Raw genomic sequence first — 111,195 nt, forward strand, 5'->3', positions numbered from 1 at the left:
GTCGAGCAGGTGCGAAAGCAGGTCTTAGTGATCCGGTGGTTCTGTATGGAAGGGCCATCGCTCAACGGATAAAAGGTACTCCGGGGATAACAGGCTGATACTGCCCAAGAGTCCATATCGACGGCAGTGTTTGGCACCTCGATGTCGGCTCATCACATCCTGGGGCTGAAGCAGGTCCCAAGGGTATGGCTGTTCGCCATTTAAAGTGGTACGCGAGCTGGGTTTAGAACGTCGTGAGACAGTTCGGTCCCTATCTGCCGTGGGCGTCGGAGATTTGACAGGATCTGTCCCTAGTACGAGAGGACCGGGATGGACGCACCTCTGGTGTTCCGGTTGTCACGCCAGTGGCATTGCCGGGTAGCTAAGTGCGGAAGGGATAACCGCTGAAAGCATCTAAGCGGGAAACCCACCTGGAGATGAGATCTCCCTGGAGCTTCGAGCTCCCTGAAGGGCCGTTGAAGACGACAACGTTGATAGGCTGGGTGTGGAAGCGCGGTAACGCGTGAAGCTAACCAGTACTAATTGCCCGTGCGGCTTGACCATATAACACCCAAATGGTTGTTGGTCTCTTCTGACACATCACCTAGTTGCATTCCGAATTTGGACAGTGAGCGCTGTCCAGCCAGTTTGCCTGGCGGCTATAGCGAGCAGGAACCACCCGATCCCATCCCGAACTCGGAAGTGAAACTGCTCTGCGCCGATGGTAGTTAGGGGCCTCCCCTCGTGAGAGTAGGTCACCGCCAGGCATTTACACCGAAAGCCCGATTCCTCTTGCGAGGTGTCGGGCTTTTTTTATGCCTGATTTTGTGCCCGTGTGACGCCGGACGATCGGCGGGAGGTGGCTGTGGCGAACAAGCGGACGGATGGTGGCCTGGTGGTCGTGGGCCTGGTGCTTATTGCCGTGGGGGCGTATGCGCTGCTGGGGCAGCAGGTCCATTTCTCGCCGATCGCCCCCCGTGAGGATGGCGGGTTTGGCGGGTGGTTCGCGACCGTGGTGGGCGTTGTGATGATCCTTGGCGGGCTGTATTTCCTGCGCGAATCGCGGAAGTAGCCATCGGCAGCCAGGGGGCGGCTCCCTAGAGCTCGCGCCAGCTGAACCCTTCTTCCTGGGTGGCGAGTTCCATCTCGGTCGGGGCCGCGCCGACGCCCTCTGCAAGCGCTTTCCGGGCGTGGTCGGGATGGTTGTTGTCGCTGGACAGGTGCATCCCGATCAGGGAGCGCAGCTTTCGGTTGTCGGCCCGCCGGAGCAGGTCACGCGCCGCGTGATTGGGGAGGTGGCCCCATCCTCCGCGAATGCGCTCCTTGAGACGCTCGGGGTACGGGCCGGCCTGGAGCATATCCGGCTCGTGGTTGCATTCGAGCAGGAGGCCGTCGGCCCGGGCGGCGATCTCGACCATGTGGGGCGTGACATGGCCGGCATCGGTCATTAGTGCCAGCTCGCGGTCGCCATCGGACAACGTGAACTGCGTGGGTTCCCGCGAGTCATGCGGGACGGTGAACGGAATCACCCGCAGGTCGCGGATCTCGATCGGCGAGTCGCTGGTGATTTCCAGGGTGCTGGGGAAGCGATTGTCACGGGCGGCACGAAGGGTGCCGTGGGAAGCGTATACGGGGATTCCGTGGCGTCGGGAGAACGCCCCGGCGGCACCGATATGGTCACCGTGCTCGTGCGTGATCAGGAGCGCGTCCAGCTTGTCCGGCTGCAGGCCGGCGCGCGCGAGTCGACGTTCGGCCTCCTGCGCGGAGAAGCCGCAGTCGATCATGATGCAGGTGTGGCGGGCCCGAACGACCAGTGCGTTCCCGCCGCTTCCGCTTCCAAGAGAACAGTATTGCAGCATGCCGACAGCGCCGGTGCTCGGTGATCAGCGGCGAAAGCCTTCCTCGATCTTTTCGAGGAGGAACCGGGTGTCGTCCTCGTCCAGCGGTTCGCCGTCGATGTCCCGTGCACGCAGGAGGGACTGGCCGTTGTCCGCGGAGAGTTCGATCCGGTAGCGCGTGTCTGCGCGGCGGTCACCGCGACCGAACAGGCGGCTGAAGAAGCCACCTTCGTCTTCGTCGGCGCTGTCCGGGCGATAGGTGACTTCGTGCACGCCGCTGCGTCGGTCGCGTTCGTCGACGAGGAGGCCGGAACGGTCGAGGCGCGTGCCGAGGTGCCGCCATACCTGGTCCGTTTCGCTGTCAAAGCGAAGAACCAGTTCGTCGCCGACATTCTCGATGCGAGCGCCCGGCACCCGCTGGACCTCGGATTCGTCGGCGCGCTGACCGCCTTCGCCGGGGTCGCCGGTGAGCAGGAACAGGCGCAGACGATTGAGCATTTCCGCCTCCAGTTCCGGATCGGAGGGGCGGGAAACCCAGAGGAAGCGTTCTTCGCCCACGGGCTGTTCTTCGGCCCCGCGATGGGTGATGTAGACTGCGGTGCGACCGTCGTCCTCGCGTTCGACGCGCAGGCGGTACCGGTCACGGGTGTTCGAATCGTAGAGACCGCCAATGGTCCGGGCGATGAAACCGCGGGTGCCGCTGAACGGGATACCGGCGCGGTCTTCGGCCCACTGGGTTTCCATGATGCCGACTTCCGGTTCGTTGCGTTCCAGCGGCAGGTTCTGGCTGTCCCAGAACGCGGCCAGGCGATTCCACAGGTCGTCCGGGTCGGTATCGACCGTCAGCCAGCGCGTATCGCCGTCACGCCAGATCTGTACATCGCTGTCTTCGGGCAGGACCTGGACCGCGCCGGCTCGCGGCGCCAGGGCGCCCGTTCCGCCGGGTGTAGCGGTCTGTCGGGTATCGGGCTGCTGCATCTCGCGGGCGCTGACGCGTTCTCCCGGCGCGTCGGGGACGCGGTAGCCGTCGCGGCTGTCGGGGGCACTGAGTTCGGGCGGAACCTCGAGGTCAGGGGCCTGACGGGATTCCTGATATACCGGGCCACGGTCATCGGTACCGGCGCAGCCGGCGGTACCCAGTGCGAGGGCGACGGCCAGCGGCAGCGCCGCGGGCAGGTAAGCGCGTACGGTCGTACGAGCGGAAAAGGACGAAAAACGGGTCATGAACGGTTCATACCTCGATGCCGGCCTGGCGCATGGCGTCCAGAACCGGGGCGTGAAACGGAGCTGAAAGCGGTGTCAGCGGGAGGCGGATGCCTTCTTCCATCATGCCCATCTGCTGCAGCGCCCATTTGACCGGGATCGGGTTGGCTTCCAGGAACAGGGCCGAGTGCAGTCCGTCCAGCTGGCGGTTGATCTCGCGGGCTCGTTCGGCATCGCCTTCGCGTACCGCTCGGCACATCTCCGACATCAGACGCGGCGCGACGTTCGCCGTGACCGAGATGACGCCGTGGCCGCCGGCCAGCATGAAGGCAAGTCCGTTGGCATCCTCGCCGCTGAACAGGTCCAGGCGGCTGCCGACGCGTTCGACCAGTTCGGCGGTGCGCTCGTTGCTTCCGGTGGCTTCCTTGATGCCCACGATGTTGGGCACCGCGGCAAGGCGTTCGACCGTTTCGGGCAGGATGTCGACCGCCGTCCGACCGGGCACGTTGTACAGGATCTGCGGGATGTCCACCGCCTCGGCGATGGCCTTGTGATGCAGATACAGGCCTTCCTGGGTGGGCTTGTTGTAGTAGGGGGCGACCAGCAGGCAGGCATCGGCACCGGCTTCCTTCGCGCACCGGGTCAGGGCGATGGCCTCGCGGGTGGAGTTGGCTCCGGTTCCGGCAATGACCGGGAGCCGGCCATCGATGGTGCGCACGACGTGCGCGATGGCCTCGCAGTGTTCGTCGAAATCGAGGGTGGCCGATTCGCCGGTGGTGCCCACGGCGACGATGGCGTCGGTACCCGACTCGACATGGAATTCCAGCAGCCGATCCAGCGCTGGCCAGTCCAGGCTGCCATCGGCGTGCATCGGGGTCGTGAGCGCGACCATGCTGCCTTGAAACATCGCCCCCTCCAGGACAAGTAATGGTGCAGTCTAACGGGGGACTGACAGGGCATTCAAGAAAGCGCCGCGTTGGCCTGTACCCGGGGAGGTGATATGTTCCGGCATCATGATCCACGCGATGCGCCATTGCCGTTCGCCATCCAGCTCGCCGGTTGCAGGAGGCCGGGCCCGTGGCTGAGGTCGTCGGGGCCGGTACGCACACCGAACTGGTGCTGAGCCTGCTGGGGCCGGACCGGCCGGGCCTGGTGACCCAGGTGACCCAGCACGTCGCCGAATCCGGTTGCAATCTGGAAGCCAGCCGCATGGTGGTGCTTTCCGGCTACGCCTGCATGGCGGTGACCGCCAGCGGAAACTGGAAGACCCTGGCGACCCTGGAAGGGCGGCTGGAACGTCTGGAACGCGAGAGCGGGCTGGTGGTGACCGCGCGTCGCGGGCCGCTGGAGGAGGCCGGAGAGGCCGCCATGGCCTATGCCGTGGACGTCATCGCCCTGGATGCCCCGGGGCTGCTGCACGGCCTGGCGAACTTCTTCGCCACGCGGGGCGTCAACCTGCGGGATGTACAAAGTCGCGTCTACACGGCGCAGCAGACAGGCGCCCGCATGTTCGCGGCGAACATCGTGATCGACATCCCGGCCGCGCAGCATCTGGCGACGCTGCGGGGCGAATTCATGGACTTCTGCGACGAACTCAATCTCGACGGGGTGCTGGAGCCGATCAAGGCCTGAATGCCGCCCCGTCCCCGACCGGAGACACGAAAATGACGGTTGCGATCGATCAGCCCGTACCTGCCGATATCCGCCTGCCGGCCACCGGCGACCGGGAGCTGGCGCTGGAGGATTTCCGCGGGCGCATGGTGGTCCTGTATTTCTACCCCAAGGACAACACGCCGGGGTGTACCAACGAGAGCCGTGACTTTGCCGAGCGTCTGGCCGATTTCGAGGCAGCGGGGGCGGTGATCCTCGGGTGCTCGCGCGACAGCGTGAAGAGCCACGAGAATTTCCGCAGCAAGCAGGAGCTGCCGTTCGACCTGCTCAGCGATGCGGACGAGCGCCTGTGCGAGGCCTTCGACGTCATTGGCATGAAGAACATGTACGGCAAGCAGGTGCGCGGCATCGAGCGCTCCACGTTCCTGATCGACGCGGACGGCGTGCTGCGCCGGGAATGGCGCAAGGTGAAAGTCCCCGGCCACGTGGACGAGGTGCTCGCCGCGGTGCGTGAACTCTCGGGCTGACATCGAGCGCGTTTCTGCCCCTGCCCCTGCGCCCCGGAGGCCCGATGATCGAAGACCGCGAACCCGACCGTCATCTGTTCGTGCTGGACACCAACGTCCTGATGCACGACCCCACCGCGCTGTTCCGTTTCAAGGAACACGACATCTTCCTGCCGATGGTGGTCCTGGAAGAGCTGGACCGGGGCAAGAAGGGGGTCTCCGAGGTGGCGCGCAACGTGCGTCAGGTGAGCCGGTTCATCGACGAGCTGATGACCGGGGCCACCCACGAAGCGATTGTCGCCGGGCTGTCGCTGACCGCGACGTCGCTGGAGGACTCGGATCTCGGCGGCCATGGCCGGCTGTTTTTCCAGACCCGCAGCCTGAATTCGCACTTGCCCGAGTCGCTGCCGGGCTCTTCGGCCGACAACGATATCCTCAGCACCGCACGGGCGCTGGAAGAGGAGCTCCCGGATGTCCGGGTGACCCTGGTGTCCAAGGACATCAACCTGCGCATCAAGGCTGCGGTGATCGGCCTGCATGCGGAGGATTATCACAACGACCAGGTGCTGGATGACGTTTCTCTGCTGTACTCGGGGATGCAGGAGCTGCCCGGGGACTTCTGGGACACCCACGGCGCGGCGATGGATTCCTGGCAGGAGGCCGGCCGGACCTATTACCGGGTGAAGGGGCCGCTGGTTGCGGAATGGCATCCCAACCAGTTCGTCTATCGAGAGGGCGAACAGCCCCTGAGTGCCATCGTGCTGGAGGTGGATCGGCCGGCCGAGAGCGCCGTGATCGAGCTGGTGGACGACTACATGAATCCCCGGCACACCGTCTGGGGCATCAATGCCCGCAACCGCGAGCAGAACCTGGCGCTCAATCTGCTGATGGATCCGGAGGTCGATTTCGTCTCGCTGGTGGGAGCGGCGGGGACGGGCAAGACCCTGCTGACCCTCGCGGCCGGCCTGGCGCAGACGCTCGAGGACGGGACCTACAAGGAAATCATCATGACCCGGGTGACGGTGCCGGTGGGCGAGGACATTGGCTTCCTGCCGGGTACCGAAGAGGAGAAGATGACTCCGTGGATGGGGGCCCTGATGGACAACCTCGAGGTCCTCGGCGGCAACACCGAAGGGGCCGGGGAATGGGGCCGGGCGGCCAGCGGGGACATCCTGACCAGCCGTATCAAGATTCGCTCGCTCAACTTCATGCGCGGGCGTACCTTCCTCAGCCGCTACATCATCCTGGACGAGGCGCAGAACCTCACCAGCAAGCAGATGAAGACGCTGATCACCCGTGCCGGGCCGGGGACCAAGATCGTCGCGCTGGGCAACATCGCGCAGATCGATACCCCGTACCTCACCGAGACCACCTCGGGGCTGACCTATGTGGTGGACCGCTTCCGTGAATGGACGCACAGCGGGCATATCACGCTCACCCGCGGCGAGCGCTCGCGGCTGGCGGATTACGCTTCCAACAACCTGTAGGTGGCGCAGGGGTTGCTGGAGCGAGCCGGGTGTCTGGCTAGCCGTCCTCGCTGTAGCGCACGCAGGCGCGGTCGGTCTCCCACAGGGTCAGGGCGCTGACGCGCAGCCCCGGGCGGTTCAGGCGTTCCGCCATCTCGCGGAAGAACCAGCGGGCGATGTTCTCCGCGGTGGGATTGACGGTGTCGAACGGCGGCACGTCGTTGAGGTAACGATGGTCCAGCTGCCCCGCGATCTCGCGTGCGGCGCTCTTGACCACCTTGAAATCCACCGCCATTCCTGTGTCGTCCAGGGTTTCGGCCTCGACCTCGGCTTCCACCTTCCAGTTGTGGCCGTGCATGTTCGCGCACTGCCCCGGGTAATCGCGCAGGGTGTGCGCGGAGGCGAAGTCGGTCAGGACGCGCAGGGTATAGCGGGCACTCATGTTCGGATTCCGGAAGCGGTCGGCCGGCGGGCCGGGAGATGGCTGTCAGCCTGCAAAGCCTAGCCGGCCGCCCGGTGCGGCGCAATTCTCCTGCCCGGCCGCGTGGCGAATCGCTGCCAGCACGCCGGCGGTATCGAGACCGCATTCGGCGAGGATGGTCTCGCGCGGCCCGTGTTCGGTGAAGCGGTCGGGGATGCCGAGGGTCTGGCAGGGGATGTCCAGCCCCTCGGCCGACAGCCACTCCAGGACCGCGCTGCCGGCGCCGCCGGCGCGGGCATGATCCTCCAGCGTTACCAGGCGGTCGTGTTCCGCCGCCAGGCGGGCCAGGCGGGCGGTATCCAGAGGCTTGACGAAGCGCATGTTGACGACCGTCGCATCCAGGGCTTCGCCGGCCTCCAGCGCCGTATCCAGCAGGGCGCCGAAGGACAGGATGGCGATGCGTTCCCCCGCACCGTCCGGGCCCGCCTCGCGACGGATCTCGGCCTCGCCCACCGGCAGCGGATCCAGACGGTCGCCCGGCTCCGTGCCCGGGCCGCTGCCGCGCGGATAGCGCACCGCGGCCGGGCCGTTCCAGGCAAAGCCGGTCGCCAGCATGCGGCGGCATTCGGCCTCGTCGGCCGGGGCCATCAGCAGCAGGTTGGGTACGCTGCGCAGCAGGGCGATGTCGAAGGTACCGGCATGGGTGGGGCCGTCGGCGCCGACGATGCCGGCCCGGTCGATGGCGAACAGCACCGGCAGATCCTGCAGGGCGACATCATGGATGACCTGGTCCATGGCCCGCTGCAGGAAGGTCGAGTAGATCGCGACCACCGGGTGCTGGCCCTCGCAGGCCATGCCGGCCGCCAGGGTCACTGCGTGCTGCTCGGCGATGCCGACGTCGAAGTAGCGCTGCGGGTACTGTTCGGAGAAGGCGACCAGGCCCGAGCCCTCGCGCATCGCCGGGGTGATGCCCAGCAGGCGCTCGTCGGCCGCCGCCTGGTCGCACAGCCACTGGCTGAAGACGTCGGTGTAGGTCGGTGCCTTCGGGCCGGAGGGGGCGAGACCGTTCTCCGGTTCGAACTTGGACACGCCGTGATAGCGGCAGGGGTCCTCTTCGGCCGGGGCATAGCCCTGGCCCTTGCGGGTGACCACGTGCAGCAGCTGCGGTCCGTGCCCGCCGCGCAGGTTCTTGAGGATGCCGGCCAGACCGCTGACATCGTGACCGTCGACCGGCCCGAAATAGCGAAAGCCCAGTTCTTCGAACAGCGTACCGGGCACCAGCATGCCCTTCATGTGCTCCTCGGCGCGCTGGGCGAACGCCTTCATCGGCGGCACGAACTCCAGCATGCGCTTGGAGCCCTCGCGCATCGAGCTGTACAGGCGCCCCGACAGCAGCCGGGTGAAGTACTGGTTCATCGCGCCCACGTTGGGCGAGATGGACATGTCGTTGTCGTTGAGGATGACCAGCAGGTTGCAGTCCAGCTCGCCGATGTGGTTGAGCGCCTCGAAGGCCATTCCGGCGGTCATCGCGCCGTCGCCGATCACCGCCACGTGGCGCCGGTCGAGGCCTGCGTGGCGGGCGGCCAGGGCCATGCCCGCGGCGGCGCTGATGGAGGTGCTGGAATGCCCGGCGCCGAAGGCGTCGTATTCGCTCTCCGCGCGCTTGGGGAAGCCCGCCAGTCCGCCGTGCTGGCGCAGGGTCGCCATGGCCTCGCGCCGCCCGGTCAGGATCTTGTGCGCATAGGCCTGGTGCCCCACGTCCCAGACGATCCGGTCGTCCGGGGTATCAAAGGCGTAGTGCAGGGCGATCGCCAGTTCCACCGTCCCGAGGTTGGCGGCCAGATGTCCGCCGGTGCGCGAGACACTGTCGATCAGGAAGGTGCGCAGCTCCCGGGCAATCTCCGGCAGTTCGGCGCCCGGCCGGGCGCGCAGATCGGATGGCCACTCGATGGCATCGAGGAGGGGGGTGGCTTGCATCGCGGAGGGCACCGGCTCAGTGGATGCGGTCGACAATGTAACGCGCGAGATGGCGAAGCAAATCGGCCTCTGCATCCAGGGGTTGCAGCGCCTCCAGGGCCTGGTCGACCAGCGCCACCGCGCGTTCGCGCGAGGCTTCCAGGCCCATCAGCGCGGGGAAGGTCGACTTGTCCAGGCGCGCATCCGCTCCGCAGGCCTTGCCCAGGGTCTCCGGATCACCCTCGACGTCCAGGATGTCGTCGCGGATCTGGAAGGCCAGGCCGATGCATTCGGCGTAGTCGGTCAGGCGCGCCAGCAGGGCGTCGTCGGCGCCGCCGGCCAGCCCGCCCAGGCGAACCGAGGCGCGGATCAGGGCGCCGGTCTTCAGCCGGTGCATGCCCTCTAGCCCCGGCAGATCCAGGCGCCCGCCGCAAGCTCCCAGGTCGATGGCCTGGCCCCCGGCCATGCCCTGCAGGCCGGCGGCACGGGCCAGTTCCTGCAGCATGACCGGGGCGCGCCCGGCCGGCAGTGCCGCCGCCCCGCTCGACAGCGTGACAAAGGCCTGCGCCTGCAGGGCATCGCCGGCGAGGATCGCGGTGGCTTCGTCGTAGGCCCGATGACAGGTCGGGCGCCCGCGCCGCAGGTCGTCGTCATCCATCGCCGGAAGGTCGTCGTGGATGAGCGAGTAGACGTGGATCATCTCCACCGCCGCGGCTGCGGCATCCAGCGCGTCCTGCGGGGCCCCCAGGGCCTCGCCGGTGGCATATACCAGCAGCGGGCGCAGGCGCTTGCCGCCGGAGAGGGTGGCATAGCGCATTGCCTCGATCAGCCGGGCGTCGGGCGCGCCGGCCGGATCGAGGGCTCGGTCCAGGACCCCCTCGATGCGTTCCTGATACGCGGGGATGGCCTGTTCGGGCGAGGTGGTGGCTGTCACGTCGGGCGTCCGCGGGTCCGGATCAGAAGGGCACCGGGTCATCGTCATCCGTCGCGGGCGGGGTCCCGCTGGCGGCTTCCGGGTTGCCGGAGGTTTCGGTGGTCAGGGCTTCCATGCGCCGCTGGGCCTCGTCGAGGGCCCGCTGGCAGCGATCGACCAGCTGCATGCCCTGCTGGAACTCCTCCAGCGACTGTTCCAGACCCAGCTCGCCCGACTCCATGCGGGCCACCAGGGTCTCCAGGGCCTCCAGGCTGGCTTCGAAGTCGGCCGGGGTTCCGGGTGCGGGATCGGGAGTCTCGTCGGACATGGCGATTGTCGGCTGCAAAAACGGCCAAAGTACCGGATCCGCGCGTGCGTGAAAAGCACGAGGGGGCAGGTTGACAGGGCCGGGGACAGGGCATACATTTGCCGTACGGTTTAGACAGAGTCTAAATCACTGTCTGCACTCGATGCGACACTCGCTCGCTGTGTCTGTGTAGAACCCATACGAAGAAGGAGAGACATCATGGATCTGAAAGGCAGCAAGACCGAAGAAGCCCTGAAGGAAGCGTTTGCCGGCGAATCGATGGCGAACCGTCGCTATCTGTACTTCGCTTCGAAGGCGGACGTGGAAGGCTACAATGACGTGGCTACCGTGTTCCGCTCCACCGCGGAAGGTGAAACCGGCCACGCCCATGGGCATCTCGAGTACCTCGAGGACTGTGGTGACCCGGCCACCGGCCTGGAATTCGGTGGTACCGAAGCCAACCTGAAGACCGCGGTCGCCGGCGAGACCCACGAGTACACCGACATGTACCCGGGCATGGCCAAGACCGCGCGCGACGAAGGCTTCGACGAAGTCGCCGACTGGTTCGAAACCCTGGCCAAGGCGGAGCGTTCCCACGCCAACCGCTTCCAGAAGGCGCTGGACCAGCTGGACGACTGATCGTCGCGGCTCGTGTCCCGCAGCGGGGCCGGCTCAGCCGGCCCCGTCTTGTCTGCAAGAACAGAACAATCAGAACATCCGGAGGGATGAATGTCTGCGCCGACCCATCAACGTGAAGGCAGTCTCGAAGCCCCGACCCGCCATCCACTGGACTGGAAGAACCCCGAGTTCTACAACGAGGAATCGTTGTTCAACGAACTCGAGCGCGTCTTCGATATCTGCCACGGCTGCCGGCGCTGCGTCAGTCTGTGTCATTCATTCCCCACGCTGTTCGATCTGGTCGACGAATCCGAGACCATGGAAGTCGACGGGGTCGACAAGAAAGATTTCTGGCAGGTGGTGGATCACTGCTACCTGTGCGACCTGTGCTACCTGACCAAGTGCCCCTACGTCCCGCCGCACGAGTGGAACGTGGATTTCCCGCACCTGATGCTGCGGGCCAAGGCATTCCGGTTCCAGAACGAGGGTGCGAAGACCTCGCACAAACTGCTCTCCAGTACCGACACGGTGGGCAAGCTGGCGGGCATTCCGGTGGTGGCCGGTGCGGTCAACGCGGCCAACAAGAACGGAACCGTGCGCAAGCTGCTGGACAAGACCGTCGGCGTGCACCCGGACGCCCCGGTGCCCGAGTATCACTCGAACAAGGGCCGTTCGCGCGTGTCGAAGGTGTCCGGCGGGGTGAGCAACCCGGAACCGGCCGGTGCCACTCAGGGCCGGGTCGCGCTGTATGCCACCTGCTACGGCAACTACAACGAGCCGCACCTGGTCGAGGACCTGGTCAAGGTCTTCGAGCACAACGGCATCGAGGTCACGCTGGTCGAGAAGGAGCAGTGCTGCGGCATGCCCAAGCTCGAGCTGGGTGACCTGGAGTCCGTGGAGGCCTCCAAGGACGCGAACATCCCGGCGATGAAGAAGATGATCGACCAGGGCTACGACATCGTCGCCCCGGTGCCATCCTGCGTGCTGATGTATAAGCAGGAACTGCCCCTGATGTTCCCCGACGAACAGGACGTGGCCACGGTACGCGATCGTATCTTCGACCCGTTCGAGTACCTGATGGAGCGCCACAAGGACGGCAAGCTGAACACCGACTTCCCGGAAAAGCTGGGCAAGATCGCCTATCACGCCGCCTGCCATCTGCGCGTGCAGAACATGGGCCTGAAGACCCGCGATCTGCTCAAGCTGGTGCCGGACACCGAGATCGAGACCGTCGAGCGCTGTTCCGGGCATGACGGTACCTATGGCGTGAAAAGCGAGTTCTACGAGACGGCCAGCAAGATCTGCCGTCCGGTCGTGAACCGCGTGACCAAGGCCGAGGCCGACCACTTCTCCAGTGACTGCCCGATGGCCGGCCACATGATCGAGAACGGCATGAAGGACGACGACAAGCAGCCCGAGCACCCGCTGACGCTGCTGCGTCAGGCCTACGGGCTGTAACACCCATCAGGAGGGAAGCGAATGGCCAGTGACAGCTACCACGAACCGGTCGAGGAGCTCAGCGACGAATCGCGCGAGATGCATCGCGCCATCGTTTCGCTGATGGAAGAGCTCGAGGCGGTCGACTGGTACCAGCAGCGCATGGACGCCTGCAAGGATCCCGAACTGAAGGCGATCCTCGCGCACAACCGCGACGAGGAGATCGAACATGCGGCGATGGTGCTGGAGTGGATCCGGCGCCGGAACCCGGTGTTCGATCGCGAACTCAAAGACAATCTCTGGTCCGACAAGGACTACACCGACAAAAGCCAGCATCACGACCACTGATGCCCCGTGCGGGTGATGTGGCTCCCGGTGCTCGAGGAGGTGAGAACATGGTAACGGAGGAAAACGTGGACAAGCTCAGCCGTGACGACCTGTATTCCCTGGAACAGTATTCCGAGGTACGGCCCAAATTCCGCCGCGACGTGATGGAGCACAAGCGCCACCGCGTGCTGCAGATCGGTCCTGCGGTCACCCTGCACTTCGAAGACCGCATGACCATGCAGTACCAGGTCCAGGAGATGCTGCGGGTCGAGAAGATCTTCGACCGCGAGGGCATCGAGGACGAACTGGGTGCCTACAACCCGCTGATCCCGGACGGCTCCAACTGGAAGGCGACCATGATGGTCGAATTCCCCGACGCGGACGAGCGCAAGGTGCAGCTGTCGAAGCTGATCGGCATCGAGCGCGTGACCTGGGTGCAGGTGGAAGGCCACGACAAGGTCTACCCCATCGCCAACGAAGACCTCGACCGCGAGACCGAGGACAAGACCTCGTCGGTGCACTTCCTGCGCTTCGAGCTGACGCCCGCAATGGTGTCGGCGGCCAAATCCGGCGCGGCCATCGCCGCCGGCGTGGACCACGAGAACTACAACCACCGCGTGGATGCCGTGCCCGAGGGCATGCGCGAATCCCTGGCGGCGGATCTCGACGCCGTGAACTGACGCGCGGACTCCCGCTCGCAGCAGTGAAAAAGGCGCCTCTGGGCGCCTTTTTCGTGTCCAGGCCCAGTCGATCCGGACCGCGGCGGGTTCAGGTTCCCGTCCGACGCTCGCGTGCCAAACCTCGCCAGAACTCCGAGCCGGAAGTGCCATCCATTCTGGGTTCACGACGTTATACAGATTCCGTATAGCATCTCCTCCCCACCCGAATTGCCAACCCTGTACCGACGATTTCTGCCCCGCGCTAATCCCGTGCTGAGCAATGTCCCCCGCCCAAGGCTTCGCCAGGCAACGCCCTGGCAGTGCAGTGATAAACCGTTCCGCCCGGACCGCTTACCGGTGGCCTACCTGTCGTTTAACCCGCTGAAAACAGGAACATTCCGGGGCCTCTCCGCCAAACCGCATCCCCTTCCGGCACGGCTTTCTGTTGCCATGAGCTCCCCTCCCTGTTTAGCCATGATTCCATCATGGCTAAACTGTCGGAGCAGAAGCGACCAGAGAAAGGGGCGGTGCCGCGAGGATCAGGTGATATACAGATTCTGTATATCACCAATATGACAGATTCTGTCTAATCTACTGTTAGGTATGGAGGGAGGGGCAGTGCCGAAGATCAAGTTTGAGGATAGAGCTGTAGCGTTCATCGACGTTCTCGGCTTTAAGAATGTTGTCGATGCGGCAGGTCAAGGGGGGAATAAGCATGCTGAACTCGAGACCCTAATTGATCTGCTGGAGAGCGCGGTTCCCAATCTGGATGGAACTGTAGATCATACGGTGCCCACGGACCTGATTCCGAAACATATCTACATATCGGACAGCATTATTTTGAGTGCCCCACTTACCTCAAGCCAAATGCCCAGTTATCGGGGATTGTCGATTCTGGTGATGCGCGTTATCCAGATTAGTCATCTCTTGCTGTCTAAAGGATACTTGCTCCGAGGAGGCATATCGGTCGGCTCAGTTTGGCACACTGATTCGAATATCGTCGGCCCTGCGTATCAAGAGGCATATCAGATAGAGACAAAAACCCTTGTCCCCCGAGTTGAACTGTCACCAAGTGCAAAAAACCATTGGATCAACACCGAGGGTCATTCGAACAAGATGTGCCTTGATTATATGGCTCGATTCATGGTCAATGTGTTGCATGACTATTACATACAGGATGATTCTCATGGTGCGGCGGAACGCGCCTTCGAAAAATACTCTCGCACAATAAATAGCAACCTGAGAGCGCCTAATCATCCAGAGCCCGTCAGGTACAAGTGGTGGTGGTTTAAAGAGTACTTGGAAAGTGAAATTGAGCGGAATGACTACATCATTCATACCTAACAAGGCGGTCAACGGGACGCCAACTGCGCTGCGCTCCGTTGGCGCCCATTACCGCTGGCGTTGGGCGGTGGGATGTGATTGCCCCGATGGTCGGCGTGGACTTTGGTCGGTGAGAGACAGGAGTAGAGAATGACACTTGAAGAAATAAAGGACGCGCTAGCAGAAGGCGGCTATGAGGTTAAGTCGGAGAATAGGGCCGGCAACGACGTCGGCTGGCAACTGCGTCTTACGAATGGCGGCATCGTCAATGTATTCGATAATGGAAATTTTAACGTACAAGGGAAGTGCCAGCCCGAAATCAAGGAAGCGTTGGGGGTCGCATCCGAAAGCTCATCCGCACCATCTGCGCAAGGACAGCTAAAATCGAAAAACGGATATACGAAGGTATTCGTAGTCTACGGACATGACGAGACCGCGAAGAACCACTTGGAAGCAATGCTTCGCCGGTGGGGTCTTGAGCCACTTATACTCGATCAACTGCCCTCGGAAGGGCAAACTTTGATAGAGAAGCTCGAGACTTATACGGCAGAAGTCAACTTCGCTGTGGTGCTTGCCACGCCCGACGACGAGGGACACCGCGCTGGCCACGATGATGAGAAGGCGTTACGAGCGCGCCAAAACGTAGTACTGGAAATGGGAATGCTGCTGTCCGTTCTCGGAAGAAGCCGTGTGGCGATTGTGCTCAATCAGCAGTCAAATATGGAGAGGCCATCGGACATTCAGGGATTGATTTACATACCGTATAAGGACGATTTGCAGAAAGAGGCGGCGCCGACTTTGGCCAAAGAAATGACCGCGCAGGGATACCACATTGACGTGGCGAAACTGTAAACCACCCAACAAGGCCATCCAGCCGACGCTCGTTCCTCGAGCGGCTGATGGCTAGCGTTAGCTACATGTAAGGTCTCGCCTGATTGCATACCGCGAGAGAAGGTACCCGATGGGGGTGAGGGCTGGCGAGTGCGCAGTAGGCCGGGGGGCGCTCGGCTACAACGCGTCGAGGACCTCGCCCAGGCGCGAGACCGCAACCACATCCATGCCCTTGATCGGCTTGCGCGGGGCGTTGGCGGCGGGGGCGATGGCGCGGGTGTAGCCGTGCTTGGCGGCCTCGCGCAGGCGTTCCTCGCCGTTGGGGACCGGGCGGATCTCGCCGGCCAGGCCCACCTCGCCGAAGGCCAGCAGTTCCTGCGGCAGGGGGCGGTCGCGCAGGCTGGACAGGGCGGCGGCCAGCATCGGCAGGTCGGCGGCCGTTTCGGTCACGCGGACGCCGCCGACCACGTTGATGAATACGTCCTGGTCGAACAGGGCCACGCCGCCATGGCGGTGCAGCACGGCCAGCAGCATGGTCAGGCGGTTCTGCTCCAGGCCCACGGTGATGCGCCGTGGCTGCGAGGCGTGGCTCTCGGCGACCAGGGCCTGGACCTCCACCAGCAGCGGGCGCGTACCTTCGCGGGTGACCATCACCACGCTGCCGGGCACCGGGTTCTCGTGGCGTGACAGGAAGATCGCCGAGGGGTTGGAGACCGGTTTGAGGCCGGTCTCCAGCATCGCGAACACGCCCAGCTCGTTGACCGCGCCGAAGCGGTTCTTGACCGCCCGCAGCATGCGGTAGCGCCCGTCCGGGTCGCCCTCGAAGTACAGCACGGTGTCGACCATGTGTTCGAGGATGCGCGGGCCGGCCAGCTGCCCGTCCTTGGTCACGTGGCCGACCAGGATCACGGTAATGCCGCGCTGCTTGGCGAGCCGTACCAGCGCCGCGGCGGCATCGCGCACCTGGCTGACCGATCCCGGGGCCGACTGCGAAGCGGCGGTGAACAGGGTCTGGATGGAGTCGATCACCAGCACCCCGGGGCGTTCGCTTTCGCAGGTGGCGATGATGTTTTCCACCTGCGTCTCGGTCAGCAGGCGCAGGCCGTCCACCTCCAGCCCCAGGCGCTGCCCGCGCATGCTCACCTGCTGGGCGGATTCTTCGCCGGTCACGTACAGGGTCTGCTCTGCCGGCAGGGCGGCCAGGGTCTGCAGCAGCAGGGTGGACTTGCCAATCCCGGGATCGCCGCCGATCAGGATCACCGAGCCGGTGACCAGGCCGCCGCCCAGCGCCCGGTCGAGTTCGGAGATCCCGGTGGAGGTGCGCGGCAGTTCGCCGGTCTCGACCTCGCCCAGCCGGGTGATGCGTGCGCTTTCGCCGGCATAGCCGCCGCCGCGCGGCCCGGCGGAGGCGACCGGTGCGGCCTCCTCGAGGGTGTTCCAGGCACCGCATTCCCCGCACTGGCCGGCCCATTTGGGCGAGGTCGCGCCGCAGGCGCGGCAGATGTACTGGGTCTTGCTGCGGGCCATGTCAGTCTTCCGGGGTGGTCGGGCTGTGGTGTTCGGGCGGGATGCGCACGGTGCGGATGGTGTTGTTCTTGATCTGCACGATGTCCATCACCACGCCGTTGATGCGCACGCTGACCGGGGCTTCGGGGATGCTTTCCAGGTGCTCCACGATCAGCCCGCTGAGGGTGCGCGGGCCGTCCAGCGGCAGGTCCAGCGCCAGAGCGCGGTTGATCTCGCGCAGGTGGATGCCGCCGTCGACCATGGCCGCGCCGTCGTCCTGGAACAGCACGTCGTCGCTCATGGTCGGCGAATCGGTGGTGAACTCGCCGACGATGTCTTCCAGCAGGTCCTCCAGGGTGATCAGCCCCTGGATGTCACCGTATTCATCCACCACCAGGCCAATCCGGCGGCGCTGCTGCTGGAAGTTGATCAGCTGGCGGTTCAGCGGCGTGCCCTCGGGGATGAAACAGGGCGGCGTGACGACCTGGCGCAGCTCGTCGGGGCCGAACTCGTCGCGCTCGATCAGCGGCAGGACATCGCGCAGGTGCAGAAAGCCCAGCACCCGGTCCAGCTCGCCCTCGACCACCGGCAACCGGGTGAAGCTGCCGTGCAGCAGCTGGTCCAGCACCTCGTTCCATGGTTCGGTCAGGTCCAGCACCACGATCTCGTTGCGCGGGATCATGATGTCCTCGACCGTGGCCCGTTCCAGGTCAAGCAGGTTGAGCAGCATGCGGCGATGGTTCGCCGGAATCAGCGAGCCGGCCTCGGAGACCACGCTGCGCAGCTCGTCCGCGCTGAGGGCCGAGCGCTGGCGGGCATCCACCGGCACCCCGAACAGCCGCAGGAAGTTGTTGGCCAGCAGGTTGACCAGCCACACCACCGGCCACAGCACCCGCATCAGTACGCGGTAGATGCGCGCCGCCGGGTAGGCCACCCGCTCGCTGTGCAGGGCCGCCAGGGTCTTGGGGGCGGTCTCGGCGAAGATCAGCAGGGTCAGGGTCAGCACGCCGGTGGCGATGGCCACCCCGGTGTCGCCGAACAGCCGCCAGCCGATGATGGTTGCGATCTGGGCGATCAGGATGTTGACGAAGTTGTTGCCCAGCAGGATCAGGCCGATCAGGCGGTCGGGCTGATCCAGCAGGCGCGCGGCGATGGCCGCCCCGCGATGCCCGGTCTGGGCGCGATGGCGCATGCGGTAGCGGTTCAGCGCCATCAGCGCCGTCTCCGACCCGGAGAAAAAGGCCGACAGCAGGAACAGCACGAGCAGCGCGCCGAACAGGACGGACAGCGGGATCTCTTGCAACGGGGGGACCTGCGGTCAGGTGTGGGCAGGCTCCATTTCAGGCAAGCCCCGCGAGGCTGTCAAGCGCCGGCGCAGGGCTCACACTCGCCCGAGGATGACCTCCAGCACCAGCTTGGTGCCGAAGTAGGCCAGCACCAGCGCGACGAAGCCGCCGGTGGTCCAGGCCAGCGCGCGCGATCCGCGCCAGCCCAGGCGCCAGCGCCCCAGCAGGAGCACGGAGAAGATGACCCAGGCCAGGATCGACAGCACCGACTTGTGCACCAGGTCCTGAGCGAACAGGTCGTCGACGAAGATCATGCCCGAGAGCAGGCTCAGCCCGAGGAACAGCCAGCCGATGAAGATCATGCGGAACAGCCACAGTTCCATGGAGAACAGCGGCGGCAGGTAGCGCACGATCCCGCGCGTGTGGTGGTCGTGCAGGGCGCGGTGCTGGGCGGTCATCACCGCGGCCTGGGCGGTGGACAGGGCGAGGAAGGCCCAGCCCAGCGCGGAAAACAGCACGTGCACCGCGATCCCGGCCGAGGTCGCGTAGCGGGCGTCGCCGTCGCACAGCAGCGCGGTCAGCGCGGCCAGCAGGGTCAGTGGCAGGACCACCATCCCGAGACTGGCCAGCGGGTGGCGCAGGGCGGTGACCCACAGCAGGGCCGCCACCAGCCACATCGACGCCGACAGCGCATTGCCCAGGCACAGGTTCCAGCCGGTGCCGGTCGCGATCGCCGGGACCAGGGCAACCAGATGTGCGATCAGCGCCAGCAGCCACACTGCCAGCGGTCCGCGTGGCTGCCCGGCGGCCAGCGGTCGGTCGCGTATCCCCAGGGCCAGGTAGCCCAGCGCGATCAGGTACAGAAAAACGGCGATGGTTCCGGCGATCGTGGTCATGCGCGGATTATCCCTTGTCACGCCCGCGAATGCACTTCGTCATCGCGCGCTGCAGGAGACCCCCGGTCACGGGTATAATGCTCGATTCGATGCGGGCCGCGCCCCGCCGATTTCATCCGCAGGAGACACGTCCCATGTTCGACGGCCTTTCCAGTCGCCTCCAGGACACGATGAAGCGCCTGAAGGGTCAGGCGCGCCTGACCGAGGACAACATCCAGGAGGCCCTGCGCGAAGTGCGCATGGCCCTGCTCGAGGCCGACGTCGCGCTGCCGGTGGTGCGCGAGTTCGTGAAGGACGTCAAGGAAAAGGCGCTGGGCAAGGAGGTCATCGGCAGCCTGACGCCGGGGCAGGCCCTGATCAAGGTCGTGCACGACGAGCTGGTCGCGACCATGGGTGGCGAGAACGCCTCGCTGAATCTGGCCGCGCAGCCGCCGGCGGTGGTGCTGGTGGCCGGCCTGCAGGGCGCGGGCAAGACCACCAGTATCGGCAAGCTGGCGAAGCTCCTGCGCGAGCGCGACAAGAAACGCGTGGCGGTGGTCAGCTGCGACGTCTACCGCCCCGCCGCAATCCAGCAGCTGGAGACCCTGGCCGGGCAGGTCGAGGTCACCTTCTATCCCAGCGATACCTCGCAGAAGCCCGACGACATCGCCACCGGTGCGGTGCAGCGGGCGCGGCGCGAAGGGATCGACGTGCTGCTGGTGGACACCGCCGGGCGCCTGCACGTCGACGAGGACCTGATGGCCGAGGTGCAGAGCCTGCATGCGGCCGTCGAACCGGTGGAGACCCTGTTCGTGGTCGACTCCATGACCGGGCAGGACGCCGCCAACACCGCGCGCGCGTTTGGTGACGCCCTGCCGCTGACCGGTGTGGTGCTGACCAAGGCCGATGGCGATGCCCGCGGGGGTGCCGCCCTGTCGGTGCGCCAGATCACCGGGGTGCCGATCAAGTTCATCGGCACCGGCGAACGCCCCGACGGGCTCGAGCCCTTCCATCCGGAACGTATCGCGTCCCGTATCCTCGGCAAGGGCGACGTGGTCTCCCTGGTGGAAGAAGCCTCGCGGCAGGTCGACGAGGAAAAGGCCGAGAAGCTCACGCGCAAGCTGAAGAAGGGGCGCGGCTTCGACCTGAACGACCTGCGCGAACAGCTGGCCCAGATGGAGAAGATGGGCGGCATGGGCAGCATGCTGGAAAAGCTGCCCGGCGGCGGCAAGATGCAGGAGGCGATCAAGAATCAGGCCGGCGACAAGGAGATCCGGCGCATGCAGGCCGTGATCTCCTCGATGACCGACGAGGAACGCCGCCACCCGGACATCATCAAGGGGTCGCGCAAGCGCCGCATCGCCGCGGGCTCCGGCTGCCAGATCCAGGACGTCAACCGCCTGCTCAAGCAGCACACCCAGATGAGCAAGGCGATGAAGAAATTTTCCAAGGGCGGCGCATCGAAAATGATGCGGGCCCTTGGAGGACAAATGGGCGGCATGGGCGGCCCTGGAGGCCCCGGAGGGGGCCTGCCGAAACGCTGACGACGGGGCTTCGGCCTTGTCTTGGCGCTGCAATTCGTTATAATCGCGCGTTTTCTCGCGAAACCGAACTTCACGGGGTTCAAGACTTCATGCTTACAATTCGTCTGTCACGCCGCGGCGCCAAGAAGCGCCCCTTCTACTCGATCGTGGTGACCGACTCCCGCGCCCGCCGCGACAGCGGCTACATCGAGCGCGTCGGTTTTCACAATCCGGTTGCCCGCGGTCAGGAAATCCCGCTGAAGATCGACCTCGAGCGGGTCGATTACTGGCTGAGCCACGGTGCCGGCATGTCCGAGCGCGTGGAGCACCTGGTCAAGGGGTACCGCAAGCAGCAGGCTGCGGCGGCCTGACCTCCGGGAGACGCAGGTGAGCGAGGCGGGTGAGCGCATCCGCGTCGGACGCGTCTCCGGGGTCTACGGCGTCAGGGGCTGGGTCCGGATCTTTTCCGAGACCGAGCCGCGTGACGCCATCACCGGTTTCCCCCGCCTGTGGATGAAGCAGGCCGAGGGATGGCGGCTGGTGGAGATTGAAAGCGGCCGCGCGCACGGCCCCGGCGTGGTCATCAAGTTCGCCGGGGTGGCCGATCGCGATGCCGCCTACGGACTGATGGGGGCCGAGCTGGCGATCGAACGCGAGTGGCTGCCCCCGGCGGAAGAAGGCGAGTACTACTGGGCCGACCTGCAGGGCCTGTCCGTTGAACATGTCGACGGCACGCCGCTGGGGACGGTCACCGGTTTCATGGAGACCGGCGCCAATGACGTGATGGTCGTGAGCGGTGAACGCGAGCGGCTGATCCCCTGGGTGCAGGGTCCGTACATCCTCGAGGTCGATCTCGAGGGCGGACGGATCCGGGTGGACTGGGATCCGGAATACTGACGCGGCGATGCGCTTCGACGTCATCACCCTGTTCCCGGAGCTGGTCGCATCCGTGACGCAATGGGGCATCCCGCGCCGGGCCGTGGAGGCCGGGCAGATGGACCTGCGGACCTGGAATCCCAGGGACTGGGCCAGCGGGGTGCACCAGGCGGTGGACGACCGGCCCTATGGCGGCGGCCCCGGCATGGTCATGCAGGTGCCGCCGCTGAAGGGGGCGCTGGACGCCGCCCGGGCCGATGGCCGCGAGGCGCTGCACGTGGTCGCGCTGACCCCGCAGGGACGGCCGCTGGATCAGCAGCGGGTCCGGGCCCTCGCGGCAAGACCGCGGGTGGCGCTGGTCTGCGGCCGCTACGAAGGGATCGACGAACGCTTTATCGAAGCCGAAGTCGATGAAGAAATCTCCCTGGGAGACTACGTGCTCTCCGGCGGGGAACTGGGCGCCATGGCGATCATCGATGCCTGCGCCCGCCTCCGGCCCGGGGTGCTGGGGCATGCGGACTCCGCCGAGCAGGATTCCTTCAGCGAGGGCCTGCTGGACTGTCCGCACTACACCCGGCCGGAGGAACTGAACGGACACCGCGTCCCCGGCGTCCTCCTTGGAGGCGACCACGGCGCGATCCGCCGCTGGCGCCGCCGTGAGGCGCTGGGGCGTACATGGAGCCGCAGGCCGGATCTGCTGGCCCGGCTCGAACTGGGGGGCACGGATCAGGCCCTGCTGGACGAATACCGCGAGCGTCACCCACTGGGTGGCGTCCGCTCCGAGAGCGATGATTGAGGTCGAGCAATGAATAACGTCATTCAGCAACTGGAAGCCGAGCAGATGAAATCCGATGTCCCGGATTTCGGCCCGGGCGATACCGTGGTGGTGCAGGTCAAGGTGCGCGAAGGAGAGCGCGAGCGCCTGCAGGCCTTCGAGGGCGTAGTGATCGGCAAGCGCAACCGCGGCCTGAACTCCGCGTTCACCCTGCGCAAGACCTCCTACGGCAACGGAGTGGAGCGCACCTTCCAGACCCACAGCCCGCAGATCGCCGAGATCCAGGTCAAGCGTCGCGGCAAGGTCCGTCGCGCCAAGCTGTACTACCTGCGCGATCGTACCGGCAAGGCCGCGCGCATCAAGGAAGACGTGCGCGCCCGGGCCAAAGGCCGCGGCTGACTTCCGGGCCGCGGTTGGTCCCGCGGACCCCCGCGCGAGCGCATGCAAGGCCGGCGCTGCATCCTCCCGGGTGCATCGCTGGCCTTTGTGTATGCCTGCGATCCCGAAAACTCCCTCCTCCTGCTCGGCTGGGAAGGCCATGAGACGCGGGTTTCCGTCCCGCTGCGCCTGCCCTTCGCTCCCGAGGTCTACGCCCGGGACCCGCGTGCCTGGGTTCCGCCCGATTGCCTGCCGCCCGGCAGCCCGCATCAGCAACGGGTCTGGCACGCGCTGACTCGCATCCCCGCCGGCGAAACCCGCACCTACGGCCAGATCGCCCGCGCCATTGGCTCCTCGCCGCAGGCCGTGGGCCAGGCCTGTCGTGCCAATCCCTGGCCCCTGTTCATCCCCTGTCATCGTGTCCTGCCGGCCGGCGCCGCCCCCGATCGCGGATCCGCGGGGGGATACGCCGGCCAGGTTGAGGGCACTCTGGCCGCCGCCAAACAGGCCCTCCTGCGCCACGAAGCCAACCGGCAAACCGAAATCAACGGGAACTTTTTGCAAAAAGGGGAATAGATCCGTTCCCCGGGGCGTCTGCCTATCGGTGCCGGACTGCAAGAACCCTTGAAAAACAGACTTTTAGGAAACGCTAATATAGCGTTTGTTTGTTGACACGGTGTTCACGCATTCCGCACTCTGCAGCGTAGGTTCGGGCGACGGAGACCCGGGCCCATCGAATAAAACCGTGTGATGGAGGTTTCCATGTTCAAGAAAGCATTGCTCGCCTTGCCCGTAGCAATGGCGGTCGGGGGCGCTGCCCAGGCCGGCGAATGGCAGGACCCGACCGATGTCCTGCAGAAGCTGCTCGACGCCAATCCCGATTCGGCGTATCTGCATCAGAGTGAGCAGAACATCATGATGATGCCGGACAACCCCGCCCTGTGGGTGGCGGAAGACGGCGAGCAGCTGTTCTACGAGGAACGCGGGCCGAACAACGCATCGCTGGAAGGCTGCGACTTCGGCAAGGGCGAGGGCGTGCTGGAAGGCGCCTACGTGGAGCTGCCGCGCTACTTCGAGGACGTCGGCAAGGTCATGGATTTCGAGCAGCGCCTGGTGCACTGCATGAAGGAAATCCAGGGCTACGACGCCGATGACGCGGCCGTCGCGCAGCGCCACGGCAGCGGTTCGGACATCATGCAGCTGACCACCTATATCGCCATGCAGTCTTCCGGCATGGAGTGGCAGCCGCAGAACGATCATCCCGAGGAACAGGCGATGATCGCGGCCGGCGAGAAGCTGTTCTTCCGTCGCGGCGGAGCCCAGGACTTCAACTGCGCCTCCTGTCACGGTCAGTCCGGCAAGCGCATTCGTGCGTCGGTCCTGCCCGAGATGCGTAACTCCCAGGAATGGACCAAGGCGGTCTCCTGGCCGGCCCAGCGTGCCGGGCACGACAACGTCCGCAGTCAGAACCACCGCATCCGTGGTTGCGTGTGGCAGATGCGCCACGCCGGCATCAAGCCGGACTCGATGGCCAACACCGCGCTCATCGCTTTCTGGAATGACGCGGCGCGTGGCGAACCGGCGATCCTGCCCGACCTGAAGCGGTAACCCCGGACGCAATAGGAGACAGCAAGCATGTTCAAGAAAAATACTGTTGCGGCCGGTGTGGCCGCCTTTGCAACCGTCGCGCTGGCAACGGGCTGCGCCGTGGCCGAGGGCAACAAGTCGGACGACGTCGACATCACTGCGATGAGTGCGGACGAGCTGGCCGAATACATGATCTTCGAGTCGGACAGCTTCCGCTTCGATCAGGTCCCGCAGGAAGGCGGTACCATGGAAGAGCGCATGACCCAGGACGAGATCCAGGCGGCCTGCTCGATCGAGGGTGACCCGGACGGCGAGACCGCCGGCCGTGTGGTGGCTCTGGCCCGCGAGCAGTACGAGGCCCCGGAAGGCGACATCGAGCTGGGCGACTGGCAACGCGGTGAAGAGCTGGCGTTCTCCGGCTACGGCTACCGGATCGGTCACCGCAACGATGACCATTCGACCCGCGAAGCCGGCGGCAACTGCGTCAACTGCCACGTGTTCGATCCGGAAGGTCCCACGCAGGGCACCATCGGGCCGAGCCTGGTGAACTACGGCGCAACCCGCGGCGACAGCCAGGCCATCCGGGAATACGTCCATCAGGTCATCCACAACCCGCACCAGTACTTCCCGTGTGCGGAAATGCCCCGGTTCCAGGGCCTGCTGAGCGAGGAGCAGATCAGCCATATCATGGCCTATCTGCTGGATCCGGAGTCCCCGGTCAACAACTGATCCGGGGCAGCCGCAAGGCTGCATGACGATCCGTTCGGCGGATCGTGACCCGGGCCGCCGCGTTCCTCGCGGCGGCCCCCTCCCGGGGCATTCGCCACGGGACCAGACATTATTCACCATCGCACCCGCGATCCGGGCTCAACCGGGCGCCGCCGTGCACCCTGCCGGTGCCGCCGGTGTGGCTGCGGTCGCGAGTTCGGCGGCGAAACGGAATCGGGGAGACATCAGGGATGCCAGGCCACAGGGTACGTTGGGGGTTGCCGCTTGCCGTGTCGGCGGCGTTGTTCACCACGGGGTGTCAGTTCTTCGGCGACGCCGACGAGGGCGAGATCGACATCGCCTCGATGGAGACGGACGAACTGGTCGAATACATCGTGTTCGAATCGGACAGTTATCGACTGAACCAGCCCGTTCAGGAAGGCGGCTCGGCCCGCGGGCGCATGGAGCAGGATGACCTGCAGCGTGCATGTTCCGTGGTCGGAGGGGAGCTTCCGGACGATCAGGTGCAGGAGGTGATTGCGCTCGCCCGGGAAGGCTACGAGGCACCCCCCGGGGGCCCGCGTCTGGGTGACTGGGAGCGGGGCGCGGAGCTCGCCCGTTCCGGCTACGGGTTCCGCGTGGGGCATCGCAACGATGACCACTCGACGCGCACTCCCGGCGGTAACTGCTACGCCTGTCACCAGATGGACCCGAACGAGCCGGTTTATGGCACGATCGGGCCGAGCCTGGCCGGGTACGGGGACGGCCGGGGTACCGACGAGGCGTCCCTGCGGTATGCGCATGAGGTGATCTCGAATCCGCACCAGTATTTCCCCTGTACGGAGATGCCCCGGTTCGGTTCCAACGAACTGCTGAGCGAGCGGGAGATCAGCCACATCATGGCCTATCTGCTGGACCCGGAGTCCCCGGTAAACCAGTAAACTGCCCCCGCAGCGGGCGCCGCGCTCCGTGACCCGGAGCCGGCCGCAAGGAAGTCCAGCCACCGTGGTCCGCCGCGGTGGTTTTTTTATGGCCGGGGCGAAAGGGAGCGAGCCATGCTCAGCTATCAGCACGACTACCACGCCGGCAATTTCGCCGATATCCACAAGCATCTGGTGCTGCGCGCGGTGCTGGCGGCATTGCAGCGGCGGAACAAGCCGTTCGTGGCGCTCGATCTGCATGCCGGGGCCGGGGTTTATGACCTGGGCGGCGAGCGGGCGCGCAAGACCGGCGAGGCGGCGCTCGGCATCGAGCGCCTGCGCGCCTGTGCTTGCGAAACCGCGCTGCCGGAGGCGGTGACCGGGTTTCTGGAGACCGTGCAGCAGGTGGCCGGGACCGACGGGTATCCGGGATCACCGGCGTTGATCCGCGCGTCCCTGCGCGAGAATGACCGGCTGGTGGCCTGCGAGATGCACCCCGAGGCCCACGAACGCCTGCAGCGCGCGTTCGCCGGGGATGCGCGCTGCCATGTGCACCGGCGCGATGCGCGCGAGGCCGCCCGCGGGCTGTTCCCGCCGCAGCCGCGGCGCGGGTTCGCCTTGCTGGACCCTTCGTATGAACGCCCGGCGGAATACCGCGAGGTGGCGGAGATCGCGGAGACCATCCTGGAGCGCTGGAACACCGGGATGGTGGTGATCTGGTATCCGGTGCTGGCGGGGCGTCCCGATCACCCCCTGATGGAACGGCTGTGCACCCGGAGCATCCCCTGGGTGCGCAGCGAACTGCGCCTGCGTGATGATCCCGGCGCGGAGCGCGGGGCGCATCCCGGGCTCGCAGGCTCCGGCATGCTGGTGCTCCGGCCGCCGTGGCAGCTGGAAGAAGAACTGGCCGCAACTCTGCCTGCGGTGCTCGGCTGCCTCGATCCGGAGGGCGAGGGGGCGCTTTATCGTGCCGAGGGGCTTGAAGAAGGTCGCGGCGACCCCAGACTCCGGCGTGTCACCAATGTCTGAACCCATCCGAACCCATCACGGAGTCGTAATCCCATGACCGAAACCCGGACCGAGCAAGCCGCCGCCGGCGCGGAAACCCGCCAGTTCGAGACCGAGGTCAGCCAGCTGCTGCAGCTGATGATCCACTCGCTGTATTCCAACCGCGAGATCTTCCTGCGCGAGCTGATTTCCAACGGCGCGGATGCCTGCGACAAGCTGCGCTTCGAGGCGACCGCGAACCCCGATGCGATCCCGCAGCCGGCCGAGCTGCACATCGACGTGGACGTGGACAAGGATGCCCGCACCGTGACCGTGCGCGACAACGGCATCGGCATGTCGCGCGACGAGGTGATCCAGCAGATCGGGACCATCGCCCATTCGGGTACCCGGGCCTTCCTCGAGAAGCTGACCGGCGACCAGCAGAAGGATGCCCAGCTGATCGGGCAGTTCGGGGTCGGGTTCTATTCCTCGTTCATCGTGGCCGACCACGTGCGCGTGGAGACCCGGCGCGCCGGTACCGGGATCGAGGCCGGCACGCGCTGGGAGTCGAAGGGCGATGGCGAATACACCCTCGCCGAATGCGAGCGCGCGGAACCGGGCACCGAGATCACCCTGACCCTGAAGGAAGACGCCGACGAGTTCCTCGAGCCGATGCGCCTGCGCCACGTGATCGGGCGCTACTCGGACCACGTGGCCTTCCCGATCCGCATGCGCAAGCAGGACGACGAAGGCAATCCCACGGACGAGTGGGAGACCGTCAACCGTGCCAGTGCACTGTGGACGCGGCCGAAGAGCGAGATCTCCGACGAGGAATACCGCGAGTTCTACAAGCACATCGCGCACGATTTCGAGGACCCGGTGGCCTGGACCCACAACCACGTGGAAGGCCGCCAGGAGTACACCACGCTGTTCTACATCCCCGGCCGGGCGCCGTTCGACCTGTGGGATCGCGACGCACGCCACGGGGTGAAGCTGTACGTGAAGCGCGTGTTCATCATGGACGACGCGGAGAAGCTGCTGCCGAACTACCTGCGCTTCGTGCGCGGGGTGGTGGACTCGGCCGATCTGCCGCTGAACGTCTCGCGCGAGATCCTGCAGGACAACCGCCTGGTGGATTCCATCCGGTCCGGCTCGGTGAAGAAGATCCTCGGCCTGCTGGAGAACATCGCGAAGAACGAGCCGGAGAAATACGCCGGGATCTGGGACAACTTCGGCCGCGTGCTCAAGGAAGGCCCCGGCGAGGACTTCGCCAACCAGCAGCAGATCGCGGGTCTGCTGCGCTTTGCCAGCACGTACAACGACGATGACACGCAGAACGTCTCCTTCGCGGACTACAAGGCCCGCATGAAGGAGGGGCAGGACGCGATCTACGTGATCAGCGCCGACAACGCCGCCGCCGCGCGCAACAGCCCGCATCTGGAGGTGTTCCGCAAGCACGGCATCGAGGTGCTGCTGCTGTCCGACCGGGTGGACGAGTGGCTGCTGTCCAACCTGCGCGAGTTCGACGGTACGCCGATCAAGAACGTCGCCAAGGGCGATCTCGATCTGGACAACATCATCGGCGAGCAGGATTCCGATGATACGGACGACGCCGAGAACCGGAAGGACGACGAACTGGGCGACCTGCCCGAGCGCATCCAGAGCGCGCTGGGTGACCGGGTCGACTCCGTGCGCCCGTCGAAGCGGCTGGTGGACTCGCCGGCCTGCATCGTACTCGGCGAGCACGAGATGGCGCTGTATCTGCAGGAGCTGCTGAAGCAGGCCGGACAGGAGACCTTCTCCTCGAAGCCGGTACTGGAGGTCAATGCGCAGCATCCGCTGGTCGAACGGCTGAAGACGGCGGAAGGCGACGACTTCAACGATCTCGCCTCGCTGCTGTTCGAACAGTCCCTGCTGGCCGAGGGCGGGCAGCTGGAGGATCCGTCCGGGTTCGTGCAGCGCCTGAACCGGTTCCTGCTGCAGGCGGCCTGAGCGGTCGCCCGCCGCGGACTCTGTACGCAACGCATGCGCCGGGCTCCTGCCCGGCGTTCTTGTTTGCGCGCCGGGATTCCGGCACCGTGACCGGGGCCTGTGACGCGAAGGGGGCGGGCACGTTACCCTGTCGGGCCATATCTCAAGAGAGCAAAGCCCAATGCAAGTCGCGCAGAACTCCGTGGTGTCCATCCACTACAAGCTCACCAACGACGCCGGTGAGACCATCGACAGCTCCGAAGGCCGCGAGCCGCTGGCCTACATGCACGGCAACGGCCAGATCGTGCCGGGCCTCGAGCGCCAGCTGGAAGGCAAGGCCGCCGGTGACAAGGTCCAGGCCACGGTGCCGCCGGAAGAAGGCTACGGCGAGAAGCTGGACGCCATGGTCCAGGAAGTCCCGATGGAGGCCTTCCAGGGCGTCGACTCGATCGAGCCGGGCATGCAGTTCCAGGCCCAGACCGAAAACGGTCCGCTGACCGTGACGGTCACCAAGGTCGAGGGCGATACCGCCACGGTGGATGGCAACCATCCGCTGGCCGGCCAGACCCTCAATTTCGATGTCGAGGTGGTGGACGTGCGCGAGGCCTCCGCGGAAGAACTGGAACACGGTCACGCCCACGGGCCGGGCGGTCACGAGCACTGATCCTGCCTGCCGGGCCGGCCCCCGCCCGGTCCGGGACCCCCGGCGGTCGCAGCCCCGCGGTCGCCGGGTCTTTCTTCCCTCGCCTGTTCTCCCGAAAACGTCCCTATAGCGCCAGCCGTGGCCAGTGCGCCGGCATGCGCCGGGGTGCGTGGGTCACGATGACCGTCTGCCGCGCCTCCAGCCAGGGCCCGATGCGCTCCAGGATCGCCGCCTCGGTGGCTTCGTCCAGTCCTGCAAAGGGTTCGTCCAGCAGGGCAACCGGCCGGTCCTGCAGCAGCAGCCAGGCCAGCGCCACCCGGCGTGCCTGCCCGCCGGAGAGGTTGCCGGCATCTTCGCCCAGCGGATACTCCAGGCTGTAGCCCATGCGCTGCAGAAGCGGCGCGATGCGCACCTGATCCAGCACGGCCCACAGGCGGTCGGCGGGCAGATCGGGTCGGCCGAGGCGCAGGTTGGCGGCCAGGCTGTCGTCCAGCAGGCGCACGCGCTGGGGCAGGTAGCCGATCACCCGGTGGCGGGTGTCGGGATCCAGCGTGGTCAGGTCCTGCTCGCCCCACCGGAGTTCGCCGCCGGTGGGCGCCAGTTCCCCGGCCAGGGTCTCCAGCAGGGCGGTCTTGCCGCGCCCGCTGATGCCGTGGACCACCAGCGGATAACCGGGCTCCGGCCGGATATCCAGCGGGCCGGCCAGCGGGCGGTCGGCGCGGAAGCCGACGCTCAGGCCGCGCGCTTCCAGCGGGCCGGGGGGCAGTTCGACGGGTTCTGCCCCGGCGGGCTCCGGACCCTCGGCTTCGGCCTCGGTCTCGCGCAGGCGCCGCGCCGCTTCCAGGCTCTCGCCGAGGCGCCACCAGGCGCCGGGCAGGCTGCCCAGCGCCTCGTTGAGGCCCAGGGTCATCAGGGTGAGCAGCACGGCGACCGGCCCGGAGATCAGCCCTTCGGCGTAGGCATGCAGCGCGTAGCCCAGCATGGCGAGGGTGGTCAGCATCACCACCAGCTGCACGCCCTGTTCGCCCAGCACCCCCGCGCGTTCCTGGGTCAGGCGCCGCGCGGCTCCCTCACGGGCTCGCCGGGCCAGGGCCGCTCGGCGTTCCTCCAGGCGGCCAAACGCAGTCAGTTCCGGCAGCCCGCCGAAGTAGTCCAGCAGCGCCACGCGCTCATTCGATTCTTCCTGCACCAGCCGGCGGCCATGACGCCGACCGGCCGCCGCCGCAAGCCCGGCGGTGATCAGGGTGATCGCGGCGGCCACCAGCAGAATGACTGCGGCGAGCGGCGGGGCCAGCCACAGCGCGATCGCCACGGCGCTGACCAGTGCCAGCAGGGCCCCGACCATCGGTCCCACCACCCGCAGCGGGATGGCGTCCAGGGTGTCGATGTCGCTGGTCAGGCGGGCCTGCAGGTCGCCGCTGCGCAGACTTGCCAGACGCCGCGCCGGCCAGCGCGCCAGCTGGCGGAAGGTGGTCGCGCGCAGGTCGGAGAGGATGCGCAGGACCGCTTCGTGTCCGGTCACGCGCTCGAAATACCGGGCGATCGTGCGCAGCACCGCCGCCGCACGTATCCCGCCGGACGGTGAATAGATGTCCAGGGTGGCCAGCATGCCGGCCCCGGCCAGAGCGGTGGCGGTGATGAACCAGCCCGACAGCGCGAGCAGCACGATGCCGCTGACCCAGGTCACCGCCAGCAGCAGCCAGGCCAGCAGGCTCCAGCCGAGGCGCGAGGTGAACAGGCGTTGCAGGTATTCACGGTCCGTCATGCGAGGCTCTCCACGCGGCCATCGGCCAGCCGGACCACCCGGCTGGCACGTTCCCGGACGGCCTCGCGGTGGGCCGCGATGACCAGGGTGATGTCGTGCTCGGCGGCCAGGGCGAACAGGGTGTCCAGCAGGGCGGCCTCGGTCGCCTCGTCGAGCGCGCTGGTGGGTTCGTCCAGCAGCCACAGCGGATGCCCGGCGAGGATCCCGCGGGCCATCGCGATGCGCTGGGCCTGCCCCCCGGAGATCCCGGTGTTGCCTTCGCCGATGGCGGTATCCAGCCCGTCCGGCAGCTGCGGGTCATCGACCGGCAGCCCGGCGCGGGCGAGGGCGTCCTTCATCGCCGCTTCGCTTACCGGTTCGGCGCTGGCCAATTGCAGATTGTCCCGCAGGCTGCCGTGGAACAGGTGGGCGTCCTGGCCGATCCACACGAACCGCTGCAGGTCGTCGGCCACGCGGATCTCGCCGCCGGCCGGCCGCAGGAAGCCGGCCAGCAGCGCCAGCAGGGTGGACTTGCCGGAGCCGCTGGGGCCGGTTACCGCCAGGTGTTCCCCGCGGCCGATCTGCAGGTCGATGTCGTGCAGGGCCGGTTGGGCGGTATCCGGATACTGCACCTGCACTCCGGCCAGGTGTACCGCCGTCCGCGGGCTGTCCGGCGCCCCGGGCGGGGCGGTGGCGGGGCCACCGGCCGGCTGCAACAGGGGCGCCAGGGACTCGGCCGCGGCCAGCGCGGCGGCCCGGTCGTGATAGCTCTGCGCGAACTGGCGCAGGGGCAGGAAGTATTCGGGCGCCAGCACCAGGATGAACAGCCCGGTGAACAGGGTCAGGCTGCCGGCCGGACCGTAGTCGATCGCCCCGAACAGGCCGAAACCGATATAGATGGCCAGCAGGCCGATGGCGACCGCGCTGAAGAATTCCATGATCGCCGACGACAGGAACGCGACCCGCAGCACGCGCATGGTCAGGCGGCGGTGTTCGTCGCTGGCGGCCACCACCGCTTCGCGGGCCGCCTGCGTGGCGCGCGCGCGGCGCAGAAAGTCGAGGCTGCGCAGGCGGTCGAGGAAGTGCCCGGCGAGGCGGTTCTCCTCGTCCTGCTGGCGGCGGTGGATCTGTTCGGCGCCCATGCCGACCAGGGCCATGAAGGCGGGAATCAGCGGTGCCGAGAGCAGCAGCAGTCCGGCGGCGAGCCAGTCCAGCCAGGCCACCGTCAGCAGCAGCACCAGCGGGGTCAGGATCACCATGCGGGTGCCGGGCAGGTAGCGCGCGTAGTGGCCGGTCAGGTCTTCCACTCGCCGCAGGTAGTGATCGACCCAGGCCCCTGACGGCGCGCGGTGCGCCAGATGCACGGGGCCGTCGCGCCGGGCCGCGTCCAGTAGTTCCTCGCGCAGTTCACGCTTGACCGCATCCGCCAGACGATGGCCGGCGCCATCGCGCAGGGCCTGCAGGGCATAGCGCAGCACCGCCGCCACCGCCGCGCCCGCCAGCACCATGCCCAGTGGCAGGCGTTCCGGTGCGAACAGCGCCATGTGGACCGCCCAGGCGATCAGGCCGGCCAGGGCCACGGTGGCCAGGGTGGCGCCCACCCCGGCGGCGGTGGCGCCCAGCAGCCAGTGGCGGTGCGGACGCATGCGCGCCTGCAGCCAGGGGCCGGGGCGCGGAAGGCCGGAGTCGGGGGCGTCGGCGGGCATCGAAATCCTTCCGTGACGGGGCGGGGTCCGCGGGTCCGGGGCGGCCCCGGGACGGAAATTCGAAACTAATCTATAAGAAGATGCTGATCAATGGACCCGGCAACGGGTGGGGCCGACACACCTGAAAAGAATAGTGTTGAAAAGCATTCTCATTAGCGGTAATGTCGCCTCATCCACCCATTGCCAGGGGCCGGAGCCGTCAAAGATGATTGTATGTGTCTGCAATGCCGTGCGCGAACGCCAGATTCGGGAGCTGGTGGCGCAAAGCGATACCCGCGTCCGTATGCGCGATCTGCGCGAACAGCTGGGTGTGTGCGGTGATTGCGGCAAGTGCGCACGGCGGGCCCGGGGGATCCTGCGCGACTGCGCGGATCGCGCGGGCCAGCCGGTGGCCGGACACGCTCCGGCCGGGGGCTTCGCGGGCATTCCGGTGACGGCCGGGACCACGGCAGCGGGGGCTTGCGCGGCCACCTAGGATCGGTCCGGTGCGCCGCGCGCGCCCCTTCAGGCAACGAATTCGGGATCCAGCAATGAATGCATTGATCGAGTCCCTGGCGGGCGAGCGCTTCGCCGGGTTTCTGGACGCGGGCGGGCCCGTGGTGGCCATCCTTCTGGTGGCGTCGGTGGTGGCACTGGCGTTCGTACTGGTAAAGCTCTGGCAGCTCTGGCAGCTGCGGGTGACCGACGTGCGTCCGGCCGAGCAGGCCCTGGAGCTGTTCCACGGCGGGGATCCGGAAGCCGCCATTCGGCATGCCGAAGCCACGCCCAACCCGGCAGCGCGCGCAGTGGCCCGTGGTATTCGCGGACTGCGCTCCGGCGTGCCCGAAGCCACCGTACGGGAAGAGGTCGTGCGGTATGGCAACGCGACCATCCAGTCCCTGCGCCAGGGTCTGCGGCCGCTGGAGGTGATCGGTGCGCTGGCGCCGCTGCTGGGCCTGCTGGGGACGGTCATGGGCATGATCAAGGCCTTTCAGGCGCTGGAAGAAGCCGGCAGCCAGGTGGATCCGGCGATCCTGTCCGGCGGCATCTGGGAAGCCCTGCTGACCACCGCCGTGGGCCTGGCCGTGGCGATCCCCGTGGTGGCCGCGCTGAACTGGCTGGAGACCCGCGTGGAGCGGGTGGCGCATCGCATGGATGACGCGGTCACGCGGCTGTTCACCGGCCAGCTGATGACCCCGGCCCCGCGCGAGAAGGCCGCGGATGCGGAGCCCGCCAGCCAATGACCGGTGACCCGGCGGAACAGCTGACGCTGGACACCGGTCGCCCGCGCCGGCGTAACCTGATCAGCCTGACGCCGCTGATCGACGTCGTTTTCATTCTGCTGGTGTTCTTCATGCTCGCCTCCAGTTTCCTCGACTGGCGCGCCGTGGAGCTGGAGGCCCCGGCCGAGGCCGGGGGAGCCGGCTCCATGGAAGGCGCAATGCTGGTGGAGGTGCGGCCCGATGACCTGCGTCTGGGCGGCATTGCGGTACCCGCCGCTGAACTGCGCGAACGCGTGTCCGCGCGGCTGGCGGAGGACGCCGACACCCGCGTGCTGGTGATGCCGGTGGCCGGGGTGAACATGCAGCGCACCGTCGAGATCCTCGAGGCGCTGGCCGATGCCGGGGTCCGCGACCTGTCCGTGATCCGGGAGGGCGGCTCATGATCGGGCAGCGTCGCCATTTCCACGTCGCGCACCGGCCGCGCAACGACGACGAGAGCATACTGCCGCTGATCAACATCGTGTTCCTGCTGCTGATCTTCTTCATGGTGGCGGGGCAGCTGAGCGCGGTGGATCCGTTCGAGGTCGAGCCGGTGGAGTCCGCGGTGGATGGCCGGCCCGGCCCCGACGAATTCATGGTGATCGTGGGCACCGAGGGGCGTCTGGCGGTCAACCAGGACGAGATCGATCTCGAGGGCATGGCGCGTCTGGTGGGTGAGCACCTGCAGCGGCACGGCGATGCGGCGCGGGTGCGGGTGAAGGCCGATGGCCGCGCCGAGGCCGTCGACGTGGTCGGCATTCTCGAACGCCTGCGCGAGGCGGGCGTGGAGCGTATCGATTTGCTGACCGTGCCGGAGACCTGAAGCATGCAGCCCGGCATTCGACACTGGGTGGTCGCGCTGATCCTGGCCGTGGTGCTGCACGGACTGGTCGCGATGGCCCTGTTGCTGCGCGAGCCATCCACCGGGGCCGAGGACGCCGGGGTCGGCGGCCTGGAGATCTCCATGGCGGCCGGGGGCTCCGCACCCCCGGCCGCCGCGGCGGAGCCGCCCGCGGAGACGGCCGAGGCCGAACCGGTCGAGCCCGAAATGCCCGAGCCCGCCCCGGCCGAGCCGGTCCGGCCGGAGGAGGCCGAGGTTCGGGAACCGGAACGTCAGCCCGTCCGCGAAGCGGAGGAGGTCGAGCCCGAACCCGAGCCCGAGCCCGAGCCCGAACCGGAACCGGAACCGGAACCGGAACCGGAACCCGAACCCGAACCCGAACCCGAACCCGAACCCGAGCCGGAACCCGAGCCGGAACCCGAGCCGGAACCCGAGCCGGAACCCGAGCCGGAACCCGAGCCGGAACCCGAGCCGGAGCCCGAGCCGGAGCCCGAGCCGGAGCCCGAGCCCGAACCGGAGCCCGCTGGCACGGCCGAGACGGTCGCCGAAACCGATGCTGTGGCCGATGAGCCGGGCGAAACGGACCCGACGGCCGACGAGTCCGGCCCCGCCGGGGACGCGGAGGGGGCCGCCGAGACGGATGCCACGGGCGGTGGCGACCCCGGGGCGGAGAGGGACTACCTTGCCGAACTGCAGGCCTGGGTCGAGCAGCACAAGCGCTATCCCAGAGCGGCCCAGCGTCGCCGGCAGGAAGGTACCGTGGAGGTCCGGCTACAGCTCGCCCGTGATGGTTCGGTGATCGACTACGAGATCCAGGAGAGTTCCGGCTCCGGGATCCTGGATCGCGCGGTGGAAGACATGGTGCAGCGGGCCGACCCGTTTCCGGCGCCGGACAGGATCGGTCTGGACGGCTACGAGATCGTGGTGCCGGTGAATTTTTCGGTGCGCTGACGAACGACGGATCGACGCGTTGTGGAGGCAGGCGAGATGACACGAAACTGGCAGATTCACGGCGGACTTGCGGCAGGCGTGCTGGGGCTGGTCCTGGCGCTGCCGGCACTGGCGGAGGACGGCGGCGGGATCGGCGTCCAGCTGAACAAGCTGGAGCCCGACGGCGACGACTGTCGCGCCCATCTGGTACTGGAGAACGGCCTGGATCAGGCGCTGGAGTCGCTGCAGCTGGATCTGGTGGTGTTCGGCGATGACGGCATCATCCAGAGCCGGACGCTGCTCGAGATGGCACCGCTGCGGGCGGGGAGCACCTCGGTGCGGGCCTTCCGCATGACGGATACGTCCTGTGATCGCGTCGGGCGCATCCTCGTCAACGACGTCGCCGCCTGCGAGGGCCCCGACGGCGCGGTCGCGGACTGTGCCGACCGCATCCGGCCTGAAAGCCTGGCGGAGCCGCCGCTGATTCGCTGAAGCACCGTTCCGGGAACAGGCGCCGCCAGCCCCTGCCGTTTCTGGTTTTATATGGAGCTATTGAAAACAGTTCTCATTCGCTATAGCATTCCCATACCTTGAGGCCATCTTGCATCGCGGAGCCCCCGCGCAGGATCCTGACAGGGGGGGGCGCAGGCCGCTTCATGGCGCGGCTGCCGGACGCGCGGTGCTCGCCGCAATCAGCAACACAACGAGAACGAGAAGGAGAGTCACGATGCAGGGTGATAAGGAAGTAATCCGTTACCTCAACCAGGCGCTCAAGGGCGAACTGACGGCCATCAACCAGTATTTCCTCCATTCCCGCATGTTCCGGGACTGGGGCCTGGAGAAGCTGGCCGCGGCCGAATACGAAGAATCGATCGACGAGATGAAGCATGCGGACGAGCTGATCAACCGCATCCTGTTCCTCGACGGTCTGCCCAACCTGCAGGATCTGGGCACGCTGAGAATCGGGGAGACCACGCGCGAGATCCTCGAGGCGGACCTGGCGCTGGAGCACGAGGGGGAAGCGGTCTACCGCGACGCGATCGCCCACTGTGAACAGGTCCGGGACTACGGGAGCCGCGATCTGCTCCAGAAGATCCTGGACAGCGAGGAAAGCCATATCGACTGGCTGGAGACCCAATTGCAGTTGATCGACCGGATCGGCCTGCAGAACTACGAACAGAGCCAGGCGGGCTCCGCCGAGTAAGGCTCCGGGGCATTGAATACGGCCGTCCCGCAAGGGGCGGGGCGGCCGGGGAGGCAGAATGAGTTCCAGCGAAAACCGCCACCAGCCGGGATCCGTTCCGGAGCACACCGAGCAGCCCCGTGCCGGGGCCGGGGCCGGGGCCGGGCCGGAAGGCCGGCCCGCCGGCGTTCCACGGGAAATCGCCTCGAGCGAGCTGCTGTGTGATGCCGATCGACTGTATATCCGCCATGAAGGCCAGTGCTACACCCTCCGGGTGACGTCCAGCAGGAAGCTGATCCTGACCAAATAAAAGCATTCCACGCCGTGGCGGCCGCCACGGCACCCGCCAGCCAGGGGACCCGCTCCCTCAGCCAGCCATTTTTCGTTACTTGAACCGCGACATGTCACCGGTCGAGGCGGTGCGCTGTCGTGCAAACCGAAGGGAGAAAGAAATGGCTCGCAGAGAACGAATGAGAGGCGTTCATTCCTTTAGTTACGGCTGTGAGGCCGGCGTTGATCGGGAGCGCGGAATGGGGCCGGCAAGCTGGCGCCATCGCGCGGTAGCACTGGCGGTCCTGGGCGTCGCCGGGATGCCGATAGCCAACGCTCAGGATGCCGATACCGATCGTCTGGCACCGGTGGAGATCATCGGCGATTCGGCCCAGGCGCGGGAGCTGCCGGGTTCGGGGGCCGTCGTGGAACCCGAACAGCTGGAGCTCGACGGGACGACCGACATCCACCAGGCGCTGAAAACCGTCCCGGGCATGTACGTTCGCGAGGAAGAGGGCTTCGGCCTGCGGCCGAACATCGGGGTGCGTGCCGCACCTCCGGGGCGCAGCAGCAAGGTGACGATCATGGAAGACGGTGTGCTGATGGCTCCGGCGCCGTATTCCAATCCGGCGGCCTATTATTTCCCCACCACCAAGCGTCTCCATTCCATCGAGGTTCTCAAGGGGGCGCCGCTTCTGCGGCACGGGCCGCAGACCACCGGTGGCGTGATCAACCTGCGTTCCACGCCGATTCCGGCCGAACGCGCCGGCAGCATCGAGACCGTGGCCGGGGAACACGGCGGTCTCGACGTGCACGCGACCTGGGGAGATCGTATCGGTGACTGGAGTTACATGATCGAAACGGTCCAGCGTCGCAGCGATGGTTTCAAGGACATCGACCGCAGCAGCCGTGACACGGGCTTCCGCATCGAGGACTACGTGGCCAAGTTGCGCTGGGACGGGGCGCGCCAGAGCGTTGAACTGAAGGCCCAGCATTCCGAGGAGACGTCCAACGAGACCTATCTGGGCCTGACTGACGATGATTTTTCGCGTGATCCCGATCGCCGTTACGGGCTGTCCGAGATCGACCAGATGAACAACGATCATCAGGGTGTCAGCCTCATTCACGAGTTCGACTGGACCCCGGAAGTGCGGCAGACATCGACCGTCTATCGTAACGAGTTCGCGCGCAACTGGTTCAAGCTCGATGGCAACCTGGTGGCGGACGCCAATGAAGGCGATGCGGACGCGCTTGGTACCTTGCGGGGCACCCGGGACACTACGGGTCTCGAGTACAAGAACAACAATCGGGAGTACGTCTCGCAGGGCGTGCAGACCGAGTTCGATCTGGCGCTCGGCGACCACTGGATCCGGACCGGCGTGCGGTACCACGAAGACGAGATGGATCGTTTCCAGCCCGTGGAGATCTACGATCAGGTCAACGGTTCGCTGGTGCGTCAGGGCCGGGTCGAGCCCTCCGGGGGCAACAATCGTTTCGAGGATGGCGAGGCCTGGAGTCTGTGGGTTACCGACGAGTGGCAGGTGAACGACCGGCTGCGTCTGAATCTGGCCATGCGGTACGAAGACGTGAAGACCTCGCGGGTTCAGTACGCGGACGCCAGCCGCAATACCGTGGACTATCGGCGGTCGAACTCTTACAGCGAATGGCTGCCCGGGGCTTCCATGACCTTTGACGTGGACGATCGCTGGCAGCTGCTGGCCGGTGTGCACCGCGGCTTTTCGCCGGCCGGAGGTGGAGCCGAGTCCGGTACAGCCCCCGAGACCAGTATCAACTGGGAGCTGGGCGGGCGCTATCGCTCCGGCAATCTGTTCGCCGAGGCGATCGGGTTCCACAGTGACTTTACCGACCAGAAGGAAGACTGCTCCGTGGGTTCGCCCTGCTCGGACGGTTCCACCTCGGGTACGTTCACTACCGGCGAGGCGGAGATCTCCGGGGTCGAGGTGCAGGCCGGGACGGAGTTCGCGGCAGGTTCCTTCCAGGTGCCGGTGTCGGCAGCCTACACCTATACCCGGGCGCGCATCAGCAGCGACAACCCGGCCTCGGGCCTGGAAAAGGGCGATCGTCTGCAGGATATCCCGCGCCATCAGCTGAATCTGCGGGCAGGCCTGGAGCATCCGAGCGGTTGGGATAACCACGCGGTGCTGAACTATACCGGTGCTTCCTGCAGCTCCGTCGGCTGTAACAACAGTGATTCGGATTTTGATGAGACCGAGTCCCTGATGACCGTCGATCTGGTGAGTCGCTATGCGCTGACCGGGGATACCGACGTGTTCCTGCGGGCCCGCAATGTCTTCGACGAGCAGCGTATCGTGGCACGTACGCCCTACGGGGCCCGTCCGAACCAGCCCCGGACGATTTCCGTCGGACTGACGCACCGGTTCTGAGCCGCGGGCGACCTCGCTCGCCGGTTGATCCCGGCAGCAATAAAAAGGCCCGACCGGAGAAGGTTTCCGGTCGGGCCCCGGTGGCCGGGAAATGTGGTCGCATCGTCCCGGCGGAGCATTCGGGCGGGACGATCAGAACTGGGGTTCGTCGTCGCCCTCCATGTCGCCACCCATGCCGTCGTCCATGCCATCGCCTTCGGGTTCCATTCCCTGGCCTCCCATGTCACCTTCCGGCGGGGCGCCTTCCTGCATGCCGCCACCCATTCCGTCCTCGGCCGGCGGCGCGCCTTCTTCCATCTGCTGTTCTTCGAACTCGTCCATGCCCATGTCGTCACCGCCGCAGCCGGCGATCAGCAGGGCAAAGGGCGCGATGGCGGTGGCTGCCAGCAGTTTCGTGGAACGTTTCATCAAGGTCCTCCTCATTGGGACAAGGGTAAGAATCAGGGACAGGGTCCCTGTCGCCCCTGCGTCTCCTGCCCCCCGGGGGTGAGTTCCCGAGTCGCGCCGGGCGGACCCGCGCTCAAGCGGGATGCGGGTGAAAAAATAAGAATGGCGTCACGCTCTGTGGTTCGCGTGCCCGGCCGCCGTGGGGGACATCGACGCTGCGTTGTCCGGTCGGTACATTGCCGGCCGACATGTCCCGAATCGAGTTCGCACCATGAATGCATCAAATGATCCGCGCGGGCTGCTCGAGCAGGCGCGCGCGGCCTGGACGGACGGAGACACCGCGCGGGCGGTGGACCGCTGGCAACAGGCCGCCACCGCGGGTGATCCGCTCGCGGCCTACAACCTGGGGGTGCTGCTGGATGAAGGCACGCACATGCCGCGCGACCCGGCGCGTGCCGCGATCTGGTATCTGCAGGCGGCCGAGGCGGGCTGGCCGGATGCCGCGTTCAATCTGGCGGTGCTGTTCGAACAGGGCGACGGCGTGGAGGCCAGCCCGAACGAGGCGGCGCGCTGGTTCCATGCCGCCGCCGAGGGCGGCAATCCGCAGGCGATGTTCAACCTGGGCCTGAAGTTCGACGAGGGGCGCGGGTTGCCGCAGGACTCCGAGCAGGCGGCGCAGTGGTATCTGCTGGCGGCCGAGGCCGGCGAGGGCCGCGGGGCCGCCAACCTGGCGCGGCTGTTCGCGATGGGCGAGGGCGTGGAGCGCTCGGATGTCTCCGCCTTCAAGTGGTATGCGATCGCGGCGGAGATGGGGGTGGCCAGTGCGGCGCGCTATCGCGAGCGGGTGGCACGCGAACTCAACGCGGACGAGCGGCTGCATGCGGGGGAGCGGGCGCAGGAGTGGCTGGCGGAGTTCCCGCGGCGGGGAGACGCCTGAGTCCGCAGGGCGGCACCGCCGCGGTCAGACAACGATGTTCAGCTCGCGGCGGGGTTCCTCGGCCGGGCCGGCAAAGCTGAAGGCCAGTTCCACACGCCGGCGCAGGGCCTCGACCCCGGAGTCCTCCAGTGCGCCGCCGTCGGCGATGCGCTCCTCGCCCGGACGGGCGTCGTCGGCGGTGCCGGACTGAAACGCCTCGATCTCGGCCGCCAGGCGCGCCTGGCCGGCCATTTCGCGCTCGTTGCGGGGCAGAACCAGGTCGGCACGCGGGTCGCCCTCGTCCCCGTTGCGGTTGCGCTGCTGCTCGGCGCGGTCCTCGATGGGACGGCGCGCGGCCCCGGCTTCGGGGTCGTTCAGCGGGCGATCGAACTCCGATGGCGCGGACAGCTGGCCGAGACCCAGGCGGTCCGAACCGCTCGGCCGGGTGGCCGGGACGGTCGGCGGTGCCGGATTGGTCAGCGGTGCTTCCATGGTGTCCCTCGCTTCCGCGTCAGGCGCGGACGTCGAGCAGGCTCCCGATCATGCGGTCTTCGGCTTGCAGGGTCTTCACGTTCGCTTCCACGTGACGCTGGCTCGCGCTCATCTCGACCATCGCCGTGTTGCTCTGGCGGCTGCCGGCGTTCTCGGTGGCCACGGTGTGGGCCTGCTGACGCATCTGCGTCATGCCCTTCTGGATGCCCTGCAGGCCGCTGCTGCCGTCGATCATTTTCCGGTCCGGATTCGCACTTGTTTCAAATTATAGACCAGACCCCGGGAGATATGCTAAGGGCGCTCAGGAAGGCGCGGGGGTAGCCGCGAGATGTTCGGCCAGGCGGGCCGCGACCTGTTCGCGGGCCGTGGCCTGTCGTTCCAGCCATCGGGTCAGCCGCGCCTGGCGCTGTCCGGCATCCGGCAGGGTCGAAAGGGTCTCGAGAATCGCGGCGGACACGGCATCGGGATCTTCTCCGCGGCGGATCAGGCCGGTGGTCTCCGCGGCACGCCGCAGGCGGACCTCGTCTTCCGGGGCGTCGCCGCTGGCGGCCGGCCCGGTCACCACGGCACTGCCGCAGGCCAGGGGGCGTGCCAGATCCGGCGGGGTCCGCGTGGCCGCCAGGGTGCCGCCGGGCAGGGTGATGTCGGCGCAGGCGTAGGCGGCCTGCAGGGTCTGCGGATCCTCGATGTAGTAGACCCGGTTCTTGCGCGGGACGTACGAGGTCATGAACCGGTTGTGGCGCACGATCGGCAGCGAGTACTTGATTGCATCGCGGTAGACCGGCTCGTGGCGTTCGGGGTCCGCCGGTGCGAGCAGGAGCAGGGCGGCGCTCTTCTGCAGGACCGCGAACAGTACTGCGAAGGCGAACGCCTCCTCGTCCGGGCCGGTGTTCGGGGCCAGCAGAATCGGGTGGCCGCGCTCGCGGTATTCGGCGAAGCGTTCGCAGAACGCCCGCTCGGGATCCGGGTCTTCCGGTGCGGGGGGCAGGGATACGGCCCCGGCGAGCGGGTCGCCGGTGGTCTCGGCGCCCAGTGCCGGGTCCACGGCGCCATCCCGGGCGGCCAGCACGGTGGCGAAGGGGACGCCTTCCGGGGCGGGGCCCTCGGCGTTGACCCAGGCCACGCGGGCCCCGGCGGCCACGGTGGCCCGCAGCGCCTCGCCGGGGAGATCGACCGGGCCCAGCAGCACCACGGCCCGGGGGCGCAGGCGGGCCAGGCGCGCCGGGGCGAGTTCGGGGGGCAGGGCCACCGCCGGCAGGGTTTCGGGTGCTCCGGGCACGGCGGCCTCCCTGTCGCGGGGGGCATCGCTGACGCCCAGCAGCAGCGGGCCCAGGGTCTCGCCGAGACCGGCGAGCCAGTCGGGCGCCCGCGCGAGTTCGCGGTGCGAGGCGATGATCAGGGTGCGTCCGGTGTATGCGGACGGGACCGAGCGGGCCGTGATCCAGGCAGACAAACGTGAGATCATGCGTGATCGGACGCGGGGCGCCGGGTGGTTTGCGAGCCGCCCAGTATAGCGACCCCGCGAGGATTCGCGCAGGGGTGGCTCGGGAGCAGAAGTCGGCATGAATCTACGCTGGACCATCGGGGCGGTCGCCCTCGCGGGCATTCTGGCCCTGGCGATGTTCGTCTACATGCAGCCCGGCGGGCAGCAGACCCGGCAGTTCGACAGTCTGCCCTGGCAGGTGGAGGTGCTGGACCGGCAGCACACGCGGGTGCTGGGGATTACCCTGGGCGAGACCACCATGGCGGATCTCATGGGGCGGTTGCCGGTGCCCGAGATCCGGATGTTCGAGGATCCCGACGGGACGCGCTCGGTGGAGGCGTATTACGTGAATGCCCGCATCGAGCCGTTCGAGACCAACCTGATCCTGCGCCCCGATCTGGACGAGGCCGACCTGGACCGTATCGAGGCGGGGACGACCTCCGAACGGCCGATGCCGTCGGGTGCCCGGCGCTACGGCCTGGACGACGACACCCTTGCATCGCTGGGTAACGTGCCGGTGGTGGAGATGAGCTATATTCCCCGGGCACGCTGGGACGCGGATCTGCTGCGCCGGCATTTCGGCGAGCCGGCCGAGCGCATGCAGATCGACAGCGACCACGCCTACTGGCTGTATCCCGATCAGGGTGTGGCCGTGCTGCTGCCCGACCGCGGACGGCCGACCATGCACTACACCACGCAGGAGCGCTGGAGCCGGGTCGAGCAGCGCCTGCAGGAAGAGGGGCGCCGGCGGCTGGGCGAAGAGGACCACCGGGCGGAGACGCCGTGAGCGACGAACGGCCCTTTTACCAGCGCCCGCTGGAGGAACTCGACGCGGCCGAATGGGAGGCCCTTTGCGACGGCTGCGGGCGCTGCTGCCTGCACAAGTTCGAGGACGAGGATACCGGCGAACTGGCCCACACCTGGCTGGCCTGTGACCTGCTCGACTGCGAGACCGGCCATTGCTCCGACTATGCCCGGCGTCGCGAGTCCGTGCCGGACTGTCTGCAGCTGACCCTGGAGAAGGTGGCGCAATACGACTGGCTGCCGCCCACCTGCGCCTATCGCCTGCGCTTTGCCGGGCAGCCCCTGCCGAGCTGGCACCCGCTGCTGACCGGCGATCCGGACAGCGTGCGCCGCGCCGGGGTGTCGGTGGCCGGGCGGGTCCTGCGCGAATGCGATGCCCCGGATCTGCCGATCATCGATTACGTGGTGGACTGGCCGGGCGAGGTTCCGCTGGCTGCCCGCCTGTTGCAGCCGGCGTCGGAGCCGGAGGGTGACTCAACCGCAAAATAGAGCGGAGGTGGGGATCGGATCATGTCTTCCCCGTTCATCGACCTGTTCGTCTACGGCACGCTGAAGCGCGGTTATGCCAACTTTGCCGCGCATTGCGGCCATGCCCTGGAGGTGGTTCCGGCGAGCGTGCCCGGCTGGCTGTATCACCTGCCCCATGGGTACCCCGGGGCGGTCATTCCGCAGGAACGTATCCTGGCCGAGGGGTCGGACGACCCGGAGGCCGATGCGGCCCTGCAGTGGCGGCATGATCCTCCGGCCAGCCCGGCGCCGGTCTCCGGTTACGACCGCATTCAGGGCGAGATCATGCGTCTGCCCGAGCCACGCCGCAGTCTGCCGCCGGTGGATCGTCTGGAGGACTTCCGGGCGGACGGGCGGGGCATGTATCGCCGCGCCCTGGTACTCGCCGATCCCGACCCCTCTTCCGGTTCCGGGCCTGCGTCGGGGCCGCGTCCGGTGTGGATGTACTGGATGCCCGAAATCCCCGCCGGCCGGTATCTGCGGCGCGGGGTCTGGCCCGAGGGGTGATCAGCCGTCGCGCAGTGCGGCCGCCAGTTGCCGGGGCGCGGTGCCGGTCTGGCCATCCAGGTAGGTGGCCAGGCGCTGCGAGAAATCCGCCGGTACCGAGTCGCGTACCGCGTCCATCGCCTCCAGCCACTGCCAGCGCGCCGCCAGGCGCGGGAAGGATTCGGGGTCCCAGGGGCTGTCTTCGTGGGTGAGCAGGGCGTAGCGCATCAGCAGCGGCGCCAGGGTCGCGTCCACCAGCGAGAACTCCGCCCCGGCCAGCGTGCGGTCGCCGGCCATCTGGCGTTCCAGTCGCTCCAGACCTCGTGCCGCCTCGTGTGCGGCCCGTTCGAAGGCGTCCTCGTCGGCCGCGGTCATCCAGCGGTACTGCGCGAAGGTCTGTTCCGACAGGTACTCGATCCAGGCGCGGGCCCGGGCGCGTTCCAGCGGTTCCGGAGGCAGGCGTTCGGGCGGGGTAACGGCGTCGATGTATTCGTTGATGACCGCCGATTCGAACAGGACCGTGTCCCCGTTCACGATCAGGATCGGGACCTTGCCCAGCGGCGAGCGTTCCCGGAACCAGTCGGGCGGGTCGGCGAGGTCGATGCGGGTGAGTTCGTACGGCGCTGCCTTGTAATTCAGCGTGATGAGGCTACGCTGGACGAAAGGACAAATATCGAAGCTGACCAGGTGCAGATGCGGAAAGTCCATGGCATGGCCCGGTGGCCCGCGGGCCACCGGTTCCCCCTCCGGAAATATCGGTGCATGAAGGCGGCATTCTGGTCGCTCCGGTCCGCGGATAAAAGCCCGGGCCGACTACCGGTCGCCGGTGCGCGCGGGGCGCCCGCAGTGCTCGCGCGGGGGTGCTCATGAGCCGGACGGGTCCAGCGGCGGCGCCTGCGTCCAGCCTGCGTCTGGACAAGTGGCTGTGGGCGGCGCGTTTCTTCAAGACCCGCGCCCTGGCGACGGAGGCGGTGTCCGGCGGCAAGGTCCATGTCAACGGCGAGCGCTGCAAGCCCGCGCGCAAGCTGCATCCGGGGGATCGCGTGCGGGTGCACAAGGGGAGCTGGTCCATGGAGGTCGACGTGGTGGCGCTGGATGATCGGCGGCGCCCGGCGACCGAGGCGGAGCAGCTCTATACCGAAACCCCGGAGAGCCGCGAGTCGCGCGAGCAGGAGGCATCCCGCCGGCGGCTGGAACGCGAGGCACGGGCCCCGGCGCCCTCGGGGCGTCCGGACAAACGCGAGCGCCGCAAGATCCGGCGTTTCGTGCGGCAGGATCAGGGAGGAACCGATGAGTGACCGACGCCCGCGTACGCCGGCCCTGGCGGTGGACCTGGTGATCCGGCATGCCGCCGAGCCCGGCCGGATCCTGGTCATCGAGCGTCACAACCCGCCGCACGGGTGGGCGCTTCCCGGGGGCTTTGTCGACGTGGGCGAGAGCGCGGAACATGCCGCCGTGCGGGAGGCCCGCGAGGAAACCGGTCTGCAGGTCGAACTGCAGGCCCTGCTGGGGGTGTATTCGGCGCCCGATCGCGACCCCCGCGGGCACACCGTGAGTGTGGTGTATCTGGCTCAGGGGAACGGTCAGGCGCGGGCCGCCGACGATGCGCGCGACTGTGCCTGGCTGGACCCGGACGACCCCGGTCTGCCACTGGCCTTCGATCACCGCCGTATCGTGGACGACTACCTGCGCTATCGCCTTACCGGCGAAGTGGCTCCCCTGAGAACAAGGACGGATTAGCTGTTAAGATACGCCACCGAAGCCATTTTGACGGCCCTGCGTGACCCGCCCTGATACCGAAATCCCGGCCCCGGCCGAAACTGACCCCCGCGACGACGCCCCGCGCGCCGGCGACGCATCGGTCGTGCCTCGCGTCTACAGCCGCGAGGAGCACGGCATCTCGCGTGCGGCCATCGACAACAACGCGCTCAAGGTGCTCTACCGCCTGCGTGACGCGGGCTACCGCGCCTGTCTGGTCGGCGGCGGGGTGCGCGACCTCCTGCTGGGGCGTGAACCCAAGGACTTCGACGTGGCCACCGACGCCACCCCCGAAGAGGTCCGCGGGGAGTTCCGCAACTGCCGACTGATCGGTCGGCGGTTCCGGCTGGCTCACGTGCTGTTCGGCCGCGAGGTGATCGAGGTCGCGACCTTCCGTGCTCCGCACGATGCCGGTGGGGACGATGACGACGACGACGGCGACGTGGCCCTGAGCGACGACGGCCGCATCCTGCGCGACAATCGCTACGGCACCATCGAGCAGGACGCCCTGCGGCGCGATTTCAGCATCAACGCGCTGTACTACGACATCAACGACTTCTCGGTGCTGGACTACACCGGCGGCGTCGAGGACCTGCGCGAGGGCGTTCTGCGCCTGATCGGCGACGATCCCGAGACGCGCCTGCGCGAGGATCCGGTGCGCATGCTGCGGGCGGTGCGTTTCTCCGCCAAGCTGGGGCTTCGCATCGACCCGGCGGTGGACGAGGCGATGCACCGGCTGGCGCCGCTGATGCAGGAAGTCGCGCCGGCACGCCTGTTCGACGAGGTGATCAAGCTGTTCCACAGCGGCGAGGCCGTCACCTGCCTCGACGAGCTCGAACGCTTCGGTCTGTTCGAGGCGATGTTCCCGTCCACCGCCGAGGCCTTCGACGACCCCGACGATCCCGAGGCCGGTCTCAGCCAGCGGGCCTTCCTGGTCGAGGCGCTGCGCAACACCGACAAGCGGCTGGCCGAGGACCAGGGCGTGCACCCGGCGTTTTTGTATGCCGCGCTGATGTGGGCGCCGCTGCAGTGGGAGGCCAGTGCGCGCATCGAGGAAGGCGAGAACCCGGCGCCGGCCTGGGACCAGGCGATGTCGCAGATCCTCGACGAGCAGGGCGAGACCATCACCATCCCGCGCCGCTTTGCGCTGGTGATTCGCGAGATCTGGGACATGCAGAGCCGGCTGGAGACCCACTCCGGGGCGCGGGCCCTGAAGCTGCTGACGCATCCGCGTTTCCGTGCCGGTTACGACTTCTACTGCCTGCGGGCGCAGGTGGGGGATGCCAGCGAGGCGACCTGCCGCTGGTGGACCGAACTGCAGGAAAAGGACGAGGCCGGACGCAAGGCAATGACCGGGGCCTCGGGCGGGGATGGCAAGCGCAAGCGCCGCAAGCGCAAGCCGCGGGGTCGTGCCGGCGGCTCGGGCGGGAAGAAGGCGGGGGAAGACTCGGCATGACCCGGATCCAGCCCGGCGGGCGCACTGCGGCCGTGTCGGCCTACATCGGCATCGGCGCCAACCTGGGGGATCCGGTGGCACAGGTTCGCGGCTCTTTCGCCCGCCTTGCCCGCGAGGTGCCCGGGACGCATCTGGCGGGGCGCTCGCGGCTGTACCGCAATCCGCCGATGGGACCGCCGGATCAGCCGGACTACGTCAATGCCGTGGCCCGGCTGCACACCCGACTGACGCCGCGCGAACTGCTGCATGCGCTGCAGGCCATCGAACAGCGCTGCGGGCGCGTGCGCGACGGCCAGCGCTGGGGGCCGCGGCTGCTGGACCTCGACCTGCTGCTGTACGGCGACCGGGTGCTGAACGAGCCGGGGCTGGCGGTGCCGCATCCGGGGGTGGCCGAGCGCAATTTCGTGGTCCTGCCGCTGCAGGAGCTGGCACCGGGGCTGGAGATCCCCGGGCGCGGCCCGCTGGCGGCGCTGGCCCGTGCCTTTGACCCCGCCGCCCTGATCCCGGTGGAGGAGTCGGGCGACAGCGCCGCGGAGGCCGCCGCGGGGGAGCCACCACCGGGCCGCCGTGCGGGGGCGGGCGCATGAGCCTGGGCCATTTCGACTTCATCGCGGTCGAGGGGCCGATCGGCGTCGGCAAGTCCTCGCTGGCGCAGCGGCTGGCGGAACACCTGCGCGCGGAGCTCCTGCAGGAGGCCCCCGACGAGAACCCGTTCCTGGAACGTTTCTATCAGGATCCGGCCAAGCATGCCCTGGCCACCCAGCTGTATTTCCTCGTGCAGCGCGTGCGCCAGCTGACCCCGGTGGCGCAGAAGGGGCTGTTCCAGCAGGCGCATGTGGCCGACTACCTGATGGACAAGGACCCGCTGTTCGCCGAACTCAATCTGGCCCCGGACGAGCTGGAGATCTACCACGAGATGTTCCGCCGGCTGCGCCAGGGGCTGCCGCAGCCGGATCTGGTGATCTATCTGCAGGCGCCGGTGGACGTGCTGCAGGAACGCATCCGCCAGCGCGGACGGGCCTATGAACGCCGGATCGAAACCGCCTATCTGGAACGGCTGAACGCCGCCTACGCGGATTTCTTCTATCATTTCGAGGGACCGGCGCTGGTGATCGTCAACGCGACCGAGATTGACTGGGTGAACAACCCGGCCGATTTTGACCAGCTGCTGCAGTTTCTCGAACCGATCCAGGGCGGGCGGCACTACTTCAACCCGCTGCCGATCACGCTGTAGGGGACACGCATGGGCGCGATCACCGTCAACACCCTGGCCGAGCGTCGGCGGGCCGGCGAGCGCTTTGCCTGTCTGACCGCCTACGACGCCGCGTTCGCGCGCCTGCTGGACGAGCAGGGCGTGGAGGTGATCCTGGTCGGGGATTCGCTGGGCATGGTGGTACAGGGACATGCGACCACCCTGCCGGTCACCTTGGAGGACATGGTCTATCACACCGCCGCGGTCGCCCGCGGTACCCAGCAGGCGCTGATCATGGCGGATCTCCCGTTTCTGGGGGACGCCGATCCGGCCACCGCGCTGGCCCAGTCCGGCGCCCTGATGCGGGCCGGGGCGCAGATGATCAAGATCGAGTGCGGCACGTCGCAGATCCCGGTGGTCGAACGGCTGGTGGATTCCGGCATCCCGGTGTGTGCCCACCTGGGGCTGACCCCGCAGGCGGTGCACCGCATGGGCGGGTACCGCGTGCAGGGCCGCGACGCCGCCACGGCGGCCGAGCTGGAATCGCTGGCCGGGCGGCTGGAACAGGCCGGGGCCCAGGCCCTGCTGCTGGAGGGCGTGACCGAGGCACTGGCCACCGCGGTCGCGCGGGCGGCCGACGTGCCGGTGATCGGGATCGGGGCCAGCCCGGCCTGCGACGGCCAGGTGCTGGTGATTGCCGACGTGATCGGCCTGACCCCGAATCCGCCGCGCTTCGCCCGCGATTTCCTCGCCGAGGGCGGCTCGCTGGCCGGAGCGGTGCGGGCCTATGTCGGAGCGGTGCGCGAGGGGCGCTTCCCGGAATCCGGCGTGCATACCTTTGTATAGAGAACCCCGGTTCAGACGAGGCTCGGGACGGCCATGAGAATCCTTCGAGATCGACCCCAGATCCAGGCGATGCGCCGCGAATGGTCGCGCCGTGGCGGGCAGGAGACCATTGCCCTGGTGCCCACCATGGGGCACCTCCACGAAGGGCACATGGCACTGGTGCGCGAGGCGCGGGCGCGGGCGTCGCGCGTGGTGGTGTCGATCTTCGTCAATCCGCTGCAGTTCGACCGCGAGGAAGACCTCGCGAACTACCCGCGCAGCCTGGAAGAAGACTCCCGCCGGCTGGCGGATGCCGGCGTCGACGCCCTGTTCTGCCCGGACGAATCGGTGATGTACCCGGACGACGGGCTGCCGCCGGTGAAGGTGGTGGTGCCGGTGCTCTCGGAGATCCTCGAGGGGGCGTTCCGTCCGGGGCATTTCGACGGTGTGGCGACCGTGGTGGCCAAGCTGTTCAATCTGGTGCGGCCGGATATCGCCCTGTTCGGCGAGAAGGACTATCAGCAGTTCCGCCTGATCGAGCGCATGGTCGGCTCGCTGGACATGCCGGTGCGGGTGGATGCGGTGCCGACCGTGCGCGAGTCCGACGGGCTGGCCTGTTCCTCGCGCAACAGTCTGCTCTCGGCCGAGTCGCGCGCGCGGGCGCCGGCGCTCAAGCGCGTGCTCGACGAGGTCGCCATCGTCTGCCGGCGCGACCGCAGCGGCGCGGCCGACCGCGTCACCGAGATCGAGGCCGAGGCCTGTGATCGTCTGCGCGAGGCCGGGCTGGACGCCGAATACGTGGCCATCCGCCGGGCGGTCGACCTCGCCGAGCCGGTAGCCGGCGAGGCCCTGTGCGATCAGGACCTCGTGATCCTCGGGGCGGCCTGGCTGGACAGCGTCCGCCTGATCGACAATCGCCGGCCCTGAGCCGGGCGCGGGAGATTGCCGCTCCCGCGAGCATCGCGCATAATCTTCGGCCCCGTAAAAACACCGTTCGCCGACGGAAAGACGCTTATGCTGGTCACCATGCTCAAGGGCAAGCTGCACAAGGCCCGGGTCACGCACTGTGAACTCGAGTACGAGGGGTCCTGCGCGATCGATACGCGTCTGCTGGAGGCGTCCGGGATCCTGCCGTTCGAGCAGATCCAGATCTACAACGTGGACAATGGCGAACGCTTTACCACCTACGCGATCGAGGCGGAAGCCGGCTCCGGGGTGGTCTCGGTCAATGGCGCCGCCGCGCACAAGGCCTCGGTGGGCGACCGCGTGATCATCTGCGCCTACGGCCAGCTGGATGCCGCCGAGGCGCGCGAGTTCACCCCCGATCTGGTGTATCTCGACGCCGACAACGCCATCGCCCGCACCGGGCACGATATCCCCGTCCAGGCCGCCTGAGTACGGCATTATTGGCCCGGGGCCCTGCATGAGCCCCGGGCCCCGGCCAGTGCGTGTCCCGCTCCGGTCTCAGCCGGTGTTGCGCATACCCGCGGCGATCGCGTTGATCGAGCGCAGCAGCGGCGAGATCCAGGGGTTCTCCCGGGCGTCCCCGTTCCCTTCGTTCTCGGCCTCGAAACCCCGTGACTGGCGCAGCAGGTGGATCTGGATGCTGTTGAGCGGATCCAGATAGGGGTTGCGCCGCTGCAGCGAGCGCGCCAGCAGAGGCGTTTCTTCCATCAGCCCGTCCAGCTGAGCCACCCGCAGCACCTCGTTGACGGTGCGGCTGTGTTCCTCGCGTACCCGCGAATAGATGCGCTCGGACAGGTCGGTGTCGTGCGACAGCCGGGCGTACTCGGCGGCGGTGCGCATGTCGGCCTTGGTCAGGGCCATCTGGCAGTTGGACAGCAGCGAACGGAAGAACGGCCACTCCTGATACATGCGCTGCAGCTGTTCCAGGCGTGCCGGATCGTCGCCGCGCCAGCGTTGCAGCGCGGTGCCGATGCCGTACCAGGCCGGCAGGGTGTGGCGCGACTGGGCCCAGCCGAAGACCCACGGGATCGCGCGGATCGAACTCTTGGAACGGTCGGTCTTGCGCCGGTGCGAGGGTCGCGAGCCGATGTTGAGATAGCCGATCTCCTGCACCGGGGTGATCTCGTAGAAGTAGTCGAGCGTGCCCGGGGTGTGGTCGATCAGATCGCGGTAGGCATCCTCGCCCAGGCGCGCCAGTTCCTCCATGGTCTCGCGGTAGTCGTCGCGGTCGCAGCGCGGCGGGCGGATCAGGCTGCGCGAGGCGAGCATAAGCCCGGTCGCGCCCATGCCCAGCTCGTACACCGCGGTCTCCACGTTGGAGTACTTGTACGACAGTACCTCGCCCTGTTCGGTGAACTTGATGCCGCCCTGCACGGTGGCCGGGGGCTGGGCAAGGATGGATTCGTGGGTCGGGCCGCCGCCACGCCCGACGGTGCCGCCGCGACCATGGAACAGCTGGCAGCGCACGCCGTAGCGGTCGGTGATGCCGACGATCTTCTTCTGCGCCTCGTACAAGTTCCAGCTGGAGGCCAGGATGCCGCCGTCCTTGCAGGAGTCCGAGTAGCCCAGCATCACGTCCTGGACGTTTCCGGAGGCGGCCAGCAGGCGCGCGTAGACCGGATTCGACAGCAGGCCCTCCAGGACGTCCTCGACGTGCAGGAGGTCCTCGATGGTCTCGAACAGCGGCGAGATGCGCAGGTGGCAGTACGCTCCGGTTTCCGGATCTTCGCCGGCCAGTCCGGCCAGGCGCCCCAGCAGCAGGACTTCCAGCACGTGCGAGGCCGCGTGGGTCATGGAGATGACGTAGGTGCCGATGCCGCGGGGGCCGACCTCGCCGCGCATGCGGCGGATCACGTCGAACACCTCCAGGGTCTCGCGCGTGCCCTCGCTCAGGTTGTCCGGACGCCGCAGATCGCCCTTCCGCGCGATCATCTCGGCCAGGCACTGCTGGCGGGCCGTCTCGTCCATGGACGCGTAATCCAGCTCGGGATCCATGGCGCGCAGGATCTCGGCCACCGCCTCGGTGTGCACCGTGGATTCCTGACGCACGTCCAGATGGTGCAGGTGGAAGCCGAAGGTCTCGACCAGGCGGATCAGGTCGGTGAGCGCGCCGCTGGCGATGTTGCGGTCGCCGTGGCTGATCAGGGAGTCACGGATCAGCTTCAGGTCGTGCAGGAACGACTCCGGGGTGGCGTAGGCGCTGTTGGTGGGCAGCACCGCGGCCTCGCCCCGGATCCGCCGGCTGACCGTACCCAGGGTCTCGCGCAGGCGGTAGCGCATGATGTAGAGCTTGCGCCGGTAGGGCTCGGTCTCGAAGCGGTCGGAGGCCCCCTGGAACACCGCGTTGGAGATGGTCGCGTCCGATTTCAGGCTGGCGAGGAATTCCGCCGATGGCTCGCACATGTAGGAGGAGTGCGTGAGGACGTTGCGCAGTTCGTTGACCCGCTTGATGTACTCGCGCAGCACCTGTTCCATCGCCAGACGCGAGGCCAGTGCCGTGACCTCCGGGGTGACGTTGGGGTTGCCGTCGCGGTCGCCGCCGATCCAGGAGCCGAAATGCAGGAACGCGGGGATCCGCACCGGCAGGGAGCCGTCCGGATTGACCCCGTAGATGCGGCGGATCGCCTTCTCGAGGAAACGGTAGCTCTGCGGTACCGCCTCGAACAGGCTCTCCTCGAAATAGAACAGCCCGTACTTGATCTCGTCCTGGACCTCCGGCTTCCTCACCCGCACCTCGTTGGTGCGCCACAGGATCTGGATCTGGCTTTCCAGCTCCTCGGTGATCAGGCGACGTTCCTCGTCGCCCAGTCCCGGCTGGTTGAGGCGGTCGGCGGTCTCGAACACCCGGCGCTGATTCTCCATGGTGGTCCGCCGCCGGGCCTCGGTGGGATGCGCGGTGAACACCGGCTGGTAGTGCAGCTGCCCCAGCAGTTCCTCCAGTTCCTGCGCGGTGACGCCGTCGTCGTGCAGTTCGCGCAGGGCCTGGTCGAAGGAGCCCAGCCACAGAGGCTCGCCACTGGAGACCTGGGCGCGGCGCCAGCGGTAGAACAGGTCTTCCTCGGCGATGTTGACCAGCGAGAAGTAGATGCTGAAGGCGCGGATCACGCGCTCGGTCAGGGTCGTGTCGAACTGCGTGATGTCATCCATCAGCCGCTGGCGCAGCTCCGGGTCTTCCTCCTTGCGCAGGCTGACAAATCCACGGCGCAGGGTCTCCACCGCGTCGAAGACGGTCTTGCCCTCGAGTTTCCAGATGACGTTGCCCAGCAATTCTCCGAACAGACGCACGCGCGCGCGCAGTTCCTTGTCCTGGGGCAGGAAACGGTCGTTGTGATCGGCTTGGTTCATGAGGCGGCCCGCGCAGCAGGGGGCCGGCCGCAGCCGGCCCCGCCGTGGTGGTTGCTTGCCTGCCGGCCCGTGCCGGTCGGCGGCGAAAGCCGGCGATTATAGCGCAGATGCGCCCGCGCGCGCCCGGGGGCGGTGTGCGCGATAGAGTTCGAGATAGGCCCCGGCCGCGACCTGCCAGTCGAAGTTCTGCTGCATCCCGGTGCGCATCAGCTGTTCCCAGCGGCCGTCGGCGCGGGCGTGGTAAAGCGCCAGGGCCCGCTCCAGGGCGTCGCCGAGCGCCGGGATGCTGTCCGGGGTGAAGGTGAAACCGGTGGCGCGGTCGTCCTCCAGGGCTTCGGGGGTGGCGTCGACCACGGTATCGGCCAGGCCACCGGTGGCATGTACCACCGGCGGGGTGCCATAACGCAGGCTGTAGAGCTGATTGAGCCCGCAGGGCTCGAAGCGCGACGGCATCGCGAACAGGTCGGCACCGGCCTCGATCTGATGGGCCAGCGGTTCGTCGTAGCCGATGTGGACACCCACCCGCCCCGGGTGGGCCCGCGACAGGGCGCCCGCGGCGTGCTCCAGATCGGTCTGCCCGGAGCCGACCAGCGCCAGCTGAATGCGCCCGGCCTCGGCCAGCGGGGCGGCCACCGCCAGCAGCAGGTCCATGCCCTTCTGCTCGACCATGCGCCCGACGTGACCCAGCAGCGGGATGTCCGGGTCTTCGGCCAGTCCCAGGCGACGCTGCAGGGCGGCCTTGCAGGTGGCCTTGCCGGAGAGGTCGTCGGGCCCGTAGGCGGCGGCGATGTGCGGGTCGTGGGCGGGGTCCCAGGCGCGGTAGTCGACGCCGTTGAGGATGCCGTGGAACACGTTGGCCCGCGCGCGCAGCACGCCGTCCAGGCCCATGCCGTGTTCCGGTTGTTGGATCTCGCGGGCATAGGTGGGCGAGACGGTGGTGATGGCGTCGCTGAACATCAGCCCGGCCTTCATGAAGGACAGCTGCTGGTGGAACTCGACGCCGTCCGGGTGCCAGAGCTCGGCGGGCAGCCCCAGCGCGGTCGCGGTTTCGGCAGGGAACAGGCCCTGGTAGGCCAGGTTGTGGATGGTGAACACCGACGCCGGTGCATCCCGCGTGCCGCAGGCCTCGCGCAGGTAGATCGGCAGCAGGCCGCATTGCCAGTCATTGCCGTGGACGATCTCCGGGGTCCAGTTCAGCCCGGCGTCATCCGCGGCCACTCGGGCCACCGCACGGGCGAAGCCGGCGAAGCGCTGCGCGTTGTCCGGCCAGTCCTGGTCGTTGGAGGCGGTGTACGGGTTGCCGGCGCGCTGGAAATATTCCGGCCAGTCGACCAGGTAGACCGGCATGCGCGTGCCCGGTAGATGGCCCTCGATCAGCTGCCACGGAGCGTCTTCCGGTCCCGGGTGGGTGACCGGCCGGCGCAGGCGCTGCACCGCCTCGGGGTAGGCCGGCAGGATCAGGCGCGCGTCCTGTCGCCGGCGCCGCAGGGCGACAGGCAGGCTGGCGCTGACATCGGCGAGACCGCCGGTCTTGACCAGACCGTAGACCTCGCTGGTGGCAAAGAGGATGCGCATGACGGCTTCTCCGTGACGGGGCGTCCAGTGTAACGCAGTCGCAGGCGGTTCACGGCCGCGCAGGCTGACGGGCGCCGGGTCGCGGATTATGCTGGACCCGTATCCACGACGCGAGTTAAGTGCATGAACCGTTCCGATCGAATCGCCGCGCGCGAAGCCCTGCAGAAGGAAGCCCGGCGCCTGGAGCCGGAGCATTTGCGCGAGCTGCTGGCGCGCGAGCCGGAACGGGTGGAGCGCGATGTCCGCGAGGTGGCCGGCCTGCGCCTGGACTGGACGCGCCAGCGGCTCGATGCCGATGCCTGGGAGGCGCTGTTCGCGGCGGCGCGGGCCGCCGATATCCCTTCGGCGCTGGGGCGGCTGTTCGGCGGCGAGCGGGTGAACGTGACCGAGGGGCGGGCCGCGTTGCACACCGCGTTGCGCCTGCCCCGCGAGGCTCGCTGCGAGCTGGACGGCGAAGACGTGGTGCCGGCAGTGCATGCGGTCCTGGACCGGGTGGAGGCCTTCGTGCGGGAGGTGCAGGACGGGACCCACCGGGGGTTCACCGGGCGGGCGATCGACACGGTGGTAAACATCGGGATCGGCGGCTCCGATCTGGGGCCGCGGATGGTTTGCCGGGCGCTGGCGGATCATGCCCCCACGACCGCCGGGGGGAGTCCGCCGGAGATGCACTTCGTTTCCAACATCGACGGCGAGGCCCTGTGGCAGGTGCTGCGTCAGGTGGATCCGGAGACGACTCTGTTCGTGGTGGCCTCCAAGACCTTCACCACCCAGGAAACCCTGACCAATGCCCGGGCCGCGCGGGACTGGCTGGTGCGCCATGCCGGTGGTGACGAGTCCGCGGTCGCGGCCCATTTCGTGGCGGTGTCCACCGCGCGCGAGCGGGTTGCCGAATTCGGGATCGCCCCCGAGCGCATGTTCGGTTTCTGGGACTGGGTCGGCGGTCGCTATTCGGTGTGGTCGGCGATTGGCCTGCCGGTGGCGCTGATGCTGGGCATGGACGGTTTCCGCCGGTTCCTGGCCGGGGCCCATGCGATGGACGAACACGTGCGCACCGCGACGCTGGAGGACAACGCGGCGGTGCGCATGGCGCTGGTGGACCTGTGGAATCAGGATACCCAGGGTGCGGAGTCGCGCGCGGTGCTGCCCTACGACGAGCGGCTGTACTTCATGCCGCCGTATCTGCAGCAGGCGGAGATGGAAAGCCTGGGCAAGCGGGTGCGGCTGGACGGCACGCCGGTGGAGGGGGATACCGGGGCGCTGGTCTGGGGCGCGGTGGGCACCGACGGGCAGCATGCGTTCTATCAGCTGCTGCATCAGGGTACGCGGCGGGTGCCGGCGGAATTCATCGGCGTTGCGCGCGCCGAACACGACCTGCCGCAACAGCACCCGATGCTGCTGGCCAATCTGGTGGCCCAGGCCGAGGCGCTCGCCCTGGGGCGCAGCGAGGACGAGGCCCGGGCGGAGATGGCCGCCGCCGGTCGCGATGCGGCCGAGATCGAGGCGCTGGCGCCGCATCGCAGTTTCCCCGGGGACCGTCCGAGCACGCTGATCCTGCTGGAAGACCTGGATCCGGAGCGCCTGGGGGCGCTGATCGCCCTGTTCGAGCACAAGATCTACGTGCTTGCGAGCCTGTGGGAGATCAACGCCTTCGATCAGTGGGGCGTGGAGCTGGGCAAGCAGCTGGCCGGCCGGGTGCTGGCGGATCTGGACCCGGCCGGCGAGCCGGGTCCGCACGACCCGGCAACCATGGCCAGCATCGACTGGCTGCGCCGGCACATTTGCTGAAGCGCCCGCGGAGGGACCCGGCGGCGCGCGTTCAGGCCTGAATCGCGTCTTCGTCGTCCGGCAGCACCGGGACGTCGGTGGGCAGCGTGATGGTGCGGGTCTCGCCGTCCAGCCAGAAGCGCAATTCGGCTTCTTCGTCGTCCGGGGTGGTTCCCACGGCCTCGAGGAAGTCGATCGGGGTTTCCGGGCTGCGTCCGTTGACCTCCAGGATCAGCGCGCCCTGCTCCAGGCCGGCCTCGGCGGCGGCTCCCTCGGCGCGGCTGACGAGGACGCCGGGCTCGTCCGGCAGGCCCAGGGCCTCGCGCAGATCCGCACGGGCCTCGATCACGGTGATGCCCAGCGCGGTGACGATCTCGTCGTCACCGGGGGGCTGGAAATCGAAGGGGACGTCGGCCTCGAGGATTTCCGGTGCCACCGCGATGGGCGCGCCGGTGCGCACTGCCAGCGCGAGGGCGTCGCTGGGCCGGGCATCGATCCGCCGCGGTGCCCCCTCGCCGGGGACACGCAGCTCCAGCGTGCCAAGATAGGTGCCGTCTTCCAGCCCGTCCACGATGACCCGTTCCAGCTCCGCGTCGAGTTCGCGCAGCAGGTCGACCATCAGGTCGTGGGTCATGGGCCGCGGTACGTCGACATCCTGCATGGCCAGGAGGATGGCGCGGGCCTGGTCGGTGCCGATGACGATGGGCACGACCTCGGCGGATTCGGGGTCGCGCAGCAGGGCAATGGGCAGGCCGCTGTGCGAGTCCACCCCCACGGTGGCCAGCTCCACCGGCAGGAGGGTGTCCGGGTCGCTGGCCGGCTCGCGTGCGTCGGCGTGGGAGGTGGCGGCCACGGCGCCGAGGAGCAGCCCCAGGGCGGTGGCCCATGCAAAGATCCGGGAGCGGGCGGGACGATGCGGGTAGCGGGACATGGGGGCTCTCCGTAAAAGGGACCTGAATACGGATCATGGCAGTCCCGCACCTGCGGGGTCCATCGCGGACCCGCTGAACGTGCGGTCTTGCACCTGGTCGCTTCGGGCGTCGCTTATGCTGGGCCGGAATCCGCACACTGCAGATCCGGAGAATCCCATGGAAGTGCCTCAGCGCCCGTATGCACCGGCGGCCGAACAGAACCGCGAGCCGATCCTGGAGGTTCTGGAACGGTGGTTCGTCCGTCCGGGTGCCCTGCTGGAGCTGGGGGCGGGGACCGGGCAGCATGCGGCTTTCATGGCGCCGCGCCTGGGACATCTGCAGTGGCTGCCCACGGATGTCGTCGAACACCTGCCGGGGATCGAGGCGTGGCGGCGCGAGGCGGCGGCGCCCAACCTGCAGCCGCCGCGCGCCCTCGACGTCGCCGCTGATCCCTGGCCGGACGGTCCGTTTCGTTACGTCTACAGCGCGAACACCGTCCACATCCTGCACTGGCCGGGGGTGGAGGCGCTGTTCGCCGGGGTCGCCGGGGTCCTGGAACCGGACGGGCTGTTTGCGCTGTACGGGCCGTTCGCGCACGACGGGGAGCACACGGCCGAATCCAACGCGCGCTTCGACCGTTCTTTGCGCCAGCAGGACCCGGGGATGGGGGTGCGCGATCGCGCCGACCTGGACGCGCTGGCGAGCGCCTGCGGCCTGACCCGGGAGGCGGTGGTGGACATGCCGGCGAACAACCAGATCCTGATCTGGCGGCGGGATACGGTCTGAGCCGTACGGTTTGTGGACCGGGTCACTGTCCGGCGGGAACTTCGGGCGAGGTGGAGACACCAATGATTTACCATGAAACAGCCATGGAAATGGATCCAGGGCCACTCATAGGATAAGGCGATCGGTGTGATTGATATAATAGAATTCACATCATAAGAATTCGCCGATATAGTGATGCACATGATCGATAACGATCATCTGCCATCAACCCAATGAACGGAAACAAGCAAAGGAGATAGCGATATGACGCTTCGTCTGGGCGATACCGCACCGAACTTCCAGGTCGACACCACCACCGGCAAGATCGACTTCCACGAGTGGATCGGCGATTCCTGGTGCTTCTTCTTCAGCCACCCGGCCGACTTCACCCCGGTGTGCACCACCGAGATGGGTCGCACCGCGCAGCTCGCGAAGCAGTTCGCGGACCGCAACGTGAAGCCGCTGGGTCTGTCCACCGATACGGTGGAAGAGCACAACAAGTGGATCGAGGACGTGAATGACACGCAGAACACGACCCTCGAATTCCCGATCGTCGCCGACGCCGACAAGAAGATCTCGGAACTCTACGAGATGATCCACCCCGGCGAGAGTGACACCGCGGCGGTGCGTTCGGTCTACATCATCGATCCGAACAAGAAGATCCGTCTGATGATGACCTACCCGATGTCGCTGGGCCGCAACTTCGACGAGATCCTGCGCGCCATCGACGGCCTGCAGACCGCCGACAAGCACGGCATCGCGACGCCGGCCGACTGGACCCCGGGTGACCAGGTGATCATCCCGCCGACGGTCAGCAACGAAGAAGCGCAGAAGAAGTTCCCGCAGGGCTTCGACGAGATCCGCTCGTACCTGCGCTACACCAAGGTCTGAACCTCCGGGTTCCGACCACCGGTCCCGGGGTTCTGCCTCCCCGGGCCGGGTCTCTCCGGGCCCCTCCGGTTCTGCCGGGCGGGGCCTTTTTCGTGTGTGCGGCGGGCGTATGCTTCAGGGCAGCAGCGGGGCGAAGCCGGCCCGGTAGTCGGGATAGCGGAAGCGGTAGCCGGAGTCCTGCAGGCGCCGGCTGTCGCAGCGCCGGCCGCGGGCCCCGTCGCGGGCATCCACGCGGTGGACCGCCGCATCTGCCGGCAGGGTACCCAGGCGCGCGGCGAGCCAGTGCAGCACTTCGCTTTTCAGGGCCGGTTCGGTATCCACGCCGAGATAGACCGGATCGGGATCGGCCAGCGTGAACAGGTGGTGCAGGATGCCGACCGCATCATCGCGGTGGATGCGGTTGGTCCACGTCGGCGGTTCGTCATCGCCCAGCTGGCCGGCGCGCGCCAGATCCAGCATGCGTTCGCGCCCCGGTCCGTAGATCCCGCCCAGGCGCAGGCGGATGCCACGGTACGGCGAGGCCTCCAGCAGGCGTTCGGCCTCCAGCAGGCGGCGTCCGGAGAAGCGTTGTGGCAGGGCGGGGGTGTCTTCGTCGACCCGGCTGCCGTCATCGACGCCGTAGACGCCGGTGGACGACACGAAGATCACGCGTGCCGGCTGCAGGCCCTGGCGCTCCAGGGCGCCCAGCGCGTGCTGCAGGGCGTCGACATAGGCGCGCCGGTAGCCGGTGTCGTCCATCTGGTCGGGGGTGGTGATGAAATACACCGCCCGTGCCGTTCGCGGCAGCTCCGGCAGGCCGTCGGGATCGGAAAGGTCGCCTCGCAGCGGGTGGATCCATTCGGGCAGGTGTTCCGGGTGGCGGCGCAGGCCCCAGACCCGGTGCCCGGCGTCGTGCAGCCGACGGCCCAGCCCGGTGCCCAGGTCTCCGCAGCCGAGGATCAGGATATCGTCCATGCGGTTCACTCCGGTGTGGCTGGGGGTTACGCTACTCCCTGCACTGGCGTGGGGGGATTTCCCGCGTCCTGATCATTTTTTCTCGGGGGATCGAGATGGGGAGCCGCAAGCCGAAACCGGACAGCGTGAACTGCCCCTGCGGGTCCGGTCAGCCGCGTGAGCGGTGCTGCGGGCCGCGCATCGACGGCAGCGCCCCGGCGGAGACCGCCGAGGCGCTGATGCGTTCGCGGTACACCGCCTACACCGAGCACAACGAGGCCTACATCCTGGCGACCTGGGATCCGCAGACCCGCCCGGCCTCGCTGGAGCTGGACCCGGACCGGCGCTGGCTCGGGCTGAGTGTGCGCGGCAGCGAAGCCGGCGGCCCCGACGACACCGCCGGGAGGGTCGAATTCGTCGCCCGCGCGCGGCTGCACGGCCAGGGCATGCGGCTGCACGAACGCAGCCGGTTCCGGCGCATCGACGGTCACTGGTACTACATCGACGGCGATACGCCGGACGCCTCGTGAACCCCGTCGTCGATGCCGCCGCGGGTGCGCGTACCGGGGGCGATACCGAAGTCGATCCGGGACTGCTGGCGGCGGTGGAACAGGGCGTGCGCGCGCAGGCCGCGGGGCAGACCGAGCACGCGCTGATCGCCCGCCTGCGTGACGCCGGCGTGGTGCCTTTCGCCGGAGCCGACCTGCGCGAACCGCTGGGGCTGTTCCGTACTCATTTCCTGCTGTTTCACTGCCTCTATCGCCTGCGCGACCGGCTGGCGGCCGAGGGCGAATGGCTGCGCATCCATTGCCTGGATATCGGTATTCAGGCGCGGGCCATGGCCGGCGCGGGGGCTGCGGCAACCGCCGGCACGGTCTCCGCGGCCCCGGTGCGCGAGGACCCTTTGCGGGCCTATTACCTCGACCTGAGCACTCTGGATCACATGGATGCGGCCGCGGTGCAGGCCCTGCTGGACGGCTTCTGGCGGCGGATGGACGGCGGCGACCGCCGGGCGGCGGCGCTGGCGGTGCTGGAGCTGGCGGATCCGGTGGACGACGCGGAGATCCAGTCCCGCTACCGCCGCCTGGCCCAGCGCCACCACCCCGACCGGGGCGGCGACACGGCCACCCTGCAACGCCTCAACGAGGCGCGCTGGATCCTGCTGGGGGGCTGATGCGGGAGCGTCAGTCGTCGGCGTCGTCCATGGTGGTCACGAAGGCCTGCTCCACGGTGTAGGTGCCGGTCCCCTTGTAGCTGGTCTGCACCCAGCCGTGCTCCTCCAGCCACTGGCTCATCTCGCGGTTCATCGCCGGGTTGCCGCACAGCATTACGCGGTCCTGTTCCGGGTCCGCCGGCGGCAGATCCAGCGCCCGGAACAGCTCGCCGGAGCGGAACAGTTCGGCGCCGCGCTGGTTGTTGTCGAATGGCTGCTGCGCCACCGGACAGGCGAAGTCGTGATCCTCGCGGGTTACGGTGGGCATGTAACGGAAGCGATCGCTGATCTTTGCCTCCAGCTCCTCGCGATAGGCCAGTTCCTCCACGGTCCGGACACTGTGCACGAGGATGACCCGTTCGAAATGTTCGAACACCTCGTCGCCGCGGACCAGGGAGACGAACGGCGCGATGCCGGTGCCCGTGGCGAGCATGTACAGATGCCGCCCGGGCTGCACGTAATCCACCGTCAGCGAACCGGTGACCTTGTCGTTGATCCAGATCGAATCGCCGGGCTCGACATGGGCGAGGCGGCTGGTCAGGTCGCCGTCGGGCACGTGGATGCTGAGAAACTCGAGCTCCTCGCTGGACGGGTCGGACACGATCGAATAGGCGCGCGGAATCAGCTTGCCCTCGGGGCGCAGGCCGAGGGTGACGAACTGGCCGTTGCGGAATTCGAAGCCTTCCGGCCGCGTGGTGGTGAAGCTGAAGGTCTTGTCCGACCAGCGATGCAGGGACGTGATCTGCTGTTCCGAATAGGGCATGACGAGCGCTTATCTCCTAGTGTTGTACTCAACAATTTAACAGCCGCGGGGCCGGCCTGCCGAAAGCGCCGGTAAGGGCGGGGGCTTCCCGCGCGCCGCAGGTGGACCCGAGAACGCGCACGGAAACGGGAATTTGTGGCCGCGGACTTGAACCCGGGTATGCGTGGCCCCATGGTTCAGGTCAGTTGCCAATTTCGAAGCGAGGATCAATCCAATGCGAATGGATCGCCTGACGACCAAATTCCAGAGCGCGATCTCCGACGCCCAGTCGCTGGCGGTGGGCCGGGATCATCAGTTCATCGAACCCGCCCACCTGCTGCTGGCCATGCTGGATCAGGAGGGCGGCACCACCCGCCACGTGCTCGACCGTGCCGGGGTCAACGTGCGCCAGTTGCGGTCCGCGCTGGGCGAGGCGCTGGACCGCATGCCGAAGGTGGAGGGTGCCGCCGGCGACGTGCACGTGTCCAGCGACCTGGGGCGCATGCTCAACGTGTGTGACAAGCTCGCCCAGGAGCGCAAGGATCAGTACATCCCGAGCGAGCTGTTCCTGCTGGCCGCGATCGACGAGAAGGCCGGCGTGGGCGAGATGCTGCGCAATGCCGGGGCCAACAAGGACAGCCTCGAGGACGCGGTGGAGCAGATCCGCGGCGGGGCTCAGGTGGACGACCCCAACGCGGAGGAGAATCGGCAGGCGCTGGAGAAATACACCACCGACCTGACCGAACGCGCGGAGCAGGGCAAGCTGGATCCGGTCATCGGGCGTGACGAGGAAATCCGCCGCTCGGTGCAGGTGCTGCAGCGCCGCACCAAGAACAACCCGGTGCTGATCGGCGAGCCCGGGGTCGGCAAGACCGCGATCGTCGAGGGCCTGGCCCAGCGTATCGTCAACGGCGAGGTGCCCGAAGGGCTCAAGGACAAGCGCGTGCTGGCGCTGGACATGGGCTCGCTGCTGGCCGGGGCCAAGTACCGTGGCGATTTCGAGGAACGCCTGAAGTCGGTGCTCAACGAGATCTCGCAGGAAGAGGGTCGCGTGATCCTGTTCATCGACGAGATCCACACCCTGGTGGGTTCCGGCAAGGCCGAGGGCGCGATGGATGCCGGCAACATGCTCAAGCCGGCGCTGGCGCGTGGTGAACTGCACTGCATCGGCGCGACCACGCTCAACGAATACCGCGAGAACATCGAGAAGGACGCCGCGCTGGAGCGCCGCTTCCAGAAGGTGCTGGTGGACGAGCCGTCGCAGGAGGACACCATCGCCATCCTGCGCGGGCTGAAGGAGCGCTACGAGGTGCACCACGGGATCGAGATCACCGACCCGGCGATCGTCGCCGCGGCGCAGCTGTCGCAGCGCTACATCACCGACCGTCAGTTGCCCGACAAGGCGATCGATCTGATCGACGAGGCCAGCTCCCGCATCCGCATGGAGATTGACTCCAAGCCCGAGTCCATGGACCGCCTGGAACGCCGCCTGATCCAGCTGAAGATCGAGCGCGAGGCGCTGAAGAAGGAATCCGACGAGGCCTCGAAGAAGCGCCTGGGCACGCTGGAGGAAGAGGTCGGGCGCCTGGAGCGCGAGTACTCCGACCTCGAAGAGGTGTGGAAGTCCGAGAAGGCCTCGGTCTCCGGCGCCGCGCAGCTCAAGGAAGAACTGGAGCGTGCGCGCCAGGAGCTGGAGACCGCGCGCCGCGCCGGTGACCTGTCGCGCATGTCCGAGCTGCAGTACGGGAAGATCCCGGACCTGGAAAAGTCCCTGGCCATGGCCCACGAGATGGAGAGCCAGGAGACCCAGCTGCTGCGCAACAAGGTGACCGACGAGGAGGTCGCCGAGGTCGTCTCGCGCTGGACCGGGATCCCGGTGGCGAAGATGCTGGAGGGCGAGAAGGACAAGCTGCTGCGCATGGAAGAGGCCATCGGCGAGCGCGTGGTCGGCCAGAACGAGGCGGTGACCGCGGTGGCCAACGCCATCCGCCGTTCACGCGCCGGGCTGGCGGATCCCAACCGTCCGAACGGCTCGTTCCTGTTCCTCGGCCCCACCGGCGTCGGCAAGACCGAGCTGACCAAGTCGCTGGCCGGCTTCCTGTTCGACACCGAGGAGGCCATGGTGCGCATCGACATGTCGGAGTTCATGGAGAAGCACTCCGTGGCGCGGCTGATCGGGGCGCCCCCGGGCTATGTCGGTTACGAGGAGGGTGGCTATCTGACCGAGGCCGTGCGCCGCAAGCCGTACTCCGTGATCCTGCTGGACGAGGTCGAGAAGGCGCATCCGGACGTGTTCAACGTGCTGCTGCAGGTGCTGGATGACGGCCGCCTGACCGACGGTCACGGGCGTACCGTGGACTTCCGCAACACGGTGATCGTGATGACCTCCAACCTGGGCTCGCAGCAGATCCAGGAGATGGCCGGCGAGGACAACTACGATCGCATGAAGGGCGCGGTGATGGAGATCGTCGGGCAGCACTTCCGGCCCGAGTTCATCAACCGCGTGGACGACGTGGTGGTCTTCCACCCGCTGGAGCGCGAGCAGATCCGCGCGATCACCGACATCCAGCTGCGCTATCTGCGCGAACGCCTGGAGGAGCGCGAACTGGGGCTGGAGGTCTCCGACGCGGCGCTGGATCACCTCGGCGAGGCGGGCTTCGACCCGGTGTACGGGGCGCGGCCGCTGAAGCGGGCGATCCAGACCCAGCTGGAGAACCCGCTGGCGCAGCAGCTGCTGTCCGGCGAGTTCGTCTCCGGCGACACCATCCGCGTGGACATGGAGGGCAACCAGCTCCGCTTCACCAGGGACGCAGCCGTCGCCTGATCCGTCCGATGCATTTCCCCACCTCCAGGGCCCGCCCTGCGCGGGCTTTTTCTGGGAGGGGGCGGGGAAACGATAATTATTGTTTGCTGACCGGGGGCTGCTGCGTCCGCAACGGGTTGCACGTTCAGCAGTGGTGCCGAGTCAGGTATAAGGCGTGCTGGAGTGCCCTACCCCATGATGCAGTAATCCTCTTGCCTCGGAATTGCATCACTCTGCCAGCCCGGTCAGGGCGTGGCGCAGTTCCTGTTCTTCCATAAAATCGGTGTCGATCACGATGATGGCATGGTCGTCGATCACCGAGAAAACGAAGGTGCCATGATCGGCCGTGCGGAAGTAGTAGTGGAGATGGCCCGAGACCTCCCAAACGTCCGTTTCCGCGTCGGCGACGAATATCCGCCGGAAGGCGTCGATGGCCGAGTTTGCACAGCTATCTTCGGCCTGTGAATCCAGGGTCGACCGGAAGAAATCGGGATAACTACATGCCCCGGTTTCCAGGTTGCCCCCCCGGGAGAGGCTGATATAGTCCTTTCCGGACTTTTCGCTGTACTTGATGATCAGAACATTGTCCTTGCCCCCCGCTGACCCTATGGCAACAGGGTTCGGAGGAAGCAGGTATTGCTGTCCGGAGTATGACAGTGTCAGCTGGTCACCTGATGTCGCATTGGGGCTGGCCAGCATGAGGGTGAACGAAAGCGCAAGTGCGACCGAAGCAAGTCGTTTGCTCATGATCACAACCCCATCAGCGCCATATTGATTCTCGACTTGTACGCAACGGCGACCTGACTGCGGCAGGTCTCGTACTGGGACGTATCGCCAGAGGCAATTCGCTTGCCAATCTTCGCCAGCTGCTTGGCCGCATAACGGGGCCCCGCCTTGGTAGCGCCAGGGCGCGGAACCATGTCCATTGCCGCTGTGCAGGACTGAGCTTCCTGAAGCGCTTCCAAGGCAACCTTCGCGACATTCCGGGTTACAGCATGGGGCGCTGCGGTGTCTTCACCCCAGAAATAGTTGATCACCGTGGAGATCCGTTCCCGGTCGTCGTGGTTCATCGCCAATCTCCTTTTGGCTGTTGCTATGTTGTCAACCCTACGTTCGGTCCGAATCGGTTTCAAGCTTGCCTCACTCGCCCTGCAGGCCACCCTTTCCGTCAGAAGTGGTCACCGCAGGTCGCGGGCTTTCTGGTGAGCTGTGCCTCCCCCATGGAAGCGCTGAACCAGGCCGCCCCCGGGGGGTGCTCCTCCGGGACGCTTTGGCGTACCCCCGCTGCGCCTGCACAACGGCCGATGCCCGAGCAGAGGCAATCGGGCCCGGGCATCGGCTCGTTTGTGGTCAGTGCCACCTGCGCGGTGCTGATGTTCCTGCTGCTGGTCGTGGCCGGCATGCTGGAACTGTCGACCCCGGGACCTCAGATGTGGCCCATGGCCTCCATGGCGCGGGCGACCTTGACGAAGCCGGCGATGTTGGCGCCGACCGAGTAATTGCCCGGTGAGCCGTATTCTTCGGCCGTCTCGAAGCAGGTCTGGTGGATGTTCGCCATGATCTCCTGCAGGCGTGCTTCGGTGTGTTCGAAGGTCCAGGAGTCGCGGCTGGCGTTCTGCTGCATTTCCAGCGCGCTGGTGGCCACGCCGCCGGCGTTGGCGGCCTTGCCGGGACCGAACGCGATGCCCGCCTCGCGGAAGGTCTGAATGCCCTCCGGGGTCACCGGCATGTTGGCGCCTTCGGCGACCGCCATGCAGCCGTTTTCGACCAGTGCCTTCGCATCCTTGCCGGTCAGTTCGTTCTGCGTGGCGCAGGGCAGGGCGACCTCGCAGGGGATCTCCCAGATGCAGCCGTTTTCACGGTATTTCGCGCTCGGCTTGCGTTCGGCGTAGTCCGAGACCGGGCCGCGTTCACGCTCCTTGATCTGGCGCAGCAGGTCCAGATCCAGGCCGTCCTCGTCGAGGATCACGCCACGCGAGTCCGAACAGGCGATGACCTTCGCACCCAGCTGCTGCGCCTTCTGCGTGGCGAAGACCGCCACGTTGCCGGCACCCGAGATCACCACCCGCTTGCCTTCGAGGGAATCGTTGCGGGCCTTCAGCATCTCCTGGGTGAAGAACACCGCGCCGTAGCCGGTGGCCTCGGTGCGCGCACGGCTGCCGCCCCAGTCCAGACCCTTGCCGGTGAACACGCCCGATTCGAAGCGGTTGGTCAGGCGCTTGTACTGCCCGAACATGTAGCCGACCTCGCGCTGGCCGACGCCGATGTCGCCGGCGGGGACGTCGGTGTATTCGCCGAGGTAGCGATACATCTCGGTGATCAGGCTCTGGCAGAAGCGCATGATCTCGCCGTCGGAGCGGCCCTTGGGATCGAAGTCGCTGCCGCCCTTGCCGCCGCCGATCGGCAGCCCGGTAAGCGCATTCTTGAAGACCTGGGAGAAGCCGAGAAACTTGACGATCCCCAGATACACCGATGGATGGAAGCGGATGCCGCCCTTGTACGGCCCCAGCGCGCTGTTGAACTGCACGCGGAAGGCACGGTTGATCTGGAGTTCGCCGCGATCGTCCTGCCAGGGCACGCGGAAGATGATCTGGCGTTCCGGTTCGCAGACGCGCTGGATGATCTTCAGGTCGGCGAATTCCGGGTACTTGACCAGAACCGGGCCCAGGGTCTGCAGCACCCCGTGCACGGACTGGTGAAACTCCGTCTCGCCCGGGTTGCGGTGCAGGACTTCCTGATAGATCGGCTCGAGTTTCTCGTCGAGACTTCCGTTCATGAGTGTCTTCCTGTGTGAATCATGGGCGCGCATTAAGGCATAAGCTGCTACCCGGGACAATCCTGGCTGCTCTTTTGTGGTGCAGAATGCACATGGATGGTGCGGGCTGGACGGGCGGCGCGTGGCGCGGGAACATGCCCGGAATGGAAGCGTCGGGGCCCGCCGGAGGCCGGGCCGGAGGATGAAACCATGGATGAGCGGGCAGGGGTGCGTGACGTGTTCCGCCGGCTGATGTGGCGGCTTGCGTGGATGCCGGTGCTGCTGGCCGTGGCGGTGGCCGGGACCGGCTGCACCCTGCTGGAGGCGCGTGGTCAGTTTGCCGCGATGCAGGGCGCCTGCGTACTGGAGGGCCGCATCGCCGGGGCCGGAGAGCTTGGCAAGGATTCGGACGACGGGGCCTACGTGGTGCTGGCGGTGCGCGAGCGCGGTGAGGGGTTGCCGCCGGAGGTGGTGGATCACGTGCTCACCGGGTCCGGCGGGCAGTGGTTCTTTGCCCTCGAACCGGGCGTGTGGTCGGTGCTGGGCTACTGGCAGGATGGCCGCGATGCGGATGCCGTGCCGGGGGCCGCTCATGCCTGGGAACGCGGTGCAACGCTCGATTGCGGCGCGGGCGAGCGCTACCTGGACCAGCGCATTCGGGTCGACGACCCCGCGAGGCGAATCGACGGGGCGTTCGACGAGGGCGGCCTGACGTTCCCGGGCGCGGCGGCGGAACGGGCGGCACACGAGGATGATTCGCTGCCCAGCCTCGGGCGGGTTACGGCCTTCGGTCTTGTCACCACGCTGGCGGACCCGCGATTCGATCCGGCGATTGCCGCCGCCAGTCAGTGGCGACCGCTGGATTTCGTCCGCGATGGCTACGCCGGGGTGTATTTCCTCGATGGTCCCTACGACCCCGCGCGCGAGCCGGTGCTGTTCATCCACGGCATGAACGGTTCGCCCGTCTCTTTCGAGGCGCTGGTGGAGGATCTGGATACTCGCCGTTTCCAGCCCTGGGCATATTACTACCCGTCGGGTGTCCCGCTGGAAGCGGCCGCGGTGCACCTGGCCCAGGTGATGGAAGAGCTGGAGCTGCGCCACGACCTGGAGCGGTATCAGGTGGTGGCGCACAGCATGGGCGGCCTGGTGGCGCGCGGTTTCCTGCTGGAGCGCGAGCGCCGTGGCGCGCCTGCCCGGGTGCCGCGCCTGGTGACCCTGGCCACGCCCTGGGGTGGCCACCGGATGGCCGCGACCGGGGTCGCGCATGCGCCGGTCGTGGTGCCGGTCTGGCGGGACATGGCGCCGGGCAGCGAATTTCTGGAAGGCCTGTTCGCCGGATCGACCGGGATCCCGGCCGAGACCCATCTGCTGTTTGCGCATCGCCGGGACAGCGGGCGCAGCCGCGAGCTCACCGACGGTGTGGTGAGCCTCGAGAGCATGTTGCGGCCGGAGGCCCAGGCGGCGGCCGCGAGTCTCTACGGGGTGGATGCCACGCATGCGGGCATCCTCGAGCATCCACGAACCCTTGAGCGGGTGCGGACACTGCTCGAGGGGCCCTGACGCGGGGCGCCGGAGGGCGTACTCTGGAGCGGTACCGGCAGACCGGGAACGGCGGGGAAGATCCATGCAGTTGTTCGAGTGCGAGGCCTGTGGCCTTGCGGTTCATTTCGACAATACCCGCTGCACCCGCTGCGGCCACCGCCTGGGTTTTCTGCCCGACCGCATGCGGGTGGCGGCCCTGGCTCCGGTCGGGACGGGCACCGACCGGCAGGGCCGCGAGGTCGCGGGGGGATGGTGGCAGGTGGCCGGGGAGCCGGACGGCCCGCGCTATCGGCAGTGCCGGCATTATGCGGTGGACGGCATCTGTAACTGGATGGTGCCGGAGTCGGATCCGGATCCGTTCTGCCGCGCGTGCCGTCTGAACCGGACCATCCCCGACCTGAGGGTTCCCGGGAACCGGACGCTGTGGGCGCGTCTGGAGGCGGAGAAGCGGCGTCTGGTCTATGGCCTGCTGCGGCTCGGCCTGCCGGTGACGCCCAGGCGCGATGACCCCGCGGGCCTGGCATTCGATTTCCTGGCGTCCACCGCGCCGGCGTTTCAGGAGGGGGGTGGCGTGGTGACCGGGCATGCCGCCGGTCTCATCACCCTGGATATCGCCGAGGCCGATCCGGCGGTGCGCGAGCGCATGCGCGAGGCGATGGCCGAGCCCTATCGCACCATCCTCGGACATTTCCGCCACGAGAGCGGCCACCATTACTGGGAGCGCCTGGTGCGCGGCGGCCCGGCGCACGAGGATTTCCGCCGGGTGTTCGGCGACGAGCGTGCCGATTATGATGCCGCGCTGCGCCGGCATTATCGCGAGGGGCCGCCGGCCGACTGGCAGGAGCGCTTCGTCAGTGCCTATGCCAGTGCCCATCCGTGGGAGGACTGGGCGGAGACCTGGGCGCACTATCTGCACATCGTGGACACCCTGGACACCGCGCGGGCCTATGGCCTCGAGGTTGGCGCCGAGGGGCTGGCCGGCTCGGCGATGAGCCACGCGCCGGATTACGATCCCTATCATGCCCCGGACATCGATACCCTGATGGATCACTGGCTGCCGCTGACCAATGCCCTCAACAGCCTTAACCGCAGCATGGGGCACGGCCACATCTACCCGTTCACGCTGACCCCGGCCGCGATTGCGAAGCTGCGGTGGGTCCATGCGATCATTCGGGCCGCCCGCGACCGTGCGGGGCCGGGATGCGGGACCAGCCCGGCCGGCGAGTCGTTCACGCCCCGGCGGTCGTCCGCCTGACCCGCCCGCATCGGATCCGGAAACCAGGGGAACCATGTACAACGTTGCCACCCGCGGTCCGTTCAAGGGCCTGAACCCCCGTGTCGCCTTCGTCTCCATCGTTGCCGTGCTGATCATCGTGGCGCTGGCGATCTACCGCACCGATCAGGTGGATGCCGCGGTCAGCGGCGCACGCGATTTCCTCAGCCCCCTGCTGGAGTGGTATTACGTCGCCGCCATGGCCTTCTTCCTGGTCCTGGTGATCTGGCTGGGCATCGGCCGTTACAAGGACGTGCGCCTGGGACGGGACGACGAGGTCCCCGAGTTCACCACCCTGTCCTGGCTGGCAATGCTGTTCGCCGCGGGCATGGGGGTGGGCCTGCTGTTCTGGGCGGTGGCCGAGCCGCTGAGTCACTACGGCGGCAATCCGTTCGTGGCCGGCGACGGCGACCCGGCGGCGGCGGACATGTCCATGGTGCTGACCTATTTCCACTGGGGGCTCAACGCCTGGGCGGTGTTCGCGCTGCTGGCGCTGATGCTGGCGTATTTCGGTTTTCGCCGGGGCCAGCCGCTGGCCCTGCGTTCGGCCCTGCATCCGATGCTGGGCAAGTACGTGCACGGCTGGCCGGGCGACATCGTCGACCTGCTGGCCATTCTCGCGACGGTGTTCGGCATCGCCACCACCCTGGGCCTGGGCATCCAGCAGCTGGGGTCGGGGCTGGACCACCTGACCGGGATGGGCACCTCGGCGACCACCGAGGTGGTGATTACCGCGGTACTCACGGTGATTGCGGTGCTGTCGGTGGTGACCGGGCTGCAGTCCGGCGTGCAGCGGATCTCGCAGGCCAACATGTGGCTCAGCGCAGGGCTGCTCGCGCTGCTGTTGATCTGGGGGCCGACCCAGTACCTGCTGGCGCTGGTGGTGCAGTCCACCGGCTCCTATCTGCAGAACCTGATGGGGCTGTCGCTGTACACCCATGCCCACCATACCGACGGCTGGCATGCCGACTGGACGGTCTTCTACTGGGGCTGGTGGCTGGCCTGGGCGCCGTTCGTCGGGCTGTTCATCGCGCGCATCTCGCGCGGGCGCACCCTGCGCGAGTTCGTGATGGGCGTGCTGCTGGTGCCCACCCTGATCACCTTCGTGTGGCTGGGCCTGCTGGGCGGGACCGCACTGTACGCCGAGTCCGAGGGGATGGCCGGCATCGCCGCCGCGGTCAGCGAGGACATGACCCGCGCGACCTTCCTGACCATGGAGACCCTGGAGCCGGGGATGGTCGCGATCGGCGGCAGCCTGCTGGTCACGGTGCTGATCGCGACCTATCTGCTGACCTCCGCGAACGCCGGCATCGTGGTGATCAACACCCTGCTGGCGCACGGCTCCACCGAACATCGCACGGTGCACCTGGCGACCTGGGGTGGCGCCATGGGCCTGCTGACCGCGGTGCTGCTGCTGGCCGGCGGACTCGAGGTGCTGCAGAGCGCGGTCATCCTCGCGGCCCTTCCGTTCTCGCTGGTGATGCTGGTGATGATCGTCGGCCTGATCCGCGGGCTGGAGGAGGAGCGCTGGGCGCCGCGGCCGGGCGAGCACAACATCGTGCCCTCCGAGCCCTGGCAGGTGCCGCCCGACCGGGCCTACGAGGATTTCGACGTGGAGGACGACGCCCCGCTGGCGGAGGACTCGCCCGAACGCGATGACGAGGGCTGGCGGTCGCGCCAGGGCTGACCAAAGGCCCGCCGCTGCAAGGGCGGACTTTCCGTGCGCCCGGGCATGGCTTAGGGTGCCCGCCGCGAATCTTACGAAAACTTCAGAGCGCGAACGGAGACCGCTACATGAGCGACGAAACCCTGCAGCTGTCCGGTGAACTGATCCAGAAGGTCCAGGGCGTGCTGGCCGAGGCCGACCCGCGTGCCCAGCAGCCGCTGGTGGCCGTGCAGTATCTGAGTGCGATCACCGGCTTTCTGCTGGCGCAGATGCCCGAGTCGGTGGATGAACGCAAGGATTACCTCAAGCAGCTCGCCGCCTTCACCGAATCGGTGTTCGACGACGTGGAAGGCCAGAAGCAGCAGCAGCCCGCTGCGCCGCAGGAAGCCAGCGGCGTATGGCGCCCCGGCGACGACTGAGCCGGCGGTTGGCGACGGGGGCGCCGGGGCGGCCGGTCAGTCCTCGTCGTCCTGACGGCGCTGCCGCATCTGCCGCAGCATCGCCTCCTGTTCGTTGAAGCTGGGCATGCGGCGTTTCCCCCCGGCATCGCGATCGCGGTCGTTGGCACCGGCGGGGCCCGGCTGGCCCGGGCGTTCGCCTTCCTTGACCTCCTGATATTCCTGCAGCTCGCGCTGGGCGTCCTCGTCGGAGGTGTAGCGTCCGCGATAGTCCTGCGGCGGGCGGTTGCCCTTGCGCAGGAAGGCCCGCATCCGCAGTTCCTTGTTGTAGCGCGTCACGCGACGGTCGATCCACACCAGGTCAAAGGCCGCCAGCGCGGCGACCGGTGCCGCCGGGAGCAGCCACCAGAGTCCGGGTGCGAATACGGCGAGGGCGGCGGTGGCCGCGCTGCCGGCGATGAACGCCACCGCACCGACGGGTTCGTGGAGATAGAAACGGTGCCCGCCGACGGGGAACAGCAGCCACGCGGCATAGGCCGCCGGCCGCGAACGCATGGTACTGGCCAGCCGGGCGTTGACCGCCTGCAGCCCGCCACCTTCCAGATCGAGTTTCTTCCAAGCCTTGCTCATGGGGCGGAGTCTAGCCACCCGAGACGGCGGTGGCGATTGCGTGGGTCCGGCGCGGGGCCTTTGCGGGCCGCCCCGTCCGCATCTGCCGTGCCGGACAGGTGCTGGTAGCATGGCGTTTTTGCGCGCGAAGGGGTGAACGGGGCCGATGGCCGATCGACGCTTGCAGGTGTTTCTGACGGTGGCGCGGCAGCTGTCCTTTACCCGGGCGGCGGAGAGCCTGCACATGACCCAGCCGGCGGTGACCTTTCAGGTCCGCCAGCTGGAGGAGCAGCTGGACGCGCGGCTGTTCGATCGCAACCACAACCGGGTGGCCCTGACCGAAGCCGGGGAACTGGTGCGGCGTTACGCCGAGCGGATCTTCGATACCTACGGCGAGATGGAAGCCGCCCTGCGCGAGCTGAAGGGGGCCGCCGGGGCGCTGGTGATCGGCGCCAGCACCACGGTGGCCGAATACATGCTGCCGTCGCTGCTGGGGGCGTTCCGCCGTGCGCATCCGGAGATCGGCATCCGCCTGCGGGTGGGCAACACCGGCATGGTGGTGGGCATGGTCGAGGAAGGCAGCGTGGACCTGGGTATCGTCGAGGCGCCGGTGACCCATCGCAGTCTGGAGGTGCAGGCCTGTTTCAGTGACCGTCTGCAGCTGGTGGTACCGCCCGACCATCCGCTCGCCGGACGCGACAGTGTCGGGGTGGAGGCCTTCGTCGACGCCCCATTCATATGCCGTGAGGAGGGTTCCGGGACCCGCGAGGTCATCATGGAGTACCTTGGGCAGGCCGGGTACGACCGCAACGCCCTGCGCGGCTGCATGGAACTGGGCAGCCCCGAGGCCATCAAGGGGGCCGTGGCCGCCGGCATGGGGGTCTCGGTGCTGTCCGAGGCCGTGGTGGCCAAGGAACTGGCCCTGGGCGAACTGGCGGCGATCCCGCTCGACCCCGCGCTGGAACGGCCGATCTCGCTGGTCCACGCGCGACAGAAATTCCGGGTGCCGACGCTGGAGGTGCTCAAGCAGTTCCTGCAGGACTACTGCCGGCCCGGCCCCGACATGCCCAAATAAGGACAAAGTGCGATGAAGAACTACTGCGTAGTACAGCACACCTATTCCGAGTTCCTGGCCCTGATCGAGGCCCAGCTCGAAAAACGCGACATCGGATTCTCCTACTACCGTCCCTTCGTCGGGCAGGACCTGCCCGGGTCGGCGGCCCAGTTCGACGGCCTGTGGCTGCTGGGCGGTGCCTGGCCTACGGCGGATCGCGAGAACAACCCGCAGGTCCCGGACGAACTGTCCCTGATCGACATCTTCCGCCGCTCCCAGCGCCCGGTGGTCGGGCTGGGCATGGGCGGTTTGCTGGTGGCCGAGCAGGCCGGCGGTACGGCCCGCGAGGAGCCGCCCTACGTGGCGCGCTTCACTACCGCCCGCAAGACCGCGGCCGGCGAAGGTGACCCGGTGGCCGAGGCGATGGACGGCGAGCGCGTGCTGCAGCTGCACCACGGCTCGGTGGAGCTGCCCGAGGGGCTGGAGCCGATCATGGTGGATGACGATGGCGAGTGGCTGATGGTGCGGCCCGACGAGCTGACCTATGGCATGCTGTTCCGTCCGGAAGCCAAGCCGGGGATGCTGGAAGACATACTGATGGAGGCCGACCACAACCCGCCGCCGAACATGGGCGAACTGCTCGGTGAGGCGCGCATGGAATGGAACCAGATGCAGCAGGTCACCGACAAACTGCTCGTCGCCCTGGTCAAGCAGCTGTCGCTGATGCAGGAGCGGCGCAAGATGCCCGTGTTCAGCCTGCAGATCGAGGGTGATGGATGATCCCGCCGAAGGGCTCGACGGGCGCCGGCCTGCCCGGGGACCTCGGGCAGGTCCTGGCCGGCGGCCAGGCCGGGCGGCGGCGTGATGCGACCACCGAGGCAATCGCCGAGGTGGCCGCGCGCCTGTCCGAGGAGGATAGGGCGAGCCTGCTGAAGTTCGCGCGTTTTCTCGAAGCCCAGGGTGACGGTGCCGGTGATGGTGCCGGGGCGGGCGACGAGGGCGGTGACCCTGCGGCTGCCCCCGAACCCGTCGGCGTGCCGGAACCCGAGCCCATCCCGCGGCCGGAGGGCGAGTCGGTGATCAAGGCGATGCGCCGGCTGACCGCCACCTACTACATGCTGGATCGCGGCAAGCTGCTCAACGAGGCCTCGTCCTTGATGGCCCAGCACGTAATGCAGGGTCGCGAGGCCGACGAGGTCATCGACGAACTGGAAGAGGTATTCTGGTCGCACTATCAGGCCAGGGTGCAGGCCGAGGACCCGCATCGCGGCGGCAACGACAAGGACAGCCCGACGTCATGATCGACATGCTCCGCCAGTGGTACCGGCGGCACTTCACGGATCCGCAGGTGGTGATCCTGGCCATGCTGTTGCTGGTCGGGCTGCTGATCATCGTGTTCGCCGGGCGCATCCTGGCGCCGCTGCTGGCCAGCGTGATCATTGCCTACCTGCTGGAGGGAGCGGTATCCAAGCTGCAGCGTCTGCATGTGCCGCGCATCATCGCGGTGGTGCTGGTGCTGCTGGGCGCGTTGCTGGCGACCGTGGCCGCGCTGTTCAGCGTGGTGCCGCTGATGTCGCAGCAGGTGACCCAGCTGGTGCGCGAACTGCCGGGCATGATCTCCGAGGGGCAGAAACTGCTGCTGCAGCTGCCGGAGCGCTACCCCCAGCTGATCACCGACGAGCAGGTGTTCGAGCTGATGGGCGCGATCCGCGCCGAGGCCACCCAGCTGGGACAGCAGGTGGTGACGTTCTCGCTGGCCTCCGCGCGCCATCTGGTGGATGTGGTGATCTACCTGATCGTGGTCCCGCTGATGGTGTTCTTCATGCTCAAGGACCGCGACCAGATCCTCGGCTGGATCCGGGGGTTCATGCCGCGCGACACGCATCTGGCCAGCGAGGTCTGGGGCGAGGTGAACGTGAAGATCGCCAGCTACGTGCGCGGCAAGTTCATCGAGATCCTGATCGTCTGGGCGGTCAGCTTCGCCACCTTCCACTGGTTCGAGCTGGAATACGCGGTGCTGCTGTCGTTCATGGTCGGGATCTCCGTGATCATCCCCTATATCGGTGCCGCGGTGGTGACCATCCCGGTGGCCGCGGTGGCGTACTTCCAGTTCGGTTTCAGCTCCGAGTTCGCCTGGGTGCTGGTGGCCTACGGCGTGATCCAGTTCCTCGACGGCAACGTGCTGGTGCCGCTGCTGTTCTCCGAGGTGGTCAACCTGCATCCGGTGGCGATCATCGCCTCGGTGTTCATCTTTGGCGGTATCTGGGGCCTGTGGGGCGTGTTCTTCGCCATCCCGCTGGCGACTCTGGTGCACGCGGTGATCAAGTCCTGGCCCCGCAACCTGCCGTCCGGGCCACCACCGGACGAGAAATCCCGGCCGCAGGCCAGTGATACTCCGGGCGATGCGCCGCCCGCGCGCGACCCCGCCTGAGGCGGGGTCGCGTTCCCTGTTTTTTTACCCCGACCAAAGATCCCGCATGACCGGAACCGAACTGCTGATGAACGTCACGCCCCAGGAGAGCCGGGTGGCCCTGGTCGAGAACGGCGTGCTGACCGAGCTGCACATCGAGCGGGCGCGGCAGCGGGGCATCGTCGGCAACATCTACAAGGGCCGCGTGGTGCGCGTGCTGCCGGGCATGGACGCGGCGTTCGTCGAGATCGGGCGTGACCGCACCGCCTTCCTGCATGCCTCGGACGTGATCCCGCGCAACGCCGGCGAGGGCGAGGGCCGCGGCAACGAGGGGATCCGCGACCTGCTGCACGAGGGCCAGGAGCTGCTGGTGCAGGTGACCAAGGACCCCATGGGATCCAAGGGCGCGCGCCTGACCACCTACATCACGGTGCCGGCACGCCACCTGGTGCTAATGCCCAACCAGAACAACGTGGGGGTCAGTACGCGCATCGAGGACGATGCGGTGCGCGCCCGCCTGCGCGAACAGGTGGAGGCCCTGCGTGACGAGCTGGCCCCGCAGCACGGCTTCATCGTGCGCACCGCGGCGGAGCTGGCCGATTCCGAGGCGCTGCGCATCGACACCGCGTTCCTGAAGAAGATCTGGGACAGCCTGCAGGAGGCGGCCACCACCGCCCCGGCCGGGACCGAGGTGTATGCCGACCTGCCGCTGGTGCAGCGCATCCTGCGCGACATGGTCGGGGTGGATCTGGAACGCGTCCGCATCGACTCGCGCGAGACCTACCAGAAGATCGCGGATTTCTCCCGGCGCTACCTGCCGGAGCTGAGCGAGCGTATCGAGCACTACCCGGGCGAGCGGCCGATCTTCGACCTTTTCAACATCGACGAGGAGATCCAGCGCGCGCTGGAGCGCAAGGTCGAGCTCAAATCCGGCGGCTACCTGATCTTCGACCAGACCGAGGCGATGACCACGGTGGACATCAACACCGGCGGGTTCGTCGGCCACCGCAAGCTCGAGGAGACCATCTTCAAGACCAACCTCGAGGCGGCCCAGGCCATCGGTCGCCAGCTGCGCCTGCGCAATCTCGGCGGGATCATCATCATCGATTTCATCGACATGCAGGACGACGAGCACAAGCGCCAGGTGATCCGCGCACTGGAGAAGGCGCTGGAGCGCGACCACGTGAAGACCCAGATCTGCGACGTGTCGCCGCTCGGTCTGGTGGAAATGACCCGCAAGCGTACCCGCGACAGCCTCGAGCATCAGTTGTGTGAGCCCTGTCCCACCTGTGGCGGCCGGGGCTATCTCAAGACGGCCGAAACCGTGTGTTATGAACTGTTTCGCGAGATCCTCCGGGAAGTACGCCAGTACGATGCCCGCGAACTGCGGGTGCTGGCCTCGCAGAGCGTGATCGACCTGCTGCTGGACGAGGAGTCGGCGAGCCTGGCGGAGCTGCAGAGCTTCGTTGGCATCCCTATCCGTTTCCAGGTCGAAACCCTCTATACCCAGGAGCAGTTCGACGTGGTGTTTGTCTGAGGGAGGTCGTCCAGCGTGAATGCAGCGGAGCGAACCGGGTACGCCCGGAACAGGCTGCGCACGATCGCTCGGGTGCTGGTGCCTGCGCTGCTGGTCGTGATCCTGCTGCTGATGCTCGTGCTGCTGGGCCTGCGGCTGTGCCTGCCGCACTGGGACGGGTTGCACGAACGCCTGGAAACGGCCGCTTCCGAAACCTCCGGCATGCAGGTGCGGGCCGAGTCGGTGGAGCTGGGCTGGCGCGGCTGGACCCCCGAGCTGGTGGTGCGCGGGGTGCAGATGGTCGACGGCGATGCCGAGCCCCTGGAGGTCGAACGGGTCGGGGCCACCCTGGATCCGGTGGCGTCGTTGCGCGCGTGGGCGCCCCGCCTGCGGCTGCAGGTCATCGGCATGGAGGCCCGTCTGGTCCGCCAGGCGGACGGGCGGGTCACCTTCCACGGTCACACCATGGGCACCGGCGAGGGCGCGGTACTGGAACATGCGCTGGAGGCCTGGCCGGAGTTCGATGGCGAGGCGATCTCGCTGGTGTGGGAGGACCGCGTTGCCGGTATCACGTCGGCCGCCCGGCTGGAACGTCTGAGTTTTCGCAGCGCCGCGGATGGCGACGGCCTGCTGCGGCTGGCGGGCGCCCTGGACCCGGAGGCCGCCGGAAGCTTCGAACTGGGCGTGCGGATCCCGGCGTCCGCCGCTCGCGATGCCCGGTTCTTCCTCGAGGGCCAGAGCCTGGAGATCGCTCACTGGGCACCCTGGCTGGCGTATCTCGGCCTGCCGGCGATCGACGGCACCAGCGGGGCGCGGATCTGGGGTGACCTGGAAGACGGTCGCCTCACCCGCCTGCGCGGGTTCCATACCACCCGGCTGAACGGCGACGAGGACGCGCGCGAGCGCGAACTCGGACACCGCTTCGACTGGCACGTGGACGATGCCTGGCACCGCTCCGCCTGGACCGGCACGCGGCCCGGCTCCGGTGACCTGCGCATGCGCTATCGCCTGGAGACGGGGGCGCACGGCGCCGTGGTGGACCGGCTGGAGCTGGCCGCGCGCGGGCTGGATGCCGAGGTCTATGCCCCGTTCAAGCCTTTGCTGGATCATGCGGCGCCCGCCCTGGCGGACCCTGTGGCGCGCCTGCGTCCGCGCGGCCGCCTGGCGGACGGCACGCTGGTGGCGCGGCGCGACGACGACCGTCTGCGGATCCGCGAAGCGGAGCTCGATCTGCGCTCGTTCAGTCTGCGCACCGATGGCGACTGGCCGGGGGTGCGCGGCCTGGATCTGCGTGCATGGTGGGACGCGGAGACCGACGAGGCCGGCGCCACGTTCGATGGCGAACACCTGCGTGCGGAGTTCCCGCGGTTGCTGGGGGACGAGATCCTGTGGCTGGATCGCCTGCGCGGCGAGCTGCATGCACGACGGCATGCGCCGGACGACTGGACCGTGGCCGGGGAGGGGCTGGAGGTCCGGGCCGAGCAGGGGGCCGCCTCACTGCGCGGCGAACTGCGCCTGGATGGTCACGAACAGGGGCCGCTGCTGGCCATGGCGATGGACATTCATCATGCCGACGGGGCCTATGCCGCTCGCTATCTGCCCGAGCGCTATCTCCCGGCAACCACCTATCAATGGCTGGCGCGCAGCATCGTCGACGGTCGGGGGACCGGCGGGGGCATGGCCTACCGGGGTCGCCCGCGCGAATTCCCGTTTGCGGACCACCAGGGCGTGTTCGATCTGTGGGCCGATATCGAGGACGGAGTGCTGGACTATCAGGAGGGCTGGCCGCCGGCGGAGGAACTGGCGGGGCGTCTGTGGTTTCGCAACGAGGCCTTCCGCACCGAGGGTGCGCGGGCCCGCATCCTCGACACCCGCATCACGCGTGGCGATGTCACCGTGACCGACATGACCGGCGAGCCCGATCTCGAACTGGATGCGTCGGCCGACAGCAACGCGGCGGATCTGCTCGCATACCTGCGCCGGGCCGGGCTGGGCGACGAGCTGGCGGAGCTGCGCGACGGGGCCGAGGCCGCCGGTCCGGCCGGTCTGGACCTGCAGCTCCTGCTGCCGCTGGACAGCGATCGCATGGATGACCTGCGGGTGGCCGGTCGGCTGCGGCCGCAGGGGCTGGACCTGAACGTGCCGCAATGGCCGGTCGCACTGGACGGACTGCGCGGCGAGATCCGTTTCGATACCGCGGACCGGGTGCATGCCGAGGGGCTGGAGGCAGGGGTGCACGGCGAACGGGTGGCCCTGGATATCGACTGGCCGCTGGACGGCGAACGCGCCCGGCTGGGGCTGCGTGGTCCGCAGCCGATCGAGCCCTGGCTGGAGGGGATTCCGGAACTGGCGGCCCATGCCAGTGGCCGCGCCCATTGGGACGCGGAACTGAGCCTGGGGGGCGGGATAGACGGGATGCGCCTGGATCTGCGTTCGGATCTGGAGGGCGTGGCCATCGACTGGCCCGACCCGCTGGGCAAGGCGGAGGATCAGCGACGCGATCTGACCGTCTCCCTGCCGCTGGACAACCGGCGGCCGGCGGTGGGGGAGCTGGGTCTGGGCGATGTCCTGCACGCGCGGCTGCGCCTGCTGCCGCAGGACGAACAGCGGCCGGCGCTGCAGGCGCTGGCCCTGGGCCTGGGCCGGACCGCCGGCGATCCGCCCGGCCTGCCCTCGCAGGGCGCCGTGGTCGAAGGGCATTTTGCCGAGCTCGACGCGGGGGCCTGGGCGCGGGCCCTGCAGGCGGCGCCCTGGGCGGGCAACGTGCAGGTGGCCGGCCCCGGCACCGACGCCCCGGAGGAAGCGGTCACCGGCGTGCCGCTGAATCGCGTGGTCCTGCGTGTGGACGAGGCCCTGCACTGGGATGACCTGAGTGTGCCCGCGACCCGCCTGCGCGCGGTACGCGACCCCGGTGGCTGGCAGGTGGAAAGTCGCTCCGACTGGCTCGCGGGGACCCTGGGCTGGCGCCACGGCCTGAGCGACCGGCGGGATCACCTGCAGCTGGAGCTGGAACAGGTGCACCTGCCCGAGCTGGAACTGGGCGGACCGGACGCCGATTCGCCCCCCGAAGAGACTCCGGCAGCGGAGGGGGTGAGCGATCCGCGCAACTGGCCGTCGGTGCGGCTTGCCCTCGACAGTCTGCGTCTGGGCGATTACCGTTTCGCCGACATCCGTGGTGACCTGATCCCCGATGCCGACGGTCTGGCCCTGCGGGACCTGGTGCTGCGCAGTCCCGAGCCGGGGATCCGTGCGGCCGGCCGCGGCGGCTGGCATGTGGATGCCGGGGGGCGAGGCCGGAGTCGCCTGGAGCTCGATCTGGAGGGCGATGACTGGGGGCAGGGGCTGGATTCCAGCGGGCTGACCCGCGCCCTGCGTGGCGGTGACGGGACCGCCGAGGTGCAGCTGGAATGGCCCGGCGCTCTGTTCCGGCCGAGCCTGGCGCGCCTGCAGGGAGCCATGGAACTGACCCTGAGCGATGGCGAGCTTGCCGATGTCGAGCCCGGCGCCGGGCGGCTGCTGGGTCTGGTGAGCCTCGACCTGCTGCCGCAGCGGCTGCGTCTGGACTTCCGCGACCTGTTCGTCGAGGGCCTGGCCTTCAGCGAACTGCAGGGCAATGCCCGGCTGGCGGACGGCGTGCTGCATGTGCCGGAGCTCGGTCTGGAGACCGCCTCCGCGGCGATCCGGGTGCGGGGCGACACCAACCTCGTGGCACGCGAATACGACCAGGAAATCGTGGTCGTACCGCGACTGCGTACGGCACTGCCGATCGCGGGGGCCCTGCTGGGCGGCCCGGTAACCGGAGCCGCAGTGCTGCTGCTCGAACGCGTGCTGGGTATCGGCGATCAAATGGAAGAGGCGGCCCGGGTGGAGTATCGCGTGACCGGGCCGTGGGAGCGGCCGCGGGTGGAAACCCGGGTGGAACCGGCAGAGGACTGAACACTGATGAATCGGAATCACGACAAGGAGCGCGCATGACACCGGTGGCCGCCATTCAGATGGCATCCGGGACCCAGCCGCAGGCCAATCTGGCGGATGCCCGCCGGCGCATGGCCGAGGCGGCGGAGCAGGGCGCCCGCGTACTGGTACTGCCGGAGAACTTTGCCTTCATGGGGATGCAGGAGACCGATGTCCTCGACATCGCCGAGGCCCCCGACGGTCAGGGCCCGCTGCAGCGTTTCCTGGCCGAACAGGCGCGCGCCCTGGGGGTCTGGATCGTCGGGGGCACGCTGCCGCTGCGGGCGCCGGACGGCAGGCGCGTGCGCTCGGCGTGCCTGGTCTGTGACGATCGCGGCGAGGTGGTGGCGCGCTACGACAAGATCCACCTGTTCGACGTGCACCTGCCCGACAACAACGAGGCCTACACCGAGTCGCGGGTGTATCAGCCCGGCGACGAGGTGGTGACCGTGGACACCCCGGCGGGGCGTCTGGGGCTGGCGATCTGCTACGACCTGCGCTTCCCCGAGCTGTTCCGTGCGCTGCTGGACCAGGGTGCGGAATGGGTCGCGCTGCCGTCGGCGTTCACCGCGCAGACCGGCCAGGCCCACTGGGAGGTGCTGCTGCGGGCCCGCGCAGTGGAAAACCAGATGTACGTAGTGGCCGCGGCCCAGGGCGGTTTCCACGTGAACGGTCGCGAGACCTGGGGCCACAGTGCGGTGATCGACCCCTGGGGCCGCGTACTGGGGGAGCTGGGGCGCAACCCCGGGGTGCTGCTGGGGGAGATCGACGGCCGCGAGGTGGAACGCATGCGGACCGTGTTCCCGACCGTCTCGCATCGGCGTCTGGGCTGTGCCATTCCGGAGTGAGCCTGCCGGAGCGCGTGCGGGGTGCGAGAGCCCCCGCGGCTCGCGGGCTTGAAAGCGTTGCCCGGGCCCCAAGCATCATACTGACGAAAACGACCCAATCGAGGGATGCATGATCGACAACCTGGCCCGACAGACCCTGCTGGATCCCGCCGGTCTCGGCGAGTCCGAACTCTCCCGCCTGGTCGGAACGACCTTCGGCCAGGGCATCGACGGCGGTGACTGCTATTTCCAGTTCGCCTGCCAGGAGGGCTGGTCGCTGGAGGACGGGATCGTCAAGTCGGCGAGCTTCAACATCGAGCGCGGCGCCGGCATTCGCGTAGTGCGCGGCGAACAGACGGGCTTCGCGTATTCCGACGATCTCGCGATGCCCGCCCTGCTGGAGGCGGCGGGCACCGCGCGCAGCATCGCCCGAGCGGGCCAGAGCGGCGGCATGGCGGTGCAGGGGCGCACGCCCTCGCGCGAGCTTTACGTGCCCGACAACCCCATCGACTCCCTGGACGAGCAGGAGAAGATCGACCTGCTCAAGGAGGTTGACGCCGAGGCCCGCGCCGCCGATCCGCGCGTGACCCAGGTGATGTGCTCGCTGGCCGGCTCGCGCGAGGTGGTGATGGTGCTCAACGCGCGCGGCGAGCTGACCACCGACGTGCGCCCGCTGGTGCGCCTGAACGTCCAGGTAATCGTCGAGCAGGGCGGACGCCGCGAATCGGGCAGCTCCGGCGGCGGCGGCCGCTTCGGTTATCGCCAGTTGATCGAGAACGGTCAGGCCGCTGCGCATGCGCGCGAGGCGGTGCGTCAGGCGCTGGTGAACCTCGAGGCGGTGGATGCCCCGGCCGGCAGCATGAAAGTGGTCCTCGGTCCGGGCTGGCCCGGCGTGCTGCTGCACGAGGCGATCGGCCACGGCCTGGAAGGCGACTTCAACCGCAAGGGCACCTCCGCCTTCGCCGGACGCATTGGCGAACGGGTCGCGGCCGAGGGCATCACCATCGTCGACGACGGCACGCTGGCCGGGCGCCGCGGCTCGCTCAATGTGGATGACGAGGGCAACCCCACCGAGGAAACCGTGCTGATCGAGGACGGCATCCTGCGCGGCTACATGCAGGACGAGCTCAACGCGCGTCTGAGCGGCACGCAGACCACCGGCAACGGTCGGCGCGAGTCCTACGCCCACCTGCCCATGCCGCGCATGACCAACACCTACATGCTGGGCGGTTCCGCCGATCCCGAAGAGATCATCGGTTCGGTGGAAGACGGCCTGTATGCGGTCAATTTCGGCGGCGGTCAGGTGGACATCACCTCCGGGAAGTTTGTGTTTTCGGCCTCGGAGGCCTATCTCATAGAGAACGGAAAGGTGACGCGGCCGGTGAAGGGTGCGACCCTGATCGGTAACGGTCCGGATGTCCTGACCCGCGTGTCGATGGTCGGCAACGACATGCAGCTCGACCCCGGCGTGGGTACCTGCGGCAAGGAGGGGCAGGGCGTGCCGGTGGGCGTGGGCCAGCCCACGCTGCGCATCGACGGCATGACCGTCGGGGGCACCCAGGCAGCATGACCCGGCAGCGTCCGGGGCGTCACCGGACCGGATCTGGCGAGCAAGAAAAGGAGAGCCCCATGAATACCGATTTTCTGGAACAGGAACGCTCCCTCCCGGAAGGCCACGGCCACGACAAGGTGGTGCAGTGGCACGTGTTCCGGGCCCGCGACAAGGCCGAGGAGTTTGCCCGCCACGTCAATCTGGGCGAGGGCCAGGAGCTGATCGGCGGCTGGACCCGCGACAGCGTGGGCATGCTGTACTGGGTCGGCGTGCACGTGGATGACCTCGAACGCTGGGGCAACGTGGGCGCGGTCCACAAGCACGGCGCGCGCGTCTAGTCCGTCCTCGACACGGGGTCCGTGCCCGCCCCTGGTGGGGCGGGTGCGGACCCGTGGCTTTTTGTCTCCCCCATCGAACAACCGACCGGAATCCGCATGAGTCAACGTCCCGCAGTCGAGACCCCCGAAGCTGCCGCCCAGGCGCTGTCGCACAGCCCCGAATCCCTGCGCGCCCGCGTGCAGCAGGCGCTGGAAGAGGCGAAGAAGCAGGGGGCCACCGATGCCCAGGTGGTCGTCAGCCACAGCGTGGGCCTGGACCTGGGGGTGCGCAAGGGCGAGATCGAAACCCTGGAGCACGAACGCGACCAGAACCTGTCGCTGATCGCGCATTTCGGCCAGTCCAAGGGCGCGGCATCGACCACCGATTTCAGCGAGCAGGCACTGCTCGACACCGTCGAGGCGGCCTGCCGCATCGCGCGCTATACCGAGCCGGATCCGTATGCCGGGATGCCGTCGATCGCCTTCAAGGCGGTGGACTGGGAAGATCTGGACCTGGATCACCCCTGGGAGCTGTCCATCGCGCAGGCCACCGAGCTGGCGCAGCGCACCGAACAGGCCGGGTTCGACGCCGAGTCGCGTATCGAGAATTCCGAAGGCGCTTCGGTGAATACCCGCCGCGCGATGGCGTTCCTCGGCGACACCCAGGGCTTCATGGGCGGCTATCGCAGCACCCGCCATTCGCTGTCCTGCGCCCTGGTGGCGCGCGGCGATGACGGCATGCAGCGCGATTACGCCTACAGCGTCAGCCGCCGCGCCGCCGATCTGGGCATCCCCGAGGACATCGGACGCGAGGCGGCGGAGCGCACCGTGCGCCGGCTGGGCGGGGAAAAGCTCTCCACCCGCAGCTGCCCGGTGCTGTTCGCCCCGGAGATGGCGCGCACCCTGATCGGCAGCTTCACCCGCGCGATCTCCGGCCCGGCCCAGTTCCGCGAGAGCTCGTTCCTGCTGAACGCCCTGGACGAACGCATCTTCCCCGAATGGATGCGCATCGAGGAGCGCCCGCTGACCCCGCGCGGGCTGGGCAGCGCGCCGTTCGACGGCGAGGGCGTGCAGACCCGCAACCGGCCGCTGGTGGACCGCGGCGTGCTGCGCAGCTACACCCTCGACAGCTACGCCGCCCGGCGCCTCGGCCGCGAGACCACCGGCAACGCCGGCGGCGCGCGCAACGTGACGGTGCGCCCGGGGACGCTGGACGCCCCGGGCATGCTGCGCGAGATGGGCACCGGGCTGCTGGTGACCGAGCTGATCGGTCAGGGCGTGAATCCGGTGACCGGCGACTACTCGCGCGGTGCGGCCGGGTTCTGGGTGGAAAACGGCGATATCGTCCATCCGGTGGAGGAGATCACCATCGCCGGCAACCTCAGGGACATGTTCCGCGCCATCGTCGCCACCGGTTCCGACGTCGACTACCGCGGGAACATCCGCACCGGCTCGATCCTGATCGAGTCGATGACCGTCGCCGGGGAATAATCAGCCCCCGCAGCAGCGGTTGCGGCCGGCGTTCTTCGCCCGGTACAGGGCCGCGTCGGCCCTTGCGAGCACCGACTGCGCGTCGGCTCCGGGTTCTCCGACGGGGTCGAGGGTCGCGGCCCCCAGGCTCACGGTCACCACCTGGCTCGCAGCGGAATAGCCATGCGGCAGGGCCAGCTCCTCAACCGCGTTTCTCAGTTTCTCGGCGACCTCCAGCGCACCGGATGTCGGCGTCCCGGGGAGCAGGGCCACGAATTCCTCGCCGCCATAACGGCACAGGGTGTCCCCGGGCCGGTTCAGCGTCCGCGCAAGTGTTTCAGCGACCTTCTGCAGGCAGCGATCCCCGGCCCCGTGCCCGTAATGGTCGTTGAAGCCCTTGAAGTGGTCGATGTCGAGCATGATCAGTGACAGGGGTTCCCCGTCGCGCTGACTGCGGCGGGTCTCCCGGTCCAGGTGCTCGTCGAAATAGCGACGATTGGGAATGCCGGTGAGGCCGTCGAGCATTGCGTACTGTTCCAGCAGGTCGGTCCTGCGCTTGAGCTTCACGTGCGTGTTCACACGGGCGCGGACGATGGCCGGATTGAAGGGCCGGGTGATGTAGTCCACCGCGCCCAGGTTCAGTCCGTGCTCTTCGTCGCGCGCGTCGTCGAGCGCCGTGACGAAGATAATGGCAATGTCGCTGGTGTGCGGGTCTTCCTTAAGACGACGACAGACCTCGTAGCCGTCGATGCCGGGCATCTGGATGTCCAGCAGGATCAGGTCGGGGCGTTCCGGGGCACCCTCTGCGGCCAGCGCCAGGGCCTTCTCGCCGTTGTTCGCAACCCGAATGCGGTAATCGTCCTTCAGAAGGTGTCCCAGCGCCTGGATGTTGGTCGGTTCGTCGTCGACCAGCAGCAGGGTCGGCTTCGGTTCATCGTGGTTCATGTAATGTTTCCTTGATCAGGCCCCTGCCCGGGTGTCAGCTCGTCGAGGGTTTGCAGGGCCTCATCGAATGCCATGCGTTGTACCTGCGCTTCCAGTCTCTCGCAGTCCAGACCGCGACCCCGCAGCCATGCCAGGGCCTCGCGCAGGGTTTCCTCTTCGATCAGTTCGCTGGCTTCCAGTTGCTGGCGCAGGGTGGCGACCGCGTGCATCGAACCAGCCGCATTGTCTTGTGCAATGTCGGGAAGGTCTGCGAGCGATTGCGCGGCTTCCCGGAATGCGGTTTCCAGCCGATGTATGAGCCCGGCGGACACCGGGTCGCCGTCCTTGATCAGGCGGTCGATCTGTTCGGCCAGGGACTGCAGGGTCGTGGCGGCGAGGGTACCGGCGACCCCCTTCAGGTTGTGCGCGAGCCGGTGCGCCTCGTCGTCCCGCGAGGCGCGCAGGTGGTCGATCAGCGGCTCGTAATCAGAGACCAGTCGGTCCCGGAAGTTGTGCAGCTGCCGGGAGTAAAGGGCCGCATCGCCGCCGAAATGCCGCAGGCCCCTTGCCGGGTCGAAGCCCGGCAGCGTGGCGGGAAGAGCGGGGGAGGAAGAGTCTTCCTCTTCTTTGCCGGGCGTGGGCTCCGTTGTGGAGGCGTCGAGATGGCTCGCGAGTGCGGCGTAGAGTTCGGTGCTGTCGACGGGTTTGCCGAGGTGTCCGTTGACCCCGGCATCCCGCGCGCGTTGGCGGTCTTCTTCCATGACCGCTGCCGAGAGGGCCAGAACGGGGCCCGTGTAGCCATCGGCCCGCAGGCTCCGGGTTGCATCGAAACCGTCCATTACGGGCATCTGCAGATCCATCAGCACCAGATCGGGCTTTTCCGCGCGCACGGCCTCGACCGCCTCGGCGCCGTTGTCGGCTGTGGTTACGCGGGCGCCGGTTTTTTCAAGAAGCTCCCTGCCCACTTCCTGGTTGATCTCGTTATCTTCCACCAGCAGCACACGATGGCCGCCCAGCTTCGGCACCCGGGCTGCCTGCGGAGCACGATCAGGGGGGCCGCCACCTTCTGCCCGCACCAGGGCATCGTAGAGTGATGAGGCGGTGATCGGCTTGGCCAGGTAGTCGGTGGTCAGCCCTTCAGGCAGGGTGATTTCATCCCGGGCGTAGGCGCTGACCATCAGGATCGGGGGCCGCGTCCGCTTCAGTTCGCCGCGCTGGCGCAGGCACTCGAGGGCTTCGCAGGTCTCGCTGCCATTCATGCCGCCCGGCATCATCCAGTCCATCAGGATGAAGTCGAACGGCTCGCCGCGGCGTTCCGCCGCCACCACCTGCTCGACGGCGGCCTCGCCACTGTCGGCCTCCTCGGTGAAGTAATGGCAGTGGTGCAGGAGTTCGCGCATGATCTGCCGGGCACTGGCCTGGTCGTCGACGATCAGCACCCGGCGGCCCGCGGTCTCGGGGCACTCGACAATCGCCTGTCGGTCCTGGCCCAGCGGCAGGGTCAGGGTGAAGGCGAAGGTGCTGCCCTCGTCGGGGACCGACTCCACCTCCAGTTTGCCGCCCATGGCCTCCACCAGGCGTCGGCTGATCACCAGCCCCAGGCCGGTGCCTCCGTACTTGCGGGTGGTGGAGGTGTCGGCCTGGCTGAAGGGGCGGAACAGCCGGGCGAGCTGCTCCTCGCTCATGCCAATACCGGTGTCGCGTACAAAAAAGCGCAGGGTGGCCTGGCCATCCGTCACCGGCCCGGTCGCGCGGATCCCGAGCTCCACCGTCCCGCCGCGCTCGGTGAACTTGGTCGCATTGGCGAGCAGGTTGCCGAGCACCTGAGACAGGCGCAGGTCGTCGCCAACCAGGGCGCGCGGCAGGTCGGGCTGGACGTCGTAGAGCAGTTCCAGTCCCCCGGCGTGGGCCTTCTCGCCGAACAGCGTCGCCATCTGCTCGACCACCTCGCCGAGTCTGAAGTCGCGCGCTTCCAGCTCCAGCTGGCCGGCCTCGATCTTGGAGAAGTCGAGGATGTCGTTGATGAGGCCGAGCAGCATCCGCGAGGATTGCTGGATCTTGTGCACCTGATCGCGCTGCTTCGCGTCCAGCTCGGTCTGTTCCAGCAGCTGGCTCAGGCCGATGACCGCGTTCATCGGCGTGCGGATCTCGTGGCTCATGTTGGCCAGGAACTCGCTCTTGGCGCGGCTGGCCCGCTCCGCCTGCTCGCGTGCCTGCTCGGACTGCTGCTGGGCCTGCTTGATCTCGGTGAGGTCGTCGTAGACCGCGACGATCTCGCCGGAGGAGAGGCGGAAGATCCGGTTCTCGCGCCAGCCGGCGATGCGCTCATCGTGGTACTGGGAGATCGGCATCAGCTCCGGCTCCCCGGTCCGCGCCACCCACTGTAAGGCCTGCAACAGCCCCATCTCGCGGGCGCCGGGAAAACACGCGGTGAGGCGACGGCCGAGGACCGCGTCGCGTGTGGTCCGGTCCATCTGCGCCGCCGCCGGGTTGTAGTCGATGAACACGAAGTCCTCGCCGTCGTCCACCGGGCGGTAGACCGCCACCCCGCTGCCGGTCTGCTCGAATATGCCGGCGAAGCGCTCCCTGGATTCGCGCAGGGCCTGTTCCGCATTCCGGCGGTCGGTGACGTCGCGGATCAGACAGGCGAAATGTCCGGGCTCCGGCTGGAAGGCCGTGGTGGAAAAGTACCGTCCAAGCTCGGCGGCATAATCCTCGATGGTGTGGTTCTCTCCGGTCAGTGCGACGCGTCCGAAGTTTTCGATCCAGTGTGATTCGACTCCGGGAAGGATTTCGCGCACACGCCGGCCGACCGTCGTTTCGGCTTTCAGTCCGGTGAGTTGCTCGAATGCGGGGTTGACCGCGAGATAACGGTAATCCACCGGGTTCCCGTCGTCGTCGCAGATGATCTCGTGCAGGGCGAAGCCGTCCTGCAGCTCGCGGAACAGCATCTGGTACTGCTCCTGCGCGCGCTGCTGTTCTTCCAGCAGGCGGATCTTGTTCCGCGCCAGCTCGACCAGGCCGGCAACCGAGGCGAGAAAACCGAGTTGCTGCTCGTCCGGTTCCGGCTGACGGTCCAGCCAGTTGAGGACCAGCAGGTGGAAACCGCTCTGGCGGAAACCGAACGGATACCACAGCAGGGTTCCGATACCCATTTGGTCGTGCAGGATGCCGGTCGCGCCGTCCGCAACCAGGCTCGGGTGGGGCGCGTCTGCATGACTGTTCATCCAGCCCTGGCGGTTACGCATCTCGCGCAAGCCGTTGCCGAATACTGCCAGCGGGTAGGTGCCGATCGACGGCGTGATGGCAGGCCGTTCGGGATTGAGCCATTCCTCCCGGCCGGTGACCAGCTCGCGTTCGAAATCGATGTCGTAGACCAGCGCCCGGTCGGCACCCAGGGCCTCGCCCAGACTGCGGCAGGTGGTCTCCAGGATCGCCCCGACATCGTCCTCCGCGGCAATGGTATGGGCGATGGCGTCCACGGCTGTCCGGTGCCGACGCGTTGTCGACTCGATCTCGGCGGCGCGGGCCTCGGCCTGCTTCTGTTCGGTGATGTCGAGGATGAAACCGTCCAGCCAGGCGACCCCGCCCTGTTCGTCACGCACGGCGATGCCCCGTTCCTGGGCCCAGCGAATGGAGCCGTCGCGATGCCGGATCCGGTACCGGGTCTCCCAGGGCCGGTCGTCGGCGACGGCCTCCGCGACGGTCTGGTCGACCCGGTCGGCATCGTCGGGGTGGATCAGCTGTGCGTACGAGACGACGGTGTTATTGATCAGCTCCGCTGCGTCATAACCCGTCAGCGGGTCGGCTGCCCGGCTCATGAAGAGCATGGTCCAGGCGTCATCGTACAGGCAGCGGAAGGTGATCCCGGGGATGTTCTCCACCAGCGAGGCAAACTGGTTGCGTGCGTCTTCCAGTTCCTGGCGGGTCCGTTCGATATCGGAGATGTCCTGGATGATCGACCAGATCACCTCGCGTCCGTCCGGCGTCGTGGTCCTGAAGCCGTGGAGCAGGACCGGATAGCGTGAACCGTCCTTGCGGATGTACTCCTTCTGGAACGGCCCGTAGCGGCCGGCGCGCTGCATCGATTCGAGCATGGCCTGTTCGTCGGCCATGTATTCTTCGGGAGTAACCTCGAAGTAACTCAGCTGCAGGAATTCTTCGCGCGTATAGCCGGCGGGCTCATTAATGGCGGCATTGAAATCGAGGAATTCACCGGTGGCGAAGTCGTTCATGGCGATGCCGACCGGCGAGAGCTCGAACAGGCCACGGAATTTCGCTTCCTCGGCGGCGAGCCGCTGGCGGTTGGCCTCCTCCTCGCTGATGTCGCGGTTGACGCCCACGACCCGCATGGCCCGGCCGGCACTGTCCCGGATGACCTGGGCCTGACCGTGCAGGGTGCGTATGGTCCCGTCATCGGCGCGGCGAATGGTGATCCGGAGGTCGAATGGTGCGTCGGATTCAACGGCGGCCCGGAAGGCGGCCACGGCCGTATCCCGGGAATCCGGGGTCAGTGTCCCGGCCCAGTCCTCGAAGGCATTCCCGAACTCGGCGGGGTCGATGCCGTAGAGGCGGAACATGCCGTCGTCCCATTCCAGGTGGCCGCTGGCCATGTCGTAGTCCCAGATCCCCAGGCCGGCTGATTCCGTGGCCAGGGCCAGGCGCTCGCGGCTGCGCTCCAGCGCCCGACCGTCCTCCTTCACCCGGGAGATGTCGCGGAAGACCGCGAGGAACAGGGGCTTCTCCTCCTGTGTCAGCAGCACCACCGAGACCCGTACGTCGATGATCCGGCCGTCCTTGCGGCGGTGTCGGGTCTCGAAGTCATCCCGTCCCTGCACAAGGATCCACTCGATGTGTTCGGCGATTTCTTCCGGGGTCTTCTGCGCGTCGAAATCGGTGATGCGCAGGCGATGGAACTCCTCGGCGGTGTAACCGAGCTGCTCGTGGGCCAGCCGGTTGAATTCGGTCGGCCGACTGGTTTCTGGATCGATCAGCACCGTGGCGTCGGGATACAGCTCGAACAGCGTGCGGAAACGCTCCTCGCCTGCGATCGGGGTCTGCGGAGCATCGCCGTCACCGATGGGGGGAGTCGTCATGCCCTGGTTCACGCGCCTGGCTGAGTGTGATGAAAGTCTCGCGCATTCCGGGGGCGGGTGCGAGAACCCGTTCGCAGCGGTCGGTTCCTCTCCGCTCATGGGGGGCGTCGGCGATACGGTTCCGGCAGTATGAACCGGCATCACCTGAAGGGAGGGGAGAAACATGCAGGATTCAACCCGGAGACAGCGCGGACCCGTACGGCGCGCGGGGATCGTGGCCGCGTTCGTCGGACTGGCGGCGGGGGGCGCGGTGGCCGCACCGCCGCAGGACATGGGCGAGGCTGCACGTGATTTCGTCGCAGCGGAAGGGTATTGCCGGGTCGAGAGCGGAGAGATACCGGACCTGTTGCGAGAGCGGCTGCCGCCGGAGCAGCGCGAATCGGTGCGGCCGTTCGAACGGGCCGGGCCGTGGACCGTGCCCGTCCTGCTGCTGGAGGGCCACGAGGGCCCGGCGGAACCGGCGCGTTACCGGATGCAGGCGGGCTTCGAGTGGATGGAGGGTAGTCCGCCCGGGCGGATGCGGGATCTGCATTTCGTGCAGATCGACCGTTTTGAACCTCCGGACGAGGACGCCGGCGACGGTAACGACGGCGGGGCGTGGGACGGGGTCTCCTGGCGCATGGTGATGAGCCCGATCCAGGGGTTCCCGGGTCACGTGGTCGCGGCCTCGCGCCGGAGCCTGGACGCATCGGCCATCGAACAGGCCCGCTGCCTCGAGCAGGCCTGTACCGATCCCGAACCGCTGGGTGACCGGGTCACGCAGTGGCGTGACAACGGCGAGGAGCTGTGGGATTTCGTCCCGCCATCGCTGCCCTCAACGCCGGAAGTCGGTCCGGACCCGGCATTCCTGCTGGGGTCCCTGCTGGATACCCGGCCGGGACAGCTGGAGGCCCGCGAGAGCGTCGGCTTCGCCGAGCCCTTTGCCGAGGCGGTGGTGGAGGTCGGGCTGGAGGAGCCGGGCGGCGTGGATATCCTGCTGCGCGACGGCGACCTGATGGACCACGAGCTGGAGGCGATCTGGCAGCGCCTGAGCGTCGGGCCGGACGCACAGGTCCGCACCGCCTGGGCGGTGGACCGGCGCCCGCCGCCGCCATGGCTGGAGGAAGATGACGCCCAGGATGCCACCCCGGATGACCCGGACGACGCCGGGAAGGACGGGCGGGATGCCGACGCCGGCAAGGGCGGCCAGCCCGCCGGTGCACTGCAGGGTTCGTGGCGTGCGGCGCTGGTCGAGGGTGACGTGCCACTGGCGTATTTCAGCCTGTTCCACGGCCGCGGCGAGACCCGCGCGCAGGGCGATTTCCTGATGGGCAATGCCCGCGGGCCCGGGCTGGACGGGGCCAGCGGTGATCTGGATTCGGTGGAGCTTGCCGCAGACGGGGACCGCGTGGAACTGGTGTGGAACCCAACCCCGGACCGGCAGGAGAGTTACCACCTGGAACTCGAACGCCTGGATGCGGACACCTGGGAGGGCCGCTTCCATGCGGCGCGCTATCCGCACGAACATGCGGTGCGGATGACGCGTCGCGGGGATTGAGACGGCCGGCCGGCGACGGGCGCCGGCCGGCGGGTCACAGGTCGAAGATCTCGGCCTTCAGGCCCCACTTGGAGGCCAGGGTCTCGGTGGCGTTGAGGAACTCCTCGGCGCGGGCCGGGTGGTTCCACTGGCCCTTCGCGATCCAGTTGAGCGCGGTGTCGCGATCGGGGGCCAGCGACAGGATGTGGATCAGCTCGCCGGCGTCACCGCCGATGACCTCCCCGCCCAGCAGGCCGCCGGTGTCCATGTCGCCGATCAGGCGAACAAAGCCCTCGGGCTCGTCCTGCCCCAGGGCGCGTGGCGAGGTCTCGAACGCGGCGAAGCCGACCGCGGGTTCCAGCTCTTCGTCCTCGGCATCGTCCTCGTCCATGCCCAGGCGCGCCATCTCCACCGCCGAATAGATGGCGATCGGCACGTAGCGTTCGTCCTGCTCGCGGGTGTTGCCGGTCTGGATGTTCTCCACCGCGATGGTGGCATCGGCCAGCGCGTGGTTGGCGGTCTGCCATTCGCTGGCCACGTCGCCGATGGCATAGATGTGGTCGACGTCGGTCTGCAGCGTGGCGCGCCGCTGCACGAAACCGCGCGCGTCCGTCTGCACGCCGACGCCTTCCAGGTTCAGGTCCGCGGTATGCGGCGTGCGGCCGGTACCCAGCAGGACCCAGTCGACCTCGTGGCGCCCGCCGTCCTGATCGGTGATGACGACGCCGTTATCGGTGGTCTCCACGCTCTCGTAGCCCTTCACCCGGATCGGCTCGACGCCGTTCTCGCCCAGCTTGTCCTTCAGCGTCGACAGGGCCTGGGGGCTGAACTTCTGGCCGTTCAGGGGCTGCGAGCGGGTCAGCCAGGTCACTTCCTTGCCAAGCATGGAGAAGATGAAGGCGAATTCGGTGGCCACCACGCCGGAGCCGATGATCGCCACCCGGCGGCCCTGCGGCGGACGCTCGTCGAACAGCATGTCGGTGGTGATCACCCGCCCGGGGACGGCCTCGAACGGGGCGGGCACGGTGGCGGTGGCGCCGGTGGCGATGATGGTGTGCTTCGCCTCCAGGGTCTCGCTGCCGTCGGCGCCCGTGACCTCCAGGGTGCTGGCGTCGCGAAAGCGGGCGGTGCCCTCGCGGTACTGGATCTTCAGGTGCTTCATGTATTCCAGGTAGGAATCGCGCACCGAGGTCACGACCTCCTTCTGATGGTCCCAGGCCGGGTCCATCTCCGCGCTCAGCGAGCCCCGGATGCCGCGGCCCTCGAAGTGGCGCTGGGCGGCCACGGTGCGCGCGGTGTGGTACCAGTCCTTCTTGGGCACGCAGCCGCGGTTGAGGCAGCAGCCGCCCCAGGTGTCCTTCTCGATGATGACGACGGAGAGTCCGCGCAGGGCGCCGAGGACGGCGGCGCGATAACCGCCGGGGCCGCTGCCGATGATGGCCAGGTCGAAGGTTTCGCTCATGGATGTGCTCACGGATTGGGGTCTTCGGTCAGGTCGATGATGGGTTCGTGCCATTCCAGCGCGGTCAGTTCGAGTTCGAACACGCGCCCCCCGGCTTCGTAGTCGAAGCGCACGGGGATGTGGTTCAGGTCCGGGGCGAACCAGGCGGCGAGTTCGACATCGCCGTTGTCGCTGCGGCGGACCACGCGCACGGTGTCCAGCGAGCCGATGCCGGAGTCCACGGTCTCCTCGCCGTCGCGGCGGAATTCGTATTCGCGCAGGCGGTCGCGCTCCAGGGTGCGGATGCGGACGGTGTCGCCGGTGACGCCCAGTTCGCCGGTTTCCAGCTGCTGCATCATCATGTACAACGAGCCAAGGAAGTCGAGGGTGCCTTCGGGCACGTCGAGCGTGAACCGCTCGCTGTCGATGTGGCCGATGGCCTGCTGTTCCTCGTGGTCCAGGCGGGTTTCGACTTTGCGCTCGTCGCGCGGGGTGACCTGGTGGGAGCGCGACGAGATCAGGTGCAGGCCGGAACCATTGGTGTTCAGCAGCGATTCGCGGCTGAGTTCGAAACGCCCGAGTACGCGCAGGAATCCGGTCACGTGGGCATCCATCGCCATGCGCGTGCGGAGGTCTTCGTGGTTGAGGCTCATGGAGGCATTCAGCGTGCTGGCCATGGCCGTGGCCTCGAAGCTGGCGGTGAACGGCGGGATCCGCGACGCATCCGCCGGGTCCGCGTTGCTGTCGGCGGCAGGGGCGGCGGTCGGGAACGCCGTTGCGAGGATCGCGGCCAGCGCCAGGACGAGACCGGTCAGCAACCGCGCCGTGAAACGCCGTCGTGCGGCGTCAGGACGATTCACCTGGGGCATGGGAAGTCACCTCGTGATCGAGCTGCAGGGGCGCCTCCAGCGGGGCGCCATCGTACCGGATCGTGGGTTCCGACCACTGAATCCGCCCTGAACACACCAGCCCGGCTGCTGCGGGGTAGAGGCGGTGCTCGGCCTGCTGCACGCGCGCACTCAGGGAGGCTTCGGTGTCGTCGGCCAGAACCGGGACCCGTGCCTTCATGATAACCGGTCCCCCGTCCAGTTCCGGCGTGACGAAGTGCACGCTGGCGCCGTGTTCGGTCTCGCCGTCGGCCAGGGCGCGGGCATGGGTGTCCAGTCCGCGGTACTTCGGCAACAGTGACGGGTGAATGTTCAGCAACCGTCCGGTAAAGCGTTCCACGAATCCCGGGGTCAGGATGCGCATGAACCCGGCCAGCAGCACCAGGTCCGGTTCGAACGCCTCGATGGTTTCGGCCAGAGCCGCGTCGAACGGTTCGCGCCCGGCGTAGTCGCGGTGGTTGAGGACCTGTTCCGGGATGCCGCGGGCGCGCGCGAACTCGAGTCCGCCGGCGTCGGGGCGGTTGCTGATCACGCCGACCACACGGCCGCTGATCTCGCCGCGTTCACAGGCGTCGATCAGGGCCTTGAGATTGCTGCCGCGCCCGGAGATCAGCACGACCAGCCGTTGCGGGGCCATGCCTGTCATCCCGCGGTGTACACCACGCCGGGTTCGTGTTCCGCACACTCGGCCACCACGCCAATCGGCCAGGCCGGGACGCCGGCGGCGGCCAGTTCCGAAGACACCGCTTCCACGCTCGCCTCCGGCAGGATCAGCGTCATTCCGATCCCGCAGTTGAAGGTCAGCAGCATCTCCTCGTCGGCGATGCCGCCCTGCTCCTGCAGCCAGCGGAACACCGCCGGCCACTGCCAGGCGCGGGTGTCGATGCGCGCGTGCAGGGTCTCGGAGAGCAGCACGCGCGGGAGGTTCTCGGTCAGGCCGCCACCGGTGATGTGGGCCGCCGCGTGCACCGGATGGTGTTCCATGACCTCCAGCAGCGGCCGGGCATAGATGCGGGTGGGTGCCATCAGGGCCGCGCCCAGGGTCTCGCCGTCACCCCCGGGCAGCGGCGCGTCGAGGTCCGCCTGCACGTGTTCCAGCACCCGCCGGATCAGCGAGTAGCCGTTGGAATGCGGGCCGCTGGAGGCCAGCCCCAGGATCACGTCGCCCGCGGCCACCTGACTGCCGTCCAGCAGCTGATCCTTTTCCGCGATGCCGACCGCGAAGCCGGCGACGTCGTAGTCCTCGCCCTGGTACATGCCGGGCATCTCGGCGGTCTCGCCGCCGATCAGTGCGCAGCCGGCCTGTTCGCAGCCCTCGGCGATGCCGGTGATGACATCGCCGGCGATGTCGATGTCGAGGTGGCCGGTGGCGTAATAGTCGAGGAAGAACTGCGGCTCGGCGCGCTGAACGATGATGTCGTTGACGCACATCGCCACCAAGTCGATGCCGATCGAGTCGTGACGATCGGTCTGCTGGGCGAGCCGCAGCTTGGTGCCCACCCCGTCGGTGCCGGACACCAGCACCGGGCGGCGGTAGCGGTCCACGGGCAGTTCGAACAGCGCGCCGAAGCCGCCCAGGCCGGCCAGGACCTCGGGGCGCAGGGTGCGCTGCGCGTGCGGCTTGATGCGTTCGACGAGTTCCGACCCGGCGGCGATGTCGACGCCGGCCTCGCGATAGGTCAGACCGGAAGAGGATTCGGACATGGGCAACGTTCCCGGAAAAGGGCCTTCTGGCGGGCCGCGACGCTGCCCGTGGGCAGGCGCGCATTGAACCCGGGCATGTTAGCCGCCCGTGCCGGGGCGTGCAAAGCGCGGGCGGCGCGCCGGCGGCGGGCGCTGTGCTATGTTGAGCGGCGTGTTGCCTGCCTGCTGCCCGTGAGTCCCATGCCTGCCGTGTCGCGTTCCATTTCCGCTGTCGCCCTGTTCCTGTCCCTGTGGCTGATCGCTCTGCTGCCACAGGCCGCGGGGGCGGGGACGCTGGTCGTTCAGAGCGATGCGGAAGAGCGCGAAGCGGCGCTGGCGGAAGGGCTCCACGCGGCGCTGGTGCGGGTGGCGGGGCTGGATTCGGACGCGGTGCGGGCGCTCGCCGACGAGCTGCGCGAGACCCCGGACGATGACGAACTGCCGGCGGCGCTGGAGCGCCAGCAGGCGCGCGACGCGGGCGGCTATCGCCTGGAGTTCGACCGGACTGCCCTGCGCCGGTCGCTGCGCGACGCCGCCGTTCCGATGATCGTCGGCTCGCGTCCGTCCCTGCTGGTGTGGGCGGTGGAGGAGGCCGACGGCCGGCGTGACCTGCTGGGCACCGCGTCCGTCGGGGAGGACTCCGGCGTGCTGGCCGCACTGGAGACCCTGGCCGGCGAGCGGGACATGCCGCTGCTGTTGCCGCTGGGGGATCTGCAGGACCGGCGCGAGGCGCGCATCAGCGACATCGTCGGACGCGTGACCGAACCGCTGTTCGAGGCCGCTCGGCGCTACGGTCCGGACGGCCTGATCCTGCTGCACCTGCGACCGGCGGAAGGCGAGACCCGCGCGCGGGCCCTGCTGGTGCACCGGGACCGCGAATACCGTGCCGAGGCCACCGGCGCGGATGCCCCGGCGGCCGCGCGTCGGGCGACCGCCACGGCGCTGGACCGGATGGGCGCTGACCTGGCGCGGGTGCCGGACGACCCCGAGTGGATCACGGTGGGCTTTACCGGGGTGGCGGGTTTCGACGGTTTTCGCCAGTTGCGTGCCCGGCTGGGCGGCATGGAGGCGATCGAACGCGTGCAGCTGGACTCGCTGGGCGGGGCCGCCCTGACCCTGCGGTTGCGCACCGGTCTGGATGCCGAGGCCCTGGACGAAGTGCTGCAGGACGCGGGTTTCCCCGCGGCCGAGGAGGAGGAACGGGAAGAGGCCGGGCTCCCCGACGCCGCACTGTGGCTGGGTGTGCGTTGATCCGGGGGAGGATCCGATGAGCGCAGAAACCCTGCCCCCCGGTGGCCCGGCCCCGGGGAACGTATCCGCCGCCACCGTGGCCGCGCTGCTGGGGCTGCTGGTCGTGGCCGGCGCGCTGTATCTGCTGGCACCCATTCTCATGCCGTTTCTGGTCGCGCTGCTGGTGGGCTACCTGTTCAATCCGCTGGTGACCCGCCTGGGGGTGCGCCTGAACACCTCGCGCACGGTGGCCACGCTGGTCATCTTCCTGCTGGTGATGCTGCTGCTGGCGGCGGTGGTGCTGATCCTGATTCCGCTGGTTGCCGCCCAGCTGGAGCGGTTGTTCCTGTTCCTGCCGGAGATCATGGCGTGGTTCGACCAGCAGGCACGGCCATGGCTGGAGCGGCATTTCGGCGACGGCATCCCGGCGCTGGATCCGCAGGCGGTGCAGGACATGGTGGCGCGCCACTGGCAGGAGGCGGGCGGCCTGGCCGGCGGCGCGCTGCACTGGATCGGCAGTTCCACCACCGCGCTGGTGATGGGCGTGCTCAACCTGGTGCTGATCCCGGTGGTGAGCTTCTATCTGCTGCGCGACTGGCCGCGCCTGATCGACGGCCTGCACGACCTGCTGCCGCTGGGCTGGCGGCCCGCGGTGGAGACCTTCGCGCGCGAATCCGACGAGGTGCTGGGTGCGTTCCTGCGCGGGCAGCTGCTGGTGATGGTTTCGCTGGGCCTGTTCTATGCGGTGGCCCTGTCGCTGGCGGGCGTGGAGCTGGGGCTGGCCATCGGCGTGATCGCGGGCGTGGTGAGTTTCATCCCGTACGTGGGCGTGATCGTGGGCATCAGCCTGGCCAGTGCCGCGGTGCTGTTTGCCGGGGATGGCTGGGTCCTGCTGCTGGTGGTGTGGGCGATCTTCGCGGTGGCGCAGGTCCTCGAATCGGTCTGGCTGACGCCGTGGCTGGTGGGGGACCGCACCGGGCTGCACCCGGTGGCAGTGATCTTCGCCGTGCTGGCCGGAGGGCAGCTGTTCGGGTTCGTGGGGGTGCTGCTGGCCCTGCCGGTAGCGGCGGTGCTGGCCGTTGCGGTGCGCCACGCGCTGGCGCATTATCGCGCGCTCAATCAGCCCGCCCCCGGAGGGGATGCCGACCCGTGACCCGAGATCCCGCCAGCGCCGACACCGACGTGGCCCAGCTCCCGCTGGACCTGCGGCTGCGCGATGCATCGCGCTTTGCGGAATACCACGCCGAGGCCAACCGGGTCGCGCGCGACACCGTGGAGAGCCTGGGGCGCAACGCCGGGCTGAGTCAGCCGCAGGTCTATCTGCACGGGCCGGGCGCGACCGGCAAGACCCATCTGCTGCAGGCCGCCTGCCACGTGGCGCACGAGCGCGGCGACCGGGCCGCCTACCTGCCGCTGGCCGAACTGGCCACGGCGCCGCCCGCGGCGGTGCTGGACGGGCTGGAGCGTTCAGGGCTGGTGGCGCTGGATGACCTCGCGGCGGTGGTCGGCTCGCCGGCCTGGGACGAGGCGCTGTTCGGCCTGCTCAACCGTCTGCGCGATGCCGGTTGTCGGGTGTTGCTGGCGGCGCCGGAACCGCCGGACGGCATGGGCGCCACCCTGCCGGATCTGAGCTCCCGTCTGGGCTGGGGGCCGGTATTCCGCCTGGAGCCCCCGGAGGAAGAGGACCTCCGGCGCATCCTGGTGGACCGCGCCCGGCGGCGCGGCCTGGAGATGCCGGATGCGGTCGCCAACTACGTACTGCGCCACCAGCGGCGGGACGTGGCCGCGCTGCTGGTCCTGCTGGAACGCCTCGATCTGGCGGCGCTGGCCGAACAGCGCCGCCTGACCATCCCCTTCGTGCGCGATCAGCTGGCGCGTTCGGCCGCCGACTGAGCCGCGCGGGCGCGGCGCGCGTCAAGCTTCACGAACAGCAGGCAGCCGGCGAACCAGGCCAGGCTGAAGCCCGTGACCAGCGCACCGTAGAGACGGTCGCTGGCGACCGATGCCAGTGTGATCCCGAGGGTGATGTAGGCCAGCGCCAGCAGGCTGGCCCAGGCATGGGTGTAGCGGCGCGCATGCAGGATCCCGCGCAGCGGGAACAGCAGCGGCACCAGCAGGATGGCCAGCGCGAGGGCGCGCGGCAGGGCCTCCGGCGGCTGCAGCCAGCCGGTGAACGCCAGCAGGGTGGCGAACAGGCCGAACCACCCGATCAGGGTCATCCAGCGGAACAGGGCCACGAGGTTCATGCCTTGCCGCCTCCCTGGCCCTCTGCGGCCTGCAGCCGCTGCGCCAGCCGTCCCACGCGTTCGCCCAGCGCGCCGGCGATGCGCTGTTCCTCGCGCGAGACCGGCGCCTCGCCGCGTTCTCCGGCCACGTGGCTGGCGCCGTAGGGCGTGCCGCCGGTGGTGGTCGCGGAGAGCTCCGGCACGGTGTACGGCACGCCGGCCCACAGCATGCCCTGATGGATCAGCGGCAGGGCCATGGTCAGCAGGGTGGTCTCCTGGCCGCCATGCTGGCTGGCGGTGCTGGTGAACACCCCGAACGGGCGATCCACCAGGCCGCCGCTGGCCCACAGCCCGCTGGTGCCATCGAGGAAATGCTTCAGCGGCGCGGCCATGTTGCCGAAGCGGGTCGGCGAGCCCAGCACCAGCCCGGCGCATTCTTCCAGATCGCGGGTCTCGGCCCACGGCGGGCCACTGTCGGGCACCGCCGGGGTGTCGCCCGGGGTGCCGGTGGTCACCGGCGGGACCGTGCGCACCCGGGCGGTGGCCCCGGACTGCTCCACGCCGGTGGCCACGTGGCGAGCCAGTTCGGCAGTGGCCCCGTAGCGGCTGTAGTACAGCACCAGGACTTCCACGGCGGCGCTCATGGGAGGATCTCCAGGATCTGTTCGGGCGGCCGGCCGATGCGTGCGGCGTCACCGTGGACCAGGATCGGGCGCTCGATCAGTTTCGGGTGTTCGACCATGGTCCGGATCAGCGCCTCGTCGTCCAGCTCGGCGTCCTTCAGGCCCAGTTCGCGGTATTCGGCCTCGCCGGTGCGCAGGACATCCCGCGGGCCCAGGCCCAGGCGGGCGAGGATTGCACGCAGGGTGTCGGCATCCGGCGGGGTCTTCAGGTATTCGACGATCTCCGGCTCGATGTCGCGTTCACGCAGCAGGGCCAGCGCGGCGCGGGACTTGCTGCAGCGCGGGTTGTGGTACAGCGTAGGGCGTGGCGATTCGGACATGCACGGACTCCGGAGGTGAAGGATTCATGACTGAGGCCAATGATAACCGGGCCCGCCGCTGGCGTGTCAGCGGCCGGGTGCAGGGCGTGTTCTTCCGCGCCTCCACGCAGAAACAGGCGCGCCCGCTGGGCCTGACCGGCCATGCCCGCAATCTCCCCGACGGCAGCGTGGAGGTGCTGGCGGTGGGCTCGCCCGAGGCCCTCGACCGGCTCGGGACGTGGCTGCAGGAGGGCCCGCGCCAGGCCCGGGTGGACGATCTGCAGGTCGAGGACGTTCCGATCCCGCAGCCGCCGCCGGAGCGGTTCACCACCGGCTGAGCCGGGTCGGGTCTTTCCCCCGACGCATTGCGGGTGTAGATTAGAACGAACGTTCGTTTTAGTGAGGCGTCGATGACTGCCAGTCCCGGAAAGGTCGTACGCGGGGAGACCCTGCGCAAGCTGGTGCTGGACACCGCGCTCGAGCGCTTCAGCACCGACGGCTATTTCAATACCTCCATCCACGACATCCGCCGCCAGGCCGGGGTGTCCATCGGTTCGATCTATCATCACTTCGGCAACAAGGAGGCCCTGGCCAAGGCGCTGTACGACGACCTGCTGCAGCGCATGGATGCCGGGCTGCAGCAGGTGATGGAGGAGAGTCAGGACTGCCGCACGCGCTGCGACGGGATCATCGCCTTTCTGTTCGAGACCACCGCACAGGCCCCGCAGACCATGCGCTTCGTGCTGGAGTCCCGCCACCGGGAGTTCCTGCCGGATGAACCGCCGGTGTGTTCGTCGCAGCCGTTCCAGCGCATGCGCGAATGCATCGAGCAGGGCATGGCGGCCGGCGAGCTGCGGCCGATGGAGGTGCCGGTGGCGGCCACCGTGGCCTTCGGTGGAGCCATCCGCCTGCTGCACCTGTACCTCGACGGCGTGCTGGACCGTCCCCTGTCCGACTTTTTGCCCGACATGCAGGAGGCGGCATGGCGGGCGATTGCGATGGATCCGCCTCGCAACACCACCCGGGAGAACGCATGATGATGAAAAGAATGGCCGTACTGCCGTTGCTGCTGGCGCTGGCCGCATGGCCAATGCTGGCGGTGTCCGCCGCCGAAGCCGGCGCCGAACCCACCGACGCGAAGGCGCTGGAGGGCGTCGAGACCGGGCGCGTGGTGTTCGATCTCAACAACAGCGACCCCGAGGGGCTGGCGCTGTACCTGATGGTGATCCGCGAGACCCACGAGGACTTCACCGACCAGGGCGTGGAGCCGGACATGATCCTCGCCTTCCGCGGGCTGGCGGTGACCATGGTCAGCGAGGACCGCGAGCGGTTCGAACTGACGCAGTTCGAGCATCTGGACGCGATCGAGGAGCACATCGCCGCGCTGCGGGAGAAGGGCGTGCGGATGGAGGCCTGTTCGGTGGCCACGCGCCTGTTTGGCGTGGAGAACCACAACCTTCTGCCGGGTATTGATCCCGTACGCAATACCTTCGTGTCGCTGACCGGGTATCAGGCGCAGGGCTATGCGGTGATCCCGATCTACTGAGCCCGAGTGGAGCAACCGGAAAACCACCAGGAGGAGGAAACTACATGAGAAAAACGATACTGAGCATCTTTTTCGCCTGCGTCCTGCCGCTCGGTCTGGCCGTGCCGGCGGTCGCCGACGACGAGGGCCTGGACAACCGTGAGGCCACGCAGGGGATCGAGACCATGCGGGCGGTCTACGACATGCGCAAGTCCGATCCGGACGTGATGCTGGCGTACCTGCGCGGCATCGCCACCAACCACGAGAACCTGCTCAAGGAGGGCGTGGAGCCCGACCTGCGGATGGTGTTTATCGCCGAGGCGGTCAAGTTCATCACCACCGATCCGGAGCCGGAGGTCGACATCGACCACGCGGAGACCCTGGAGGAGATCGCGAAGGCGGTGGACCGGCTGGATGAGCTGGGCGTGCAGATGGAAGTCTGCGCCGCGGCCACGCGCGCCTATGGCGTGGACAACGACACGATCCTGGAGCCGATCAACGTCGTGCGCAGCGGATTCATCGCGGTGATGGGCTATCAGAACCAGGGCTACGCGCTGGTGCCCGTCTACTGAATCCGCACACCCCATCACACGGGGCCTTTGGGCCGTTGCATCCGTGCAGCGGCCTTTTTTCTGTCCGGCCACCCGCGGGCGTAGCGCCCGCCAGGGCTCAGCCGCGCGCCAGCCGGCGGTTGAGCACCCACACCGACAACGGCGCGAACACCGCCGCGATCCCCGCTGCCCAGGCCAGCGATGCCAGCGCCGGGGCCGCGACCGCTCCATCGTCGTTCATCAGCCCGCGCGCGGCGTCGGTCAGGAGCGACACCGGGTTGGCCTGCACGAAGCCCTGCAGCCACTCGGGCATGGTCTCCACCGGGACAAACGCCGAGCTGACGAACGTGACCGGGAACAGCGCGGTGAAGCCGAACAGCTGTACGTGTTCCGGGTCGCGCGCGAGCACGCCGACCAGCACCATCACCCAGGAGAAGGCCACCGCGAAGGTCAGCACCAGCAGCACCATGACCAGCAGATGGCCGAAGGAGGTGGCCAGGCGGAAGCCCAGCAGGTAGCCCACGATCAGCAGCAGGGCGATGCACAGCACCTGCTTCACTACGTCCGCGAGGATGCGGCCGGCCAGCGGCGCCCAGCGCGGGATGGGCAGGGCGCGGAAGCGGTCGAACACCCCGCGGGTCAGGTCGGTGTTGAGGCCGTGGCCGACATACACCGTGACGAACAGCATGTTCATCACGATCACGCCCGGCAGCACGAAGGCGAGGTAGTCATCCGGCGAGCCGGCGATGGCCCCGCCGAACACGAACAGGAACAGCACCAGGAACAGGATCGGCTGGATGGAGTAGTCCCCCAGCTCCCACGGATTGCGGCGCACCTGCACCAGGCTGCGCCAGGCCAGCGCGAGGGTCTGGTCGAGGGCGTTCATGCGGCATCCTCCCCGCTGTGCCTGGCGGAATCGGCCAGCGCGTCGGCGCTGCCGGTCTGCCCGGTGAGTGTAAGGAACACGTCGTCCAGGCTGGCGCTGCGCAGGCCCAGCTCCGCGACCTCGATCCCGGCGGCATCCAGCTCGCGCAGCACCGCCGGCAGCAGCGAGGACTCGGTCACCGGTGCGCTGAGGGTCTCGCCTTCCACATGCGGTTCGCTGCCGGTGAGCGTGGCCACCTGGCGGGCGGCCGCATCCGCCTGGTCCGCCCGCGCCAGGCGCAGGAACAGCGTGCGCGTGCCGACCCGGGCCTTCAGCTCCGCGGCCGTGCCCTCGGCGATCACGCGGCCCTGATCCAGCACCACGATGGAATCGGCCAGCGCATCGGCCTCCTCGAGGTACTGGGTGGTCAGCAGCACCGTGGTGCCGGCGTCCTGCAGCCGGCGCACCCGCGCCCACAGGTCGCGGCGGGCACGCGGGTCCAGTCCGGTGGAAGGTTCGTCGAGGAACAGGATGCGCGGGCGGCCGACCAGGCTGGCCGCCAGATCCAGCCGCCGGCGCATGCCGCCGGAATAGGTCTGCACCGGGCGGTGCCCGGCGTCCCGCAGGGAGAAGTCGGCCAGCAGCTCGTCGGCGCGGGCCCGGGCCGCGGCGCGTTTCATGCCCAGCAGGCGGGCGATCAGGATCAGGTTCTCGCGCCCGGTCAGCTTCTCGTCCACCGAGGCGTACTGGCCGGTCAGGCCGATGATCTCGCGCACCCGCGCCGCCTCGTCGACGACATCGAGGCCGCCGACCCGCGCGCGACCGGCGTTGGGCGAGAGCAGGGTCGCCAGCATGCGCACCGTGGTGGTCTTGCCGGCGCCGTTCGGGCCCAGCAGTCCCAGTACATGGCCGGCGGGGACCTGCAGGCTGACCTCGTCCACCGCGCGGGTGCCGGCGAAATCCCGGACCAGGCCTTCCACCTCGATGGTGTTGTCCACGCTTGCCTCCGTTTGCGGACGGTCAGGCGTGCTGCAGCTCGCGCGTCAGCTCGCGCCGGATCATCCAGTCCACGTACACGAACCCGAAGGGCACCACGCCCATGATCAGTACCAGCAGCCACTTCAGAACCGACCAGCCGCGCATGTGGCTGGCCACCACGGTGGCGGCCGCATAGATCAGGAACAGGATGCCATGGATCCAGCCGACCCAGGTGACCGCCATGTGCATGTCCGCGTAGGTGCGCAGTGGCATGGCGACAAACAGCAGCGTGATCAGGGAGATGCCCTCGATCACGCTGATCGCACGAAAGTATTTCATGGCCTTCCGGTATCGCTGGTGAAACGGTCGCGAAGGTTAGCACGCGGGCGCGCCGTCGGCGGCATTCCCGGTGCCTGACGCAGCCCCTACGGCGTGATGGTGACCGGGGCCTCGAGGGCGCCAAGCAGGGCGTCGCCCTGCGGGCCGACCAGCAGCGGGCTGCGGCGGCCGAGCACCACTTCGGCCGCCGGCTGACGTTCCAGTGCGCGGAGCAGCTCGCGGGGAGCGCTCGAGCGCAGCGACTGAACCCGCACCGGAGGGTCGTCGGTCGCCGCCCATTCGCTCAGGGCCCGGTCCCGCTCGCGTGCGGCGTCGGGGTCGTCCAGCGGGACGAGCAACACGGTCAGGGGGCGTCGTTGATGGCGGGCCCGGGCGCGGGCGAAGACGAGCGCATCGTGCGCGGTCTCCGGGGCATCGACCACCACCAGGACCGGGCTGTCGGGGCGTGTCGGCCGGGTTCCGGTGAGGTGGACCCGTCCCGGGGCTTCATGGACCAGGCTGCGGGCGGTGGAGCCCAGGCGGCTGCCGGTCGCGGCCGACCATCCGATCTTGCCCAGCACGAGGAAATCACCCGGGGTGGTCAGCGCAAGCACCTCGCGGCGCACCGATCCGCGGCGGACCTCGAGCGAGCAGTGGATCCTTGCACGCGCGGCGGCCTGTTCGGCCGCACGGCGGAGGTGGGCGGCGCGGCGCCGCAGGCGGGTTTCCAGCGGCCCGGTTTCCAGCGGCCGCGGCTGCCCGGAGAGCGAACCGATCTCGCGGGTGAAGGGGTAGGCGGCGCTGCGCAGCAGATCGGCCTCCTCGACGAAGATCGCCTGCAGCTCGCCCTGCAGCGTGGCGGCCAGGGTCGCCGCGGCCTCGAGCGCGGCCTGGCTGGCGCGCGAGGCGTCGAGCAGGACCAGGATGCGCCCGGCCTCCGCCGACGGGAGCGGCTGGGTGCCCGCGGGGTCAGTCATTGTCCTCGTCCCGAGGAACGGGGCCGGCGTCCTCGGCGCCCGCATCGTCGTGCCGGCGATGCCGCGCAAGGCGGGCGAAGGTCGCCAGCCGGTCGGCGACCGCGCGGTTGAAGCTCTCCGCCGGGAACTCGCCATCGGCGTCCGCTTCCCCCGGGGGCATGTCGGCGAGCAGGGCAACGGCGTCGTCCACCGAGCGCAGCGGGTACACGCGGAAGCGGCCGGCGGCCACGGCTTCGCGCACGTCGCGGCGCAGCATCAGGTGCTCCACGTTGCTGGCCGGGATGAGCACGCCGTGGCCGTTCATCTCGCCCGCTTCCCGACAGACATCGAAGAACCCCTCGATCTTTTCGTTGACCCCGCCGACGGCCTGGACCTCGCCGTGCTGGTTGACCGAGCCGGTCACCGCCAGCGCCTGCTTCAGCGGGACCCGCGCGATGGCCGACAGCAGGGCACAGATCTCGGCGACCGAGGCGGAATCGCCCTCGATCCCGCCGTAGGACTGTTCGAAGGCGAGACTGGCCGACAGCGACAGCTCCGCATCCCCGGTGTAACGGCTGGCGAGAAAGCGTGAAAGGATCATCACGCTCTTGCTGTGGATCGGTCCCGCCAGTCTGGCCTCGCGCTCGATGTCGATGACCTGGCCCTTGCCCGGTCGTGCGGTCGCGGTGATGCGCAGCGGGCGTCCGAACAGGTGGCTGCCCAGCTGCATCACGGACAGGCCATTGACCTGGGCCGTCTGTCTGCCTTCCGTGGCGATCATCACCGTGCCGCGGCGGATCTGCTCCAGGCTGCGCCGCTGTACGCGTGCCGAGCGCTCGATGCGTTCCTCGATCGCGCGTTCGATGTGGGCGGCGCCGATGGTTTCGGCCTCCGCCTGACGCGCCCAGTGGTCGGCCTCCATCAGCAGGTCGCGCAGGGTGCGGTCATGGGCGGTGAGCTTGGTCTGGTCCCCGGCCAGACGGCTGGCGTGTTCGATGGTGCGGGCCACGGCACCGCGGTCCAGCGGGCGCAGTTCGTCGCGCCGCGCCATGCTGGCGAGCATGCGCGCGTACAGGGCGTAACCGGCCTCGCCGCGCTCGAGATCGTCCTCGAAGTCGGCCTCGACCTTGAACAGCTCGGCGAAGTCCGGGTCGTAATGCGACAGCAGGTAATACAGCAGACGGTCGCCCACCAGCACCACCTTGGGCGATACCGGGACCGGTTCGGGTTCCAGGCTGACCGTGCTGACCAGGCCGTAGAGCCGCTCCAGCGACTCGATGCGGATCTCGCCGGAGAACAGCACGCGCTTCAGGCTGTCCCACGCCATCGGCTGCATCAGCACCCGCCGGGCGTCGAGGATCAGATAGCCGCCGCTGGCGTGGTGCAGCGCACCGGCGCGGATCAGCGAGAAGTCGGTGTACAGCGCGCCGTTGTGCACGTGGTGTTCAATCTGGCTGGTCAGATGCTGGTGATTGGGCAGGTCCTCGTAGATCACCGGCGCCCCTTCGGTTTCCGCATGGTCCACCAGCAGATTGGCGCGGAAACGGGCCAGCAGCGCTTCCGGGGGCGCGTGATCCTGCCCGCTCTGCCCATCCTGCCCGCCGTGTTCGTCGTGGCCGCCGCGGAAGACCTCGGCGTGTTCCACCACGTGCCCGTGGATGGCGTCGAGCTGTTCCGCCACCCGCGGCAGGTGCGCCCACTTCTCCTTCAGTTCGCGGATCGGGCCGCCGAGGGTCAGCTGCACCATCTCCTCGTTCAGCGAGTGGACCTTCTCCCGCAGCTCCTTGCGCAGGCGGGGCACCTGCTGGATGGCCTGCTGCAGCTGTTTCTGCAGTTCCTCGGCCTTCTGCTCGATGCGCTCGCGTTCTTCCTCCGACAGCTTCTCGTATTCCTCCGGGTCCAGGACCTCGCCGTCACGGACGGGTGCGAAGGTGAAGCCGCTGGGGGTGCTGACCAGCTCGATGTCGTGCTTGTTGGCCTCCTCCTGGACCTCGCGGACGCCTTCGTTCTGGCGTTCGGACATCTCCTCCTGCAGTTCCCGCAGCCGCCCCTGGTATTCGTCGCTCTCGAAGGCGGCAGGGATGCTGGTGCGCATCTCCTCGACCAGATTCTCGAGATCATCGCGCAGCTGACGCCCCTCGCCGGCCGGCAGACGGATCGCGTGGGGGCGTTCCGGCCGGTCGAAGTTGAAGACATGGCACCAGTCCGGAGGGACCGCCTCGCTGGCCGCGCGGCGGGCGAGAAAACGCCGCACCAGGTCGTGCCGGTCGCTGCCCTCGGGGCCGAGCACGAACAGGTTGAAACCCGCGCTGCGCATGCCCGCCCCGAATTCCAGCGCACGCAGCAGCCGATCCTGGCCACAGGGGAGTTCCAGTTCTTCCAGCTCTTCGGTGGTGTCGAACTCGAGCTGCTCCGGCGGGCAGCGATGGTAGGTCCGTTCCGCGTCCAGGGGGGTCGGTCGGGTCATGCCAGCTCTCCTTGATCCGTACCCCGGACCATAGCCGGATACCCGCCCTGGCGACAAAGACCTGCGCCCCGGGGCCGGGGTTGCCCTTGGTTCGGATGGATGCCCGGGACGGGGCATTCGTTATGTTGCCTGTTGGTAAACCTTTTTCTACACTCTTCTTCGTGTACCGGTTGAACTACAAGAAGTCGGCACTCAAGTGCCTGGCGCGGATGCCGCGTGGAGAGCGCCAGCGCGTGACCGGGGC

Annotated in this window: 112 protein-coding genes and 2 rRNA genes (2 of these 114 only partly in view); 74 read left to right on the forward strand and 40 right to left on the reverse strand. The window is 68.0% G+C overall.

Going from position 1 to position 111,195, the window contains the following annotated elements:
- The 3 genes from F788_RS0102755 to F788_RS0102765 all read left to right on the forward strand — a co-directional run.
- A 23S ribosomal RNA gene (locus F788_RS0102755) occupies positions 1–543 on the forward strand; it begins 2,336 nt to the left of the window's first position.
- An 87-nt stretch (positions 544–630) separates the two neighbouring features.
- Positions 631–746, forward strand: a 5S ribosomal RNA gene (gene rrf, locus F788_RS0102760).
- Between the two features lie 98 nt (positions 747–844).
- Entirely contained in the window at positions 845–1,051 is a 207-nt protein-coding gene (locus tag F788_RS0102765; RefSeq protein ID WP_018870626.1) for a hypothetical protein, read from the forward strand.
- Positions 1,052–1,076: 25 nt separating this feature from the next.
- Here F788_RS0102765 and F788_RS0102770 read toward each other — a convergent pair whose 3' ends face one another.
- Genes F788_RS0102770 through dapA form a run of 3 tightly spaced genes read right to left on the reverse strand, consistent with a single transcriptional unit; the run spans position 1,077 to position 3,927 of the window.
- On the reverse strand, positions 1,077–1,838 hold the full coding sequence (locus F788_RS0102770; RefSeq protein ID WP_026332684.1) for an MBL fold metallo-hydrolase: 762 nt from the start codon (positions 1,836–1,838) through the stop codon (positions 1,077–1,079).
- 24 nt (positions 1,839–1,862) lie between these two features.
- Positions 1,863–3,041, reverse strand: a complete 1,179-nt coding sequence (bamC, locus tag F788_RS0102775; protein ID WP_019589178.1) for an outer membrane protein assembly factor BamC — start codon at positions 3,039–3,041, stop codon at positions 1,863–1,865.
- Positions 3,042–3,048: 7 nt separating this feature from the next.
- Positions 3,049–3,927, reverse strand: a complete 879-nt coding sequence (gene dapA / locus F788_RS0102780) for a 4-hydroxy-tetrahydrodipicolinate synthase (protein ID WP_019589179.1) — start codon at positions 3,925–3,927, stop codon at positions 3,049–3,051.
- Positions 3,928–4,097: 170 nt separating this feature from the next.
- On the opposite strand from dapA, the gene F788_RS0102785 reads away from it, so the two are divergent.
- From F788_RS0102785 to F788_RS0102795, 3 genes are read left to right on the forward strand one after another with little or no spacing between them, the layout of a single operon-like run.
- Positions 4,098–4,652 (forward strand): glycine cleavage system protein R, encoded by a 555-nt coding sequence (locus F788_RS0102785; RefSeq protein ID WP_018870622.1) that lies wholly within the window; start codon positions 4,098–4,100, stop codon positions 4,650–4,652.
- Positions 4,653–4,684: 32 nt separating this feature from the next.
- Positions 4,685–5,158: a peroxiredoxin gene (locus tag F788_RS0102790; RefSeq protein WP_018870621.1), complete on the forward strand. Its 474-nt coding sequence runs from the start codon at positions 4,685–4,687 to the stop codon at positions 5,156–5,158.
- A gap of 44 nt (positions 5,159–5,202) precedes the next feature.
- Positions 5,203–6,624 (forward strand): PhoH family protein, encoded by a 1,422-nt coding sequence (locus F788_RS0102795; protein ID WP_019589180.1) that lies wholly within the window; start codon positions 5,203–5,205, stop codon positions 6,622–6,624.
- 37 nt (positions 6,625–6,661) lie between these two features.
- Here the strand turns inward: F788_RS0102795 and queD are convergent, their stop codons facing one another.
- The 4 genes from queD to xseB are packed head-to-tail and all read right to left on the reverse strand — an operon-like array spanning position 6,662 to position 10,221.
- Positions 6,662–7,045, reverse strand: a complete 384-nt coding sequence (gene queD / locus F788_RS0102800; protein ID WP_019021382.1) for a 6-carboxytetrahydropterin synthase QueD — start codon at positions 7,043–7,045, stop codon at positions 6,662–6,664.
- Between the two features lie 45 nt (positions 7,046–7,090).
- Positions 7,091–9,001 (reverse strand): 1-deoxy-D-xylulose-5-phosphate synthase, encoded by a 1,911-nt coding sequence (gene dxs, locus F788_RS0102805; protein WP_019589181.1) that lies wholly within the window; start codon positions 8,999–9,001, stop codon positions 7,091–7,093.
- A gap of 16 nt (positions 9,002–9,017) precedes the next feature.
- The gene (ispA, locus tag F788_RS0102810; protein WP_019589182.1) at positions 9,018–9,914 is read right to left on the reverse strand and encodes a (2E,6E)-farnesyl diphosphate synthase; all 897 of its coding nucleotides are present in this window, start codon (positions 9,912–9,914) and stop codon (positions 9,018–9,020) included.
- A 22-nt stretch (positions 9,915–9,936) separates the two neighbouring features.
- Positions 9,937–10,221 (reverse strand): exodeoxyribonuclease VII small subunit, encoded by a 285-nt coding sequence (xseB, locus tag F788_RS0102815; RefSeq protein ID WP_018870616.1) that lies wholly within the window; start codon positions 10,219–10,221, stop codon positions 9,937–9,939.
- Between the two features lie 198 nt (positions 10,222–10,419).
- Between xseB and F788_RS0102820 the strand changes: the two genes are divergently transcribed.
- The 6 genes from F788_RS0102820 (at position 10,420) to F788_RS13565 (ending at position 15,416) form a co-directional block, all read left to right on the forward strand.
- Positions 10,420–10,839 carry a rubrerythrin family protein gene (locus F788_RS0102820; RefSeq protein WP_018870615.1) on the forward strand — a complete coding sequence of 140 codons (420 nt, stop codon included), beginning with the start codon at positions 10,420–10,422 and terminating at the stop codon, positions 10,837–10,839.
- A gap of 90 nt (positions 10,840–10,929) precedes the next feature.
- Complete coding sequence (locus F788_RS0102825; protein WP_019021379.1) at positions 10,930–12,276, forward strand: heterodisulfide reductase-related iron-sulfur binding cluster; 1,347 nt, start codon at positions 10,930–10,932, stop codon at positions 12,274–12,276.
- Positions 12,277–12,297: 21 nt separating this feature from the next.
- A complete protein-coding gene (locus tag F788_RS0102830; RefSeq protein ID WP_019021378.1) occupies positions 12,298–12,603 on the forward strand; it encodes an encapsulin-associated ferritin-like protein in 306 nt (101 codons plus the stop codon).
- 47 nt (positions 12,604–12,650) lie between these two features.
- Complete coding sequence (locus F788_RS0102835; protein WP_019589183.1) at positions 12,651–13,262, forward strand: DUF3501 family protein; 612 nt, start codon at positions 12,651–12,653, stop codon at positions 13,260–13,262.
- A 597-nt stretch (positions 13,263–13,859) separates the two neighbouring features.
- A complete protein-coding gene (locus tag F788_RS13560) occupies positions 13,860–14,585 on the forward strand; it encodes a hypothetical protein (protein ID WP_155984423.1) in 726 nt (241 codons plus the stop codon).
- A gap of 129 nt (positions 14,586–14,714) precedes the next feature.
- Complete coding sequence (locus tag F788_RS13565; RefSeq protein WP_026332685.1) at positions 14,715–15,416, forward strand: TIR domain-containing protein; 702 nt, start codon at positions 14,715–14,717, stop codon at positions 15,414–15,416.
- 156 nt (positions 15,417–15,572) lie between these two features.
- Here F788_RS13565 and radA read toward each other — a convergent pair whose 3' ends face one another.
- The 3 genes from radA to F788_RS0102855 form a co-directional block, all read right to left on the reverse strand.
- A complete protein-coding gene (radA, locus tag F788_RS0102845) occupies positions 15,573–16,922 on the reverse strand; it encodes a DNA repair protein RadA (RefSeq protein WP_019589185.1) in 1,350 nt (449 codons plus the stop codon).
- A gap of 1 nt (position 16,923) precedes the next feature.
- Positions 16,924–18,204 carry an HlyC/CorC family transporter gene (locus F788_RS0102850; protein WP_019589186.1) on the reverse strand — a complete coding sequence of 427 codons (1,281 nt, stop codon included), beginning with the start codon at positions 18,202–18,204 and terminating at the stop codon, positions 16,924–16,926.
- Positions 18,205–18,282: 78 nt separating this feature from the next.
- Complete coding sequence (locus F788_RS0102855) at positions 18,283–19,083, reverse strand: inner membrane protein YpjD (protein ID WP_019589187.1); 801 nt, start codon at positions 19,081–19,083, stop codon at positions 18,283–18,285.
- A gap of 134 nt (positions 19,084–19,217) precedes the next feature.
- On the opposite strand from F788_RS0102855, the gene ffh reads away from it, so the two are divergent.
- From ffh to F788_RS0102915, 12 genes are all read left to right on the forward strand, one after another.
- Positions 19,218–20,606 carry a signal recognition particle protein gene (gene ffh, locus F788_RS0102860; RefSeq protein ID WP_019589188.1) on the forward strand — a complete coding sequence of 463 codons (1,389 nt, stop codon included), beginning with the start codon at positions 19,218–19,220 and terminating at the stop codon, positions 20,604–20,606.
- Positions 20,607–20,695: 89 nt separating this feature from the next.
- Positions 20,696–20,956, forward strand: a complete 261-nt coding sequence (gene rpsP / locus F788_RS0102865; RefSeq protein WP_018870607.1) for a 30S ribosomal protein S16 — start codon at positions 20,696–20,698, stop codon at positions 20,954–20,956.
- 16 nt (positions 20,957–20,972) lie between these two features.
- The gene (gene rimM, locus F788_RS0102870) at positions 20,973–21,482 is read left to right on the forward strand and encodes a ribosome maturation factor RimM (protein WP_018870606.1); all 510 of its coding nucleotides are present in this window, start codon (positions 20,973–20,975) and stop codon (positions 21,480–21,482) included.
- Positions 21,483–21,489: 7 nt separating this feature from the next.
- Positions 21,490–22,257, forward strand: a complete 768-nt coding sequence (gene trmD / locus F788_RS0102875) for a tRNA (guanosine(37)-N1)-methyltransferase TrmD (RefSeq protein ID WP_019589189.1) — start codon at positions 21,490–21,492, stop codon at positions 22,255–22,257.
- A gap of 9 nt (positions 22,258–22,266) precedes the next feature.
- Positions 22,267–22,635: a 50S ribosomal protein L19 gene (rplS, locus tag F788_RS0102880; protein WP_018870604.1), complete on the forward strand. Its 369-nt coding sequence runs from the start codon at positions 22,267–22,269 to the stop codon at positions 22,633–22,635.
- 42 nt (positions 22,636–22,677) lie between these two features.
- Complete coding sequence (locus F788_RS0102885) at positions 22,678–23,190, forward strand: methylated-DNA--[protein]-cysteine S-methyltransferase (RefSeq protein ID WP_019589190.1); 513 nt, start codon at positions 22,678–22,680, stop codon at positions 23,188–23,190.
- 222 nt (positions 23,191–23,412) lie between these two features.
- On the forward strand, positions 23,413–24,222 hold the full coding sequence (soxA, locus tag F788_RS0102890) for a sulfur oxidation c-type cytochrome SoxA (protein ID WP_019021372.1): 810 nt from the start codon (positions 23,413–23,415) through the stop codon (positions 24,220–24,222).
- Between the two features lie 27 nt (positions 24,223–24,249).
- Entirely contained in the window at positions 24,250–24,930 is a 681-nt protein-coding gene (gene soxX / locus F788_RS0102895; RefSeq protein ID WP_019589191.1) for a sulfur oxidation c-type cytochrome SoxX, read from the forward strand.
- A 230-nt stretch (positions 24,931–25,160) separates the two neighbouring features.
- Entirely contained in the window at positions 25,161–25,850 is a 690-nt protein-coding gene (gene soxX / locus F788_RS0102900; protein WP_051080602.1) for a sulfur oxidation c-type cytochrome SoxX, read from the forward strand.
- 114 nt (positions 25,851–25,964) lie between these two features.
- The gene (locus tag F788_RS0102905) at positions 25,965–26,858 is read left to right on the forward strand and encodes a 23S rRNA (adenine(2030)-N(6))-methyltransferase RlmJ (protein WP_019569238.1); all 894 of its coding nucleotides are present in this window, start codon (positions 25,965–25,967) and stop codon (positions 26,856–26,858) included.
- A 33-nt stretch (positions 26,859–26,891) separates the two neighbouring features.
- Positions 26,892–28,808, forward strand: a complete 1,917-nt coding sequence (gene htpG / locus F788_RS0102910) for a molecular chaperone HtpG (RefSeq protein WP_019589193.1) — start codon at positions 26,892–26,894, stop codon at positions 28,806–28,808.
- A 160-nt stretch (positions 28,809–28,968) separates the two neighbouring features.
- Entirely contained in the window at positions 28,969–29,451 is a 483-nt protein-coding gene (locus F788_RS0102915) for a peptidylprolyl isomerase (RefSeq protein WP_019021368.1), read from the forward strand.
- Positions 29,452–29,554: 103 nt separating this feature from the next.
- On the opposite strand, the gene cydC is transcribed toward F788_RS0102915, so the two are convergent.
- A complete protein-coding gene (cydC, locus tag F788_RS0102920) occupies positions 29,555–31,195 on the reverse strand; it encodes a thiol reductant ABC exporter subunit CydC (RefSeq protein WP_019589194.1) in 1,641 nt (546 codons plus the stop codon).
- Positions 31,192–32,880, reverse strand: a complete 1,689-nt coding sequence (gene cydD / locus F788_RS0102925; protein ID WP_019589195.1) for a thiol reductant ABC exporter subunit CydD — start codon at positions 32,878–32,880, stop codon at positions 31,192–31,194. Before cydD ends, cydC begins: the two co-directional genes overlap by 4 nt.
- Before the next feature lie 205 nt (positions 32,881–33,085).
- Between cydD and F788_RS0102930 the strand changes: the two genes are divergently transcribed.
- The 9 genes from F788_RS0102930 (at position 33,086) to F788_RS0102970 (ending at position 39,750) form a co-directional block, all read left to right on the forward strand.
- A complete protein-coding gene (locus F788_RS0102930; protein WP_019589196.1) occupies positions 33,086–33,355 on the forward strand; it encodes a (2Fe-2S)-binding protein in 270 nt (89 codons plus the stop codon).
- Positions 33,356–33,410: 55 nt separating this feature from the next.
- Positions 33,411–34,103 (forward strand): MotA/TolQ/ExbB proton channel family protein, encoded by a 693-nt coding sequence (locus F788_RS0102935; protein WP_019589197.1) that lies wholly within the window; start codon positions 33,411–33,413, stop codon positions 34,101–34,103.
- The gene (locus F788_RS0102940; RefSeq protein WP_019589198.1) at positions 34,100–34,525 is read left to right on the forward strand and encodes a biopolymer transporter ExbD; all 426 of its coding nucleotides are present in this window, start codon (positions 34,100–34,102) and stop codon (positions 34,523–34,525) included. Before F788_RS0102935 ends, F788_RS0102940 begins: the two co-directional genes overlap by 4 nt.
- Positions 34,522–34,944 (forward strand): biopolymer transporter ExbD, encoded by a 423-nt coding sequence (locus F788_RS0102945; RefSeq protein WP_019569232.1) that lies wholly within the window; start codon positions 34,522–34,524, stop codon positions 34,942–34,944. Before F788_RS0102940 ends, F788_RS0102945 begins: the two co-directional genes overlap by 4 nt.
- A 3-nt stretch (positions 34,945–34,947) precedes the next feature.
- Positions 34,948–35,913, forward strand: a complete 966-nt coding sequence (locus F788_RS0102950; RefSeq protein WP_019589199.1) for an energy transducer TonB — start codon at positions 34,948–34,950, stop codon at positions 35,911–35,913.
- A 36-nt stretch (positions 35,914–35,949) separates the two neighbouring features.
- Positions 35,950–36,384, forward strand: coding sequence for a hypothetical protein (locus F788_RS0102955; protein WP_019569230.1), 435 nt, complete (start codon positions 35,950–35,952; stop codon positions 36,382–36,384).
- Between the two features lie 235 nt (positions 36,385–36,619).
- Positions 36,620–37,096 carry a bacterioferritin gene (gene bfr, locus F788_RS0102960; RefSeq protein WP_019569229.1) on the forward strand — a complete coding sequence of 159 codons (477 nt, stop codon included), beginning with the start codon at positions 36,620–36,622 and terminating at the stop codon, positions 37,094–37,096.
- A gap of 58 nt (positions 37,097–37,154) precedes the next feature.
- Complete coding sequence (locus F788_RS0102965; RefSeq protein WP_019589201.1) at positions 37,155–37,385, forward strand: hemin uptake protein HemP; 231 nt, start codon at positions 37,155–37,157, stop codon at positions 37,383–37,385.
- Between the two features lie 220 nt (positions 37,386–37,605).
- Positions 37,606–39,750 (forward strand): TonB-dependent receptor domain-containing protein, encoded by a 2,145-nt coding sequence (locus tag F788_RS0102970; RefSeq protein ID WP_019589202.1) that lies wholly within the window; start codon positions 37,606–37,608, stop codon positions 39,748–39,750.
- Between the two features lie 132 nt (positions 39,751–39,882).
- Here F788_RS0102970 and F788_RS0102975 read toward each other — a convergent pair whose 3' ends face one another.
- Entirely contained in the window at positions 39,883–40,158 is a 276-nt protein-coding gene (locus tag F788_RS0102975) for a hypothetical protein (protein WP_018871165.1), read from the reverse strand.
- 250 nt (positions 40,159–40,408) lie between these two features.
- Between F788_RS0102975 and F788_RS0102980 the strand changes: the two genes are divergently transcribed.
- Positions 40,409–41,074 (forward strand): tetratricopeptide repeat protein, encoded by a 666-nt coding sequence (locus F788_RS0102980; RefSeq protein ID WP_019589203.1) that lies wholly within the window; start codon positions 40,409–40,411, stop codon positions 41,072–41,074.
- Between the two features lie 24 nt (positions 41,075–41,098).
- Here the strand turns inward: F788_RS0102980 and F788_RS0102985 are convergent, their stop codons facing one another.
- The 3 genes from F788_RS0102985 to F788_RS0102995 all read right to left on the reverse strand — a co-directional run bounded on the left by F788_RS0102985 (position 41,099) and on the right by F788_RS0102995 (position 43,010).
- Positions 41,099–41,545: a hypothetical protein gene (locus tag F788_RS0102985; RefSeq protein ID WP_018871163.1), complete on the reverse strand. Its 447-nt coding sequence runs from the start codon at positions 41,543–41,545 to the stop codon at positions 41,099–41,101.
- A 19-nt stretch (positions 41,546–41,564) separates the two neighbouring features.
- Positions 41,565–41,780 (reverse strand): hypothetical protein, encoded by a 216-nt coding sequence (locus F788_RS0102990; protein WP_018946554.1) that lies wholly within the window; start codon positions 41,778–41,780, stop codon positions 41,565–41,567.
- A gap of 66 nt (positions 41,781–41,846) precedes the next feature.
- Entirely contained in the window at positions 41,847–43,010 is a 1,164-nt protein-coding gene (locus F788_RS0102995) for a hypothetical protein (protein ID WP_019589204.1), read from the reverse strand.
- A gap of 97 nt (positions 43,011–43,107) precedes the next feature.
- On the opposite strand from F788_RS0102995, the gene F788_RS0103000 reads away from it, so the two are divergent.
- From F788_RS0103000 to F788_RS0103010, 3 genes are read left to right on the forward strand one after another with little or no spacing between them, the layout of a single operon-like run.
- Positions 43,108–43,815 (forward strand): hypothetical protein, encoded by a 708-nt coding sequence (locus F788_RS0103000; protein WP_018871160.1) that lies wholly within the window; start codon positions 43,108–43,110, stop codon positions 43,813–43,815.
- On the forward strand, positions 43,812–44,321 hold the full coding sequence (locus F788_RS0103005; RefSeq protein WP_019021355.1) for a YcgN family cysteine cluster protein: 510 nt from the start codon (positions 43,812–43,814) through the stop codon (positions 44,319–44,321). The genes F788_RS0103000 and F788_RS0103005 overlap by 4 nt, the downstream gene beginning before the upstream one ends.
- A gap of 21 nt (positions 44,322–44,342) precedes the next feature.
- Positions 44,343–44,846, forward strand: a complete 504-nt coding sequence (locus F788_RS0103010) for a gamma-glutamylcyclotransferase (protein WP_018871158.1) — start codon at positions 44,343–44,345, stop codon at positions 44,844–44,846.
- Here F788_RS0103010 and F788_RS0103015 read toward each other — a convergent pair whose 3' ends face one another.
- Positions 44,847–45,533, reverse strand: a complete 687-nt coding sequence (locus F788_RS0103015) for a glutathione S-transferase family protein (RefSeq protein ID WP_019021354.1) — start codon at positions 45,531–45,533, stop codon at positions 44,847–44,849.
- 158 nt (positions 45,534–45,691) lie between these two features.
- On the opposite strand from F788_RS0103015, the gene F788_RS0103020 reads away from it, so the two are divergent.
- The 8 genes from F788_RS0103020 to panD all read left to right on the forward strand — a co-directional run bounded on the left by F788_RS0103020 (position 45,692) and on the right by panD (position 51,451).
- Positions 45,692–46,123: an RNA-binding S4 domain-containing protein gene (locus F788_RS0103020; protein ID WP_019589205.1), complete on the forward strand. Its 432-nt coding sequence runs from the start codon at positions 45,692–45,694 to the stop codon at positions 46,121–46,123.
- Positions 46,116–46,565: an NUDIX hydrolase gene (locus F788_RS0103025; protein WP_018871155.1), complete on the forward strand. Its 450-nt coding sequence runs from the start codon at positions 46,116–46,118 to the stop codon at positions 46,563–46,565. The genes F788_RS0103020 and F788_RS0103025 overlap by 8 nt, the downstream gene beginning before the upstream one ends.
- A 40-nt stretch (positions 46,566–46,605) precedes the next feature.
- Positions 46,606–48,039 (forward strand): polynucleotide adenylyltransferase PcnB, encoded by a 1,434-nt coding sequence (gene pcnB, locus F788_RS0103030; protein WP_019589206.1) that lies wholly within the window; start codon positions 46,606–46,608, stop codon positions 48,037–48,039.
- Entirely contained in the window at positions 48,036–48,626 is a 591-nt protein-coding gene (gene folK, locus F788_RS0103035) for a 2-amino-4-hydroxy-6-hydroxymethyldihydropteridine diphosphokinase (RefSeq protein WP_019589207.1), read from the forward strand. The genes pcnB and folK overlap by 4 nt, the downstream gene beginning before the upstream one ends.
- Positions 48,623–49,273 carry a deoxynucleoside kinase gene (locus tag F788_RS0103040; protein ID WP_018946545.1) on the forward strand — a complete coding sequence of 217 codons (651 nt, stop codon included), beginning with the start codon at positions 48,623–48,625 and terminating at the stop codon, positions 49,271–49,273. The genes folK and F788_RS0103040 overlap by 4 nt, the downstream gene beginning before the upstream one ends.
- 9 nt (positions 49,274–49,282) lie before the next feature.
- Positions 49,283–50,077 carry a 3-methyl-2-oxobutanoate hydroxymethyltransferase gene (gene panB, locus F788_RS0103045; RefSeq protein WP_019589208.1) on the forward strand — a complete coding sequence of 265 codons (795 nt, stop codon included), beginning with the start codon at positions 49,283–49,285 and terminating at the stop codon, positions 50,075–50,077.
- Between the two features lie 33 nt (positions 50,078–50,110).
- Positions 50,111–50,983, forward strand: coding sequence for a pantoate--beta-alanine ligase (gene panC / locus F788_RS0103050; RefSeq protein WP_026332687.1), 873 nt, complete (start codon positions 50,111–50,113; stop codon positions 50,981–50,983).
- Between the two features lie 87 nt (positions 50,984–51,070).
- Positions 51,071–51,451, forward strand: a complete 381-nt coding sequence (panD, locus tag F788_RS0103055) for an aspartate 1-decarboxylase (protein ID WP_019021349.1) — start codon at positions 51,071–51,073, stop codon at positions 51,449–51,451.
- A 69-nt stretch (positions 51,452–51,520) separates the two neighbouring features.
- Here the strand turns inward: panD and ppc are convergent, their stop codons facing one another.
- Both ppc and glgA read right to left on the reverse strand, forming a co-directional pair.
- A complete protein-coding gene (ppc, locus tag F788_RS0103060; protein WP_019589210.1) occupies positions 51,521–54,367 on the reverse strand; it encodes a phosphoenolpyruvate carboxylase in 2,847 nt (948 codons plus the stop codon).
- 96 nt (positions 54,368–54,463) lie between these two features.
- Positions 54,464–55,942, reverse strand: coding sequence for a glycogen synthase GlgA (gene glgA / locus F788_RS0103065; protein WP_019589211.1), 1,479 nt, complete (start codon positions 55,940–55,942; stop codon positions 54,464–54,466).
- Between the two features lie 123 nt (positions 55,943–56,065).
- On the opposite strand from glgA, the gene pgi reads away from it, so the two are divergent.
- Positions 56,066–57,727 carry a glucose-6-phosphate isomerase gene (pgi, locus tag F788_RS0103070; RefSeq protein WP_019589212.1) on the forward strand — a complete coding sequence of 554 codons (1,662 nt, stop codon included), beginning with the start codon at positions 56,066–56,068 and terminating at the stop codon, positions 57,725–57,727.
- Between the two features lie 31 nt (positions 57,728–57,758).
- On the opposite strand, the gene F788_RS0103075 is transcribed toward pgi, so the two are convergent.
- Positions 57,759–58,637 (reverse strand): bifunctional nuclease family protein, encoded by an 879-nt coding sequence (locus F788_RS0103075; protein WP_019589213.1) that lies wholly within the window; start codon positions 58,635–58,637, stop codon positions 57,759–57,761.
- 157 nt (positions 58,638–58,794) lie between these two features.
- Here F788_RS0103075 and F788_RS0103080 point away from each other — a divergent pair, with 157 nt between their 5' ends.
- Both F788_RS0103080 and F788_RS0103085 read left to right on the forward strand, forming a co-directional pair.
- Positions 58,795–59,403 (forward strand): DUF938 domain-containing protein, encoded by a 609-nt coding sequence (locus F788_RS0103080; protein ID WP_019589214.1) that lies wholly within the window; start codon positions 58,795–58,797, stop codon positions 59,401–59,403.
- A 243-nt stretch (positions 59,404–59,646) separates the two neighbouring features.
- The gene (locus F788_RS0103085; protein WP_019589215.1) at positions 59,647–60,273 is read left to right on the forward strand and encodes a peroxiredoxin; all 627 of its coding nucleotides are present in this window, start codon (positions 59,647–59,649) and stop codon (positions 60,271–60,273) included.
- Positions 60,274–60,387: 114 nt separating this feature from the next.
- Here the strand turns inward: F788_RS0103085 and F788_RS0103090 are convergent, their stop codons facing one another.
- Positions 60,388–61,227, reverse strand: a complete 840-nt coding sequence (locus F788_RS0103090; protein WP_019589216.1) for an SDR family oxidoreductase — start codon at positions 61,225–61,227, stop codon at positions 60,388–60,390.
- A 95-nt stretch (positions 61,228–61,322) separates the two neighbouring features.
- Between F788_RS0103090 and F788_RS0103095 the strand changes: the two genes are divergently transcribed.
- Positions 61,323–61,736: a YchJ family protein gene (locus F788_RS0103095; RefSeq protein ID WP_019589217.1), complete on the forward strand. Its 414-nt coding sequence runs from the start codon at positions 61,323–61,325 to the stop codon at positions 61,734–61,736.
- Positions 61,733–62,380 carry a DNA-J related domain-containing protein gene (locus tag F788_RS0103100; RefSeq protein ID WP_019589218.1) on the forward strand — a complete coding sequence of 216 codons (648 nt, stop codon included), beginning with the start codon at positions 61,733–61,735 and terminating at the stop codon, positions 62,378–62,380. Before F788_RS0103095 ends, F788_RS0103100 begins: the two co-directional genes overlap by 4 nt.
- Positions 62,381–62,390: 10 nt before the next feature.
- Here the strand turns inward: F788_RS0103100 and F788_RS0103105 are convergent, their stop codons facing one another.
- The gene (locus tag F788_RS0103105; protein WP_019589219.1) at positions 62,391–63,182 is read right to left on the reverse strand and encodes a ferredoxin--NADP reductase; all 792 of its coding nucleotides are present in this window, start codon (positions 63,180–63,182) and stop codon (positions 62,391–62,393) included.
- 220 nt (positions 63,183–63,402) lie between these two features.
- Here F788_RS0103105 and clpB point away from each other — a divergent pair, with 220 nt between their 5' ends.
- Positions 63,403–65,985, forward strand: coding sequence for an ATP-dependent chaperone ClpB (gene clpB, locus F788_RS0103110; RefSeq protein ID WP_019589220.1), 2,583 nt, complete (start codon positions 63,403–63,405; stop codon positions 65,983–65,985).
- A 207-nt stretch (positions 65,986–66,192) separates the two neighbouring features.
- On the opposite strand, the gene F788_RS0103115 is transcribed toward clpB, so the two are convergent.
- The 3 genes from F788_RS0103115 to gdhA form a co-directional block, all read right to left on the reverse strand.
- Positions 66,193–66,711: a hypothetical protein gene (locus F788_RS0103115; RefSeq protein WP_231372012.1), complete on the reverse strand. Its 519-nt coding sequence runs from the start codon at positions 66,709–66,711 to the stop codon at positions 66,193–66,195.
- A 2-nt stretch (positions 66,712–66,713) separates the two neighbouring features.
- Positions 66,714–67,034 carry a hypothetical protein gene (locus F788_RS0103120; RefSeq protein ID WP_019021337.1) on the reverse strand — a complete coding sequence of 107 codons (321 nt, stop codon included), beginning with the start codon at positions 67,032–67,034 and terminating at the stop codon, positions 66,714–66,716.
- Positions 67,035–67,390: 356 nt separating this feature from the next.
- The gene (gene gdhA, locus F788_RS0103125) at positions 67,391–68,740 is read right to left on the reverse strand and encodes an NADP-specific glutamate dehydrogenase (RefSeq protein WP_019589221.1); all 1,350 of its coding nucleotides are present in this window, start codon (positions 68,738–68,740) and stop codon (positions 67,391–67,393) included.
- A 189-nt stretch (positions 68,741–68,929) separates the two neighbouring features.
- On the opposite strand from gdhA, the gene F788_RS0103130 reads away from it, so the two are divergent.
- The 4 genes from F788_RS0103130 (at position 68,930) to F788_RS0103145 (ending at position 73,619) form a co-directional block, all read left to right on the forward strand.
- Positions 68,930–70,279: an alpha/beta fold hydrolase gene (locus F788_RS0103130; protein ID WP_019589222.1), complete on the forward strand. Its 1,350-nt coding sequence runs from the start codon at positions 68,930–68,932 to the stop codon at positions 70,277–70,279.
- Between the two features lie 64 nt (positions 70,280–70,343).
- A complete protein-coding gene (locus F788_RS0103135; protein ID WP_019589223.1) occupies positions 70,344–71,516 on the forward strand; it encodes a putative zinc-binding metallopeptidase in 1,173 nt (390 codons plus the stop codon).
- A gap of 34 nt (positions 71,517–71,550) precedes the next feature.
- Positions 71,551–73,221 (forward strand): BCCT family transporter, encoded by a 1,671-nt coding sequence (locus F788_RS0103140; RefSeq protein WP_019589224.1) that lies wholly within the window; start codon positions 71,551–71,553, stop codon positions 73,219–73,221.
- Between the two features lie 107 nt (positions 73,222–73,328).
- Positions 73,329–73,619: a hypothetical protein gene (locus tag F788_RS0103145; RefSeq protein ID WP_018871131.1), complete on the forward strand. Its 291-nt coding sequence runs from the start codon at positions 73,329–73,331 to the stop codon at positions 73,617–73,619.
- A 36-nt stretch (positions 73,620–73,655) separates the two neighbouring features.
- Here F788_RS0103145 and F788_RS0103150 read toward each other — a convergent pair whose 3' ends face one another.
- Positions 73,656–74,228: a hypothetical protein gene (locus F788_RS0103150; RefSeq protein WP_019589225.1), complete on the reverse strand. Its 573-nt coding sequence runs from the start codon at positions 74,226–74,228 to the stop codon at positions 73,656–73,658.
- A gap of 145 nt (positions 74,229–74,373) precedes the next feature.
- Here F788_RS0103150 and F788_RS0103155 point away from each other — a divergent pair, with 145 nt between their 5' ends.
- The 10 genes from F788_RS0103155 (at position 74,374) to pmbA (ending at position 87,328) form a co-directional block, all read left to right on the forward strand.
- A complete protein-coding gene (locus F788_RS0103155; protein ID WP_019589226.1) occupies positions 74,374–75,282 on the forward strand; it encodes a LysR family transcriptional regulator in 909 nt (302 codons plus the stop codon).
- Positions 75,283–75,294: 12 nt separating this feature from the next.
- A complete protein-coding gene (locus F788_RS0103160; RefSeq protein WP_019589227.1) occupies positions 75,295–76,041 on the forward strand; it encodes a type 1 glutamine amidotransferase in 747 nt (248 codons plus the stop codon).
- A complete protein-coding gene (locus F788_RS0103165) occupies positions 76,038–76,562 on the forward strand; it encodes a hypothetical protein (protein ID WP_019589228.1) in 525 nt (174 codons plus the stop codon). The genes F788_RS0103160 and F788_RS0103165 overlap by 4 nt, the downstream gene beginning before the upstream one ends.
- The gene (locus F788_RS0103170) at positions 76,559–77,692 is read left to right on the forward strand and encodes an AI-2E family transporter (protein WP_019589229.1); all 1,134 of its coding nucleotides are present in this window, start codon (positions 76,559–76,561) and stop codon (positions 77,690–77,692) included. Before F788_RS0103165 ends, F788_RS0103170 begins: the two co-directional genes overlap by 4 nt.
- Positions 77,693–77,738: 46 nt before the next feature.
- Positions 77,739–79,208 carry a ribonuclease G gene (gene rng / locus F788_RS0103175; RefSeq protein ID WP_026332688.1) on the forward strand — a complete coding sequence of 490 codons (1,470 nt, stop codon included), beginning with the start codon at positions 77,739–77,741 and terminating at the stop codon, positions 79,206–79,208.
- Between the two features lie 72 nt (positions 79,209–79,280).
- Positions 79,281–83,123, forward strand: a complete 3,843-nt coding sequence (locus F788_RS0103180; RefSeq protein ID WP_019589231.1) for a YhdP family protein — start codon at positions 79,281–79,283, stop codon at positions 83,121–83,123.
- Positions 83,124–83,158: 35 nt separating this feature from the next.
- Positions 83,159–83,989: a carbon-nitrogen hydrolase family protein gene (locus tag F788_RS0103185; RefSeq protein WP_019021326.1), complete on the forward strand. Its 831-nt coding sequence runs from the start codon at positions 83,159–83,161 to the stop codon at positions 83,987–83,989.
- Between the two features lie 109 nt (positions 83,990–84,098).
- Positions 84,099–85,538, forward strand: a complete 1,440-nt coding sequence (gene tldD / locus F788_RS0103190; protein WP_018870124.1) for a metalloprotease TldD — start codon at positions 84,099–84,101, stop codon at positions 85,536–85,538.
- A gap of 59 nt (positions 85,539–85,597) precedes the next feature.
- Positions 85,598–85,858, forward strand: coding sequence for a hypothetical protein (locus F788_RS0103195; protein WP_018870123.1), 261 nt, complete (start codon positions 85,598–85,600; stop codon positions 85,856–85,858).
- Between the two features lie 96 nt (positions 85,859–85,954).
- A complete protein-coding gene (pmbA, locus tag F788_RS0103200) occupies positions 85,955–87,328 on the forward strand; it encodes a metalloprotease PmbA (RefSeq protein ID WP_019589232.1) in 1,374 nt (457 codons plus the stop codon).
- Here the strand turns inward: pmbA and F788_RS0103205 are convergent, their stop codons facing one another.
- Both F788_RS0103205 and F788_RS0103210 read right to left on the reverse strand, forming a co-directional pair.
- Positions 87,329–88,252 (reverse strand): diguanylate cyclase, encoded by a 924-nt coding sequence (locus tag F788_RS0103205; RefSeq protein WP_019589233.1) that lies wholly within the window; start codon positions 88,250–88,252, stop codon positions 87,329–87,331.
- Positions 88,249–93,327 carry a PAS domain S-box protein gene (locus F788_RS0103210; RefSeq protein WP_196800558.1) on the reverse strand — a complete coding sequence of 1,693 codons (5,079 nt, stop codon included), beginning with the start codon at positions 93,325–93,327 and terminating at the stop codon, positions 88,249–88,251. The genes F788_RS0103205 and F788_RS0103210 overlap by 4 nt, the downstream gene beginning before the upstream one ends.
- 214 nt (positions 93,328–93,541) lie before the next feature.
- Between F788_RS0103210 and F788_RS0103215 the strand changes: the two genes are divergently transcribed.
- Positions 93,542–94,864, forward strand: a complete 1,323-nt coding sequence (locus F788_RS0103215) for a hypothetical protein (protein ID WP_019589235.1) — start codon at positions 93,542–93,544, stop codon at positions 94,862–94,864.
- 34 nt (positions 94,865–94,898) lie between these two features.
- Here the strand turns inward: F788_RS0103215 and F788_RS0103220 are convergent, their stop codons facing one another.
- From F788_RS0103220 to purM, 4 genes are read right to left on the reverse strand one after another with little or no spacing between them, the layout of a single operon-like run.
- Complete coding sequence (locus F788_RS0103220) at positions 94,899–96,305, reverse strand: NAD(P)/FAD-dependent oxidoreductase (protein ID WP_019589236.1); 1,407 nt, start codon at positions 96,303–96,305, stop codon at positions 94,899–94,901.
- An 8-nt stretch (positions 96,306–96,313) separates the two neighbouring features.
- The gene (locus F788_RS0103225) at positions 96,314–97,153 is read right to left on the reverse strand and encodes a DUF3108 domain-containing protein (RefSeq protein ID WP_019589237.1); all 840 of its coding nucleotides are present in this window, start codon (positions 97,151–97,153) and stop codon (positions 96,314–96,316) included.
- Positions 97,131–97,808, reverse strand: a complete 678-nt coding sequence (gene purN, locus F788_RS0103230; RefSeq protein WP_019589238.1) for a phosphoribosylglycinamide formyltransferase — start codon at positions 97,806–97,808, stop codon at positions 97,131–97,133. Before purN ends, F788_RS0103225 begins: the two co-directional genes overlap by 23 nt.
- A gap of 5 nt (positions 97,809–97,813) precedes the next feature.
- A complete protein-coding gene (gene purM / locus F788_RS0103235; protein WP_019589239.1) occupies positions 97,814–98,875 on the reverse strand; it encodes a phosphoribosylformylglycinamidine cyclo-ligase in 1,062 nt (353 codons plus the stop codon).
- A 180-nt stretch (positions 98,876–99,055) separates the two neighbouring features.
- Here purM and F788_RS0103240 point away from each other — a divergent pair, with 180 nt between their 5' ends.
- Genes F788_RS0103240 through hda form a run of 3 tightly spaced genes read left to right on the forward strand, consistent with a single transcriptional unit; the run spans position 99,056 to position 101,977 of the window.
- The gene (locus F788_RS0103240; RefSeq protein ID WP_019589240.1) at positions 99,056–100,105 is read left to right on the forward strand and encodes a DUF2066 domain-containing protein; all 1,050 of its coding nucleotides are present in this window, start codon (positions 99,056–99,058) and stop codon (positions 100,103–100,105) included.
- A gap of 16 nt (positions 100,106–100,121) precedes the next feature.
- Complete coding sequence (locus F788_RS0103245; RefSeq protein WP_019589241.1) at positions 100,122–101,237, forward strand: AI-2E family transporter; 1,116 nt, start codon at positions 100,122–100,124, stop codon at positions 101,235–101,237.
- Positions 101,234–101,977, forward strand: coding sequence for a DnaA regulatory inactivator Hda (gene hda, locus F788_RS0103250; protein WP_019589242.1), 744 nt, complete (start codon positions 101,234–101,236; stop codon positions 101,975–101,977). The genes F788_RS0103245 and hda overlap by 4 nt, the downstream gene beginning before the upstream one ends.
- On the opposite strand, the gene F788_RS0103255 is transcribed toward hda, so the two are convergent.
- Genes F788_RS0103255 through arsC form a run of 3 tightly spaced genes read right to left on the reverse strand, consistent with a single transcriptional unit; the run spans position 101,950 to position 103,312 of the window.
- The gene (locus tag F788_RS0103255; protein ID WP_018870111.1) at positions 101,950–102,330 is read right to left on the reverse strand and encodes a DUF2069 domain-containing protein; all 381 of its coding nucleotides are present in this window, start codon (positions 102,328–102,330) and stop codon (positions 101,950–101,952) included. The genes hda and F788_RS0103255 overlap by 28 nt on opposite strands.
- On the reverse strand, positions 102,327–102,953 hold the full coding sequence (wrbA, locus tag F788_RS0103260) for an NAD(P)H:quinone oxidoreductase (RefSeq protein WP_019589243.1): 627 nt from the start codon (positions 102,951–102,953) through the stop codon (positions 102,327–102,329). The genes F788_RS0103255 and wrbA overlap by 4 nt, the downstream gene beginning before the upstream one ends.
- Positions 102,950–103,312, reverse strand: coding sequence for an arsenate reductase (glutaredoxin) (arsC, locus tag F788_RS0103265; protein ID WP_018870109.1), 363 nt, complete (start codon positions 103,310–103,312; stop codon positions 102,950–102,952). The genes wrbA and arsC overlap by 4 nt, the downstream gene beginning before the upstream one ends.
- A 26-nt stretch (positions 103,313–103,338) precedes the next feature.
- On the opposite strand from arsC, the gene F788_RS0103270 reads away from it, so the two are divergent.
- From F788_RS0103270 to F788_RS0103285, 4 genes are all read left to right on the forward strand, one after another.
- Entirely contained in the window at positions 103,339–103,629 is a 291-nt protein-coding gene (locus F788_RS0103270) for an acylphosphatase (RefSeq protein WP_018946504.1), read from the forward strand.
- A 72-nt stretch (positions 103,630–103,701) separates the two neighbouring features.
- Positions 103,702–104,328 carry a TetR/AcrR family transcriptional regulator gene (locus tag F788_RS0103275; protein ID WP_018946503.1) on the forward strand — a complete coding sequence of 209 codons (627 nt, stop codon included), beginning with the start codon at positions 103,702–103,704 and terminating at the stop codon, positions 104,326–104,328.
- A gap of 2 nt (positions 104,329–104,330) precedes the next feature.
- Entirely contained in the window at positions 104,331–104,837 is a 507-nt protein-coding gene (locus F788_RS0103280) for a DsrE family protein (RefSeq protein ID WP_026332690.1), read from the forward strand.
- 44 nt (positions 104,838–104,881) lie between these two features.
- Positions 104,882–105,388: a DsrE family protein gene (locus tag F788_RS0103285; protein ID WP_019589245.1), complete on the forward strand. Its 507-nt coding sequence runs from the start codon at positions 104,882–104,884 to the stop codon at positions 105,386–105,388.
- A 97-nt stretch (positions 105,389–105,485) separates the two neighbouring features.
- On the opposite strand, the gene F788_RS0103290 is transcribed toward F788_RS0103285, so the two are convergent.
- From F788_RS0103290 to F788_RS0103310, 5 genes are all read right to left on the reverse strand, one after another.
- Positions 105,486–106,253, reverse strand: coding sequence for an ABC transporter permease (locus tag F788_RS0103290; RefSeq protein ID WP_018946500.1), 768 nt, complete (start codon positions 106,251–106,253; stop codon positions 105,486–105,488).
- Positions 106,250–107,230, reverse strand: coding sequence for a daunorubicin resistance protein DrrA family ABC transporter ATP-binding protein (locus F788_RS0103295; RefSeq protein WP_019589246.1), 981 nt, complete (start codon positions 107,228–107,230; stop codon positions 106,250–106,252). Before F788_RS0103295 ends, F788_RS0103290 begins: the two co-directional genes overlap by 4 nt.
- A gap of 22 nt (positions 107,231–107,252) precedes the next feature.
- A complete protein-coding gene (locus F788_RS0103300) occupies positions 107,253–107,549 on the reverse strand; it encodes a DUF3817 domain-containing protein (protein WP_019589247.1) in 297 nt (98 codons plus the stop codon).
- A gap of 86 nt (positions 107,550–107,635) precedes the next feature.
- Complete coding sequence (locus F788_RS0103305) at positions 107,636–108,505, reverse strand: universal stress protein (RefSeq protein WP_019589248.1); 870 nt, start codon at positions 108,503–108,505, stop codon at positions 107,636–107,638.
- Positions 108,498–110,951 (reverse strand): Lon protease family protein, encoded by a 2,454-nt coding sequence (locus F788_RS0103310; protein ID WP_019589249.1) that lies wholly within the window; start codon positions 110,949–110,951, stop codon positions 108,498–108,500. Before F788_RS0103310 ends, F788_RS0103305 begins: the two co-directional genes overlap by 8 nt.
- A gap of 161 nt (positions 110,952–111,112) precedes the next feature.
- On the opposite strand from F788_RS0103310, the gene F788_RS13320 reads away from it, so the two are divergent.
- Positions 111,113–111,195, forward strand: partial view of a type II toxin-antitoxin system RelE/ParE family toxin gene (locus tag F788_RS13320; protein ID WP_024328514.1) — the beginning only. The gene runs 175 nt beyond the window's last position; the window shows 83 of its 258 coding nt (coding positions 1–83); the start codon lies at positions 111,113–111,115; its stop codon lies off the right edge, out of view.

Origin of the sequence: Thioalkalivibrio sp. ALE10, assembly GCF_000381385.1 — a bacterium.
GTDB lineage: Bacteria > Pseudomonadota > Gammaproteobacteria > Ectothiorhodospirales > Ectothiorhodospiraceae > Thioalkalivibrio.

Coding starts and splice junctions, on each gene's coding strand:
- F788_RS0102770 (WP_026332684.1), bottom strand. CDS start 1,838: ATGCTGCAATACTGTTCTCTTGGAAGCGGAAGCGGCGGGAACGCACTG.
- bamC (WP_019589178.1), bottom strand. CDS start 3,041: ATGACCCGTTTTTCGTCCTTTTCCGCTCGTACGACCGTACGCGCTTAC.
- dapA (WP_019589179.1), bottom strand. CDS start 3,927: ATGTTTCAAGGCAGCATGGTCGCGCTCACGACCCCGATGCACGCCGAT.
- F788_RS0102790 (WP_018870621.1), top strand. CDS start 4,685: ATGACGGTTGCGATCGATCAGCCCGTACCTGCCGATATCCGCCTGCCG.
- F788_RS0102795 (WP_019589180.1), top strand. CDS start 5,203: ATGATCGAAGACCGCGAACCCGACCGTCATCTGTTCGTGCTGGACACC.
- queD (WP_019021382.1), bottom strand. CDS start 7,045: ATGAGTGCCCGCTATACCCTGCGCGTCCTGACCGACTTCGCCTCCGCG.
- dxs (WP_019589181.1), bottom strand. CDS start 9,001: ATGCAAGCCACCCCCCTCCTCGATGCCATCGAGTGGCCATCCGATCTG.
- xseB (WP_018870616.1), bottom strand. CDS start 10,221: ATGTCCGACGAGACTCCCGATCCCGCACCCGGAACCCCGGCCGACTTC.
- F788_RS0102820 (WP_018870615.1), top strand. CDS start 10,420: ATGGATCTGAAAGGCAGCAAGACCGAAGAAGCCCTGAAGGAAGCGTTT.
- F788_RS0102825 (WP_019021379.1), top strand. CDS start 10,930: ATGTCTGCGCCGACCCATCAACGTGAAGGCAGTCTCGAAGCCCCGACC.
- F788_RS0102830 (WP_019021378.1), top strand. CDS start 12,298: ATGGCCAGTGACAGCTACCACGAACCGGTCGAGGAGCTCAGCGACGAA.
- F788_RS0102835 (WP_019589183.1), top strand. CDS start 12,651: ATGGTAACGGAGGAAAACGTGGACAAGCTCAGCCGTGACGACCTGTAT.
- F788_RS13565 (WP_026332685.1), top strand. CDS start 14,715: ATGACACTTGAAGAAATAAAGGACGCGCTAGCAGAAGGCGGCTATGAG.
- radA (WP_019589185.1), bottom strand. CDS start 16,922: ATGGCCCGCAGCAAGACCCAGTACATCTGCCGCGCCTGCGGCGCGACC.
- F788_RS0102855 (WP_019589187.1), bottom strand. CDS start 19,083: ATGACCACGATCGCCGGAACCATCGCCGTTTTTCTGTACCTGATCGCG.
- ffh (WP_019589188.1), top strand. CDS start 19,218: ATGTTCGACGGCCTTTCCAGTCGCCTCCAGGACACGATGAAGCGCCTG.
- rpsP (WP_018870607.1), top strand. CDS start 20,696: ATGCTTACAATTCGTCTGTCACGCCGCGGCGCCAAGAAGCGCCCCTTC.
- trmD (WP_019589189.1), top strand. CDS start 21,490: ATGCGCTTCGACGTCATCACCCTGTTCCCGGAGCTGGTCGCATCCGTG.
- rplS (WP_018870604.1), top strand. CDS start 22,267: ATGAATAACGTCATTCAGCAACTGGAAGCCGAGCAGATGAAATCCGAT.
- F788_RS0102885 (WP_019589190.1), top strand. CDS start 22,678: ATGCAAGGCCGGCGCTGCATCCTCCCGGGTGCATCGCTGGCCTTTGTG.
- soxA (WP_019021372.1), top strand. CDS start 23,413: ATGGCGGTCGGGGGCGCTGCCCAGGCCGGCGAATGGCAGGACCCGACC.
- soxX (WP_019589191.1), top strand. CDS start 24,250: ATGTTCAAGAAAAATACTGTTGCGGCCGGTGTGGCCGCCTTTGCAACC.
- soxX (WP_051080602.1), top strand. CDS start 25,161: ATGCCAGGCCACAGGGTACGTTGGGGGTTGCCGCTTGCCGTGTCGGCG.
- F788_RS0102905 (WP_019569238.1), top strand. CDS start 25,965: ATGCTCAGCTATCAGCACGACTACCACGCCGGCAATTTCGCCGATATC.
- htpG (WP_019589193.1), top strand. CDS start 26,892: ATGACCGAAACCCGGACCGAGCAAGCCGCCGCCGGCGCGGAAACCCGC.
- F788_RS0102915 (WP_019021368.1), top strand. CDS start 28,969: ATGCAAGTCGCGCAGAACTCCGTGGTGTCCATCCACTACAAGCTCACC.
- cydC (WP_019589194.1), bottom strand. CDS start 31,195: ATGACGGACCGTGAATACCTGCAACGCCTGTTCACCTCGCGCCTCGGC.
- cydD (WP_019589195.1), bottom strand. CDS start 32,880: ATGCCCGCCGACGCCCCCGACTCCGGCCTTCCGCGCCCCGGCCCCTGG.
- F788_RS0102930 (WP_019589196.1), top strand. CDS start 33,086: ATGATTGTATGTGTCTGCAATGCCGTGCGCGAACGCCAGATTCGGGAG.
- F788_RS0102935 (WP_019589197.1), top strand. CDS start 33,411: ATGAATGCATTGATCGAGTCCCTGGCGGGCGAGCGCTTCGCCGGGTTT.
- F788_RS0102940 (WP_019589198.1), top strand. CDS start 34,100: ATGACCGGTGACCCGGCGGAACAGCTGACGCTGGACACCGGTCGCCCG.
- F788_RS0102945 (WP_019569232.1), top strand. CDS start 34,522: ATGATCGGGCAGCGTCGCCATTTCCACGTCGCGCACCGGCCGCGCAAC.
- F788_RS0102950 (WP_019589199.1), top strand. CDS start 34,948: ATGCAGCCCGGCATTCGACACTGGGTGGTCGCGCTGATCCTGGCCGTG.
- F788_RS0102955 (WP_019569230.1), top strand. CDS start 35,950: ATGACACGAAACTGGCAGATTCACGGCGGACTTGCGGCAGGCGTGCTG.
- bfr (WP_019569229.1), top strand. CDS start 36,620: ATGCAGGGTGATAAGGAAGTAATCCGTTACCTCAACCAGGCGCTCAAG.
- F788_RS0102965 (WP_019589201.1), top strand. CDS start 37,155: ATGAGTTCCAGCGAAAACCGCCACCAGCCGGGATCCGTTCCGGAGCAC.
- F788_RS0102970 (WP_019589202.1), top strand. CDS start 37,606: ATGGGGCCGGCAAGCTGGCGCCATCGCGCGGTAGCACTGGCGGTCCTG.
- F788_RS0102975 (WP_018871165.1), bottom strand. CDS start 40,158: ATGAAACGTTCCACGAAACTGCTGGCAGCCACCGCCATCGCGCCCTTT.
- F788_RS0102980 (WP_019589203.1), top strand. CDS start 40,409: ATGAATGCATCAAATGATCCGCGCGGGCTGCTCGAGCAGGCGCGCGCG.
- F788_RS0102985 (WP_018871163.1), bottom strand. CDS start 41,545: ATGGAAGCACCGCTGACCAATCCGGCACCGCCGACCGTCCCGGCCACC.
- F788_RS0102990 (WP_018946554.1), bottom strand. CDS start 41,780: ATGATCGACGGCAGCAGCGGCCTGCAGGGCATCCAGAAGGGCATGACG.
- F788_RS0102995 (WP_019589204.1), bottom strand. CDS start 43,010: ATGATCTCACGTTTGTCTGCCTGGATCACGGCCCGCTCGGTCCCGTCC.
- F788_RS0103000 (WP_018871160.1), top strand. CDS start 43,108: ATGAATCTACGCTGGACCATCGGGGCGGTCGCCCTCGCGGGCATTCTG.
- F788_RS0103010 (WP_018871158.1), top strand. CDS start 44,343: ATGTCTTCCCCGTTCATCGACCTGTTCGTCTACGGCACGCTGAAGCGC.
- F788_RS0103015 (WP_019021354.1), bottom strand. CDS start 45,533: ATGGACTTTCCGCATCTGCACCTGGTCAGCTTCGATATTTGTCCTTTC.
- F788_RS0103020 (WP_019589205.1), top strand. CDS start 45,692: ATGAGCCGGACGGGTCCAGCGGCGGCGCCTGCGTCCAGCCTGCGTCTG.
- F788_RS0103025 (WP_018871155.1), top strand. CDS start 46,116: ATGAGTGACCGACGCCCGCGTACGCCGGCCCTGGCGGTGGACCTGGTG.
- folK (WP_019589207.1), top strand. CDS start 48,036: ATGACCCGGATCCAGCCCGGCGGGCGCACTGCGGCCGTGTCGGCCTAC.
- F788_RS0103040 (WP_018946545.1), top strand. CDS start 48,623: ATGAGCCTGGGCCATTTCGACTTCATCGCGGTCGAGGGGCCGATCGGC.
- panB (WP_019589208.1), top strand. CDS start 49,283: ATGGGCGCGATCACCGTCAACACCCTGGCCGAGCGTCGGCGGGCCGGC.
- panC (WP_026332687.1), top strand. CDS start 50,111: ATGAGAATCCTTCGAGATCGACCCCAGATCCAGGCGATGCGCCGCGAA.
- panD (WP_019021349.1), top strand. CDS start 51,071: ATGCTGGTCACCATGCTCAAGGGCAAGCTGCACAAGGCCCGGGTCACG.
- ppc (WP_019589210.1), bottom strand. CDS start 54,367: ATGAACCAAGCCGATCACAACGACCGTTTCCTGCCCCAGGACAAGGAA.
- glgA (WP_019589211.1), bottom strand. CDS start 55,942: ATGCGCATCCTCTTTGCCACCAGCGAGGTCTACGGTCTGGTCAAGACC.
- pgi (WP_019589212.1), top strand. CDS start 56,066: ATGAACCGTTCCGATCGAATCGCCGCGCGCGAAGCCCTGCAGAAGGAA.
- F788_RS0103075 (WP_019589213.1), bottom strand. CDS start 58,637: ATGTCCCGCTACCCGCATCGTCCCGCCCGCTCCCGGATCTTTGCATGG.
- F788_RS0103080 (WP_019589214.1), top strand. CDS start 58,795: ATGGAAGTGCCTCAGCGCCCGTATGCACCGGCGGCCGAACAGAACCGC.
- F788_RS0103085 (WP_019589215.1), top strand. CDS start 59,647: ATGACGCTTCGTCTGGGCGATACCGCACCGAACTTCCAGGTCGACACC.
- F788_RS0103090 (WP_019589216.1), bottom strand. CDS start 61,227: ATGGACGATATCCTGATCCTCGGCTGCGGAGACCTGGGCACCGGGCTG.
- F788_RS0103095 (WP_019589217.1), top strand. CDS start 61,323: ATGGGGAGCCGCAAGCCGAAACCGGACAGCGTGAACTGCCCCTGCGGG.
- F788_RS0103105 (WP_019589219.1), bottom strand. CDS start 63,182: ATGCCCTATTCGGAACAGCAGATCACGTCCCTGCATCGCTGGTCGGAC.
- clpB (WP_019589220.1), top strand. CDS start 63,403: ATGGATCGCCTGACGACCAAATTCCAGAGCGCGATCTCCGACGCCCAG.
- F788_RS0103115 (WP_231372012.1), bottom strand. CDS start 66,711: ATGAGCAAACGACTTGCTTCGGTCGCACTTGCGCTTTCGTTCACCCTC.
- F788_RS0103120 (WP_019021337.1), bottom strand. CDS start 67,034: ATGAACCACGACGACCGGGAACGGATCTCCACGGTGATCAACTATTTC.
- gdhA (WP_019589221.1), bottom strand. CDS start 68,740: ATGAACGGAAGTCTCGACGAGAAACTCGAGCCGATCTATCAGGAAGTC.
- F788_RS0103130 (WP_019589222.1), top strand. CDS start 68,930: ATGGATGAGCGGGCAGGGGTGCGTGACGTGTTCCGCCGGCTGATGTGG.
- F788_RS0103135 (WP_019589223.1), top strand. CDS start 70,344: ATGCAGTTGTTCGAGTGCGAGGCCTGTGGCCTTGCGGTTCATTTCGAC.
- F788_RS0103140 (WP_019589224.1), top strand. CDS start 71,551: ATGTACAACGTTGCCACCCGCGGTCCGTTCAAGGGCCTGAACCCCCGT.
- F788_RS0103145 (WP_018871131.1), top strand. CDS start 73,329: ATGAGCGACGAAACCCTGCAGCTGTCCGGTGAACTGATCCAGAAGGTC.
- F788_RS0103150 (WP_019589225.1), bottom strand. CDS start 74,228: ATGAGCAAGGCTTGGAAGAAACTCGATCTGGAAGGTGGCGGGCTGCAG.
- F788_RS0103155 (WP_019589226.1), top strand. CDS start 74,374: ATGGCCGATCGACGCTTGCAGGTGTTTCTGACGGTGGCGCGGCAGCTG.
- F788_RS0103160 (WP_019589227.1), top strand. CDS start 75,295: ATGAAGAACTACTGCGTAGTACAGCACACCTATTCCGAGTTCCTGGCC.
- F788_RS0103165 (WP_019589228.1), top strand. CDS start 76,038: ATGATCCCGCCGAAGGGCTCGACGGGCGCCGGCCTGCCCGGGGACCTC.
- F788_RS0103170 (WP_019589229.1), top strand. CDS start 76,559: ATGATCGACATGCTCCGCCAGTGGTACCGGCGGCACTTCACGGATCCG.
- rng (WP_026332688.1), top strand. CDS start 77,739: ATGACCGGAACCGAACTGCTGATGAACGTCACGCCCCAGGAGAGCCGG.
- F788_RS0103185 (WP_019021326.1), top strand. CDS start 83,159: ATGACACCGGTGGCCGCCATTCAGATGGCATCCGGGACCCAGCCGCAG.
- tldD (WP_018870124.1), top strand. CDS start 84,099: ATGATCGACAACCTGGCCCGACAGACCCTGCTGGATCCCGCCGGTCTC.
- F788_RS0103195 (WP_018870123.1), top strand. CDS start 85,598: ATGAATACCGATTTTCTGGAACAGGAACGCTCCCTCCCGGAAGGCCAC.
- pmbA (WP_019589232.1), top strand. CDS start 85,955: ATGAGTCAACGTCCCGCAGTCGAGACCCCCGAAGCTGCCGCCCAGGCG.
- F788_RS0103205 (WP_019589233.1), bottom strand. CDS start 88,252: ATGAACCACGATGAACCGAAGCCGACCCTGCTGCTGGTCGACGACGAA.
- F788_RS0103210 (WP_196800558.1), bottom strand. CDS start 93,327: ATGACGACTCCCCCCATCGGTGACGGCGATGCTCCGCAGACCCCGATC.
- F788_RS0103220 (WP_019589236.1), bottom strand. CDS start 96,305: ATGAGCGAAACCTTCGACCTGGCCATCATCGGCAGCGGCCCCGGCGGT.
- F788_RS0103225 (WP_019589237.1), bottom strand. CDS start 97,153: ATGCCCCAGGTGAATCGTCCTGACGCCGCACGACGGCGTTTCACGGCG.
- purN (WP_019589238.1), bottom strand. CDS start 97,808: ATGGCCCCGCAACGGCTGGTCGTGCTGATCTCCGGGCGCGGCAGCAAT.
- purM (WP_019589239.1), bottom strand. CDS start 98,875: ATGTCCGAATCCTCTTCCGGTCTGACCTATCGCGAGGCCGGCGTCGAC.
- F788_RS0103240 (WP_019589240.1), top strand. CDS start 99,056: ATGCCTGCCGTGTCGCGTTCCATTTCCGCTGTCGCCCTGTTCCTGTCC.
- F788_RS0103245 (WP_019589241.1), top strand. CDS start 100,122: ATGAGCGCAGAAACCCTGCCCCCCGGTGGCCCGGCCCCGGGGAACGTA.
- F788_RS0103255 (WP_018870111.1), bottom strand. CDS start 102,330: ATGAACCTCGTGGCCCTGTTCCGCTGGATGACCCTGATCGGGTGGTTC.
- wrbA (WP_019589243.1), bottom strand. CDS start 102,953: ATGAGCGCCGCCGTGGAAGTCCTGGTGCTGTACTACAGCCGCTACGGG.
- arsC (WP_018870109.1), bottom strand. CDS start 103,312: ATGTCCGAATCGCCACGCCCTACGCTGTACCACAACCCGCGCTGCAGC.
- F788_RS0103270 (WP_018946504.1), top strand. CDS start 103,339: ATGACTGAGGCCAATGATAACCGGGCCCGCCGCTGGCGTGTCAGCGGC.
- F788_RS0103275 (WP_018946503.1), top strand. CDS start 103,702: ATGACTGCCAGTCCCGGAAAGGTCGTACGCGGGGAGACCCTGCGCAAG.
- F788_RS0103280 (WP_026332690.1), top strand. CDS start 104,331: ATGAAAAGAATGGCCGTACTGCCGTTGCTGCTGGCGCTGGCCGCATGG.
- F788_RS0103285 (WP_019589245.1), top strand. CDS start 104,882: ATGAGAAAAACGATACTGAGCATCTTTTTCGCCTGCGTCCTGCCGCTC.
- F788_RS0103290 (WP_018946500.1), bottom strand. CDS start 106,253: ATGAACGCCCTCGACCAGACCCTCGCGCTGGCCTGGCGCAGCCTGGTG.
- F788_RS0103300 (WP_019589247.1), bottom strand. CDS start 107,549: ATGAAATACTTTCGTGCGATCAGCGTGATCGAGGGCATCTCCCTGATC.
- F788_RS0103305 (WP_019589248.1), bottom strand. CDS start 108,505: ATGACTGACCCCGCGGGCACCCAGCCGCTCCCGTCGGCGGAGGCCGGG.
- F788_RS0103310 (WP_019589249.1), bottom strand. CDS start 110,951: ATGACCCGACCGACCCCCCTGGACGCGGAACGGACCTACCATCGCTGC.